Below are 113,440 nucleotides of genomic sequence, written 5' to 3'. Positions count from 1 at the left end.
GCGGCGGGCGCACCGGCCACGGCGTCATAGGCGTTGTGTGCGTTCTCGCCCGGGCTCAGCGCGCGCACTTCCACGCGGCCCGTCCCGGCCGGATGGATGCCGATCTTCACCGCCGCGGCGTAGCTCAGGTCGACGACGCGGCCTTCGTGGAACGGGCCACGGTCGTTGACGCGCACGACCACCGACTGCCCGGTATCCAGATTGGTCACGCGCGCAAAGCTCGGCAGCGGCAGCGACTTGTGTGCGGCGGTGAACGCGTACATGTCGTAGACCTCGCGGTTGGAGGTCAGCCGGCCGTGGAACTTGGCGCCGTAGTAGGACGCGGTGCCGGTCTCGGCGAACTCGCTGTGGTCGTCGAGCACGCGATAGCTCTTGCCCAGCACCTGGTAGGGGCTGCGGTTGCCGACCGGCGAGCGCGGCAGATCGACGACTTCCGGCTCCGGAATCGCGTCGACGTTGGGCAGGTAATCGGGCAGGCTGTCGGGCACGCCCGGGCGGTACAGGCCGCCGGCGGTGTAATGGCCGCGGGTATTGGGATCTTCCTGCGCAGGCGCATAGGGCGACACGCCGCGCTGGCCCGCGGCCGGGCGATGCGTGCCACCACCGTGCGCCGGCGCCGGTGCCGCAACGGCCTGGCCGTCAGCTGGCGCCGCGCCGCGTTTGGCACCACCGGCGCAACCCGCCAGCAGCGCGACTGCCGCCAATGGCAGCAGCCATCGGATCACCGGCCGGCCCCGGCGCGGATCGCCTCGGCCAACTGGTGCACGGACAGCGAATACATCGGCGAGCGGTTGTAGCGGGTGATCACATAGAAGTTGCGGTACGCCAGCCAGTACTCCATGCCGGCATCACCGTCGAGCGACAGCAGCGTCGCGCCTTCGGCGGTCGGCTGGCCGGGCGCCGGTGTGTAGCCGCGCCTGGCGAGATCGGCCAGCGGATACACCGGATCCCAGTTTTCGGGCTTGAAGTCCGCCGCGGATGCGTCGCGCTGCGCGCGCGCGACCACCCAACCGCCGCGTTCCCAGCCGTGCACGACGAAGTAATTGGCGATCGACGCGAAGACATCAGGCTTGTGGGTCAGCAGGTCGCGGCGGCCATCGCCGTCGCCGTCCTTTGCCCACAGGCGATAGCTCGACGGCATGAACTGGCCCATGCCCATCGCGCCGGCATAGCTGCCCTTGAGCTGCAGGATGTCGAGCTGCGGTTCGGCTTTCTCCAGCGCGAACAGCTGGGCGAGCTCGCCAGCGAAGAACGGGGCGCGCGGCGCGTAATCGAACGCCAGCGTGTACAGCGCGTCGATCACCTTCCAGTTGCCGGTGATGCGACCGTAGCTGGTCTCCACGCCGATGATCGCGACGATGTATTCGGCCGGCACGCCGGTCTCGGTCGCCACGCGTTCGAGTGCAGCGCGGTTCTCGCGGTAGAACGCCACGCCGCCGTTGATGCGCGCGTCGTTGATGAAGATCGGGCGGTAGTCACGCCACGGGCGCACGGCTTCGGCCGGGCGGCTGATCGCGGTGAGGATCGCCTGCTGCACCTGGGCCTTGGCCAGCACGCTGCGGATGTGGGCCGGGTCGGCGCCGTAGGTCTGCGCGGTGTAGGCGACGAAGTTTTCGACGCGCTGCGCGCGCGGAATCGCCGGGTCGGTGACGTTGGTCGGCGCGACCGGACGCTCGGGCGGCTGCGGCACCGGCGCGAGCAACGCACCTTCGGTGCGCGCAGGCTCGGGCAACGGCGTCACCGCACCGTAGTCCTCGGCATGGCCATCGGACGGATTGACGGGTGTCGCACACGCTGCCAATGCGAACGGCAGCGCGGCCACGGCGAGTCGGAAAAACGGGCGTCGGCTCATCGGCGGCGAGGTTAGCACGCAGGTGCGTCGCGCAACGCGGCGACGCGTGGACGCAGTCAGGGGCCGTCAGGATTGCGACGCGCTCAGCGGCGACGCGTGCCGCTCGCCTGCACCGCCATCACCACACCGAAACCGGCGAGCAGCGACACCGCCGCGGTGCCACCGAAACTCAGCAGCGGCATCGGCACGCCCACCACCGGCAGCAGTCCGGAAATCATGCCGCCGTTGACGATGACGTAGACGAACAGCGCCATCCCGAGGCTGCCGACCAGCAGCCGCGAGAATCCATCGCGTGCCTCGCTGGCGATCCACAGGCAGCGGCCGACGATGAACAGGTACAGGCCCAGCACGACGCTGACGCCCAGCCAGCCGAACTCCTCGCTCAGCACGGCGAAGATGAAGTCGGTGGTGTGCTCGGGCACGTAGTTGAGATGCGACTGCGAACCGTCACCCCAGCCCTGCCCCGAGAATCCGCCCGAGCCGATCGCGATCTTCGACTGGATGATGTTCCAGCCCGTGCCCAGCGGATCGGACTCGGGATCGAGGAAGGTCAGGATGCGGTCCTTCTGGTACTGCTGGAAATACCAGAACCACGCCGCGGGCGCGGCGATCGCGAACGTCGCCGCGCCGCCGACGAACCACCACCACGACAGCCCGGCCAGATACAGCGCGAACACACCGGCCGAGGCCACCAGCACCGCGGTGCCCAGGTCGGGCTGCAGCAGGATGAGGCCGGTCGGCAGGCCGATGATCGCCGCGGTGACCGCGACCGTGCCGAGCCGGGGCGGCGTGGGCTGCTGGCCCAGCCACCAGGCCGCCATCATCGGCAGCGAGAGCTTCATCAGCTCCGCCGGCTGCATGTAGAAGACGCCGAGGTTGAGCCAGTGCTGGCCACTGCGACCGGTGCCCATGAACAGCACCGCGACCAGCGGCAGCAGCGATGCGACGTAGGCAGCCGGCGTGAAGCGCCGCAACTGCACCGCGGGAATCCGCGACAGCACCCACATCGCACCGAGGCCGATCACGAACCGGCTGCCCTGCGACGCCACCATCGCGACGTTCTGGTTGGTCGCGCTGTGCAGCACGGCCAGGCCGATCGACATCAGTGCGAGCAGCGCGGCGAGCAGCGGCCAGTCCAGGGTGCGGGTGAAGCGCTGCAGCATCTCCAGCAGCCAGCGCAGGATGACGTTCATGGCGTCTCCCCCGTCGGCACGGCCGCGTCCGACGGCGCGCTCGCTGCAGGCGCCTGCGTCGCAGCGGCGTCCGGCGGCGGCACGCCCGGGAACTGTCCGTTCGCATCACGTGGCGCGGTGCGCACGCCGGCGACGACCGCCGCGAACGAAGGCTCCGGCGCGAGCGTGGCATCGGGCACCGTCGCCACCACCGCGGCCGGCGCGCCGGTGGCCGGATCGATCTCCATTTCCGGCATCTTGCCCAGCAGCCACGCATCGAAGATGCGGCGCGCGATCGGCGCGGCGGTGCTGCCGCCGTAACCACCATGTTCGACGGTGATCGCCACGGCGATCGTCGGGTTCTCGGCCGGCGCATAACCGACGAACAACGCCTGGTGGCGCAGGTGATACGGCAGGCTGCGCGGATCCATGCTGGCGCTGCCACGGCGGCTCACGCGCTGCGCAGTGCCGGTCTTGCCGGCCATGCGGTACTCGGCGCCGATTGCCATGCGCGTGCCGGTGCCGCGGCCGTGGATCGTGGTGACCATGCCTTCCTGCACCGCGCGCAAGTGCGCCGGGTTGTCGGTGATCGAGGTCGGGGCCGGACGCGGCACCACGCGCCACGGCGCATCGAAGCCGTCACGGCGTTCGTTGGCCAGATGCAGCGTGTTGAGCTCGCCGCCGTTGGCGATCGCCGCGGTACCGCGCGCAAGCTGCAGCGCGGTTGCGATCCAGTAGCCCTGGCCGATGCCTGCGATCACGGTCTCGCCCGCATACCAGGGCTCGCGCGAGCGCGAGGCCTTGAAGCGCGGCGACGGCACGATGCCGGCGTTCTCGCCGAGCAGGTCGATGCCGGTCGGCTGGCCGAAGCCGTAGCGCGTCATGTACTGGTCGAAGCGCTCGATGCCCATCTCGTAGGCGAGCTGGTAGTAGTAGTAGTTCACCGAACGCGCGATCGAATCGCGCAGGTCGGTCCAGCCGGCACCGCGCGCGGCATCGCGATAGCCGCGGCGCTGGCCGGGAATGAAGAACTCGCCGGTGGAGAACACGCGCGAATCCGGCGTGCGCAGCCCGCTGTCGACTCCGGCCAGCGCGACCAGCGGCTTGATCGTCGAGCCCGGCGGGCCGCCGCCCAGCACGTTGCGGTTGAACAGCGGACGCGCGGGGTCGTCCATCAGCCCGCGGTAGTCGTCGTGCGAGATCCCGTTGACGAACAGGTTCGGGTCGAAGCTCGGCAGGCTGACCATGCCGAGGATATTGCCGGTCGCCGGCTCCACCGCGACGGCCGAGCCATGCAGACCCCCGAAGGCCAGCACCATCGCCTGCTGCAGGTCCGCATCCACGCTCAGGCGCAGGTCGGCGCCGGCCGTGGCGGGTACCAGACCCAGCCGGCGCAGCGCGCGACCTTCGACATTGGTTTCGACCTGCTCGTAGCCGATCTTCCCGCGCAGCGCTTCGTCGTAATACCGCTCCAGGCCCGTACGACCCGTCTGCGGGTACAGCAGATGCGCCTGGCCGTAGCGCGCGACATCGTTCTCGTCGGTGCGGCCGACGTACCCGACCACGTGTGCGAACAGGTCGCCGTAGGGGTAGTAGCGGTTGAGGTACGGCACCACTTCGACGCCCGGGAACCGCCAGCGGTCGAGCGCGAACCGCGCCATCTCGTCTTCGCTGATACGCAGCTTCAGCGTCACCGCACGGAACCCGCGCTGCCCGGCGCGTTCGCGATCGAAGCGCGCGATGTCGTCGGGCGAGAGCGCGATGATCCGCGAGAGCCCGGCGATCAGCACGCGCATGTCGCCGGCCTCTTCGGGCGTCACGTCGAGGCGGTAGGCCTGTTCGTTCTCGGCGAGGATGCGGCCCTTGCGATCGAGGATCAGCCCGCGGCCCGGCACCACCGGCCGCGGCTTGATGCGGTTGGCCTCCGAGCGCTTGGCGTAGATGTCGTGGTCGATGACCTGCAGCTTGAAGTACCAGCCGGCCAGCACACCCAGCGCCACCACGACGACGCCGAATCCGATCAGCGCACGCGTGCGGAACGCCGCGGCCTCGCTGGCGTTGTTGCGGATGGCGGGACGGCGACTGCGCCTGACCATGGCTCAGGACTTGCGCCCGAAGCGCAGTGCGTCCAGCACCAGGTACAACGGCGCCCACAGCAACATGCCGATCAGCGGCGCCAGCCAGTAGGTCCACGGCAGTTGCGGCACGCCCAAGGCGATATGGATCGCCGCGCTGATGATCCGGTCGTTGAACAGCAGGCCGCCGATCGCAAGCGCCTGCTGGGGCATCGGAAAAAAGCGCAGCTGCGAGCGGAAGCGCTGCAGGATGAAGGTCATCATGACCAGTCGCAGCGCCTGCTCGCCGAGCAGGCCGCCGAATGCGAGATCGGCGATCAGGCCCATCGCGAACGCGAAGCCCAGACCGGCGCGGTCGGGATCCTCGATCACCCAGTAGGCGACCACCAGCGCCAGCCAGTAGGGCCGATACGGCTGCAGGCCGTCCGGCAGTGGCAGCAGGCCCAGCAGCAGGGCCACGAACACACTGGCCGGCAGGATCCAGGGATTGCGCTTGCGGCTCATCGCTGCGGGTCCGGGACCGCGGGCGCGCTGGCAGGCGGCGCTGTCGCAGCGTCGGACGACGTGTCGCCCGCCGGCACCGGTCCAGGCACTGCAGCGTCCCCCGCCGGCGCACCTGTGGTGCCTGCCGCCGCATCGGCTTCGGCCTGGGCGCGCGCAGCCGCTTCGCGTTCTGCGGCGGCGGCTTCTAGATCCGCGGTCGTCACCGGCACCACCACGTCGCGCAGCAGCAGCACGTCACGGCCGCGGTCGAGCTGGGCGGCGGGCGCCAGATCGCCGACGAGGAATGCACGACTGTCGTCGGGGGCCAGATCGATGATCGTGCCGACCGGGAAACCCGGCGGAAAACGCCCACCCAGGCCCGACGTCACCAGCGCGTCACCGACCTCGACATCGGCCGATAACGGCACGTTGCGCAAGGCCAGATGGTCCGGGCGGCCGCTGCCGTAGGCGACCAGGCGCACGCCGTTGCGGGCAATGATCACCGGCACCGCATGTTCGAGATCGGTCACCAGCAGCACGGTCGACGTGCGCGGGGTGACCGCGATGACCTGGCCCAGCAAGCCGCCGGCATCGATGACGCTCTGGCCCTCGCGCACACCGTTGCGGCTGCCGGCATCGAGCAGCAGACGCTGGCGCGTGGGGTCCTGGTCGACGTCGAGAACCGGCGCCAGCTGCACGTCGAGACTGCCCTGCTCCACCGCGCCCAGCAGCGCGCGCAGGCGGGCGTTCTCCACCGCTTCCACGCGCAACCGCGCCTGGCCGGCATTGAGCACCAGCAGTTCGTTGCGCAGGCGGCGGTTGTCGGCGGCCAGCTGCGAGCGCGTGGCGGCATCGTTGCGCATGCTCGTCCCGAGCCGCGACGGCAGCCCGGCCAGCCACCACAGCGGCTGCATCGCCACGTTGGCCTGCTGGCGGAACTGGGTCAGCCAGCCGCCCTGGTGATCGCTGACCACCAGGGCGCACGACAGCGCGAGGTAGGTGAGCAGACGCAGCGTGCCTGCGACATCGCCGGGCCGGGGCGCGGGAGAGCTGGCGTAGGAGGACACGGTCAGGACCGGTGGTGTGCAGCGGTGACGGGGACGGCGCGCGGGGCGCGCCATGACAGCGGAGGCAGGCCGGAGCCGGAGCGCAGGCCGGCGTCACGCATCAGGACGCGACGCCGTCGGTGCGGACCGGAGCTGCGCGCATCAGTCCGCGAAGAACTCGTTGCCGTGCAGGTCCAGCAGCTCCAGCGCCCGGCCGCCCCCGCGGGCGACGCAGGTCAGCGGATCTTCGGCCACCTGGACGTGGAGGCCGGTGGCCTCGCTGATCAGACGGTCGAGGTCGCGCAGCAGCGCGCCACCGCCCGACAGCACGATGCCGCGCTCGGCGACGTCGGCGCACAGCTCCGGCGGCGTCTGCTCGAGGGCCTGCTTCACCGCTTCGACGATGCCCGACAGCGGCTCGCGCAGTGCGTCGAGCACTTCGTTGGAGCTGATCGTGACGATCTTCGGCACGCCCTCGGCGAGATGACGGCCGGACACTTCGATCTCGACCGGGTTCTCCTGCGGATACGCGCAGCCGATCTCCAGCTTGATGCGCTCGGCGGTGGATTCTCCGATCAGCATGCCGTGGTTGCGACGCACGTAATTGATGATCGACTCGTCGAAGCGGTCGCCGCCGATGCGGGCCGACTGCGAGTAGACGATGCCGTTGAGCGCGATCACCGCAACTTCCGTGGTGCCGCCGCCGATGTCGACGACCATCGAACCGCGCGCCTCGGTGACCGGCAGGCCGGCACCGATCGCAGCCGCCATGGGCTCTTCGATCAGCGACACCTCACGGGCACCGGCCTCGAGCGCGGAATCCTTGATCGCGCGCTTCTCGACCTGGGTCGAACCGGCCGGCACGCAGATCAGCACGCGCGGGCTGGGACGCAGGAACCGCGACTTGTGCACCTTCTTGATGAAGTACTTCAGCATTTCCTCGGTGTAGGTGAAATCGGCGATGACGCCGTCCTTCATCGGGCGATGCGTGGTGATGTTGCCGGGCGTGCGGCCGAGCATCTGCTTGGCTTCCGAGCCCACCGCGGCGACCTTGTGGCCGCCGGAGCGATCCTGGCGCACGGCGACGACCGACGGCTCGTTGAGCACGATGCCCTGGCCGCGGACGAAGATGAGGGTGTTGGCGGTGCCCAGGTCGATGGACAGGTCGTTGGAGAAGAGACCGCGGAACTTCTTGAACATCGGAATAGGGCGTCCGGCAGGGGGCGAAACGAAGCGGATTAGCCTAGCAAAAAAGCGCCCTGCCCGCGGCCCCGGGACGCCCCCAGTTGCGCGCCCGGTGGGCCGCTGTTCCGGGTCCGCGCGGCGCCTCGGCACAGGCTTCAAGCTGGCCTCCCGCCCCCCGCGCCGGTACCCTGTGCGGCCCTTACGCGCGAGCTTCCGCCCGATGTCTGCACTGATCTGCGGCTCCCTGGCCTACGACACCATCATGGTGTTCCCCGACCAGTTCAAGAACCACATCCTGCCGGACAAGGTGCACATCCTGAACGTCTCGTTCCTGGTGCCGCGGATGCGTCGCGAGTTCGGTGGCTGCGCCGGCAACATCGCCTATAACCTGAAGCTGCTGGGTGGCGACCCGATCCCGATGGGGACCGTCGGCCAGGACTTCGGTCCCTACCGCGAGTGGTTCGAAGAGCACGGCATCAACCTGTCGCAGGTCCGCGAGATCCCCGACCTGTTCACGCCGCAGGCCTTCATCACCACCGATCTGGACAACAACCAGATCACCGCCTTCCACCCGGGCGCGATGATGCGCAGCCACGAGAACCACGTGAAGGACGTGCCGGGCGTGACCATCGGCCTCGTCGGCCCGGACGGCCGCGAAGGCATGCTGCAGAACGCGCAGGAATTCTCCGAAGGCGGCATTCCTTTCATCTTCGACCCCGGCCAGGCCATGCCGCTGTTCAACGGCGAAGAGCTGCGCCACTTCATCGAGCTGGCCGACTACGTCGTCGTCAACGATTACGAGTCCAACCTGCTGCAGGAACGCACCGGCTGGGACGAGAAGACCATCGCCGCCAAAGTGCGCGCCTATATCTGCACGCGCGGCCCCAAGGGCGTCGTCATCCACGCCGAAGGCCAGACCCACGACATCCCACCCGCCCACGAGCGCCGCGTCACCGACCCCACCGGCTGCGGCGACGCCTTCCGGGCCGGCCTGCTGTTCGGCATCGAAAAGGGCTGCGACTGGCTGACCATCGGCCGCATCGGCAACCTGATGGGCGCCCTGAAAGTCGAACACCCCGGCACACAGAACCAGCGTTTCGATTACGCCGAGTTCTCGCTGCAGTTCCGGCAGCAGTTCGGGTATGCGTTGGAGAGCAAGACGACCGCTTGATTCAAGCTGCATTGCGACGAATCAAACAAGGGCGTCCTTCGGGGCGCCCTTTTTCTTGCTTGAAGTTGGTCGCGATGGATGACCAAGCCGGCTGCGTTCCGCCAGATCCGTTTGGCTCTTGTTCCGACCGCCGACCACCTGCGTTACACCCCGCTTTCGTCGGATAACACGGCTCGTCGGCCTTTGCCTGATAACACAGCCTACTTCGCAATCACGAGGGCCGACCCGTATGCGGGAAGCCATTGATTCCATTCACGAGCTACCACCTTTGCGACTGGCACACCTCCGACGCATACTCGACGCAACGCCCCGCATCCGGGGTCGAATACTAGTTAGCTGCCACGCAATGACTCTCGCAACTGACGCTCAGGAAATCTATCTAGCCAAGATCAACGAGGCTTTTGCGCGACTCAAGGCATGTGACTACTTTCTAGACTGCTACTCCAAGGATGCCGCGGCATCACTATTGGAGTCTGCGGTGCTGCAAAAGCGTAAGGCCATGGAGGCCGTTGCTTACGCAGCAATTGCACCAAATAAGGCGCGCTATGAGCAGTTTCGGGCGCAAGCTGATCGCCCTGCCGATTACCGCAGAGACTACAACGCTCGAGCAATCCTGCAGTACCTTGCCAAGATCAACCCAGATTTCTATCCAATCCCTCTCGCACCACCTGCCGAGACTCAGCCTGGACATTGGCACTTTGAGCAAAAGCCCGATGGCTATCTGACTAAGAACCGGTTCGAGTCGTTGTATGACAGGCTCGGCAAGTTCCTCCATGCAGACAACCCTTGGGGCAACGACAAAGGCGCAGCCAATCTTGTTGCAGACCTGCCTGCGGCCATGACTCAGTTACGGGAACTACTTGCCCTTCACAGGACCATCGTCCGTACGCCACACTTCGTTGGCGTCTGGGTCATTGAGGTTCCAGTTGATGGCAGGGTTCCACATATCATCGCTGGCCAAGCAACTGGCGACTTTGTGGTTGCCGGTAGTGGTAGCTAACAGTTCATTCAAGCCGAACCCGCTTCGCAGGTCGGCTTAATTCAGGCGTTAGGTGCCACTTGCCAGATCGCGAGACCAAACTGTTAGCCGATAGATTTCTTCAGGAGGCCGTTGCGCGTCTGGCAAAGCTAAGCTTCTCGGAATTATCGTCTTGGCCAGAGTGGCCCGCCGTGCCGGATTCCGGGGTCGTTGTTCCGGAGCAACTTGCTGCTTATGCGTACACGGTGATGAAAGACTCTCAGCCGGATGGCTCAATCCGCGTTGCCATACAGCGCTACCGCAATATTTTTGGCCCACTCGGGGAGATGGTCGCGGAGGGCTTCTTTATTCACCCAAACGGTGAGATTGTCTGGATGGCTGAGAGCGACAAGTGGGAGGTGACGTGAGGGTGGCACCTAACAATTCATTCAAGCCGACGCCGCTTCGCGGCGCGGCTTAATTCAGGCGTTAGACCGCTATGGGAGCACAATCGGAGTTTTCTATTTCAGACAAGAATGAGCTGATTGCCTTGCACCGTTCGCTATTCGAGGCGCAGTTTGCGGTCACGCCTCATGATCGCGACGTACCTGGCAGCCCTATAATCGCAGCGCTTGCAAACCGTGTAGTGGATGCACTTTCTAGGTTAGATCCGCGTTGGACTGAGTGGCGCCGTGCCTCTAATCACCCGGACAGGGTGGCCATAGTTCGCAAAAGGATCGCCCGCATCCCCGCTTGGGACACAATGCCGCAAACTGAAAGAGAAGAACATGTTCGCAATCATCTTGCGCCGCTCACTCCGGACACCGGTTTGCTGCACTCACTTACCGGTTACGCGGTCTAACAATTCATTCAAGCCGAACTTGTCCGCTGGCGCGGACAAGTCGGCTTAATTCAGGCGTTAGATGCGGCTGGAGATGCGTCGTATGCAGATAAAAGCTATAGCTCTCGTTGCCTTGCTGTCTGCATGCCAGGAGCAACCTGCCCCGACAGCTGCAGACGTCTACTTCAGGCCGTTTGAGGCAACGTCAATCGTCACGTTGACTGAAAGCATCATGGTTACATCCGCCGGTAGTGAGTTCCACATCACAGACAAGGCGCGGTTGGAACGTATTAGCAAAATCCTGGAGGCACCCTGTGAACCATCGCCGCACGGTGAGAGCGAAATGGACCTTCGACTGTTGATCTATTTTCAGGATGGCTCGGGTCGTACAACCTGGAAAGCATCTCAGTTCGACTTCTACGACAGCTCTACAGGCAATATGTGCAGCATGACAGAAGCAATCAAATCTGCTCTGTCTAAAGAGTTTGGCGCTGGCGCTTAGTCGGCCCGCACCTAACAGTTCGTTCAAGCCGATGCCGCGTCGCGGCACGGCTTAACTCAGGTGTTAGACCGCTGGAGAGTGCAATGAGAACTGCCTTGGCGATCGCTGCATTGCTACTACCACCTTCAGCTGTTGCGGGCAGTCACGGAGCCAACGTCCCAGATCGCTTTCTGGGCTACTGGGCCGGAAGCGCCGACTCCTGCGGGTCCGACGCAGACGATATGATTCTTCGCGTTACACCGAGACATATTTCTTACTGGGAGAGTGACGGCCCAATTAGAGCCGTCGTGACTCGCGGAGACACTGAGATTTCCTTAATCTCCGAGCTATCCGGGGAGGGAGAGACTTGGCTATCCACTGCAAGCTTCAAGCTTTCTCAAGATGGGCTTCAGCTTATTGACGAAACGTCTGTGCCAGGCCAGAAATTTGTACGTTACAAGTGCCCTGGCACAGTGGGCACGCGGCCTAACAATTCATTCAAGCCGACGCCGCTTCTCGGCGCGGCTTAATTCAGGCGTTAGCCCGCATGAGCAAATCCGTCGTAGCTCAGACAAATAGCGATTTAGCCGCACTGGTCAATGCCTAGTGTGACCGTCGCGCCATTGACCCACTCCGCGTCATTCTTGGCTGCTATCCAATTCTCAACAACCTCACTGATGACTGGGCAGCACTTGCCTACAGCCTCAAGACCATCCGTGCCCAGCATGGTTGTGATCTTGAGCCAATTGAATTAGACGCGATCATAAGGCTGCAGCACCTTGCGGAATCGGTCGTGTATAGATGAGCATGCGGCCTAACAGTTCATTCAAGCCGACGCCGCTTCTCGGCGCGGCTTAATTCAGGCGTTAGGCGGCTATGGAGCAACTCGCTTACCACGCATCAATCCGCGAACACCTTGACGATCTCGCTAATCTCAATGAGGTCGTTGGGCCGAATGAACTCATCTGCGGGTGGTTCAATGACCTTTACTTCCCCGCGGAGAAGATCTGTCCGCCCAGATATCCGCAGGAGACATGGGATCGCGGGCAACGTGAGTGGCGAGAGTGCTTCTCCGCTGGAGAATTGGAAATTCTCGCTGAATTCCACGGAGTGTTCGAGCAGCACCTTCCAGATTTGTCACAAGAATGGCCAGATTGGCGGCAAGATCCAGGGTGGCTGGTTGTAAGCGATGCGGCAAGAACAGCTGTCGAACGACTTGACTCAGTCGCCTAACAATTCATTCAAGCCGGCGCCGCGCCGCGACGCGGCTTAATTCAGGCGTTAGGCATTGCATGTTCAAGATCACGGTCTCTTGCCGGGGAATGTCAAAGCAATCTGCATTGACGGGCCTCTCAGAACTTGCAGACGAGTTCGCCAGTCGTCCATGGCACGAGAACGTGTCTTGTCGCTGGGAAAGCGATCGCATCGTGCTTGAAGTTCAGAACGACTTTGACCCAGAGGGGAAAGCTCTCTTAGACGAGTTCTCGGAAGCGATCTGCGCTTGCTTGCACATTGAGTCAGCACCAATATTGTTTGCCGTAGAGTCAGTCCGTGAGATTCCGGGCAGCAATGCCTAACAATTCATTCAAGCCGATGCCGCTTCGCGGCACGGCTTAACTCAGGCGTTAGGCCCCAGAGACGGCTATGCGAGAGCTTCGAGTAATTCTTGCCTTCTTTGCAGCGGCCGCAGCTGCTGTTCTGGCAATGCCCCTTGGCTTTTGCGCTGTGCTTCTCGTTGGCGTCGACACCGGCGGTGGTTCGTGCTCCCAGGCAATTAGCTTCTTTAGCTGGTACGGCTTCATCATTGCCCTAACTGCGGCGCTAGTGCTTGGCGGCCCGTTGTTCTTCGTCTTTCATCGCTTGGCTTGGTTGCGCTGGTGGCAAGTCGCACTTGGCGGTGCACTCATCGGTTTAGCTGCTGCCCTTGTACTCCCGCTCTTGAACAGTGGATTCGTCTGGTACAAGTTTGGCGCTCTGTCTGCCCCGTTAGGTTTTCTTTCTGGGTTAGTTTTCTGGTTGGTAGGCGTGTACCGCAATCTGGGGCCTAACAATTCATTCAAGCCGAACTTGCTTCGCAAGTCGGCTTAATTCAGGCGTTAGACCACATGAGTAACGTTCACGCAGATAAGGATAAATGCCATTATTCGGCAACTGGAACATGGGGCGCTCTAGCGGGACTTATCGCGAGCCTGATGGCTTGGTGCCGACAAGACTTCTCATTCTCTGGCACGACCATCGCGCTTCATGTTGCGGTTCCGCTATCTCTCCTTGCTGTAGCGTTAGCTATTTCCCGCATTGCATATCGCTCAGATCTTCCTCTGTTCGCGGCAGCAGCGTTTGGGTTCATAGCGTTCTGCTACGGCATGTTCTTGCTTTTGTTGTGGCAGCATGTGGTCTAACAATTCATTCAAGCCGAACCCGCTTCGCGGGTCGGCTTAATTCAGGCGTTAGGCCGCCAGGGAGAGATCATGGATTGGTTCGACAAGGAGTTGCTGGTGCCGCTCGTCATAGCAACAGGAATCATCATTGGTGGCGCCCGTTTTCTCAATGCAAAGAACGCATCGCTTGCAACAAGGGTTGCGTTAGGCGTCACTCTTCTGGGCGCAGGCGTTGGCTGCGGTTACTACCTCATCTACGTGGCGGGGGATCTTCAAAAGTACCCGTGGTTGCTCGGGTTTGGGGCAGGCGCGGCTGGACTCGGCATAAATCAAGCAGCTGCGCCCCTTAGAGTTGCTGCGGGCGGCGCGGCCTAACAATTCATTCAAGCCGATGCCGCTTCGCGGCACGGCTTAACTCAGGTGTTAGCTGTCATGAGCAAGGACCCAGCCTACCTCGCAGAGATGCGCCCCGCTTGGCGGCTCAGCTGGCTGCAGAGCATCGCGGAGTTCTCCGACTACGCTCTACAGCGTCAAAGCTGGTTTGGCGGCCCTGATTACAACAGTCCCCACTGGTCGTTCGGTGAGTGGATGTGCTGCTATTTCGACGATCTTTCATTGTCGTCGGGCTACACCGGGGTCATTGAGGACGGACTGGTGAGCCGAAAAGAGGCAAATGCAGTTCACGAATTCCATGCGGTTGCTGATGCCTACAAGGCCCCAGAGGGAGATGTCGACAATCACTCTGCCATCCTCTCCGACCCAGCTTGGCTGCGAGTCGTATCGCTTGCGGACGCAGCGCGGAGGCAGTTACTTGAAATCATCACTGAACCGTCAGAGCGCGCCCTGTTGGAGCGCAAATGACGGCTAACAATTCATTCAAGCCGACGCCGCTTCGCGGCGCGGCTTAATTCAGACGTTGGGCCGAGGAATTCACATTCTTTTTTCTGCGGCTTCCCGCGACTGACAGCTCACAGGCAAAGCCCGCTCCACCAGCAAGTGCGCCGTCGCTTCACTCTGGTGCCATCGCTGGGCAAGCCGGCTACTTACGGAGGCATGGATGCGCCGGAATTCTGGCACCGCTATCGGCAAAGCGCCGCGCTCGGCTGCATTGCCGTACCGTCAGTTCAACCGGCTTCGGGCTGACTGCCGGCGGCCCAACAAGTCATTCAAGCCGATGCCGCTTCGCGGCACAGCTTAATTCAAGCGTTAGGCGGCAATGACACATCAACTCAACCGTCAAGACCAGGAACTTTTGCGCATCGTCGGCGAAGTGCTGCATTACATCTGGGACCCCATTGGAGTCGCTGGCGTGCCGCAAGCCCGCGACGAGTACGACAGCTATGTGGGTGCAGTCTTTACGCTTCTTCGCTCAGGGGCTACAGACGCTGACATATCGGCTCACTTGGAGCAGATTGTCGCCAACCGCATGGGCCTTCCGGGTCGCAAGGAGCGTTCAAATAAGGCAGCCTCTGCTCTTACAGATTGGCGCGACTACCAAGTACAGGTTGCCGCCTAACAATTCATTCAAGCCGACGCCGCTTCGCGGCACGGCATAATTCCGGCGTTAGGGCTCATGAGCAAGGTTCTAGCAATCGTCGTTGCAACCGCAGTCGGTCTTTGCGCTTGTAGTGCCGCAGATCCCTCGCCTGTGCCTGGCAATCCATTTCGCGATGAGCTAACTATGCTAGTCGGCCCTGAAGCATTGGACTGCGGTTTCATTCCTTTTGGGACAGACCCAGCCGACGCATGGAACTGCGCAGAGTCTGCGCTTGAGAGACGCGCTCCGCACTGGTTCGCCATACAACTTGAGGGCGTCGATTCCGACGTTTGGCAAGCGTCCTTGCTTACCCCTAGCGGACAACGCTTCATCCTCAACTACGACTCAAACTACATGGGTGGCCCGGGTTTAATGCCACGCTTCTCTCGCGACACCTGTAATGGACGCATTGTTCTCACGCCACCCTCGACACCTCCAAGATCTGAACTGCAGTGCTCGCGCAAATGAGCCCTAACAATTCATTCAAGCCGACGCCGCTTCGCGGCGCGGCTTAATTCAGGCGTTAGGGCTCACAAGACATGTCCGAGCAATACGCGCAACAGTGGAGCAGCTACCGGCGCCGTCATTGGGCTGCAAGTCTCGGGCTTATGCTTGGCCTCCCAGCAGCGTGCATTTTTTTTGGCTATCTCATGTTTGCTGCCGCTGACCTGGAGATGGGTATTGCTTTGACAGTCGCAGGAGTGGCTTGGGGCTGCATCTGGCTTTGGCTTTGCTTCCGTGTTACTCGCTTTCCATGCCCTCGCTGCTCCCAACCCTTTTTTGCTGGCCAAGAGCCTGTCATGGCCACAACGCGCTATTGTTCCAACTGCGGGCTCCAACTGTATGCTGGTGATTCCTAACAATTCATTCAAGCCGACGCCGCTTCGCGGCGCGGCTTAATTCAAGTGTTAGGTTGCAGTGACACAAGATCGCACCGCCCTTGTCAACGAGCTTATCGACTTCTCTCGCCCAATCGCTGAGGTGCTTCAGGATCTTGCCGTTTTTGGCTGGGATTCGAACGACGAGTTATCTACGCTCGAACCCGCCAACCTTGATGCCGTGCTCAATCGCTTTCTTTCGGGCGAGCTTTCTGCCGCTGACGTAGAGAACTGAGCCAATGCCATCGAGTGCCGCGATGACATTGGCCTAGGGCAGGCCGCGGCGGATGCACTTGATGAGTTGGCAAACCCATTGATTGTTCGACCACTCACACGGCAATCTGCCGCAACGCTGGTTGCCACTCTTCGGGGAGCTACAACCTAACAATTCATTCAAGCCGAACCCGCTTCGCGGGTCGGCTTAATTCAGACGTTAGGCCGCTATGGAACTCCCGACCGTTTTGACACTTGAAGATATCGAGCAAGGCTTAGCTGCGGCCAGCGACTGGCGCCGCTTCTGGCTGTGGCATGGGGTCAAGCTTGCTAGTTTCATGGCCGCCTCCGGTTTGGTGCCAATCGGGATAGGCTATCTTCAAGACATGCCAGTCTCGCCATGGGCGTTCTTGCTACCAGTTTTTCTTGCTGCCATCGTTGTACCACTGCCAATTCGTGAATCGCTTCATTTCTCCCGCATGGTTACAGAGTTCAAGAGCGCGCAGCGCAAAGCTTCAGCTGGCCAGTTGGTTCAGGCTTCAGACGTTCCCTCTCTTGGTCGGCGAGCAGCGGCCTAACAATTCATTCAAGCCGACGTCGCTTCGCGGCGCGGCTTAATTCAGGCGTTAGGCCCCTCATGAAGCATCCGCTGAGCTTGATAGCAGTAGCCGTAGTCGGCCTCCTTGGCGTGAGCAGCTGCAGTCCTGCAGCGCAGCCGGCTAGTGCAGTTGCAAACGAATGTTCCTTTCGCACGGGCGATCTGCCTCGATCGTTTTGCCGTCACTCCATGACCCAGCTGCTGGCCACTCCGGAGCAGTTCTATGGCAAGCCGATCTACACCTATGGATACCTGGAACTTGGTCCAGGCGGAAGCGCGGGCTTGGCACCAAGCCCTGCGACCTTCGAGGCCAACGACACTGTCGGGTGCATTCAGGTCAGCTCCTACGCCGCAGGGCCCCGAGAAGCACCTGGCGCCTTGGATCAGGAGGGCACCTACGTAGTACAGATCGCGGGCGACCTATCGCTGCCTGAAAAGGAGCTGTGTGTCGGCCGCCTAAGCAATGCCACAATTACTGGCATCAGGCGTCTGGGTCCGTAAGCCGCAGTTCGGGCCCTAACAGTTCGTTCAAGCCGAAGCCGCTTCGCGGCTCGGCTTAACTCAGGCGCTAGGCGCTGGGAACCGTCACGGCGAGTTTGAAATGAGATCTGACACAATGGCGCTGACCCGGGCTGACCTTAGGGCGGACGATTTTCTCAAAGCGAGAATGTCTCTAGGTCATGTCATAAATGACTCTCACCCACTCTCAGCTCAAGAATACGAGTTGATCGGGAGATTTGTTCAGACCTACTGCTTCGCCGACCTTGAGTCGCGGAGAGTGATCAACCACCTCACTCACATTAGGAAGGGTGCTCCGACCGAGTTCGCGCTGAAGCTTAATGACAAAGACGCGCTGGATCACCTGATGGCCTGCGCTGAGACCTGCATTTGGAATCTAGATTTGGCGGAGGGGATCCGCAAGGCTGCAGAGATACTCGTGCAGCATCGCCACCTCCGCAATATGTTCGCGCACTGGGCTGGCCGGCGGGTTCTTGGCCATGACGCCTTGGTTTTTTTCACGGCGAGCCTGGGAAATCAAAAGATTCCGATAGACGCAGTGAAGTTTGAGGAGAACGATGAGGCGAACATGCAGTACGGAATCATGCCCGTATCTAACGTTCGTGAAGAGCTGAAGAAGCTAGAGGGGCATGTTAAGTATTTAGCGGCGATGGCTGCTCAATTAGAGGCCAGAGCGGAGCAGATTGCAGAGCAATTCGCTCAAGACGTAGCGGATGGCAAGCTCTTGCTTAAGCCTTACAACGTTGGCGGCAGGCGCGCGTGATAAGTAATAGTGTCAGGGAAAACTTCGGTGTCAGAGATAATTTCGATGCCGAAGCAGCGGAACCGATCAGTCTGACGACGCAGCATGGCTCATGCCGCGACCGGCCCTTCCATCGTTGAAACCGGTCACGAACTCCGAGACGGCACCGGCCGCGAGAAGCGTCAGTGCAGCGAACAACAGCACGTTCCGGTTGGTCCTGCGATACCCGATCACGAGGGCGACCAGTACGACGATGAGCAACGTGATTTGCAGGACGAGCATCAGGTTCTTCCATGAGAGCAGGCCGCGATTCTTCGGTGACTGACTCAAGGTGTCAACGCTACTGGAATCCGGGTCGGCCATGCGGGCGAGTGCGTTTGTCCGCGCCTTGTGTAGGCTACTTTTCGATCGATGTGATTCCGGGATCCGACCTCCGGTGAAGCACGCTCCAATGGGATACGCGTGTCCGTTCAGCGGCATCGCGGACACGCTCCCGCTGCCCGCGCCGCAGATAACGGTGCCAGGTTCACTTAATTTCCTGGATCCCGACTAGCGTTCGGTAGCCGCAGGCGCTGCGACTGCGGCCGGTTGCCAGACGCTGCGGAACTGCGGCTGCTGGTAGACCTGCGGAATGCGGATGCGCACCGGCGAGCGCAGCACCGCACCGGGCGTGACCGTCTCGACGATCGACCGCAGCTGCGGGAACCGGAAGACGCACAGGCCATCCAATGCAGTGTCGAAGAGAAACGGATGGCGCTCGCCATTGATCGTCGCCGCTGTGTCGTCCGCGTATTCGATCGGCTGGACGCGGCCGCGTTGCATGCACTGTCCGTCCTGATCGAGCCAGAACGCGGTATGGCGGTCGGAGTCCCCGGGGTCGATGACCGCGGTCTCGGCGAGCGGAAAGTCGACACGCATGTCGCGCGGACCATCCGCTCCGGTTGTCCGCACCCAGACCAGCAGCGAGGTCGGGTGGTAACCAGCGATATGCGGCACCGGCAGGTGCAGCACGCCGTCCGCATCCGGCGCCACGCCGCGGACGCCGAGCGAGCGCCTGCGCAAGCCCCCGGCGCGATTCTTGTCGTACGACAGCGACACCGGCGGACTGCCGTGAGGCTGCTGGCCCATCGTCGTGCCGGCCGGCAGCGTCAACATGATCTCGCCAAACGCCGGCATCGTCATATAGGCATCGCGCTCTACCGTGCGGTCCTGCTGGCCGAGCTGCGGACTGCCGAAGCCATCGTTGCGCATCGGCACGTTCTGCGGAAAATCGAGGATCGAACTGCAGCTCGACAGCATCATCACCAGCATGCCCGCGCCTGCAGTGCGCCTACGGCAGGCCTGTGAGCGCACCGCTCCGGATCGAATTGCCGACATGCCGCGTTCCTGCGTGATCGCGCGGCGCCGATGGCCGCGCAGCGGCGCGAAGCTTACAGGAGGCGAACATTGTACCGGCGCCGAGTTGCAGCCGGTGATCGACGCGCCCGGCGCATGCGATCTGGCTTCGCGCGCGGGACGGATGTCAGACTTGCGAACCCTGCGTGCCAGCGTTCTCCGCATACGGGGACTGCAGGGCACGTCGCCACCCCCCTCCCCGCCATGTCGGTCGCTTCTGTTCCGGCGCGATACAACACAAGTGTCCGGAGATCCCGCGCATGCGCGCCATTGCCATCCTGATTGCCCTGTTGATGCTCACTGGCTGCCTGCCGCGCCAGGTCGTCATCCACGACGGCATTCGCGCGTCCGTTGTGGATGCGGACACGAGAGCAGCGATTTCCGGGGCCTTCGTCTACGATCGCCTCGATGCAGGGCAGCCACGCGTTCTGGCGCGGAGCGACGCCGACGGCGGCGTCCAGCTTGCGCCGGATTCCCGGCGCAGGATCACAGCCGTGATGGGTGAGGCCCAGGTCCGCCAGTTCCTGTGGATCTGCAGCGAGGGCTACCAGCCGCGGCTTGTGTCGCAGCGTGCGGGCTGGAACGCCGATTTCGCGGTGGCTCGCATCCACGATCTCGGCACTGTCGAACTGATCCGCACGGACCCGGCTGACGATCGGAGCTGTTCGGTCAATTTGTGAACTGACAGCACCGCAGCCGCGAACCACCGCGCCCTAGCGGGATCCAGGGACTGCCGGTTCCAGCTGCCCGTCTGCATGTGTTTCCCCGCTATGCGGAGACAGTCTGCACACGGGCCGAAGGTCCCGTATGCGCCCGGCGCGCGTGTCGCGCTGGCTGCTGTACTGCGTGCTGCCGTGGCGTAACGTTCGCAGCGTCGGCGGCCTGCGGTGCATGCGCGAAGCGGCGCGTGCCGGCACCCGGAACCGATTCAATCGCCTGCTGCAGCGTCCGGCTGCACACCCCACGCACGGAGCACCGCATGACCCGATGGCCGTTTGTCGCACTCCTGTCCTGCTGCGCCAGCCTGCCCGTTGCGGCGGGTGATCACGTCTACAGCGCTGACTACAACGACTGCATGGCGCGCTCGGGCGACGTCACGGCGGATGTCCTGCAGTGCATCGCCGCCGAGACCGCCCGGCAGGATGCACGACTCAACGAGACGTACCGCACGCTGCGTGGACAGCTTTACAGCGCCCGGCTCACGGAGCTCGTGGTGGCGCAGCGGCTGTGGATGCAGTACCGGGATGCGAACTGCAGCTTTTACGCGTATCCGGATGGCGGCACGCCGGCTGCGATCCATACCGCGTCGTGCATCCTGACGATGACGGCCGAGCGTGCGTCCGAACTCGAACGTCTGAGTTGACCCTTGGCGCCTCCGTCCGCGCAGCTGGCGGTTCTCCGGGACGCCGGGCGCGTGCACCCGAACCATCAAGCAGACAGGGCGCCTTCCGGCGCCCTGTTGCGTTGCAGCTGACGGGTCCAGGCCTCAGCGCAGATTGACGAAGCCTTCCGCGTCGACATTGCCGCTGGCGATGCGGCCACGCAGGTCGGCTGTGCTCAGGCCACTGTCGAGCTGGAAGTGCGGACGGTCGACGATGCTCGTCCAGTTGCCGCCCCATTCCAAGCCCATGCCGGTGCCGATACGGCCGATGGCCTGCCAGTCGGGACTCCAGTTGATGCTGCCGTTCGGACGCACTTCGACCACGTCGAAGGCGGTGCCGAAATTGTGGTTGCTGTAGCCGCCCCGCGCGTTGGTGACGACATCGCCGGGTGTGGTGCGGCCCTGGGCGTACAGCGCGTCCTGCTCGGCATAGGTGCGCATGCCCGAGGTCACGCGCAGGGTGATGCCCAGTTCCTGCTCGACGCGATTGACGAATTCGGCCGCCTGGCCACGCAGTTCGGGATGCAGGCCGGCGATGCGGGCATTGCTCGGACCGTCGCTGACCTGGGCCACGTCGCCCGGTGCAACCGGTGCGGTCGCCGGCGGCTTCTCGACGGCAGGCGCACCGTTGAGCTGCGCCCAGGTGTTCGGGCCGACCACGCCATCGACCTCGATGCCACGGCTGGCCTGGTAGCTGCGCACCGCGCCTTCGGTGCGTGCACCGAAGATGCCGTCGGCCGTGCCCGGGCTGAAGCCCGCCGCCTGCAGGCGGGTCTGCAGATCGCTGACCGCCGGGCCGCGATCATCGCGTTCGAGCAGCGGTGTCGCGCTGGCCGGCGTGGACTGCTGCACCGGCGCGGTGCCGTCGGTGCCGGCGGCATTGAAGGGCGTGCCCAGCAGGCCCCGCGATTCGGCTTCGGCGACCGCAGCGCGCGCGGCGGGCACATCGGTGTTGTAGGTGTTCTGCAGCCCCTTGTAGCCGCCCCATGGTGAGAGGTTGGTGCCGCCATTCGACAGTTCGAACGCGACCCGCGCATTGGTCTGCGGATCAAACAGCTGGTCGTTCGATGCCAGACCGAACGCCTCGCGGCGCTCCGGTCCCATACCGCCGAGCATGTTGATCTGGGTCAGGCCGTAGGACTGGTCGCCGGTACCACGGTTGCCGTTGAAGGCGGCCGGGTCACCGCTGGATTCGCGCATCGAGATGGCGACCATGCTCACCAGGTTCTCGCCGCGGAAGCCGGCCTCGTGGAACAGCTGGGCCAGCTGGGTGCGGTCGAGCGGTCCGCCGCTGTAGGCGCCCTGCGTGTCGGTGGCAGGCGCGGTGCCGTTGACCGGGCCCGCATCACCGCCGATGGCGCGGGTGCCGGCCGGCAGCACGATCGACTGGTCGGGGTAGATCACATCGGGGTTGAGCACCTGCGGGTTCGCCGACAGCAGGCCTTCGAGGCTGACGCCATGGGCCTTGGCGATCTGCGACAGGGTGTCGCCGCGCTGTGCGGTGTAGCTCTGCGGCGTCTCGTTCGGGGACGGAAGCGTCTGCGGAAGGCGCTGTGTGGAATCGGACTGCGAGACGGCGTTGAAGCTCACGGCGGGCTCCTGCGATTGCGGGGCATTCCCCCCGGACGCTGACCAGTCTTCCGGACCCCACCCGCGCGCGACAGATGGGGGGTGCCCCAGCGTGCATGCGTCACAGAATCGTCCCGGGAGCCCGACGGGGCTCCTGTGCCGGCAACAGCGACGCCGCCGTACGTCGCGACGCTGCAGAGTGCAGGCCCGCCCGCTTTCCGATTGAATACGCGCATGCCGCGACGCCGCCCCGATGCCCCCGCCCGCCCGCGCGACCTGACCCGCGGTGCGATCGCGCCGACGCTGTTCGCGTTCGCGCTGCCGATCCTCGGCGGCAACGTCATGCAATCGCTCAACGGCTCGGTGAATGCGGTCTGGATCGGCCGCTTCCTGGGCGAAGGCGCGCTGGCGGCGATCGCCAATGCCAACAACATCCTGTTCCTGCTGCTGGGCGCGGTCTTCGGCGTCGGCATGGCGGCGACCATCCTGGTGGCGCAGGCGATCGGCCGCGACGATCTGCCCGGCGCCAAGCGGGTGATCGGCACCAGCGCGACGTTCTTTCTCACCGCCTCGGTACTGGTCGCGCTGGCCGGCCTGCCGCTGTCGCGCCATGTGCTGCTGTGGATGGGCACGCCGGCCGACGCCCTGCCGTATGCGGATGCCTATCTGAAATTGATCTTCCTCGCGGTGCCGTTCCTGTACGCGTTCGCGTTCCTGTCGGCGATCCTGCGCGGAGCGGGCGACGCACGCACGCCGTTCCTGTTCCTGCTGCTGGTGGTCGCGCTGGACATCGTGCTGGTGCCGCTGCTGATGCTCGGCATCGGCCCGCTGCCTGAGATGGGCATGGCCGGCGCGGCGCTGGCCAGCCTGATCGCGAACGCGCTCGGCCTGACCGCCCTGCTCGCCTGGCTGCACCATCGCCGGCACCGGTTGTGGATCCATCGCACCGAGCGTCATCTGTACCGGCCCGACTGGACCATCGTGCGTGCGCTGCTGGCCAAGGGCCTGCCGATGGGCCTGCAGATGGTGATGCTGTCGGCGGCGATGATCGCGATGATCTCGATGGTCAATGCGCACGGCGTGGACACCACGGCCGGCTACGGCGCCGCGATGCAGTTGTGGACCTACGTGCAGATGCCGGCGATGGCGATCGGCGCGGCGTGTTCGACGATGGCGGCGCAGAACGTCGGCGCCGGCCACTGGGACCGCGTGTCGCGTATCGCCGCCACCGGCGTGGGCTTCAACGTGCTGATGACCGGCGCGCTGATCGGCCTGTTGCTGCTGCTGGACCGCGCGGCGCTGTCGCTGTTCCTCGGCGATACGAGTGTCGCGCTGGAGACCGCACGTCACCTCAACCGCATCGCGATCTGGTCGTTCCTGTTCTTCGGCGTGACCTTCGTGCTGTTCGGCGTGGTGCGCTCGACCGGCGCCGTCATGCCCCCGCTGGTGATTCTCGCGGTCACGCTGTGGGGCGTGCGCGTGCCGTTCGCGACGCTGCTGCAGCCGACGCTCGGCGTGGATGCGATCTGGTGGAGTTTTCCGGCCAGTGCGTTGCTCGCGATGCTGCTGTCGATCGGCTATTACCGTTGGGGCGGCTGGCGCCGCGCGCGCATGCTCGATGACGCAGCACACGAGCCGGTCGCGGTGCCGGCGGAAGTGCCGGCGCAACCGCCGGCGCCGCTCGCCAGCATGGAGCCGCACGATACGGACGAGGCGCAGGACAGGCGTCGGCGCACCCGCTGACGGCATGGCATCGGGCTACCAGCCGGACAGCGGCTGAACCCGTGACGCGCCTCGCATTGACCTGCACCCACCGCGACGGCATCTAGAGGGTTCGAGCGCGGTGTCCTGCGCGCCCACGGAACACGCCATGCGGATGACCCTGCTGACGATACTGCTGATCGCGACTGCGACCGCGCCTGTGTTCGCGCAGCAACTGCGCAATCCGGCCGACCCGCCACCGCGTTCGGCCCCGACGTTGCGCCAGGTGGACCCCGCGCCGCGCATGCCCACGCATGTCGGCGCCGACGCCGCACGCGACGCCGCGCTCGCCCGTTGCCGCCAGGCGGCGACGCGTACGATCCAGCCGACCAGTGATGCCCGCATCGCGAGCGCACAACGTCGCGCCGCGGCGACGGACACCCAGCGTGCCGCACGCGGCGGCGATGCGGCCGATCCCACCGATCGCAGTGGTCTGCGTGCGCAACGCGATGCGCAGCAGCGCACGGCAAGCCGCGAACGCAATGCCGCGCAGCAGCGGATGGCAGTCGCGGAGCGCAATTGCCGTTGAGTCAGCGGAGCAGCAGCCCGCGCCACGCGAGTGTCAGCAGGGTGCCGTAGAGCATCGCTTCACCTGTGCGTTGCACGAGGCCGCGCAGTGGTTCGAACGGCGGGAGTACCATCGCGAAGAACAGCAGCAACCACAAAATCGCCGCCACCAACAGCACCACGCGCGTGCGCAATCGCAGTCCGGTGCCGCAGGCCAGCAGCACGACCGCCACGCATGTTCCGAGATAGGTCAGCAGGCCGATCAGGCTGTGCAGTTGCTGGCTCAGCGAGCCGTCCACAGGACAACCGGCATCGCAGGGTGCGAACGCCGAGCCGATGTAGGCAACCGCTTCGAGCAACAGCATCCAGTAGCCCACGCGCGCGGCGCCGCGGACCGGCAGCAGCGGCGCCGCGAGCATCAGCACGATAGCCAGCAACAGGCCGAATGGCACGAAGCCGAACAACCCGATCTGCCAGGCGTAAGGCGTGCCGATGGCGTTGAGTTCGCTGATGTACTGCGAGACGTGCGAGTAACCCGGTTTTCCGGCGCTGCTGCCGAAGAGCATAAGCAGCCAGGCGGGCACGATCGTGAGGATGGCGATGCGGGTCAAGCGGATGCGGGTAGCGCTATGCGGTGCGGGCAACGGTGGCGGGTGCATGCAGGCCTTCCGGAGTGACGTGGGGTGAGGCTAGGTTTCCTTCGAGCCTGCGGCGTGTGCCATTGGGCATGTGGGGAGTGGGGCTCGACCCGCCGCCACCTCGCTCGTCATCCCGGCGAAAGCCGGGAGCCAGTGACTTCTCGTTTTATGTAAGGTCCCAGCTCGCCGGACCGACGCGTTCGCGGCAGGCAAAGGCGCTGGATGACCATCGCGACGCGCTGTTGAAAAGCACATGCTGCCTTCGCCGGAATGACGGCAGTCAGATCGCGCCGATCGTCGCGATCTGCTCCGTCATCCCAGCGGCTTCTAGCAGCCGAATGGCTGTTCAAGCTGGAATCCATTTGCGCGGGGAGAATGCGCTCGCGCTGGAAGCGTGGAGCACGAGTCAAGATCAAAATGGATGACCGGACTTGCGTCCGTTGAAAGCCCAGCGTTCGCTGGAATGACGGAATGGCAGATCGGTGCGAACTTCAACTGCTGATGCCCAGCGAGCCTTGCGATTACGCCGATACCCGCGTCATCCCCACTTCGGCAACTTCGTCCGATCCAGCCCCGCCACTTCGAACACGGCCGTCCGCGTGCCACCGGCCTTGACCGGGAACTCGATCGATACCGTCTTCGCACCGTCGAGCAGACGCCACAGCGCGCGCTCATCGTCGATGAACATCGCGATGGCCTCGTCGGTCTGCGGGCGGTTGGCCGCCATGCGACGCGGCTCGCCGTCGTCGACGCGCACGCTGACGCGACAGCTGGGGTAGCAGTCGAAATCGCCGGCCTGCAGTACGAGGTAACTGCTGCGGCCCCAGGACGGATGGTCGCGGAAGATCAGGCGCACCTGCTTCGCGCCGGTGCCGTCGACGTCAATGTTGTCCTTGGCGTAGATCGTCGCCGACAGTTGCTCGCCACCTTCGACGTGGGCGACGTTGTAGCTCCACAGCGCCTGCGTGCGGGCGTCTTCGCGCACGGCCTCGCCCTTCGCCGCGACGTCGTCGAACTTCGCGCGCACGCGTTCCGCCGCTTCGGTATCGGGGTGGCGGGCCAGCAGCACGTCGGCCTGCGCCTTCGCGAGCGCCCAGTTCTCGATCGCCACGGCTGCCTCGAAATCGCGCTCTGCGGCTTCGGCCTGCTGCTCGGCAGCGGCGGCCTGCGCCTGTGCCTGCGCGGCGGCACGCGCTTGTCGATCCTCGCAGGCGGTCAACGGCAGCAGCGCGGCGAGCAGGGCGGTGGCGAGCAGGTGGCGGGATGTCATGCGGGCGTTCCTCGTTCGGTCGGACGTGTGTCATGTCGGCTGCATCGGCGAGGCGACGCGGACAGTGCGCGGCGCTCGTACCAGCGGCAGATACGCAGCCTACAGCGGCGTCCAGCCCGGATCGACATGCGTCGTGTCCGTGCGCGCCTCAACGCACGCGGCCGCCACGAGGGCGGCCGCGCAGGCAGGACTCGACCCGCATCGACTCAGTTGGCAGGTGCCTGCGTCGTGGTGTCGGCAGGCGCGGCGTCCGGCGCGTCCGCAGGTGCTTCAGCGGGCACCGGTGCCGGTGCCGGCTTGGCCTCGTCGATCAGCTTTTCCACCGAGCCGGTGGTGATCGGGTGATAGCCCGGACGCGCGGTCTCGAAGATCTGCTTCGCCAGCGCCAGACCCGGCTCGGTCTGCACCAGTGCGGTGTAGATCGGCATGATCAGCTTGCGGCGGCCCACGCGCGCGGTGAACTCAGCCAGGGCCTCGTTCGCCTGCGTATAGCCGCTGCGCACCGCCAGCGGATACCAGCGCATCGCGATCTCGCCGTTCTCGGTGCCGGTGAACTTGTAGGCCTCGTCCAGTTGGGTCAGCTGCTCGATGGTCAAGGTCGGCGTCAGGCTTTCGAGGAAGTGCAGCCATTCCTGGGTCGACCATGCATCTGTGATCTGGCGCGGCGGCAGCTGCGCGCTGCCCAGCCATGCCAGACGCGCGGAATCGACGATGCCGAAGTTGCGCGACATCACCTGCGGCGCGTAGCCCGGAATGCCCGGGCCATAGACCCATTCCTGGATCTCGGCATCGGTGACGGTGTCGGGGAACTTGTCGAACAGGTGTTCCTTCGCATACGCGAGGAACTGTTCGGTGGTGATGCTCTGGAACGCGAAGTGGTCGAAGTAGCCGCGCAGGAACGCGTCGAAGTTCTCGCGGCCGAAGCGCTGCTCGAGGAACTGCAGGAACCACGCGCCCTTGTCGTAGGACACCGCGCTCAGCGCGTCGTCGGCATCAAGCTCGACGTCCGGCTTGATCGCCAGTGCCTGGGTCGTTTCGGGCATGGCCGCGATCCCTTCGCGCAGTGCATTGCGCGAGATCACGTACTCCATGTCGCTGACTTCCTTGCCGTACACCGATTCGACGATGCGGTTCTCGACGTAGCTGGTGAAGCCTTCGTTGAGCCAGCCGTGCTTGGCGCTGGAGAACGTCACCAGGTTGCCCGACCAGCTGTGCGCGAGCTCGTGCGCGATCAGCGAGACCAGCGACTTGTCACCGACGATGACGGTCGGGGTGATGAACGACAGGCGCGGATTCTCCATGCCGCCATACGGGAACGACGGCGGCAGAATCAGCAGGTCGTAACGCTCCCAGCGATACGGGCCGTAGAGCTGCTCGGTGACTTCGATCATCTTCTCGGTGTCGGCGAACTCCGCCACCGCACGGTCGACCATCGCCGGCTCGGCCCACACGCCGGCGCGGCCCGAGATTTCCTTGAACACCAGATCGCCGGCGGCGATCGCCATCAGGTACGACGGGATCTTCTGCGGCATCGAGAACGTGTACTCGCCATCGCGCTGGGCGGCCGGATCGTTGTCGGCGCTCATCAGCACCATCACGTCGGGACGCGCGGTGACACGGGCGGTGTAGGTATAGCGGATCGCCGGCGTGTCCTGCAGCGGCACCCACGAACGTGCGTGGATCTGCTGCGACTGGCTGAACATGAAGGGCAACTGCTTGCCTTCGGTCATCTCCGGGGTGAGCCACTGCAGGCCCGACGCGTCCGGCGAGGTCACGTAGGTCACACGGACCTTGGCGTTGCGCTCGGGCGTTTCGATGGTGAGCTTGCTGCCCAGCGTCGCGTCGGGCTGGGCCAGCGCGTACTGCAGCGGCTGCCACTGGCCGGCGGCTTCGCCTTCGACCTTCTGGATGGTCAGGTCGCGCGTGTCGAGCACCAGCTGCGTCGCGGCCTGGTCCTTCCACTGCAGGGTGTAGGTGGCGGCACCGGCGATGGTCTTCGCATCGAAGTCCAGCGCGATGTCGAGCGCCAGATCTTCGGTGACGACCTTGGCGGGCTCGGCGTAGGAATGCTCGTCACGATCGACGACGGCGGCCTGGGCAGGCGGCGCGGCCGGCTCGGCGGCAGGCGTTGCATCACGGTTGCAGGCGGTCAGCGCAAGGACGGCCAGTGCCAGCAGGCCGGCGGCGGAACGGAGTGGGCGCATCGGACAATCCACACGGGGGACAAGCCGGCGATTCTACCGTGCGCCCTGCCCTGACTCCGGTGTGCTGCACCGCATGCGCGGCGCAGCAGCGTATTCAGGCCTTGTAGCCGTCGTGGATCGCGACGATGCCACCGCTGAGATTGCGGTACTTGCAGCGCGCGAAGCCGGCCGCTTCCATCATGCCCTTGAGCGCGTCCTGCGGCGGATGCTTGCGGATCGATTCCGACAGGTACTGGTAGCTGTCGCTGTCGCGCGCGAACAGCTTGCCCAGCCGCGGCATGATCTGAAAGGAATGGAAGTCGTAGATCGGCTTGAACCAGTCGGCCTTCACTTCCGAGAACTCCAGCACGCGCGCCTGGCCGCCGACTTTCAGCACGCGCAGCATCTCGCGCAGCGCGGCGTCCTTGTCGGTGACGTTGCGCAGGCCGAAGGCGATCGTCACCAGATCGAAGCTGGCGTCCGGGAACGGCAGCGTCTCGGCATTGCACTGCACGTACTCGAAGCCGCGCACGTTGCCGCGGTCGGTCATGCGGTCACGGCCGACGCGCAGCATCGAGGCGTTGATGTCGCCGAGCACGAGTTCGCCGGATTCGCCGACACGGGATTTCAGCAACGCGGCGATGTCGCCGGTGCCGCCGGCCAGATCGAGCACACGGTCGCCGGTGCGCACCTGCGCGGTCGCAGCGAAGTAGCGCTTCCACACCCGGTGGATGCCGAGGCTCATCAGGTCGTTCATCAGGTCGTAGTTGCCCGCGACCGAGGAGAACACCTCGCCGACCAGCTTCTGCTTGTCCCCGGTGGGCACGTCGCGGAAACCGAAATGGGTGGTGCCGGGTTTTTTGGATTCGTCGCTCATGGGCCGATTATCCCTCATCCGCGACCGGCGCGATCCGCAGCTTGCCGACGCGGCGCCGTTCCAGCGATTCGACCTGCAGCTGCCAGGCGCCCACGGTCACGGTATCGCCTTCGACCGGCATGCGGTCGAGCAGGTGCAGCACCAGGCCCGACAGGGTGACGTAGGTCGCTTCGCGCGGCAGCACGATGCCCGTGGTCTGTTCCAGATCCTGCAGCGACATCGAGCCGTCGACCAGCCAGATGCCGTCGTCGCCGCGGCTGGCGGCGTAGTCGGCGTCCTGGGTGTCGACCAGATCGCCGGCAATCGTCGCCAGCAGATCGTTCGCGGTCACCATGCCCTCGAGGCTGCCGTACTCGTCGACGACCACCGCCAGCGGAATTGGGTGCGCGCGGATCTGCTCCAGCACGCGCAGCGTCGAGGTGCCCTCGGGCACGACCAGCGGTTCGCGCACGAAGTCGGTGACGTTCAGCGCGCGGCCCTGCAGCACGCTCGACAGCAGATCGCCGCTTTGCACGATGCCCAGCATCTGGTCGAGTTCGCCGTCGCAGACCAGCAGGCGCGTATGCGGCGATTCGATCAGGCGCGCGGTCGCGTGTTCGATGCCGCGTGTCGCGTCGATCCACTCGATGTCGCTGCGCACCGTCATCACGCTCGACACCGGGCGCTCGGCCAGGGTCAGCACGCTGCGGATCATGTCGTGCTCGGCGGCTTCGAGGCGTTCCTCGCCCTCGCCCTGCGGCACTTCGATCGCGCCATCTTCGACATGCGCGGTCGGGCGCGTGCCGAGCAGACGCAGCACCGCATCGGCGGTGCGCTGGCGGAACGGCAGCTGCTGCGCGTGGCGTTCGCGGTTGAAGCGCGACCACTGGTTGAAGGCTTCCACCAGGATCGAAAACGCGATCGCCGCGTACAGATAGCCCTTCGGAATCTTGAAGCCCAGGCCTTCGGCGACCAGGCTGAAACCGATCATCAGCAGGAAGCCCAGACACAGCACCACGACGGTTGGATGCTTGTTGACGAAGTTCGTCAGCGGCTTGCTGGCGAGCAGCATCACCGCCATCGCGATGGTGACCGCTGCGTACATCACGCCAAGGTGGTCGACCATGCCGACCGCGGTGATCACCGAGTCGAGCGAGAACACCGCATCGAGCACGACGATCTGGGTCAGCACGACGCCGAACGAGGCGTAGACGCGCTTGGTACTGGTCTGGCTCTGCTGGCCTTCGAGCCGCTCGTGCAGCTCCATCGTCGCCTTGAACAACAGGAACACGCCGCCGACCAGCAGGATCAGGTCGCGCCCGGAAAAGTCGTTGCCCCAGACCGTGAACAAGGGCGTGATCAGGCCGGCGATCCACGCCACCAGCGCCAGCAAGACCAGCCGCATCAGCAGTGCCAGCGACAGGCCGATCACACGGGCCTTGTCGCGCTGCTCCGGTGGCAGCTTGTCGGCGAGAATCGCGATGAACACCAGGTTGTCGATGCCGAGAATGATCTCGAGGACTACCAGGGTCGCCAGCCCCATCCAGATCGTGGGGTCGGACAGCCATTCCATAGGTGTTCTTGCATCGCGCTCTTGGGGGCCACGGATTCTGCCACGCGATCGTTAAGAAGTTGCCGCGGCGTCTCACGCTCGACCGCGACGGATGCGGCAGGCAGACTCGCGGGCCCGATGTATCGAAGACCGCCTGCATGATCGCCACGCCCGACTACCGCGCCCTGCTCGACACCGCGATTTCCGAAGCCCGTCAGGGCCTTGCGGAAGGTGGCATTCCGATCGGCGCGGCGCTATATCACCAGGACGGCCGCCTGCTCGGCTGCGGCCACAACCGCCGCGTCCAGGAAAGCGATCCGTCGATCCACGGCGAAACCGACGCGTTCCGCAAGGCCGGCCGTCAGCGCTCCTATCGCGACACGATCATGGTCACGACGCTCGCGCCGTGCTGGTACTGCAGTGGCCTCGTGCGCCAGTTCGGCATCGGCACCGTCGTCGTCGGCGAGTCGCAGACCTTCCAGGGCGGCATCGACTGGCTGCGCGAGGCCGGCGTCGACGTGATCGACATGCAGAGCCAGGAATGTGTGGACCTGCTCGGCGGTTTCATCGCCGCGCATCCGGACGTCTGGAACGAGGACATCGGCGAGGACTGAGCGACGCCGCAGCCTGCGCTAGACTGCGCGCCTTCGCGTCACCTGCCCTGAATTCGATGACGACCACGCCACCATAGCCGCCGCTTCCGCGCCGCCCTCTCGGGCGACGCCGCGCTATGCCATGCACCGTCATTCCGCCGGACACCGCTGCGCGTCCGGCCTCGTCAGGGCTTTCCCATGCACCTCAAGATTCCGCTGCGCCAGCAATGGTTCGGCAACGTCCGCGGCGACGTGCTCGCCGGACTCGTCGTCGCACTCGCACTGATTCCCGAAGCGATCGCGTTCTCGATCATCGCCGGCGTCGATCCGCGCGTCGGTCTCTACGCCTCGTTCTCGATGGCGGTGGTCACCGCGATCGTCGGCGGCCGACCCGCGATGATTTCCGCCGCCACCGGCGCGATGGCGCTGGTGATGGTCACGCTGGTGCGCGACCACGGCCTGCAGTATCTGCTGGTCGCGACCCTGCTCGCCGGTGCGTTCCAGATCCTCGCCGGCGTGCTGAAACTCGCATCGCTGATGCGCTTCGTCTCGCGCTCGGTGATCACCGGTTTCGTCAATGCGCTGGCGATCCTGATCTTCGCCGCGCAGCTGCCGGAACTGATCGGCATGCCGTGGACGGTCTACGCACTGTGCGCGGCGGCGCTGGCGATCATCTATGGCTTGCCGCGCCTCACCCGCGCCGTGCCGTCGCCGCTGGTGGCGATCGTCGCGATGACCGTGCTTGTCGCCGCGATGGGCATCGACGTGCGCACCGTGTCCGACATGGGCGCGCTGCCCGACAGCCTGCCGGTGTTCCTGCTGCCCGACGTGCCGTGGACGCTGGAGACGCTGCGCATCGTGTTGCCGGTGTCGGCCACGCTCGCCGTCGTTGGCCTGCTCGAATCGCTACTGACCGCGCGCATCGTCGACGACATGACCGACACGCCCAGCGACAAGCATCGCGAATGCGTGGGCCAGGGCTCGGCGAACATCGCCACCGGTTTTCTCGGCGGCATGGCGGGGTGCGCGATGATCGGCCAGTCGGTGATCAACGTGAAATCCGGTGGCCGCGGGCGCTTGTCGTCGATGGTCGCCGGCACCGTGCTGCTGGCTCTGGTGGTGTTCGCCGGGCCGTGGGTCGGGATGATTCCGATGGCCGCGCTGGTCGCTGTGATGATCATGGTGTCGATCGGCACCTTCAGCTGGCAGTCGCTGCTGGATCTGCGCCGGCATCCGCCCGGATCGAGCGTGGTAATGCTCAGCACCGTCGTCGTCACCGTGGCCACGCACGATCTCGCCAAGGGCGTGCTGACCGGCGTGCTGCTGTCGGCGCTGTTCTTTGCCCGGCGCGTCGGCCGGCTGCTGGATGTCGAGGATTCGATCGACGCCGACGGCACCCGCCGCTACGTCGTGCGCGGCCAGGTGTTCTTCGCGTCGGCCAATGCGTTCGGCGACGCCTTCGATCTGCTCGAATCCGTGCCGCGCGTCGTGATCGATCTGACACACGCGCACTTCTGGGATCTCAGCGCAATCGGTGCGCTCGACACCGTGGTGATGAAACTGCGCGCACGCGGCGTCGACGTCGAGGTGCTCGGCCTCAATGCTGCGAGCGCGACGCTGGTCGAGCGGCATGGTGTGCACGACAAGCCGGGTGCGCGTTCCACTGCGGGGCACTGAGCCCGATGCCATGCGCCACCATCGCCGGGCCCGCCCGGCGATGGTGCGGTCACCTCAGACGCCGCGACCGCCGTCCACGTTCATCACCAGACCGGTGACCTGCTTCGACAGCGACGAGGCGAGATAGAGCGCCGCTTCGGCGATGTCATCGGGCTGGATCAGCGAGCCCATCGGGATGTTCCCGGCGAACAGCTTCTTGGCGTCTTCCAGCGAGGTCTTGGCTGGATCCAGGAAGCCGCCGAGCATCGGCGTTTCCGCCGCGCCCGGGTTGATGACGTTGACGCGGATGTGGCTCGACGCCAGCTCCAGCGCGAGCGACTGGCTCAGGGCGATCGTCGCGGCCTTGGATGCGCAATAGGCATTCTGGCCCGGCTTCGGACGCACGCCGACGATCGAACCGATGTTGACGATCGCGCCGCCGCCCGCCTGTTTCATGTGCGGCACGACGTGCTTGCAGGCCAGGAAGATCGACTTGGCATTGACGCCGAGGATGCGATCCCAGTGCCGCTCTTCCAGGTCTTCGATCGCGGTATAGACCTGCGGCACGCCGGCGCAGTTCACCAGCACGTCGATTGCGCCGAAGCGCGACACCGTGGCGTCCACCAGCGCGCGGATGCTGGCTTCCGAGGCGACATCGGCCTGCACCGCATGGGCGTCCGCGCCGAGCGTCGCCGCCACCGTATCCGCAGCCTCGCCATTGAGGTCGGCGACGATCACGCGCGCTCCTTGGGCATGGAACAGCGCGGCGATGGCGTGGCCGAGCCCCGACGCGGCACCGGTCACGATGGCGGTCTTGCCCTGCAACAGTTGATGACGACTCACGGCGTGCTCCTCGCGACGCATCGCACCAGGATCACCGCCTCCCGGGGCGGTCTCGATCACGGGACGGGTCAGCTGGTTCATTTGTGGAAGTTGATCGCGTGGTACTCGACGTAATCGGCCAGACCGAGTTCGCCGTTCTCCGTGCCGATGCCGCTCTGCTTCACGCCGCCGAACGGCATGTAGCGACGCCCGAGGCGCGACTGCGCGTTCTTGTTGATGTAGGTCATGCCCGCCTCGATGCGCCGCGCCATGCCGACCGCGCGCTCGAAGCTGGTGGTCCAGATGCTGGAGCCCAGGCCGTATTCGCTGTCGTTGGCCATCGCGATGACCGCATCCTCGCTGTCGTACGGAATCACCGGCACGACGGGGCCGAACTGTTCGCAGGTGACGATCTCCTGATCCGGCGTCGGATGCTTCACCAGCACCGGACGCAGGTAGTAACCGTCCTGCCAGGTGTCGGGATCCACCGGTTCACCGAGTTCCACGACCGTCGCACTGCTGTCCTTCGCCCGGGCCACGAGATCCTGCACGTAGCGGTACTGCGCCGCGTTGTTGACCGGACCGAACGTGGTGCGCGGATCGAGCGGATGGCCGATGCGGAACTTCGCGACCTGCGCGCTGAACTTTTCGAAGAAGGTGTCGTAGATGGCACGCGGTACGTAGATGCGCTTGACCGCGAAACAGAACTGCCCCGAACGATGGAAGGTGCCGGCAACCAGCGTCGGCATCTGCGCATCGAGATCCATGTCGTCGAGCACGATCGCCGGATCGTTGCCGCCCAGCTCGAACTGCACGCTCTTGATGGTATCGGCGGCACTTTTCATGATCGCCGTCGCTGCCTTGCCGCCGCCGGTGAACGAGATCTTGCGCACCAGCGGATGTGCGACCAGCGCCGAGCCGGTGTCGCTGCCGCCGTGCAGCACGTTGATGACGCCCGGCGGGAACAGTGCAGCCGCGCGCTTGAGCAGCGTGCCCACGCCGAGCGGCGTGGTCGGCGGTGTCTTGATGACGATGGTATTGCCGCAGACCAGTGCGGGCGCGAGCTTGCGGATCATCAGCACGATCGGCGCGTTCCACGGCACGAAGCCCGCGATCACACCGACCGGCTTCTTCTCGACCGTCAACCAGCTGGTGTCGTCCTCGACGCGCTTGACCTGCAGGAAATCGCGGGCGGCATCGACATTGTCGCGGGTGGCGAATGCGGAGCCGGCGATCTCCATGCGAATTTCCTGCGGCAGCAGGCCGGACTCGGCGACGACGATCGGGGTCAGTTCATCGACCATCGATTCGAGCAGATCGGCGACCGCGAGCACACGCTCGATGCGCGACTCGAGCGGGGTGGCCGCCCAGTCCGGAAACGCGCGATGCGCGGCCTGCACGGCGAGATCGACGTGGCTCGCGTCGGCCTGCGCAGCGCGACCGACGACGTCGGCGAAGCGGCCCGGATCGCGGACCTCGAGATAGTCGCTGGTCTCGACATCCTGGTTGTCGATCAGCAGTTGAAGCGTGGGGATATGCATGCGTGTGTCTCCTGCGACCGGTCCGCTCACTTGTGGAAGTTGATGGCGTGGTACTCCACGTACTCGGACAGGCCCACTTCCGAACTCTCGCGGCCGATGCCGCTCTGCTTCACGCCGCCGAACGGGCTGTTCTTCTGGCCGATGCGCGACGTGCCGGCGTTGTTGATGAAGGTCATGCCGGCCTCGATGCGGCTGGCGATCGCGACGGCCTGATCCGCATCGGTCGACCAGACACTGGACGCCAGACCCAGCTCGCTGTCGTTGGCGAGACGGATGGCCTCTTCCACATCGTCGAAGGCGACGATCGGGATGATCGGACCGAACTGCTCGTTGACCACGACCTCCAGATCCGGCGCCGCGTGCTTCACCACGGCCGGCAGCAGGTAGTAGCCGTCGTCCCAGGTGCTGGCGTCGAGCTTGCTGCCAAGCTCGATCACTTCGGCGCCGGCGGCGCGGGTGCGCTCGGACAGGCCCTGCAGATACTCGAACTGCGCGCGGTTGTTGACCGGGCCGAAGGTCGCGCCCTCGGCGAGCGGGTGCCCGACCTTGAACCTGTCGACCTCGGCGATGAACTTCTCGAAGAACGCGTCGTAGATCGGCCGCTGCACGTAGATCCGCTTGACCGCGAAGCAGAACTGGCCCGAGCGCCGGAACACGCCGCCGACGATCTTCGGGATCACGTCGTCGAGGTCTGCATCGGCCAGCACGATCGCCGGATCGTTGCCGCCGAGTTCGAACTGCACGCCCTTGATGCTGTCCGCTGCGGCTTTCATGATCGCCTTCGCAACCGTGCCGCCACCGGTGAACGACACCTTGCGCACCAGCGGATGCGTGGTCAGCGCCGTGCCGACCTCGGCGCCGCCGTGCACCACGTTGATGACGCCGGGCGGGAACAGCGCGGCGATCTTCTTCAGCAGCGCCGACAGGCCGAGTGCTGCCGTCGGCGCGGGCTTGAGGACCAGCGTGTTGCCGCAGACCAGCGCGGGCGCGAGCTTGCGCATGGTCAGGATGATCGGGGCGTTCCACGGAATGATGCCGGCGATCACGCCGATCGACCGTTTCTCGACGCTGACCCAGCTGGCCTCGTCCTCGACCTGCAGCGGCTTCAGGAATTCCGTGGCGAGATCGACGTTGTCACGGATGATCGCGGCCGACATGCCGGCTTCGGCCTTGTTGGTCGGCACCAGCATGCCGGACTCGCGCGCCATCAGTTCGGCCACGCCCGGGCCTTCGGCGACCAGCAGATCGGCGGCCTGCGTCAGCAGCGCCTGGCGCTGCGCCAGCGGCGTGTCGCGCCAGCCGGCATACGCGCGATGCGCAGCCTGCACGGCCTGGTCGACATGCGCCGCGGTGCCCTGTGCGAGCAGGCCGACGATGTCGGCGGTGCGGCCGGGATCGCGGACTTCGAGGTAGTCGTCGGTCGCGACGTCCTGGTTGTCGATGAGCAGGTGGGTCTTGTGCATGGGGGACTCCTTCAGAGCAGTACGGCGTCGCCAGCGAACCGGCGAAAAGGGGGAGGAATGCCGGGTCAGTCGACGGTGCGTTCGGTGCCGACATCGGGCACGAACGAAAGATCGGATATCTGCTGGCGCAGGTCGGGCGTCAAATCGATATCCAGCGCGCCGAGATAGCCGTCGAGCTGTTCGACGGTTTCGGCGCCGATGATCGGTGCGGTCACGGCCGGGTGCGACATCGCCCAGGCCACTGCCAGCGACGGCGGATGGAAGCCGTGCTCGGCCGCGAACGCGGTGAAGCGGTCGGCCACCTCGTAATTCATGCGGTCGGCATAGCGCTGCGAGTAGCGCGCTTCGTTGAGGCGGCCGGTTTCGGGTTTGCGGTCCACGCCGTACAGGCCAGTCAGCAGCCCGCTGGCGAGCGGGCTATAGACGATCACGCCCAGCTGCTCCGACTCGGCCAGCGGAAACAGTTCGACTTCAGCCTGGCGCTTGACCAGGTTGTACATCGGCTGGACCAGCTCGAAGCGCGCCAGTGATTCACGTTCCGAGATGCCCAGCGCCTTGGCGATGCGCCAGGCGGCCCAGTTGCTGACCGCCGGGTACAGGATCTTGCCCTGGCGCTGCAGGTCGTCGAACGCGCGCAGCGATTCCTCGACCGGCGTCAGCGGGTCGTAGTGGTGCATGAAGTAGAAGTCGATGCGGTCGGTCTGCAGCCGGCGCAGGCTCTGTTCCACCTCGCGCATGATGTGATGGCGCGAGAGGCCGCGATCGTTCACGCCCGGCCCCATCGGGCGGCAGACCTTCGACACCAGCACGATGTCGTCGCGCGACTTCGATTCGGCGATGCATGCGCCGAGGATCGTTTCGGACCGGCTGCCTGCGTAGGAGTTCGCACAGTCGAAGAAGTTGATGCCGGCCTCGCGGCAGCGCGCGAACATGGCCTTCGATGCGTCGGCGTCGGAATAGGAGCCGAACGACATCGTGCCGAAGCACAGCTGCGAAACGCGGACACCGGTGCGACCGATAGCGCGGTGGTTCATGACGTTGGATCCGGATTGGGGATGGAGTGCGGCATGCGTGTCATCGGACACGCTCGATCGCCAGGGCCACGCCCTGGCCGACACCGACGCACATCGTGGCCAGGGCCCGATCGCCCTGCTGCACTTCGAGCTGATGCAGCGCGGTCAATACAAGGCGCGCGCCGCTCATGCCGAGCGGATGGCCGAGTGCGATCGCGCCGCCGTTCGGATTGACCTGTGGCGCATCGTCGGCGAGTCCGAGTGTGCGCAGTACCGCCAGGCTCTGACTGGCGAAGGCCTCGTTGAGTTCCACGACATCGAAGTCCGCCACGGACATCTGCAGACGCGCGCAGAGTCTGTGGATGGCGGGCACCGGCCCGATGCCCATGACACGGGGTGCGACGCCGGCGCTGGCCATGCCCAGCACGCGACCGCGCGGCGTCAGGCCATGTGCCCGCACCGCGTCTGCCGAGGCGAGGATCATCGCGGCTGCGCCGTCGTTGATGCCCGATGCGTTGCCTGCGGTCACGCTGCGGTCGACGCCGTTGACCGGCCGCAGCTTCTGCAGGGTCTCGAGCGTGGTGTCGGGTCGCGGATGTTCGTCGCGGTCGACGACCGTGGGGCCTTTCCGGGAGCTGATTTCGACCGGCACGATCTCCCCGGCGAAGAATCCCGCCGCCTGTGCGCGCGCGGCGCGTTGCTGGCTGCGCAGCGCGAACGCATCCTGGTCCGCGCGCGAGACGGCGTGGTCGGCAGCGACGTTGTCGCCGGTCTGCGGCATCGTCTCGGTGCCGTGCAACGCGGTGAGCGCAGGGTTCACGAATCGCCAGCCCATCGTGGTGTCTTCCAGCACCTGGGTGCGCCCGAACGCGGCCTCGGCCTTGCCCATGACGAACGGGGCACGCGACATCGATTCCACGCCGCCGGCGATCGCCAGTTCGAGCTCGCCGCTGGCGATCGCGCGGAACGCGGCGCCCACCGCGTCCATGCCCGACGCGCAGAGGCGATTGACGGTCACGCCCGGCACTTCGACCGGCAGGCCGGCAAGCAACGCTGCCATCCGTGCAACGTTGCGGTTGTCCTCGCCGGACTGGTTGGCGCAGCCGAGGAACACTTCGTCCAGCCGCGACCAGTCGACCTGTGGATTGCGCCGCATCAGCGCCTGCAGTGGCAGTGCGGCCAGATCGTCGGCGCGCACCGGCGCCAGGCCACCGCCATAGCGGCCGATCGGCGTGCGCACCGCATCGCAGATGAAGACGTCATGCATCGCGTGCGTACCTCGTTTCTGACGTAGTGGCGCAGACATACATCACAGTGTCCCGACCCAGCGCACGACTTCTTCGACGACGCGTTCCGGTTGCTCGGGGATCAGCGCATGGCTCGCGTGTTCGATGCATGCGATCGACACCCGCGGACCGAGCTCGTCGCGCAGTTCCTCACGCTTGTCGGCGGGCTTGAACGGGTCGTCCGCGGCCTGCAGGTCGAGCAGGGGCACGTCGCCCGCGGCCCACCAGTCGCCTTGCGCAGTCGCCTGGTGTGCGGCGAACTGGCTGTCGCGGACGTGCTCGTGCCAGCCGGTCAGCCAGACCGAGGCGTCGTTGCCCGGGGCGAAGAACGTCGACTGCAGTTCCTGCAGGCGTTCCGTGTCTCCGATCGTCGGGTCGACAATGCGACGGATGCTGGCGGTCAGTGCGGGCGGATAGCGCTTGGCCGCCGCTGCGGCAATCACCACGCCACGCACCTGCGCCGGATGCACGCTGGCAGTCATCCGCGCGACCCAGTTGCCGAAGGCATGGCCGACGATCACGGCCGGTCCCTCCGACAGTTCGGCGATGACGAAGGCGATGTCGTCGGCGTAGTCGCGCAGCGTCAGGTCGAGCATCGGCCCGTGACTGCGACCCAGTCCACGCGGCTGCGGGCGCAACACGCGGAAGCCATGCCCGACCAGTCCATCCGCGACGTCGTCGTAGTCCTCGGAGTCGCGACCGAGCGAGGGCAGCAGCACGATCGCAGGTCCGGCGCCTTCGACGATCACATCGAGCTGGACATCGCCCCGTACCAGCAGGCGGCGGTGTCTGGCGCCGGGCGCGCCACGGAAATCGGGGTGGTTCATCGACACATGGATTCCATCGAACGGCAGGGCTTGCAGAACTCCATGCGCCCGGAATCCGGGCGCATGGATCGGGGCGGCGACGCGGGTCGCCGCACCATCAGTGGCGCAGGTCGTTGTGCTGGCTTTCCTTGGCGAAGTACACGCAGCCCGCGCAGATCAGGCTGGTGACCAGCAACAGCATCGACACTGCGAACGTGCCGCCGAACTCGGCCTTCAGTGCGGTGGCGATCATCGGCGTGAAGCCGGCACCGATCAGCGCCGCGCCCTGGTAGCCCAGCGACGCGCCGGTGTAGCGGGTGCGCAGCTTGAACTTCTCGGTCAGGAACGCGACCAGCGGCGCGTACATCGCCGCCTGCGCGATCGTGCCCACGCCGATCGCCAGCATCAGCGCCCACTTCTCTCCGGTGTTGATCAGGTTGAGCATCGGGAACGCCCAGGCCGCCGACAGCAGTGCACCGCCCAGGACCACCGGACGCCGGCCCACCTTGTCGGCCAGCACTGCCATCGCCACCACCAGCACGATCAGTTCGGCCGAACCCGCCACCTGGATCAGCAGCACGTCGCTGCGATCGAAGCCGACGCTGATCGCGTGCGAGAGACCGAACAGCAGCATGATCGCCTGGATCACGAACGCACCCAGACCCACACCCATCGCGCTGAACAGCGGACCCGGCGCGCGCATCAGCTCGACGAACGGGACCTTGGCAACGCCCTGCTCGCTCTTCTTGGCTTCGGCGAACAGCGGGCTTTCCGACACGCTGGTGCGGATGTAGTAGCCGATCACGAGCAGGAACACGCTGAGCAGGAACGGCACACGCCAGCCCCAGCTCTCGAACTGCTCGGGCGGCAGCTGGGTCATGATCGCCAGCACACCGGTCGACAGCAGCACGCCGGTCGGCGCACCGATCTGGGCGAAGCTGCCCCAGAACGCCCGGTTCTTCGCGCCGGCATGCTCGACGACCATCAACGCTGCGCCGCCCCACTCGCCACCGATCGCGATGCCCTGCACCAGCCGGCACAGGACCAGCAGGATCGGCGCGAGGATGCCGACGCTGTGGTAGGTCGGCAGCAGGCCGATCAGGGTGCTCGAACCGCCCATCAGGATCAGCGTCAGCAGCAGCATCTTCTTGCGGCCGACCTTGTCGCCGTAGTGGCCGAACACGGCCGCACCCAGCGGGCGGGCGATATAGCCCACGGCCAGCGTCGCGAACGCCGCCAGCGTGCCGGCGGTGGCGCTGTTTTCCGGGAAGAACAGCTTGCCGAACACCAGCGCGGCGGCGGTGCCGTAGAGCAGGAAGTCGTAGAACTCGATCGTCGTGCCGATCCAGCTGGAGATGGCGACCCGGCGGATGGTCTTCGTATCGGAAGCCTGGTGTGCCTGGGGCGCTGCGTCGTGACTCATGCGATGTCTCCTGGAGCGAAGAATGCCAGCGCGCACGGCGGCGCGGATGTGCCGTCGGTACCGGCAGCGGAAGAAGGGTTCAGGTCAGAACGCATGGCGGAAGCCAAGCTGCAGCGCCTGCGGATTGAAGCCGGGTTCGGTCAGCGGGGTGCCCGCGACGGCGGAGCCGTTGAGCGTGAAGCGCGCGGCATTGCGGTTGTTGATGTGCGCCACGCCGGCATAGACCACGGTCTGAGGACGCAGGAAGCGCTGGTACAGCAGGCCGACCTGGCTGGCGTCGTTGTTGGCGGGCAGGCGGTCCGACAGAACGCTGTAACCCAGCGACAGGGTGTCGACCGGCGTCATGCGGTAGAGCACCGACGTCGAGTAGGTGTCGGCTTCCCGGCTGGCATTGCTAGTGGTGACGTGGTGGTAGCCACCGAACACCTTGAAGCGGCCGAAGTCGTAACTGCCGCCGGCGAGCGTGTAGTCGGTCTCGACCGTCGCCGTGCCGAGATCCTTGACGTGCTCGTGGGTCACACCGACGCCGACCGGACCCTTCTCGTACTCCGCCGCGACATGCCAGCTGTTGGTGCGGTTGCCGTTGAACAGATGTTCGCCCAGGCCGTAATGCGCCTGCAGCGTCACCGCACCGGCGAGCTTCGGGGTGAAGTACGACACCAGACGGCTGTAGCGGGGATTGAACGGCGCCAGATTCAACAGACCCGACGACTGCGTGGTCGCGTCCATCGCGTCGTACTTGCCCAGCATGATGAACTGCGGCGTGTTCTGACGACCCACGCGCAACATGCCGTAGTCCTCGCTGACCAGTGACACCCAGGCCTGGCGGTTGAACACCCGGTGGCGGTCCGCCTTGCGGGCGTGGGTCAGATCCAGCCCCATCTCATAGGTGTACTGGACCGACAGGTCGTCGGTGATCTCCTTGCCACCGCGCAGGCCGAGCCGGCTGGCGCGCGCGCCGTTCGAATCGACGCGTGTGCGTGTGCCGTTGCCGTAGTCGCCTGTGGTCACGAAGACGTCGACGATGCCGTACAGGCCGATCGGCTTGAGCGGCGCTTTCGCGGCGGGCGTCGCAGCGGCGGGGGCCGCCGCAGGCGCGGGCGCGGGCTCCGGCGGCGTCTGCGGTTGCTGCGCGGCGGCCGATGCGCTCAGCACCATGCCGGCACAGATCGTCACGCTCGCTATCGTCTGTCTCATTCGCACATCCCCTTCAATCTGGTTGTCGTGTTCGGATGGGCATCCATGCGGGCAGTGGTTCCAACGCGTCCGCCGCGTCACGAGGCAGGGGGTTCCTTCGCGCTGCGGACTGGCGTGCACGGCTCGCCGGCCCGGCTGCAAGGCCTGGCGGATGTGTCGGAACAACAGGTGCGGTCGGGGCGTCCTGCACCCGGCCTTTCGGTCGAATGACGGGGGTCAGGGCACCGGCATGCGCCGGTGGAACCATCGGGCGGTCGGCGTGGCGTCGACGATGTGGACATCGCCCGATCGCGTCATGGCAATCCGGATCCGTCGATCGATACGGGGCCGCAGGTGCGGCATGGCGACTTGCTGGACACGCTGCACTCCACACCTCCCTCGTCGTGGTGCGAGACGTTGCGGCGCAGGCCATGGCGTCTCGACGTAGCGGAGTCTATCGGTGGGTTTTCGACCGGCGCACGGAGTCCGCGGACAATCCAGCTATGCCATGCGAGACATGGCGGCCTTGCGTCAACGATTGTTGCAGCACAGCATTTTTCCGGGTCGTTTCGCCAATTCCGCTTTCGCCGCATCCATGCCGCGCGCGTTGCGCCAGGACGTGCAACGCAAGGCTTCGTCTTGGCGCGATCCGGACGCAGGCGTACGCTGCACAGCCTCGAGACACGCAAGCCGCGCGCCGGCTTGCGTCTCCATCAGGATCGGCGATGCAAGCGGCCAAACCCACCGAGTTCGACATCGGCATCGCGTCCGACCTGCACCGCTGGCGCGCGTTCGTCGCGATCGCCGAGCTCGGCAGCATCACCCGCGCGGCCCTGTTCCTAGACAGCAACCAGTCGCTGCTCAGCCGCCAGCTCAACGCGCTGGAGCGCGACTGCGGCGCACGCCTGTTCACCCGCACCGGGCGCGGCGTGCAGTTGTCGGAGCTGGGCGCGCACGTCTTTCCGCGGGTCAAGACGCTGCTGGCAGACGCCGCGCTGCTCGACGCCGACATCCGCGGCGAGGCGCTCGCACCGACCGGCCGGGTCACACTGGGGCTGCTGCCGTCGATCTCGCAGACGATCACCGCGCCCTTGTTCGCCGCGCTGCGCGAGCGCTTCGCCAGCGTCAGTCTGAAGATCCTCGAAGGCTCCGGTGGCCAGGTCGAAGAGTGGCTGGCCGATGCGCGCATCGACATCGCCATCCTCTACCGCTATGGCATGTCCGCCCACGAGATGGAGCAGCCGCTCGCGGTCGTCGACAGCTATCTGATCGGGCCACGGCGCGATGCACTCACGCGCAACAAGACCGTCGCCTTCGACCGGCTCGACGGCCTGCCGCTGGTGCTGCCGAGTGCACCGAACGGGCTGCGGCGTGCGCTCGACAGCATCGCCCGGCAGCGCGACATCGCACTGTCGCCGGCGATCGAGGCGGACTCGTTGCCGTTGCAGAAATCGCTCACAGCGCGCGACGGGCTCTACACCGTGCTGCCGATCCACGCGGTCTGGCACGAACTGGAAGACGGCTCGCTGCAGGCCTCGCAGATCACCGACCCGCCCGTGCAGCGCACGATCTCGATGGCGATGGCGCGCTCGAAGAATCCAGGCCGCGCAGTCGCGGCGGTCGCGTCGCAGATCGAGGCCATCGTGCGGGAGATGGCCGAGACCGGCATCTGGCATCGCGATCGTCCGCAAGCACCTGCCGACGCATAGCTGGGTTGCAGGCCGCGTGCTGGATCGTCGAGCGCGTGCGGGCTAGGGTCGTCGCTCCCCGACGTCTCGATGTCGCCGCTGCCCGGAGTCACGATGCCTCGCATTGCCCTGCCCGCCCCCGACGACATGTCGACCGCGCAACGCGCGGTGTACGACCGCATCGTGTCCGGCCCGCGCGGGAAGATCCAGGGTCCGCTCCGGGCCGCGCTGCACAACCCCGAACTCGCCGACCGCTGGCAGGCGCTCGGTGCGCTGCTGCGTTATGACACCTCGCTGACGCCGCGCCAGTCGGAACTGGCGATCCTGGTCACCGGCCGCGCCTGCAACTCGCCGTTCGAGTGGTATGCGCATCGACTGGAAAGCGAATGCATCGGGCTGGAGACACCGGTAATCGAAGCCCTGCTCGCGCATGAAGTGCCGACCGGTCTCGTCGAAGAGGAAGCCGTCGTCGTCGCGTTCGCCGCAGAACTCAATGCGCACCGCTCGGTCTCCGACGCGGTGTATGCACGCGCGCTCGCGCTGCTGGGCACCGTGGCCGTGGTCGAACTGACCGCGCTGGTGGGCTACTACACGATGGTCGCGATGACGCTCAACGCACACGAGATTCCCCTGCCCGAAGGCGTCACCCCCGCGTTCGACCTGCCACAGGCGACGCTGCGATGAGCGCGGGCTGGGACTGCCATGCGCACGTGTTCGGCCCGTACGCGGATTTTCCGCTGGCCGGCGAGCGCAGCTACACGCCGCCCGAGGCACCGCTCGACGCCTACCTCGCCCTGCTGCAGCGGCTCGACCTCGCACGCGGCGTACTGGTGCACGCCAGCGCCTACGGGCCCGATCACACGCTGCTGCTGCATGCGCTCGAGGCCGCGCCGCAACTGCGCGGCGTGATGGTCGTGCGCGCCGACGGACCGCGCGATCTGTCTGGTCTGCGCGCGCGCGGCGTGCGCGGCCTGCGTTTCAGCCATCGCAGCGGGGCCGGCAACTTCGCCGGCAGCGCCGGTCTGGATGATCTGGTCGCGCTGGCACCCGCGATGGCCGATGCCGGCCTGCACGCCGAACTGTGGACCGACACTACCGTGCTGCCCGGCATCGACGCGACACTGCGCGCGTTACCGGTCACCGTGGTGATCGATCACATGGGCGGCTTCGATGTCGAGGCCGGCATCGATGCGCCCGGCTTCGCCACGCTGCGGGCACTGCTCGATGACGGCCATGCCTGGATCAAGCTGTGCGCCTACCGCAACCTGCTGGGCACCGAGATCGCGCGCGGGCAGCCGTTCCACCAGGCGCTGCTCGACACCAATCCCGCGCAACTGCTGTGGGGCAGCGACTGGCCGCATCTGCGCGTCGATCCGGCGCCCGATGCCGCCGACCTGCTGGCCCGGTTCCGCGACTGGACCCCGGACGCGCTCGCGCAGCTGATCCTCGTCGACAACCCGGCCGCGCTGTACGACTGACCGCGCGGCGCGGTGTGACGCCGTGTTGCGCGAATCCGCAAAGCTGCTCTGCGGGCGCCCGCATCGTGGCCCATGGACCGCCTGCCTAGACTCGGACGTCTTCACCGGCACGGGCTGCAGACGCCACATGGACGATTACACCCAGCTCCAGGTCGACATCACCGACCACGTCGCGACCCTGACCCTCGATGCGCCGCCGGTCAACGCGCTGACGCGCACGCTCAACGACGAACTCACGCTGGCGCTGGACCGGATCTCGGAACTCGACGACGTCCGCGTGGTGCTGCTGACCGCGGCGGGCAAGGTGTTCTGCGCCGGCGCCGATCTCAAGGGGCGCGCCGAAGTCATCAAGGGACCCGGCGATCTGCCGGCGCACGCGCGCCGCACCCGCGAGTGCTTCCATGCGATCCGCGAATGCGCCAAGCCCGTCGTCGTCGCGATCAACGGCGCTGCGCTGGGCTCGGGTCTGGCGATGGTCGCTTCGGCCGACATCCTGGTCGCGTCCGAGCGTGCATCGCTGGGACTGCCCGAAGTCGACGTGGGCCTGCTCGGCGGCTGTCGCCATGCGATGCGCCTGTTCGGGCACTCGCGTCTGCGGCGCATGGCCCTGACCGGACATCGTGTCGACGGCGCGGAGCTGTACCGGCTGGGCATCGTCGAGGCCTGCACCGCGCACGACGCATTGCTGCCGACTGCCCTGGAGATCGCCCGCAGCATCGCCGCCAAGAGTCCGGTGTCGACGCGCATGGGCAAGCACACGATGAACGTCATCGAAGACATGAGCCTGCGTGACGGTTATCGCTACGAGCAGGACATGACCGCGGCGATCGGCCGCACGGACGATGCACGCGAAGCGCAGGCCGCGTTCCGCGAGAAGCGCGCGCCGCTATTCACCGGCCGCTGATGCACCCGTGCCGCCGTGGCCGCGATGTGTCGCGGACGGCATGCCAGCCTTGCGCATCAGGCGCGTAGGCAGCGGCGGCCCACCTTCCTACAGTCCACCGGACACCCGCCGGAGATCGCCTGCCCCATGACGCCCGACCAACGCCCACTGTCGCACCTCAAGGTGCTGGATCTGAGCCGCATCCTGGCCGCGCCTTGGACCGGACAGATCCTGGCCGACCTGGGCGCGGACGTGATCAAGGTCGAGCGCCCCGGCAGTGGCGACGACACGCGCACCTGGGGTCCGCCGTTCCTCAAGGACGCCGCAGGCAACGACACCCGCGAGGCCGGCTATTACCTGGCGGTCAATTCCGGCAAGCGCTCGATCACGATCCGCATCGACACGCCCGAAGGCCAGCAACTGGTGCGCGAACTCGCACAGAGCGCCGACGTGGTGCTGGAGAACTACAAGGTCGGCACGCTGAAGCGTTACGGCCTCGACGCCGATGCGCTGCGCGCGATCAATCCGCGGCTGATCTTCTGCTCGGTCACCGGGTTCGGCCAGACCGGCCCGCGTCGCGACCAGCCCGCCTACGACTTCCTGATCCAGGCGATGGGCGGCCTGATGAGCGTCACCGGTGAGCGTGACGACCGTCCCGGCGGTGGCCCGCAGAAGGTCGGCATCCCGATCGTCGACCTGATGACCGGCATGTACGCCGCGGTCGCCGTGCTCGCCGCCGTCGCCAAACGCGACCGCAGCGGCGAAGGCGAGACGATCGACATCAGCATGCTCGACGTGCAGGTCGCGACGCTCGCCAACCAGGCGATGAACCATCTGGTGTCGGGCGACACTCCACAGCGCAACGGCAACGCCCATCCCAACATCCAGCCGCAGGACGTCTACGCCTGCAGCGACGGCGACGTGATCCTGGTCGTCGGCAACGACCGCCAGTACGTCAAGCTCTGCGACGTGCTCGGCCATCCCGAATGGGCCGAGGGCGACTACGCCAGCAATGCGGGCCGCGTGCGCAACATCGGCACGCTGTCGGCGCTGTTGCGCGAGGCCTTCGCGAGCTGGACGCGCGCCGATCTGGTGGCCGCGCTCGATGCGGTCGGCGTGCCCTGCGGCGCGATCAACACGGTGCCCGAAGTGCTGGCCGACCCGCAGGTCGTCGCACGCGGCATGCTGCAGCACGCCGCGCATCCGGCCGGCGTCGACGTGCCGCTGATCGGCACGCCGATGCGCTTCAGTGACGCCGCGCTCAAGCCGCGCACCGCGCCGCCGCTGCTTGGACAGCATAGCGACGAGATCCTCGCCACGCTCGGCTACAGTCCCGAGCGCATTGCGGCGCTGCGCGCCACCGGAGTCGTCTGATGAAACTGCACTGGTCGCCGAAGTCGCCGTTCGTCCGCAAGGTCATGGTCTGCGCGCATGAGCTGGGATGCGTGGATGCGATCGCGCTCGAGCGCTCGGTCGCCGCGATGCTGGTGCCGAACGACAGGCTGATGCAGGACAACCCGCTCTCGAAGATTCCCACGCTCGTACTGGAGCACGGCGTGCGCCTGTTCGACTCGCGCGTGATCTGCGAATACCTCGACGATCGCTTCGACGGACACCTGTTTCCGCGAGCGCCCGGCCTGCGATGGGACGCATTGCGCTGGCAGGCCTTCGGCGATGGTGCCCTCGACCTGCTGGTGCTCTGGCGCAACGAACGCGAGCGTGATGTGCCATCCGATCCTCTGTGCGATGCGTTCGCGCTGAAGACCAATGCAGTGGTCGCGCAGCTGGAACGCGAAGCCCCTGCACTGTCCGCCGCGCCGTTCGCAATCGGACACATCGCGATCGGCTGCGCGCTCGGTTACCTCGACTACCGGTTCACAGCGCGTGACTGGCGGGCCACCGCCCCGGCGCTGGCAGCCTGGTTCGCCGACGTGTCCGCACGACCGTCCTTTGCCGCCACGGTGCCTGCCGATGGCTGATACGCATGACAGCGCCCTGCCCCTGCATCGGGCAGTCATCGTCATCGGCGCAGGCACGATGGGCGGAGGCATCGCCGAGGTCGCCGCGACCGCCGGCCATCGCGTGCTGCTGCGTGATGCCGACGCGGACTCGCTGGCGCGCGGTATCGCCCGCATCCACGCCGGCCTCGACAAGCGTGTTGCCCGCGGCAAGCTCGACGCGGCCACGCGCGATGCGATCGTGTCGCGCATCCAAGCCGACGACCGCAGTGCCGATACGGCCGATGTCGGGCTGGTGATCGAAGCGATCGTCGAGAACCTCGACATCAAGGTCGCCGCGCTGACGCCGTACGCGGAGTCCCTGCCCGCCGACGCGATCCTCGCCACCAACACCTCGTCGCTGTCGGTCACCGCGCTTGCCGCGCGCCTGCCCGGCCCGGAGCGTGTGGCTGGCCTGCACTTCTTCAATCCGGCCACGGTGCTGCCGCTGGTGGAGGTCGTCGCCGGCCAGGCGACGGCACCCGGGGTCGTCGATACCCTCGTCGCGACCGCACGTGCGTGGAAGAAATCGCCGGTGGTGTGCCGCTCGACACCGGGCTTCATCGTCAACCGCATCGCGCGTCCGTTCTACGGTGAGACGCTGCGGCTGCTGCAGGAATGCGCGGCGACGCCGGCCACACTCGATGCGGTGCTGCGTGAGTCGGGTGGCTTCCGCATGGGGCCGTGCGAGCTGATGGATCTCATCGGCCACGACGTCAATTTCTCGGTCACCTGCTCGGTCTACGACGCGTTCTTCCAGGATCCGCGCTACCGCCCGTCGCTCGTGCAGCAGTCGCTGGTCGACGCGGGCTGGCTGGGGCGCAAGTCCGGTCGCGGCTTCTTCGACTATCGCGAAGACGCCGACACACCGCGGCCCGACGATGCCACCGGCACGCGGCCCTCGCAGCTACGCGTCGAGGGCGACCTCGGCGCGGCGCAGGCGCTGGTCGCGCTGCTCGACAGGCTCGATGGCATCACGGTCGAACACGGCAGCGGCCCCGGCCTGTTGCGGATCGACGGCCTCGCGCTCGCACTGACCGACGGCCGCAGCGCGACCGCGCGTTCGCTCGAGGCGGGCGAGCCGGTGGCGGTCTTCGACCTGGCGCTGGACTACGCCACCGCCACCCGGATCGCAGTCGCGTTTCCGCCACATGTCGACGCACAGGCACGCGACGCGGTCGTCGGCCTGTTCGAGGCACTCGGCAAGCGCATCTCGGTCCTGGACGACGCGCCCGGCCTCGTGGTCGCGCGCACGGTCGCCATGCTCGTCAACGAAGCGGCGGACGCCCTGCAGCAGGACCTCGCGTCCGCCGACGACATCGACGCGGCGATGACCCGCGGCGTGAACTATCCGCTGGGACCGTTGGCCTGGGGCCGGAAGGACGGCCTGCCCTACTTCGCAGCAGTCCTCACGCATCTGGCGGCGGCGTATGGCGAGGACCGCTACAAGGTGTCGCCGTGGCTGCGTCGTGAGGTCCAGACGCAACACATCGGGGCACGCGCGCATGGTTGAGTTCGTCGCCACCGAAGTCCGCGACGCGGTCGCGATCGTGCGCATCGAACGCGCGGCGCGGCGCAATGCGCTGAACCTGCAGGTCAAGACCGAGCTGATCGCGGCGCTGCAGGCGGCCTGCGCAGATCCTGCCGTCGTCGCCATCGTGCTGACCGGCAGTGGCGGCTATTTCGTCGCCGGCACCGACATCGGCGAGATGGCGACCCTGTCGCCGACCGATCACCAGCGTCTCGATACCGACCGCGTCTTCCACGTGGTGCGGCAGTCGCCCAAGCCGGTGATCGCGGCAGTCGAGGGCTACGCGCTGGGCGGTGGCTGCGAACTCGCGCTGGCCTGCGACCTGATCGTCGCGGCCGAGGACGCACGTTTCGGCCAGCCCGAGATCCGCGTCGGCATCATGCCGGGCGCGGGCGGCACCCAGCGCCTGCTGCGTGCGGCTGGTCGCTACAAGGCGCTGCTGTGGACGCTGACCGGTGAACACATTCCGGCGCGCGATGCGTACGCGGCCAATCTGGTCTCGCGTCTCGTACCGCCTGGCGAAGCGCTGGAGGAAGCGGTCCGCATCGCCGCACAGATCGCAACGATGCCGCCACTGGCCGTGCAGGCGATCCGCGAAGCCATGCGTCTGGGCGCCGACGTTCCGCTCGACACGGCACTGGCCCTGGAACGCCGCCTGTTCGAACGCCTGTTCGACAGCGCCGACCAGCGCGAAGGCATGCAGGCCTTCCTCGACAAGCGCGCACCGCGCTACACCGGCCGCTGACGGACACGTATCGCAGACAGCCCGGGCTGTGCGCACAGGCGGTCAGTGGAACGTGAAATCAACGGCGGCGCATCCGGACGATGCATGCCGCCGGCCGGCTTGTTCTGACCCCGGCACCGGCCCAGACTGGCGCCATGTCGAGCCTGCCGCCCTCCACGCCGCCTTCCGCGGTTCCGGATCGGGCCACACTGCGCGCGCATCGCTACGCGCCCCGCGAATGGGCGCCGCACGAGCGGCCGATGATGCCGGGCTCGCCGTCGACGCCGCTGCACTCCACGCGGCGCCGCATCGCGTTCGGCATCATCGGTTTCATCGTCGCGATGACCGGCGGTCTCGGCAATGCGCTGGTCACCGCGAACCTGGTCAACCTGCAGGGCGCGCTGGGCGCGTATGCATCGGAGATCGCCTGGCTGCCGGCGGCCTACGTGATGACCAACGTGTCGATGAACATCCTGCTGGTGAAATTCCGCCAGCAGTTCGGCCTGCGGCTGTTCACCGAGGCGTTCCTGATTCTCTATGCGCTGATCACGCTGGCGCATCTGTTCGTCAACGATCTGGGCTCGGCGATCGCGGTGCGCGCCGGCCACGGCATCGCCGGCGCGGCGCTCAACACGCTGGGCCTGTACTACATGCTGCAGGCCTTTCCGCAGAAGCACCGTTTGCGGGGGCTGGTGATCGGCCTGGGCATCGCGCAGCTCGCACTGCCACTGGCGCGCGTGTTCTCGACCGATCTGCTCGAGTTCGGCGAATGGCGCGGGCTGTACATGTTCGAACTCGGGCTGGCGCTGGTCGCGCTCGGTGGCGTGCTGCTGCTCAAACTGCCGCCCGGTGATCGCCACAAGGCCTTCGAGCCGTTGGACTTCGTGACCTTCGGCCTGTTCGCGCCCGGCATCGCGCTGTTGACCGCGGTGCTCGCGCAGGGACGGCTCGCATGGTGGACGGAAACCGCGTGGCTGGGCTGGGCGCTGGCCGGCGCGTTCGTGCTGGTAACGGCGGCAATCGCGATCGAACACTTCCGTGCGCGGCCGCTGCTCAATACGCGCTGGCTCGCGACCGGCTCGATGCTGCGGCTGGCACTGGCGATCGTGCTGATCCGCATCGTGCTGTCGGAGCAGGCGACCGGCGCGGTCGGCTTTCTGCAGGCGCTGGGCCTCGGCAACGAGCAGATGCGCACGCTGTTCGTGATCGTGCTCATCGGCAGCGTCGCCGGACTGGCGACGAGCGCGCTGACCATCAACCCTGCGAAGACCTGGCAACCTGTACTGATCTCGCTGGCGCTGATGATGACCGGTGCGCTGATGGATGCGCAGGCGAGCAACGTCACCCGGCCCGAGCAGATGTATGTGAGCCAGTTCCTGCTCGCGTTCGGCAGCACGTTTTTCCTCGGGCCGATGCTGATCGCGGGCATCGGTCCGGTGATCAGCCAGCCCCGCAACCTGATCAGTTTCGTCGTGCTGTTCGGAATGACCCAGAACCTCGGTGGCCTTCTCGGCTCCGCGCTGCTGGGCACGTTCCAGACGATGCGCGAGAAGTTCCATTCCAGCGTGCTGACCGAGCACCTGACCCTACTCGATCCGCTGGTCGCCGCGCGCGTGCAGGCCGCCGCGAACGGCTATGCCGCGACCATCGCCGATCCCGCGCAGCGCAACGCACTTGCCGTGCGCGCACTCGGCGGCGCGGCCACGCGCGAGGCCAATGTGCTGGCCTACAACGATGTCTTCCTGCTGATCGCCTTCATCGCGTTCTGCACGCTGGTGTGGATCATCGCGTCGCGGGTCTGGGCGCGTCTGCGCGCCGCGCCGGCAACGCCCGCATCGCCACCTTCTTCTGCCGCCCCGGATTCCGCATGAGCGCACCCGCCCCGACACCCCCACCCGAACAGCCGGCCGCGCCGTCGCGTCGCCGACGCGTGCTGCAGATCGCCGCATTCGCTGCGGTCGCGCTGGCGGGCGTGCTGCTGGTGCTCTACGCCTGGCGCCTGCCGCCGTTCGGCAGCAGCGTGCAAAGCACCGAGAACGCCACCGTGCGCGGACGCGTGACGCTGATCGCGCCGCAGGTCTCGGGCTACGTCACCGAAGTCGCGGTGCAGGATTTCGAGCCGGTGACGCGCGGTCAGCTGCTGGTGACGATCGACGACCGCATCTACCGCCAGCGTTTCGAACAGGCGGAAGCCAACCTGCGCGTGCAGCAGGCCGCGCTGGCGAATGCCACACAATCGCGCCGCAGCGCCGAGGCCGGCATCGCCCGCAGCGCCGCCGACATCGCCGCGACGCGCGCGCAGTCGAACGTCGCCGCGATCGACCTGCGCCGCATCGAACAACTCGCCGCGCAGAAACTCATTTCCGAACACGACCGTGACCTCGCCCGCGCCAGCAATGCGCAGGCGCGCGCATCGGCAGCGCAGGCGCGCGCATCGCTCGACATTTCCGAACAGGACGCGCGCAGCGTCGACGTCAATCGCGAGAGTCTGGAAGCCGCGGTCGCCAGCGCCGAAGCGGCGGTGCGTCTGGCGAAGATCGATCTCGACAACACGCGCATCACTGCGCCCAACGACGGCCTGCTCGGCCAGGTCACCGTGCGCCAGGGCGCGCTGGTCAACGCGGGCACGCAGCTGATGGCGGTGGTGCCGGCGGACGTCTGGGTGCTGGCGAACATGAAGGAAACGCAGATGGTCGACATGCGCGTCGGCCAGCCGGCGAGCTTTACGGTCGACGCACTGGGTGGCGCGCGACTGACCGGTCGCGTCGAACGGATTTCACCCGCGACCGGTTCGGAGTTCAGCGTGCTGCCCGCGGACAACGCGACCGGCAACTTCGTCAAGATCGCGCAGCGGATTCCGGTGCGGATCGCGGTGGATCGCGATCAGCCGCTGGCGGAGCGGCTGCGTCCGGGCATGTCGGTGGAAGTGAGTGTGGATACGGGGGCAGCAGTGCGAGAAGACGCTGGCGATGCGCCGGTGTTGCGTCCGCGATGAGGCAATTGCGCTTGACCGTCATTCCGGCGAAAGCCGGAATCCATTTTTGCGGTGCAGACGGCCCGTAAGCGGATTGATGTTCCAGCGAAAGCGGTTCGCTCCAGTGAAAGCGTCTCGAGATACCAAGCAAGATCAAAATGGATTCCAGCCTGACCAGCCATTCGGCTGTTGAAAACCGCTGGAATGACAGGGTGCCTGGCGACTTAGCCACGTCGATTCTCAGAAACCCAACGCCGCCTCCAACACCGGCTTCGCCCACTCCGGCGTCTTCGCCAGCGCGGCCAGATCGTCCGCATCCGGCACCACCAGCGCGCCGTCGACCATCTCCAGCAGCAGCACCGGATCCGGCACCGCTTTCCCGCGCGCAACCTCGACGCTGTTGTCGTAGACCTGCAGCTGCGCGAGCACCGGCATCAGCGCGATCAGGTTCTCGCGCGCACGCGTCCAGCGCGCGCGGATGCTGGCTTCGGGAATGTCGTGACCGCCGATCGCAACCCGCGCCCGCACGCGCGCGATGTGCTGCTCGGCTGAGGACAGACCGCAGAACCACATCAACACGTCGTGCGTGCGCGCGGCCTCGGCGATGCGCGCCGGCACGGTGTTGCCGCCCAACGTGGTTTCGAATGCATGGCTGTGGCCGTTCGCGAGTGCGACATCCAGCCGGCGCATGCCTTCCTGCCAGGCTTCCGCATTCGCTTCAGGCATCGAGCAGCCGGTCGCGGCGGCGAGTTCGCGCGCGAAGGTGTCGGGGTTGAACCACGTCATGCCGGCGCGTTCGAGCAGATGGCCGCCGACCGAACTCTTGCCGGCGCCGTTGACGCCCGCCAGCACGTAGAGGACCGGACGCGCCACGCTCAGCAGGTCGCGCCGGCCTTGACCTTGCCGCGCAGGCGCGCGGGGCCACGCATCGCGTCACGCAGGCGCGTGCCGGCGTCGTCGGCCTGCAGCGCCGCCAGGCGCGCGTCGAAACGCGTGCGCAGGGTGTCGAGCGCCGAACGCTGCGCTGCGCCGGCGGCGTCGAGTGCCTGCAGGATCGCGCCGTATTCCTCGGCCGAGAGGATCACCGCCTCGGGCGTGTTGTGGTTGGTCACCACAACCTTGCCGCCGCGGGCGATGGTCTTCATCACGCCGCGCCAGCCGAGTTTCTTGACGTCGGAGGCCGGCGTGCGCGGCAGCGCATCGAGGGCGTCGAGCTTGAGGGACATCGTCATCGCGGTCGCTCCTGCGGCGGGCATAAGGAAATATACCCCAATTGGCCTATCTGGCCCTTCACGCGATGCCCGGTGTTCCGGACCCGCTCAGCGACGGGAGAAGCGCAGCACCATCCACAGGATGAGCGCGAGCAGGTTCACCCCCAGCGCCGCGGTCGACGGGCCAGCCAGCGCGAGCCGGAAGGCCTCCGACGGCACCGACCAGTCGAGGTCGACCACGACGCTGCGGCCGAACCGGAACTGCAGCGGCACCGTGGCGCCGGCGTGCCAGGCGTAGCTCAGCCACGGCGTGGCGATGACCGGAATCTGCAGGGCGAGCGCAATCCGCGACAGGCGCTCGCCGAGGGCGTCGCCTTCGAGCAGCAGCACGCCGGCGATCATCGCGAACGTCGACAGCAGCAGGCCGATCACCAGCACCAGCACCGCGCCACCGCCGGCGCCGCCGGAGGCCAGCCGCATCAGCGTGCTGGCGAGGCCGTAGAAACCACCGGCGATCTGCAGGATCGCGACGAGTCGAAGCAACACGGACATGGGCGGCGCACCGGACAGGGCGGGCGATTGTGGCGCCGTCGCCCGGCGGGCTCAAGGCGCGGCCGCAGGCTCGGCCACGCGCCACAGCACCGGCCATGCATCGGCGCTCAGACCACCGCACGTCTGCATCTCGGCGTAGTGCGACAGCTGGAATGCCTGCCCATCGAACTGCCAGGTCGCGTGGTAACCGCAATCGCCGATGCCGCGCCCCTTGGCGTACTGCGCCAGTGTGCCGGTGGCGGGATCGAAGTCGGGGCCGACCAGCAGATCGAAATCCTCGCGGACTTGGGTGCTGTCGTCCGACATCAGCGGTGCGGGCAGAGTCAGCCGTGTCACGTTGCTGCCGTCGAGTGCCGTGCGGAACACCAGGCTCGAGGCCTGATAGGCGCCACTGAAGCAGGTCACGAATACAAGCGCATGCGTCGCATCCAGCGGCACCGCGGTGTCCTGGCGCGCGATGTCGAATTCGCCGCCTGACGTGTCACACCCCTGCGCCCCCAGCACGGCGAGGTGCGAATCACGCGTGAGGCGGATCAGGTCCGCGACCGCGACGCCGGTCAATGCGCTCCGTGCGACCGGGACCTGCGGCAGCACCGGCAGCGCCGGGGCGGCAGGCACGCGGTCTTCCGGACGATCCCCGCGTCGCACCCACGCACCTGGGGTGTCGAGGCGGTGCTGATGGTCGTCGACATAAAGCAATGCGGCGTTGAAACCGGACAGCGACACCTCGCGACCCGCCTCGTCGCCCAGACGCGCAGCGTCGCGCACCAGATCGATGAAGCGCGCGATGGCAGCCGGATCCTCCAGGCGCAGGGCGGCGTACTCGCCTGCATCGCGCCGCCAGGGCAAGCCGGTGATGCCGGGCGCGTCGACACCATCGAGTCGCAGGCCACCGGCATCCAGCTCGTCCCACGGGGCGCGCAGCAGCAACGCCTGGGCGCCATCGGCACCGGCGTCGCGGGTCAGAGACAGCACCAGTCCAGTGACGGTGTCGCTGATGCCGATCGCGGCGCAGCGGCGGATGTTGTCGCAGGCGACCGTGACGTCGCGGAAGGTCCGGTAGACCGGCACGGCGGGCGTGCCGGCCGGTGCCGCATGCAATGCGGCCGCGTCTGCGGACGACGCGGCGTCGGTCTCCGGTACAGCCGCAGGCTTTGTGGTGGATGCCGGCGTTTCCGCATCGCGTTGTGTGCAAGCGCCCAGCGATGCCAGCAGCGCCACCAGAAGAACCGACTTGCGTGCGGCGTTCGACATCGCGGCGTTTCCAACGAAAGGGCCCGCAATGATGCGGGCCCGGGCTTCGAACGTGGTGAACGCGGATGCGTCAGAGGATGTAGCGGCTCAGATCCTGGTCCTGCACCAGATCACCCAGCTGCTGGTCGACGTACGCACGGTCGATGAGCACCGTGCCGCCCTTGTCGGGCGCCTCGAAACTCAGCGAATCGAGCAGGCGTTCGAGCACCGTGTGCAGACGACGCGCACCGATGTTCTCCTGGCGCTCGTTGACGTGCGCGGCGATCTCGGCGAGCCGGTCCACCGCATCCGGCGCGAACGTCAGGCCGACACCTTCGGTCTTCAGCAGCTGCACATACTGCGTGGTCAGCGCGGCCTTGGGCTCGGTGAGGATGCGGACGAAATCGTCCTTGGTCAGCGCGGTCAGTTCGACGCGGATCGGGAAGCGTCCCTGCATCTCGGGGATCAGATCGCTGGGCTTGGCGAGGTGGAACGCGCCCGAGGCGATGAAGAGGATGTGGTCGGTCTTCACCGAGCCGTACTTGGTGCTGACCGTGCTGCCTTCGACGAGGGGGAGCAGATCGCGCTGCACGCCTTCGCGGCTGACGTCGGCGCCACTGGCGCCACCCTCGCTGCGCTTGGCGACCTTGTCGATCTCGTCGATGAAGACGATGCCGTGCTGCTCGCAGGCTTCGATCGCGGCCTCGCGCACGTCGTCCTCGTTGACCAGCTTGCCGGCTTCTTCCTCGACCAGCTGCGGACGCGCGGCGCGGATCGTCAGCTTGCGCTTGTGGGTCTTGCCGCCGCCGAGATTGGCGAACATCTGCCGCAACTGCTGGCCCATTTCCTCCATGCCCGGCGGGGTCATGATGTCCATGCCCTGCCCGGCGCTGAGCTCGAGTTCGATCTCGCGATCGTCCAGATCACCGGCGCGCAGCTGGCGGCGCAGCTTCTGCCGCGTCTCCGATTCCTTCGACGACGGCTCGGCGCCGATGTCGACGGTCGCGCTCTGCGCACCGAAGCCGAACGCCGGCTGCGCGGCCTCGCGCTTGGGCAGCAGCGCATCGAGGATGCGGTCTTCGGCGCGATCCTCGGCCTGCGTGCGCACGCGCACCTTGGCCTGCTCGCGATACAGCTTGACCGCCGTGTCGGCGAGGTCGCGGATGATCTGCTCGACGTCCTTGCCGACGTAGCCCACTTCGGTGAAGCGCGTCGCCTCGACCTTGACGAACGGCGCATTGGCGAGCGTCGCCAGACGACGCGCGATCTCGGTCTTGCCGACGCCGGTCGGACCGATCATCAGGATGTTCTTGGGCATGACCTCGTTGCGCAGATCGTCATCGAGCTGCGCGCGGCGCCAGCGGTTGCGCAGCGCGATCGCGACCGCACGCTTGGCGGCGTTCTGGCCGACGATGTGGCGGTCGAGTTCCTGCACGATCTCGCGCGGGGTCATGGTCGAGGAATTGGCATTCGTCATGGGAATCGGGTGTCCGTAGAAGCGTGGGCGGGCGCGCGCGACCGGCCGACGCGTGCGACCCGGCGGATCGCCACACGCCGCCGCAGGTCGATCACAGCTCTTCGACCACCACGTTGCGGTTGGTGTAGATGCAGATGTCGCCGGCGATGTTGAGGGCCTCGGTGGCGACCGTGCGGGCATCGAGATCGGTGTGCGCGAGCAGTGCGCGCGCGGCCGACAATGCGTAGGAGCCGCCGGAACCGATCGCGATGATGCCGTCGTCGGGTTCGATGATGTCGCCATTGCCGCTGATGATCAGCGAGGTTTCGGCATCGGCCACGGCGAGCAGCGCTTCGAGCTTTCCGTAGCGGCGATCGGTGCGCCAGTCCTTGACCAGTTCCACCGCGGCGCGGACCAGCTGGCCGCCGTGCTGCTGCAACTTGCCTTCGAACAGTTCGAACAGGGTGAACGCATCGGCGGCGGCGCCGGCGAATCCGGCGAGCACCTTGCCGCCTTCGCCCAGGCGCCGCACCTTGCGCGCGTTGCCTTTCATGATGGTGTGGCCGAGCGTGACCTGGCCGTCGCCGGCGACGACCACCTTGCCGCCCTTGCGGATCGACACGATCGTCGTGGCGTGGAATACGTTGGGATTCTGGCTGGGGTCCATGCGGCCTCCAAGGATCGAATCCACTGGATGGGGCCGCGCCCGCCCGGATCAAGGCATCCGGCGTTGCGTCAGGGCGTCGCGTCGGCCGCAGGCCCGCGCACGTGGCGATCGAGACGCCGTCCCGCGCGCACGCCCAGCACCGTCGCGAAGCCGGAGATCACGATCGCCATCGCGTTCGCGCTCGCGGCATCGGCGAACGTGAACTGCCCGCCACCGAGGCGCTGCACCACGAGCACGCTCGACACCCAGCCCACCGCCCACAACACCAGCGCGGCGCGCATGAACGGCTGTCGCGCCGCGAAGGCACCGCCGGTCGACGACAGCAGTGCAATCACGCCCGCCTGCACCGCGGTCGACACCGGCGCCACGCCCGACGGCACCGGCGGAAACAGGGACGCGGCGAGCAGGCCGAGCAGCATCTGCAGGGAAACCGAGACGGCCAGGCCGATGACGATGCGCAGGTTCATGGACAACTCCGGGTGCGCATCAGGACTTGCGGCGCGCGCGCGGATGCGCGGCGTCGTAGACCTTGGCCAGATGCTGGAAATCGAGATGGGTGTAGATCTGCGTGGTCGCGATGTCGGCGTGGCCCAGCAGTTCCTGCACGCCGCGCAGGTCGCCCGACGATTCGAGCACGTGGCTCGCAAATGAATGCCGCAGCAGATGCGGATGCACGCGCTTGAACAGGCCCTGGCGCTGCGCGAGCAGGCGCAGGCGCAACTGCACGGCGCGTGCGGAGATCGGTGCGCCACCGCGACCGGGGAACACCGGTGTCGCCGACGTGCCGCCGCTCTCGGTGCGCCACTCGGTCAACGCGCGCAACGCATGGCTCCCGACCGGCACGCTGCGCTGGCGGCTGCCCTTGCCGAGCACGGTCACCAGACCGCCGTCGAAATCCAGATCGCGCCAGCGCAAGCCGACCAGTTCCGACAGGCGCAGGCCCGACGAATAGAACAGTTCCAGCAGCGCGCGATCGCGCAGGCCCAGCGGCGCGTCGACCGGTACTTCGACCAGTTGCGTGGCCTCGTCGACGTCGAGCACCTGCGGCAGCTTGCGCGGCGCCTTCGGGCCACGCACGCCGGACGCGGGATTCGCGTCGATGTGGCCGTGCTTGAGCAGCCACTGGTAGAAGCTGCGACATGCGGACAGGCGCCGTTGCAGGCTCTTGGGCGACAGGCCGCCGCGGTGGCCTGCGGCGACGAAGGCGCGGATGTCCTCGCCGTGCAGCGCGCGCAGATCGCCCCGTGATTGCGCGTGCGTCCAGTCGACCAGCGCGGTCAGATCGCGGCGATAGGCGTCGAGCGTGTGCACCGACATCCGCCGTTCGATCTGCAGATGGTCGAGGAACGCGTCGACGTCGGCGTGCATGTGCGTGCGCTCAGACGGCGGTGTCGAACCGTCGCATCGCGGTGGCGAACGCTTCGCCCATCATGCGCAGGAACAGCGTGCCCATGCCGGGATAGAAGCGGTTGCCGTCGCGGCTGCCGACCGCGACCAGGCCGATGCCGGCCAGCGGCAGCAACGCGCTCGAATGCACTTCGTCGACGCGCGGGCCGTACAGCAGCGACTGCTTGTCGGGATGCAGGCGGCCGCACAGCGGCTCCTCGTCCTTCAGGCAATCGACGAAGGGCTGCAGCAGACGGTCGTCGCGCGCGACCACCTGCAACCAGTCTTCCTCCAGCCCGGGCACCGGCGCGAACAGCACGATGCGCACCAGATCGCCGTTGAAATCTTCCGCCAGCGTCGCGGCGAGCGCGCGCACGGTGGACGCCGGATCGGACTGGCGCATCAGCGCCAGCGTGAGCTGGTGCGTGCGCACCGCAAGGCGCTCGTTCTCCTGCGAGATCGCGAACAGATCGCGCAGGCGCTTGGACAGTTCGCGGTTCTTGTCGCGCAGCACTTCGAGCTGGTAGCTCGCCAGCGAAGCGGCGGGGCCGTCTTCGCGCGGCACGACCAGGGTCAGCGCCAGATCCGGGAACTGCTGCAGGAAACTCGGGTGGCGACGCAGCCATGTGGCGACTTCGTGTGCGCCGAGTTTCTCGGTCGTCTCGCTCATCACAATTCCCCTTCGAAAACGAATGCAGCCGGTCCGGCCATCGACAAGGTGACGTCGTCGGCCGGCCAGTCGATGTGCAGGGTGCCGCCGGACAACGATACGGCGACGCTGCGCCCGGTGCGACCACGCCGCGCGAGCACCGCGACCGCCGCGCAGGCGCCGCTGCCGCAGGCCAGCGTCTCGCCGACGCCGCGCTCGAACACGCGCAGGCGGATGCGGTCGTCCGCGATCACCTGTGCGAAGCCGACGTTGACCGACTCGGGAAACCATGACGAGGCCTGCAGCGCGCGACCGATGCGTTCGACGTCCGCGGACGCGATGTCGTCGACTTCGATCACCGCATGGGGATTGCCCATCGACGCCGCGCCGAATGCGAGCGTGCCGATGTCGTCGACCGGCAGCGTGTACAGCGGCTGCGCCGCATCGACGCCGGCCATCGGAATCCGCGCCGGCGCGAACTCCGGCACGCCCATCGCGATGCGATAGTCCGCGCCTTCGCGCGTGACCGCATGCAGGCCGGCCGGACTTTCGAGCACGAAACTATCACCGCCCACGCCGTCGCGCACCAGCCACGCAGCCACGCAACGCGCGCCATTGCCGCATTGCTGCGAGGCCGAGCCGTCGGCGTTCCAGATGCGGTAACGCGCCAGCACGCCGGTGGCGCGCGGTGTTTCGACGGTGAGGATCTGGTCGCAGCCGACGCCGGTGTGGCGATCGGCCAGCGCGCGACACAGCGCGGCGTCCGGCGGCGGCACGTCGCCGCGCAGGTCCAGCACGACGAAGTCGTTGCCGGCGCCATGCATCTTGGTGAAGCGCAGCGGGGAGACGGTTCCGGACATCAGGGACGACAGCGGTGCGAACGGGTGTCGCGCAGGCTCACGGCGTTCCGGTGGTGGCCGGCGGCACGTCACGGATCAGCGGCACCGGCTGCGCGGGCGGCGTGCCGCTCGCGTCGTCGGTCGCGTCGTCGTCCGTGGTCTCGTCGGCGTCGTCTTCCCACGCCGCTTCTTCTTCGGCGTCGAGCTGTTCCTGGGTCGGAATCGACGACTTGAAGATGTAGCGGCCGCGGTCTTCCGGCGGCACCTGGCGCGGCTGCAGGAGGTCGGCCTTGTTGCCGCAGGCGGACAACAACAGCGTGGCGGCGAGGATCGGCATCAGACGGATGTGCATGCGCGGAAGTGTAGCCCGGCGCGTGGCGCGCGACATCACCGGCGTTGCTGTTCAGATGACGGCACGATGACAGCGCACCAAGGGTCGGCCCCAGATTGTCCGGGCCTGACGCCCCGCCCAGACTTTGCGGCATCCGCGCCGACAGGACCGCACGATGGGCATTCTCGATGGGCTGGGCAACGCCGCATCCCAGGTAGGCGGCGTCTTCAAGGGCGCCGGCGAAGTGTTGTGGGAGACCGGCGAAGGCGTCGTCACCCTCGGCGGCAACGCGCTCAAGGCCAGCTACGACCTGAGCCCTGCTGGCCTTGCCGTCGACGGCGTGACCGGGCTGTACGAACAGGCCACCGGCGATACGCTCGACGCACCGGACTGGTTGCCGTCGGCCGCGCGCGGCGGTGAGCGCATGGAGGCCGCCGCCGAGGTTGTCTCCACCCTCGCCCGCAATCCGGGCCTGCTGGTCGATGCGGTGGTGGATCCGATCAAGGCCGACTGGCAGGCCGGCAACTATGGCGAAGCGCTCGGTCGCGGTGCGACCGAACTGGTGCTGGCCGTGGTCGGTACCAAGGGCGCCGACAAGGCGGCCAAGGGCGCGAAGGTGGCCGATGCGGCGGATACGGCTGCGGACGCGGCGCGTGTCGCCGATCGCGCCGACACTGCCGGCGATGCTGGTCGCACCACGGCTGCACGAGGCGCCGACGAGGCGGATCTGGGCGACATCCTCGCCGACGCGGACAGCGGCCGCACCGTCGGCGGACGTCCGGTGCTGGCGTTCGAGTCGATGGACGACTTCAACCTCGCCGCCAATGCCGCGCGTCCCGACACCGTCTACGAATTCGGTAACTACCGCTGGACTACCGACGACCAGGCGCGCGTGATCCGCGCCGAAGGCCGCGTCGATCTGGAACCGGTCGGTCGCAACGATGCCGGCCTGCAGCGCGACATCGGCAACGAAGGCCGCGCCACCGACGTCGGCTTCCACATCATCGCCGACCGCCTTGCCGGCCCGACCAACCGTCTGAACGTCGTGCCGGGCAACGGCAAGCCGATCGGCGATGGCCTGCCGAATCTCAACAACGGCGAGTACAAGCGCTTCGAGAACGAACTGGCGCGGCTCGCCGGCGACGGGCACGAGGTGGATATGCGGGTATCGCCCCAATACAATCCGGGCAACACCAGCAACCGTCCCGACACCTTCGTTGCGGAATATCGCGTGGATGCCGGCGACTGGATCGACCAGACCTTCCCCAACAAGTGATGCGAACACGCCATGGATGATCTCAATGCCGCCTATGCCGACACCGTGCGTGCCGTCGCGGCGAGCGTCCGGGATGTGAACGACGGCGAATGGGGCGCACGCGACTGGCTGCGCCTCGTGGTCGATTTTGAATCGCTGTCCGAAGACGGCGGCGCGCCGCGCACCAGCAGCATTTCGTTCGCAATCGCGCGCGATGGTGACGGTCCGCTGGAGAAGGTCGCGTTCCGCCTGTCGCCCGAAGCCAAGGCCGGCTTCGCGCAGATCGGCCGCATCATGCACGCGCAGAAGGGCCAGGACTGGACCACGAGCACGCTGGTCGTCGAACGCGACGGCCAGTACGACTTCCAGTTCGCCTACACCCCGCCCTATCGCCTGTCGGGCAACCTCAACGACACGCGCTACCGCGATTATCTCGAGCGCTACAAGGCCGAGACCGGCGCGCCATAAGCGCGCGGAGACCGTTCGCGCGCAAGCGCGCTCCTACGGATCAGACGCTTGGCGGCTCCGGCCGCAACCACAACCAGGTCGCCACCGCGGCCATGCACGCGATCGGCAGCGCGGTCATCCACCAGCGATGCGCCGGAATCCAGAGCATCAACGCGAGCAGGATCGCGGCGCACAGCGTCATCGTGCCGGTCGCGAGCCACTTCGCACGGCGACTGACCGCGCCATGCGCCTGCCAGTTGCGGATCGACGGGCCGAAACGTGGATGCGCCAGCAGCCAGCGATGCAGACGATCCGACCCGCGCGCAGCGGCCCAGGCAGCGATCAGCACGAACACCGTCGTCGGCAGGCCGGGCACGAAAACGCCCACGATGCCGAGGCCGAGACTGGCGTAAGCCAGCAGCCACCAGGCCCAGCGGAAGCGCGTGCGTCGTTGCATGACGCGCATTCTATGCGCGGCGTCCGTGAGCGCCGGACGCCGCGCCCGGAACGGTCTATTCGACGCGGGTCGCGTCGGACACGCGCGCCGGATCGCCGGCCGACTGCGGCACGCGGCGGATCTTGGAGATGTCGTAGCCGAGGCCGCGGATGCGCTCCATGTGCGCCGCATAGTCCGCGTCGGAGATCACCGGTGTCCGTGCCATCAGCCACACGTAGTCGCGCTTGCTGCGGCCGACGATGGTCTGCTGGTAGTCATCGTCGACATAGACGATCACGTACTCGGCCTTGATCGGCCAGACGAACTGCATGCCCCAGATCGCATTCCCGGTGCCTTCGCGCACGGTGCCGGTCGGGTGCATGGTCTTGATCTTCTCGTCGAAGCCGCCGTCGCGATAGCGAAAGGTCGTGTCGACCTTGCCGTCCTCGCGCAGCGTATAGGTCTCGACCGAGTCGAAAGCCTCTTTCTCGAGACGCGTCGGGATCTGCGCGATCACGTACCAGTCGCCCATGAAAAGGGGCACGTCGACATGCGCGACCGGGGGAATCTGTTCCTTCACGTTGCCGCCTCCACAGGCCGCGAGCATGCCGGTGGCAATGCCCGCGAAGATCAGGCCAGCGGCAAACCGCCGGTTCGAAGTCGCCATGAAACCCCTCCTGCCGTGAGCACGGCGTCGGTCGCGGTCAGCCCGCGCGTGCAAACCGGTAATGCGCGACCAGCCACTGCTGGCCACGCTCGTATCCGAACAGTTCCGCGCAGGACATCCAGAACATCCGCCAGCGCTGGAACCACAGCTTCGCGCCCTCCTGTCCATAAGCCTGTTCCAGCACGCGCATCACCGCCTCGCGGTTGCGGTCCTGGTTGGCGAGCCAGTGGTTGGAGGTCTTCTCGTAATGCGTGCCATCGAGCAGCCAGCGCTGCTCGATGCCCAGATCGCCCTGCTGGAAATGCAGCAGCGTGTCCGCCGCCGGCATCAGGCCACCGGTGAAGAAATGCCGCCCCATCCAGTTGTCCTCGCCCGCGGTCTCGAAGGGGTACATCAGCGTGCGGTGCGCGAAGATGTGCACGAACAGCTTGCCGCCCGGGCGCAGCCACGTGCCGATGCGCGTCATCAGGATCTGGTAGTTGCGCATGTGCTCGAACATCTCGATCGACACCACGCGGTCGAAGGCTTCGGTGTCGAGCTCGAGCTGGTTCACGTCGCAGGTGATCACTCGGACGTTGTCGAGACCGCGCGCCTTGCACTGCGCTTCGATGTGCAGGCGCTGCGGACGCGAGTTCGACACGGCGGTGATGCGCGCGCCCGGGAAGTGCTCGGCCATCCACAGCGTCAGCGACCCCCAGCCACAACCGAGTTCGAGGATGTCCTGCCCGTCGGCCAGTTCGGCGCGCGCACCGTACAGCGCCAGCATCGCGTCTTCGGCCTCGTCGAGCGTCTCGTTTCCGGTCGGGTAATAGCAGCTGCTGTACTTGAAGCGACGCCCGAGGCACAGCGCAAAGAATTCGGGTGGCAGTTCGTAGTGCTGGGTGTTGGCGGCATCGGTGTGGATGGCGACGGGACTGGTGCGCAGCGACTGCAGCAGCGCGTCGAAGCGCGTCGACTGCGCTTCCACGCTGCCTTCGGCTTCTTCGGCCAGACGCTGTGCACACAGACGACGGATGCCGAGACGCAGCGCCGCGTCGGGCACCAGACCGCGTTCGGCCATGCCGATCAGGCCGGGCGCGGCGGTATCGCGTTCGAGTTCGGGGCGGGCCACGGCATTCATGTGGAAGGTCCTTCAGAGCGGGCGGATTCGGAGCGGGGGAACCACGGAAACAGCATCGGCGTCGTGCGCTGGTACTCGCGGTAGTCGTCGCCGCGCGAGCGCAGCGCCTGCTGCTCGGTGTAGGGGATGCCGCTGACGTAGCGCAGGAACAGGTACATCAGCACCGGCCCGACCAGCGCCAGCCACCACAGCGGCGAGCCCGCGGCCAGCACCACGTAGGTCAGCCAGTGCAGCCATTCGAAGAAGTAGTTCGGATGGCGCGAGTAGCGCCACAGGCCTTCGCGACAGGTCTTGCCGCGATTCGCCGGATCGGCACGGAAGTCGGCGAGCTGGCGATCGGCGACCGCTTCACCGCCGACACTGATCAGCCACACCGCGATCGCGGCGAGCAGACCGAGCGAGGACACCGGGTTGGTCGCAACGCCGAGGAACGGCAGCGCGAACAGTGCGACCAGCAGCGCCTGCGCCTGGAAGAACAGGAAGAACTTGCGCTGGTCGCCGTGCCAGTGCTTGCGCAGGTAGGCGTAACGGCCGTCTTCGTCTTCGCTGCCGACGCGCTTCCACAGATGCGCGGCCAGACGCAGGCCCCACAGCCCGCCGAGCACGGCGAGCAGGATCCGCGGCAGCATCGCGCCATCGCCGAGCAGTGCGACCGCGATCGCCGCGCCGCCGACGCCGCAGGCCCAGACCACGTCGACGATGCCGGCGTTGTCGCGCGCCTTCTGCCAGCGCCAGGCGCCGGTCATCGCGATCGCGGCGAGCGCCCAGACCAGCAGCAGCGTCCAGAGCGGACTCATGACGCCGTCGCCCGCACGTGGCCCGGCTTGCCGAACAGCAGATGCGACACGCCGATCGAGCGTTCGCGGAAGCCGCCCTCGCAGTAGGCGAGATAGAAGGTCCACATGCGCTCGAAGCGTGCGTCGAAACCCTGCTCGCGCACGTCGGACAACCGCGACAGGAAGCGCTCGCGCCAGATCTGCAGCGTGCGTGCATAGGAAGGACCGAAGTCGTCCTGCTGCAGCAGTTGCAGATCGCTGGCCGCGGTCTTGGCCTGCAGCATCGCCGAGATCGACGGAATGAAGCTGCCCGGGAAGATGAAGCGCTTGATGAAGTCCACCGAATCGCGCGCCTGTGCGTAGCGGTGGTCTTCGATCGTGATGGCCTGCACCAGTGCGGCGCCGCCCGGCTCGAGCAGGCTGCCGAGCTTGCCGAAATAGGTCTCCAGATACTGCGCGCCGATCGCTTCGATCATCTCGATCGACACCAGCTTGTCGTAGGTGCCGTCGAGATCGCGATAGTCCTGCAGCAGCAGCGTCACCCGGTCCTGCAGACCGGCCTCCGCAATCCGCGCGCTCGCCAATGCGTGTTGCTCGCGCGAGATCGTGGTCGTGGTGACGTGGCAGCCGTAGTGCTGCGCGGCGTGCAGCGCGAAGCCGCCCCAGCCGGTGCCGATCTCGATCACGCGATCACCGGGCCGCAGTGCCAGTCGGTCGCAGATGCGATCGAGCTTGCGGGTCGACGCGACCTCCAGCGTGTCGCCGTCGCGCTCGAACAGCGCGGACGAGTACATCAGGTCGGGCGAGAGGAACAGCGAGAAGAAATCGTTGCCGAGGTCATAGTGCGCGGCGATGTTGCGACGGCTGCCGTCACGCGTGTTCCGGCGCAGCGCGTTCCACCCTCGCATCGCCAGACCGCCGAGACGCGCGATGCCGGTTTCCATGCCGTCGAGCAGATCGCGGTTGCGCACCAGCAGACGCACCAGGCCGACGAGATCGTCGCAGTCCCAATGGCCTTCCATATAGGACTCGCCCGCACCGACGCTGCCGTTGGCGGCGACCAGCCGGTAGAACGCGGGATCGTGCACGCGCACCTGTACCGGGCGCAGTTGGGCGTCGCCGAAGGTCTCGCTGCCGAGCGCATCGTCGAGCCGCAACGCGCCGCCCTGCATCTGTGCGAACTGGGCGACGAGCCGTGTGCGCAGCGTGCGTTCGAGCGCGCCGAACGCACGCGGCGTCGCATGGGCGGCGATCTGGTTCATCGGAAAGGCTCCTGTTCGGCGCCCGGCAGGCGCGGATGGTCGTGCACCGGGTTGCGCTTGAGCCACAGACGCAGCGCCTGCCAGTGGATCGCCGCAACCACCTGCACGGTCATCAGTGGGTAGCGCCACAGCACGCGCGCCAGAGAGGCCGCGTCAAAGGGTCGCCGCTGCAGCGTCATGGTGGCGTCGAATTCACGCACGTCGTCGCGCAACACATCCATGTGCACGTGCAGATCCTCGACCGGCGGCGTCAACCGCCAGCGGTAGCCGTGATCCATCGCCATGAACGGCGACACATGGAACGCCTTGGCGAAATCCCACTGCAGGGCGCGGCCATGACGCTCGGCGTCCGTGGCCGGCAGCACGTAGGCGTGGCGTTCCTTCCACGGCGTGTTGGTGATCTCGGCGACGATGCAGTCGAGCGTCGTGCCGTCGGCGCGATAGCAGTAGTAGAAGCTCACCGGATTGAAGACGAATCCGAAGTAGCGCAGATGCGTCAGCAGCCGGATCGGACCTTCAGGCCTGCGTCCGAGCGTGGCTTCGACGCGCATGCGCACGGCTTCGGCGAGCGGCACGTCGGTCGGGCCGAGATAATCGGAGCGGCGGAACCGGGCCAGCGCGGGGCGCCGGGTCGACCACAACCAGCGCCCGTCGAAGACACGATCGAGCTCGTCGAGATCCAGCCACAGCTGCGCGACGCGATACGAGAATTCATGCGGCACCGGACGGTACCGGCGATGGCGCACCACACCTTCGTACACCGCGCTCTGCAGCGGTGCGACGTGGTCGGCGCGATCGCCATCGCCGCTCATGCGACTGCGCTCACCGGCATCGGCGTCGACTGCGCGCGGCCGGCCGCCGCCAGCGGCCCGAGACCGAATGCACGCGCGACCTGTGCCGCGCTGCGGATACCGTCTTCGTGGAAGCCCCAGCCCCAGTACGCACCGGCGTACCAGGTGCGACGCTGGCCCTGGATCTCCTCGCGCCGACCCTGCGCGGCCACCATCGCCGCGTCGTAGACCGGATGCGCGTAGCGCATGCGCGCGATCACCTTGGAAGGATCGATCGCGTCACTGCGGTTGAGCGTGACCACCAGCGGTTCGGGTGTGTCGAGCGACTGGAGCTGATGCATGCAGTAACTCACCGTGCACGCCGCATCGGGCGTCGCCGGCACGTGCGCGTTCCACGCCGCCCAGGCCTTGGGGTCGCGCGGCAGCAGACGCGCATCGGTATGCAGCACGGTCTCGTTGGTCTGGTAGCGGATCGCGCCAAGGATGTCGCGCTCGGCGTCATCGGCGTCGTCGAGCAGCGCCAGCGCCTGGTCACTGTGGCAGGCCAGCACGATCTGGTCGAAACGCTCGCTGCCTGCCGCGGACGCCACATGCACGCCGGCCGCATCCCGACGCACCGCATCGACCCGGCAGCCGACGCGCTCGGTCACCGACCAGCGCGCACGCAAGGCGTCGATGTAACGCGACGAGCCGCCGCGCACCACGCGCCATTCCGGGCGCCCGGTCAGCTGCAGCATGTGGTGGTTGGCCATGAACTGCACGAGGTAGCGCGCCGGAAATTCGAGGATGCCCGCGCTCGGCGACGACCACAGCGCCGACGCCATCGGCACCAGGTGCAGATCGCGGAACGCGTCGCCATAACGGTTGGCCTGCAGGTACTCGCCGAGCGTCGGTCCTGCGTCGTCGCCGTCGAGCAGCGCAGGCGCCTCGCGATAAAAGCGCTTGAGGTCGCGCAACATGCCCCAGAACCGCGGCGACAGCAGATTGCGCCGCTGGCAGAACAGCGTGTCGAGCGAGGTCGCGTTGTACTCGAGGCCGTCGGCCTCGTTGTGCACCGAGAAGCTCATCGTCGTCGGCTGCGACGCGACATCCAGCGATTCGAACAGCCCACTCAGCAGCGGGTAATGCTGCGGATTGAACACGATGAAACCGGTGTCGACCGCGTAGTCGCGTCCCGCCATCTGCACGGCATGCGTATGTGTGTGGCCGCCGAGGCGCGTGTCGGCTTCGAACAGCGTCACCGCGTGACGCTGCGACAGCCACCACGCGGTGGCGAGACCGGCAATGCCAGAACCGACGACGGCGATGCGCTGGCTCATCCGCGTGCCTTCTCGTGGACCCACGCGGGCACCGGCTTGAGGTCACGCACCAGACCGACCCAGGACATCGCCTTGAGGCCATACCAGGTCAGATCGATCTCCCACCAGCGGAAGCCCTGACGCACGGTGCCGGGGAAGAAGTGATGGTTGTTGTGCCAGCCCTCGCCGAAGGTCAGCAGCGCCAGCCAGATGTTGTTGCGGCTGTCGTCGCCGGTCTCGAAGCGCTGGCTGCCGAAGCGATGCGACAGCGAGTTGATCGTCACCGTCGCGTGGAACAGCACGGTGGTGGAGATGAAGAAACCCCAGATCAGCATCTGCCCACCCGTGGTGCCGAGGCCCGGCGCGACGCGCTCGAGCAATGCGCCCAGACCGAACAGGCCGACCGCGAGCAGCACCGGGATCAGCGTGTCGAAACGATCGAGCCAGCGCAGTTCCGGAAACTTCGCCAGATCGGGAATCCGCGACCAGTCGGTGCGGAAGCCTTCGCGGGTCAGGAACCAGCCCATGTGGCTCCACCAGAACCCGTGCACGCGCGGCGAATGCGGATCGAGTGGGGTTTCGGTGTGGCGATGATGATTGCGATGGTGTGCCGCCCACCACAGCGGGCCGCGCTGCACGCAGGACGCGCCGATCAACGCGAACACGAACTGCACGACGCGCGAGGTGCGGAAGGTGCGGTGCGAGAAGTAGCGGTGATAGAACCCGGTCAGCGCGAACATGCGGATCGCGTACAGCGCGACCGCGACGATCACCGCGATCGGCGACACGCCGACCCAGAACACCAGCAGACAGGCGAGATGCATCGCCACGAACGGCGTCGCGCGCAGCCAGTCGATCCGGTCGTCGCCTTCGCGCACTTCGTTCGCCTGGGCGCCGGTATCGAACCAGCGGCCCAGACTCGCGCGCAATGTGCGGGCACCGGTCGCGTTGCGGCCGGAATCGCTCGACATGGGGAACTCCTGCGGGTGTGACTGTCAGGAAATACGCGCGGACGTGAAAAACGGATGCATGCGATGCGCATGCGTTCACCGTCTCGACGGTCAGACGCGAACGCGCGGTGGCCTGTGGCCGCCACGCGTGGGTGAATCAGATGCGCAATGCGCCGCTCGCGACCACGGGTCCGGTCGGTGCGCCATCCGGCGCGCCACCCGGCGGCTCCAGCGACACTGCCAGCGTGGCGCCTGCGATCAGCGCCGCATGCAGTTCTGCCGGCACCTCGACGGCGCGCGTGCGGTCGTGCGGCAGCAGGCCGAGCGACGCCGGCGCGCCGCCTTCTGGAATCAGCCACAACTCGGCGACGCGGCCTTCGGCATCGACATCCGCCGGCAGCGGTACGACGAGCACGCGGCCATGCGCGGCATCGACCGATGCGAGCCACGCGGGCGAGCCGTCTTCGTGCGCGAGCGTCGTGACCGGCAGGGCCTCGGCGGCGGGTGCAGGCGTGGGCGCGGGGATCGGCGTCGGCGCGACGACCACCGGCACCTCGCGCGTGTCGTCTTCGACCGGCACACGGCCGACGAGCACCGCGACGATCGCGACGACCGCCGCCAATGCCGTGGCGCCACGCCAGAAGCCGGTGCTGTGCCAGAGGCCTTCGGGCTTCGCAGCCACGGGTGTCCAGCCGAGCGCAGTGCGGATACGCGGCCACACATGCGCAGGCACGTCGGCGGTCGGAAATTCGGCGAACCACGGCGCAAGCCGCAGATCCCACTCGGCGACCAGACGTGCGAAGCCCGGATCGCGGGCGATGCGTGCCTCGGCCGCTGCACGCGCCTGCGCGTCGAGTACACCCAGCACGTACTCGCCGGCGAGCAGATCCGCGCGCGGCGGCTCGGGACCGCCGTCGTCGTCGATGTCGAAGTCGGGATCGCGCACGTTCATGGCTCCAGGCACGTCCGCAGCTGCAGCAGCCCACGGCGGATCCAGCTCTTGACCGATCCCAATGGCGAACCCATGCGCTGCGCGAGCTCCTCGTAGGTCGCGCCGTCGAAGAACGCGGCGCGGATCAGCCGGCGCCGCCGCGGCTCCAGGGTCTCGAAACAGGTGTCCAGACGCGAGCGGTCACCGGCGCGCTCGGTCGATTCCAACGGCGTTTCACCGTCGTCCGGCATCGCCTCGATCAGTTCGACCGGCGCGAGCTGATGCTGCGCACGCGCGCGCAGGCGGTCGATCGCGGTATTGCGGGCGATCGTCGCCAGCCAGGTCGTCGCCGCGGCGCGCGCGGGATCGAACTGCGCGGCCTTGCGCCAGATGCGCACGTACACGTCCTGCAGGGCGTCTTCGGCCTCGTCGCGGTCGTGCAGCACGCGGATGCACACGCCGAGCAGGCGAGATGCACTGGCGCGATACAGCGATTCGAATGCGCGCTGGTTGCCGCCGGCGACCTGTGCCAGCCAGACGTCGAGGCCGGGTTCGGTCGCAGTTGCGGTCGCATCGTGCTGTGGCATCCGGCGCGCGCATCCCGGGAAGTGATGGACCGCCATCCTCACCGGCGCCCGCCGTTCGCGCAAGCGCGATCGTGCGATCCGGTGGCCGCGACCCGTTCGCGGGCGTACGGGCATCAGGCGCTGCATCGGCCGCTCAACGGGTCTTCGAGCGCAGCCGCGACTTCGCTCGCGGCAACGGCGCGCGGGGCCTGCGCGGGGAACACGATGCGCACGTCACGCGGCTTGCCACGCGCGTCGCGCACCGTACCGGGGCCGGCGAATTCGCGCAGCCGCTTGTCGTCCAGGCCGTAACGCAGCTCGATCGGCGGCACCGCGAAGCCGAACCAGCGGTCGACCGACATGCGCAGCTGGCGCATGCCATCGGCGTCACCGACGTTCGCCACGCGCACCGGCATGAACGCGAAGCGCTCGGGCAGCAGGAACGACAGCCGCTGCGGCGCATCGCCCAATGCAGCCCAGTGCGTGCGCACCGCGGCATCGAAACCGGCATCGATTACCGCATCGTCGGCAGCCGGCAACGCGGCGGTCCGCGGCGCGCCTTCGCCACGCTGGACGAAGATCTCGCGCTTCCCATCACGCGTGCGCACGCCTTCGCGATAGCCGCTGCGGGCATCGTGGAATGCGAAATCGGGCTGCGTGGCGTTGCCCTGCGCGCGCACGATCTTGCGCGCGAATGCGGCGCCATCCGGGCACTGGTACAGCACCACGCGTCGCGCGGCACCGCCGTCACGGTCCTGGAAATGCACCTCCCGGTACAGCAGTCGCCCGTCGTCGCGTGACAACGCGCGCGCCTCTTCGCGCTCGGCGGCCGCCAGTGGCAGCGCTGCGAGCAGACAGGTGGCGAGCGCGACGCAACGCGTGCGGGCGCAGACAGCAGGTGCGGCAGCGGACAACGGCATGGACGATTCCCGTGATGATGCTCACGGGACGTACGCCGCCAATGCAGAGCGCGGATGCAGTCCGGTTCAGCGCGCGTCCACCGCCTGGCGCGCGAGCGCAGGGTCGTCGGCGAACAGACCATCCACGCCGGCATCCAGGAATGCACGCATCTCGGCGATGGCGCCCGCGTCGTTGCGGGCATTCGCACTGCCGCTGCGCAGCGCGCGCGGGAGATACGGATTCTCGGGACGGAACGTGTACGGCATGACCTGCAGGCCGGCCGCGTGGGCATCGGCAACCAGCGTCGTGGCTTCGAAGCGAGCGCCGCGCCCGACCTCGCCGACCTGCGACTTGTGCGGGCCCAGGAACGACGCGTACTCCGCGATCGCGCGCAGACCGTCGGGGGTGAGCATGTCGCGGTAGCGCAGACTGCCGCCCGCCGCTTCGACATCCGCCGGACGCGTGCGCGGGTCGCCGATCAGCTGCAGCAGGCGCAGATCGGGCAGGACCGGTGCGGCGATGGCGCGCAGCGTGCGCAGGCTTGCCGGCTCGAAGGACTGCACGATCAGTGGCACGCGCGTGGCGACGTCGTGCTTCGTCAGCACGTCGATCATCGCCTGCTCCATCGGCAGGCCGATCGCGACGAAGTGCGTCGGGTGCTTGATCTCCGGAATCAGGCCGACATTGCGGCCCGAGCTGCGCACCAGATCGTCGAGCAGCACCATGATCTCGTGCAGCGTCGGCACCGCGAACTGGCGGTCGTACCAGACACCGCGCAGCGCCGGAAGCGGTTCGCGCGCACGCAGCGTCTTCAGCTCGGCCAGGGTGAAGTCCTCGGTGAACCAGCCGGTGACGTCGCTGCCGTCGATGCGTTGCGTGCGCTTGCGGTCGGCGAACTGCGGATGCAATGCGACATCGGTGGTGCCGCCGATCTCGTTCTCGTGGCGGGCGACCAGCACGCCGTCGCGGGTCATCACCAGATCCGGTTCGATAAAGTCGGCGCCGTCCTCCACCGCGCGGCGGTAGGCGGCCAGCGTGTGTTCGGGCAGGTGCGCGCTGGCACCGCGATGCGCGACCACACGTGGTGCATCGGTGGGTGTGGCGGCGACAGCGTGATCGGCGACGGTCATGACTGTGGTGAGGAGCAGCACTGGCAGCAGGAAACGCGTTCGGGACATCGGACGATCGGCCGGACGGGGTGGACCGGAGATCGTGGCATCCGCGCATGTCAGCACCGCGACGATTGCCGCGCAGGCGGCCACGCCCGAGAATGCGCACATGGACATCTTCAAGGTTTTCACCCTCGAGGCCGCGCACCGGCTGCCGAACGTGCCGCCCGGCCACAAGTGCGCGCGTCTGCATGGACATTCGTTCCAGGTCGAGGTGCACGTGTCCGGCGAGCCCGGCCCGGAGACCGGCTGGATCATGGACTTCGGCGATCTGAAGGCCGCGTTCGCCCCGCTCTACGCCCAGCTCGACCACAATTATCTCAACGACATCCCCGGCCTCGAGAACCCGACCAGCGAGCGGCTCGCGATCTGGATCTGGGAACGCCTCAAGCCCACGCTGCCGGCGCTGAGCGCGATCGTGATTCGCGAAACCTGCACGTCGGGCTGCCGCTACGCCGGCCCCTGAGCGCGCTCCTTCGGGCTGCAAGCGGTTCCAAGTCACTGATCTGATTACAAAACTGAATGCCCGGCGACCGTTCGTCGGCTGTTTGTTGCAATGCAACATGGCTGCGATATGCTGCATCGCACAAACCCGGCAAGCCGCCGGCTCACGCAGGTAACCGCCATGTCCTACCAGCTCAACGAGCAGTTCACCGCCGCGTCGCGCCAGTTCGCCGATGCAGCCGCCCAGTTCAACCGTCTGACCCTCGAGAATGCCGAGACCCTGTTCGGTCTGCACCTCTCGACGTTCAACGACAACACCCACGCCACCTTCGCGTTCGTCAACGAAGCGATCGAAGTGCGCGACATCGACGGCCTCAAGGCCCTGTGGCCGAAGGGCGCACAGGTCGCCCGTGAGAACGTCGAGCGTCTCGTCAGCGCCGGCCAGGAAACCCTGGGCCGCACGGTGAAGACGCACGAAGCGATCGCCGGTCTCGCCAAGTCGCACGTCGAGTCGGCCACCGCCGACGTCCGCGCCGAAGCCGAGAAGGTCGTCAAGGCCGCCGCGAAGACCGCGAAGCGCTGATTGCAGCGGCGGGGCAGCAGCCCCGCAATCGAACATCCGGGCGATCCCTCCCTCGCCCGGGTCGGACCCGGCAGCCCCCACGCTGCCGGGTTTTTTTATGCGCCGCGGACCGGCCCGGGCGGCAGCACCATCCGCACCATCAGGCGGTCGCACAGCCCGTGGGGATCGTCGGTACGACCGGTATGCACGGCCGACACCTGGATCAGCGAACTCCGCTTCGCGGTGAGCCAGTGGAAACGCGCGCGCGCGGGCAGTGCTGCAATCGGACCGCCGTCGGCGTCGCCCCGGCAGATCCGCACGATCGCATCGAGATGCCGCTGCAGCGTGGCCGCATCGGCGTGCGCGTCGAGGGCATGCAGGCGCAGCGGGTCCAGCGCCACGGCCGCGGCCAGCGTGCGCGCGGCCTGGCAGGACACGATGACGCCCGCGTTGATGAACTCCTCGCGTTCGACCCGGGGCACGACCCGGATCACCGCGTAGTCATAGACCTGCAGCGTGCGCACGTTGCGCCTCCTCGACGAAGCCGGCGCGATGGGCGAGCCGGGTGCAGAAGAACGCGACGTAAGCCGCGCGATGCGCGTCGGCATCGGCGAACTGCGGTTCCCCCGTCAGCCAGTCGTCAGGCACGAGCGCCACGATGCGGCGGATGTCGGCTTCGCTGATGCGCGCCGACAGCGCCGCGTCGGCAGCGTCGAGCGCGCTCGCGAACGGCAGCAGCACGTGGTCGGCGATGCGCGCGAACGGAGCGCTCGCGATGCGCGTCGCGCCGTCCCAGTCATGATGGAAATACAGCGCTGCGCCGTGATCGATCAGGGTCAGACGGCGGTGCCAGACCAGCAGATTGGTATTGCGGGGCGTGCGGTCGACGTTGCAGACAAAGGCATCGAACCAGACGATCCTCGATGCCAGGTCGGCCTCCGGCGGGTCGACGGCCGGGTCGAAGTTGATCGCGCCCGGCAGGTAGTCCAGCGCGAGATTGCAGCCGGCGCTGGCCCGGATCAGATGCTGGATCTCGGGGTCCGGCTCCGTGGCGGCCAGGTCCGGATCGAGATCGATGAACACGATCTCGGGAATCGGCAGGCCCAGCAGCCGCGCGAACTCGCCCGCCACCAGTTCGGCTACCAGCGCCTTGACGCCCTGGCCGGCGCCGCGGAACTTCAGGACGTACAGGCCGTCATCGTCGGCTTCGACGACGGCAGGCAGCGATCCGCCTTCGCGCAGCGGCGTGACATAGCGCGTGGCGTCGACACGCCGGATCACGCGTCCAGCTCCGCGCGTCGCGGCAGCGACCAGTCGATCGGCGCAATGCCGCGCTTGCGCAGGAAGTTGTTGGTCTTGGAGAAATGTCCGCTGCCCAGGAAACCGCGATAGGCCGACAGCGGTGACGGATGCGTGGTGCGCAGCACGCAGTGGCGATTGGTGTCGATCACCTTGCCCTTGGCCTGCGCGTAGCTGCCCCACAGCAGAAACACGAGATCCTCGCGCTCGCGGTTGAGCACATCGACGACATGGTCGGTGAAGCCTTCCCAGCCCCGGCCCTGGTGCGCGCCGGCCTTGCCGTCCTCGACGGTCAGCACCGCATTGAGCAGCAGCACACCCTGCCGGGCCCAGGGCATCAGCCAGCCGTGGTCGGGACGGGACAGACCGAGATCGCGTTCGATCTCCTTGTAGATGTTGTCGAGCGACGGCGGCACGCGCACGTCCGGACGCACTGAAAAACTCAGGCCGTGCGCCTGCCCGGGCCCGTGGTAGGGGTCCTGGCCGAGCACAACGACCTTTACCGCATCGAACGGCGTGGCCTCGAAGGCAGCGAAGATCTCCGGGCCCGGCGGGTGGATCGCGGCGCCGGCCGCCCGGCGGGCCCGCAGGAATTCGGCCAGCGCCTGCATGTCCTCGCGGCGCAGCCAGTCGCCGATGCGGGCCTTCCACGAAGGTTCGAGTCTGATCTGGGACATGGGGGCCCGGTGTCGGAAGCGCCGGTCAGCGTACCGGCGCGGGAATGGAAACAGTAGGCGCCGCTAGGGCATGGCCGCCAGGCGCAGCTGGAAACGCGCCTTGGTCGCCAGCACGCGTTCTTCTGCCGGCTTGACCACCAGATCGTTCGCACCGGCCTGCAGCAATGCGACCTGGTTGTCGTGGTTGCCATCGCCCGTCATCACCAGCACCGGCAGCCGGCGCTTGCCGTAGCCGAAGTCGCGGCGCACCGCGCGCAACAGATCATGGCCGCTGAGTTCGCCCTTGAGATAGACATCGGTCAGCAGCAGGTCGGCGCCGGGCGCGGCGGGACCGTCGCGGTAGGCCTCCAGGTACGCCAGCGCGTCCTCGGCACTGAGCACGTGGGTCACGCGCATCTGCTGCGCTTCGAGCATCCGCCGGGTGGCCAGCGCGACCGTGCGGCTGTCCTCGACGTAGAGCACGTGCGCGTCGGGAATCGGCGCCGGCTGCACATAGCCGCGGATGAACTCGGCCAGCGCGCGATGGCCCAGCGCCTTGTCGAAATGGTCGGTCACGTCCTCGGTGAAACGCCGCGCCTCCAGATGCGCCTGCGCATCGGCCGACACCACGATCACCGGCATGTAGCGCTGGCCGGCGGCCTCGCGCACGCGGCGCGCCAGCTGCAGACCATCGCCGTCGGGCAACGACAGCGCGGTGCTGACCAGGTCGACGGGCGCCCCTTCCAGCGCGACGGTGGCATCCGCCAGGCCCGTGCACTCGATGACCTCGACATCGGCCAGCGCCTGCCGCAGTACATCGCCGATCAGCCGGCGCACGAGTCTGGAGCCATCGACGACCATCACCCGGGGCGCGTCGCCGGCCAAATGACGGAGGTCGTGCATGGATCAGGTGTCGGTCGGCCGCGTCTGGCGCAGGAAGTGCCCGGTGACGATGCCGCCGCCGCACCAGCCCAGCGCGGTCGCGCCGGCCAGCACCGCCACGACACCCATCGGACCGAAGCCGCGCAGCGCGAACGCCGCGCCGTAGCTCGCCGCGAGTTCCGCCAGTGGCGGCTGCAGCGCGAGCCCGGCCAATGCCAGAAGGCCAAGCGCGACGGCGCCGGCGGCCAGCCCGTACCAGGCACCGAGATACAGGAACGGCCGACGGATGAAACCGTCGGTGGCGCCGAGCAGCTGCAGCACGCCGAGCTCGTCGCGGCGCGACTGGATGTCCAGCCGCACCGTATTGCCGACCACCAGCAGCGCGCCGATGCCGAGCAGCGCCGCCAGCACCCAGACCACGCGACCGCCGAAACGCAGCCAGCCATCAAGGCGTTCGCGCCACTGCGCGTCGTGCTGGACGAGTTCCGATTCGGGCAGCGTGCGCAGCGATTCGGCCAGCAGCATCTCGTCGCCACCGGGCGTCACGATCAGCACGTGCGGCAGCGGGTTCTCGCCGAGCACATCGATCGCATCGCCGAATTCGCCACGCTCGCGCAATTCCGCCAGCCCCTCGTCGGGCGAGCGATGCACGACGCTGCCGACATCGCCGCGGCCGCGCAGTTCGCCAGCCAGCGCTTCGGCGCGCGGACCGTCGACGTCCTGCTTGAGGAACACGCTGATTTCGCGCGAGGCATCGATGCTGCCGCCGAGGCGGCCGACGTTGTCGAGCACCAGCCAAAGGCCGAGCGGCAGCGCGAGTGCGACCGCCATGACGCCGATCGTCAGGGCGGCCGACCACGGCTTCTTGAACAGCCGGCCGAGGCTGGCGAGCACGCTGTAGACGTGATGGTCGACCCAGGTGCCGACCGGCGACGGGCCGCTGCGCACGGGCTGGTTGCGGGGTGCCTCAGGCATCGGCGAGGTCCTCCGGCGAAATGTCGTCGGCCAGCGTGCCGTGGTCGAGCACCAGCGTGCGCTTCTTCATGCGCTTGACCAGACCGAGGTCATGGCTGGCGATCAGCACGCTGGTGCCGCGCTCGGGCAGCTCGGCGAACAGCGTCATGATTTCGGCCGACAGCGTGGGATCGAGGTTGCCGGTGGGCTCGTCGGCGACCAGCAGCATCGGCTCACCGACGATCGCGCGCGCGATGCCGATGCGCTGCTGTTCACCGGCAGAGAGCTGCGTGGGCAGCGCACGTTCGCGCGCCCCCAGCGCCAGGCGCTCCAGCACGCTGCGCACCCGCTTGCCGATCTCCGGCCGGCGCATGCCGCGCAGGATCAGCGGCAGGGCGATGTTGTCGAACACGGTGCGGTCGGGCAGCAGGCGGTGATCCTGGAACACGACGCCGATGTCGCGCCGATGCATCGCGACCTTGCGACCGCGCACCTTGAGCAGATTGCGCTCGCCGAACACCACCGCGCCGCGGCTCGGCCGCTCGGCCAGATGGATGAGTTTCAGCAGCGTGCTCTTGCCCGCGCCGGAGTGACCGGTGACGAACAGCATCTCGCCGGCCGCCACATCGAAACTGACTTCCGACAGCGCCACATGGCCGCCCGGGTACTGCTTGCTGACGTTGTCGAATCGCAGAACGCTCATGCGCGCCAGTATCGCAGGGAATGCGGACAACAGCGTCATGATCGGCGTGCGTCGGGCGGTGATTCCGCAGGGTGTGCGGCGCCGCATCGCCGACAGGCCACGCGCGTCGACGCAGCGTCCGCACAGCGCCCAGGGCGACGCCCGGTCGCCCGACAGTCCTCATGCCGCATGGCGCGGTGGCCTCCCGTCGGAGAAGGCTCGGGATGAGGGCCGCCATTCGCGCGGTGCCGTCACCGCCTCGCACCCGATGGACTTCGCTGCAAGCTGGCCATTCCACGATGTCATGCGGACAGCAGCCACAAAAAAGCCCCGCCGGAGCGGGGCTTTTCGTCACGCACACCGCGGCATGCGATCAGCGCTTGTCGTCACCCGAGACCAGGCGACGCAGGCCGCGACCGATGCGGCTCAACAGCGACAGCGCCTTGTCCGACTTCGCAGCCGGTGCCGGACGCTGGGTCGGACGCACTTCGCGCGGACCCTTGCCACCGTTGCCCTGCGGCTTCTTCGGTGCATCGGCTGCGATCGTCTCGCCGGTCTGCGGCGCGGCGCCTTCGGCACCTTCGATCTTCTTGCCGGCGCGACGGCGACGACGCTTGCGCGGCGGACGCGATTCGTCCGGCATCGCCTGCGCGACCGTACCGGCAGCATCGATCACCGGCTGCGCAGCGGCAACGGCCGGTGCGGCCGCGGCTTCGTCGCCTTCGACACGCGGTGGACGCGGCTTGCGCGGTCCGCGCTCGCCACGACCTTCACCACTGCCCGCCGAACGCGGACCGCGCGAACCGGGCGCACCCCGACCGCCGGCACCGGCACCCGCACCGCGACCACCGCCACGCTTGGCGTCTTCGACGGCGCGCGCTTCGCGCACTTCCTTGAAGATCTCGCTGATGCTGTCGCCGTCTTCGTCGTCGGGCGCCACGCCTTCGCGCGGCGCGCGCGGCAGCGCGGTCAGCAGTTCTGAAGTCACCGGCTCGACCGGGATCTTCTGCTCGATGTAGGCCTCGATCTCCGGCAGGCTCTGCGCGTAACGCTCGCAGGCGAAGCTGATCGCGTCACCCTCGGCGCCCAGGCGCGCGGTGCGGCCGATGCGGTGGACGTAGTCCTCGGCATCGAACGGCAGATCGTAGTTGAAGACGTGGCTGACGCCGTCGATGTGCAGACCGCGCGCGGCGACGTCGGTCGCCACCAGCAGTTCCAGCTGGCCGGCCTGGAACTTCTTCAGCAGGCTCTCGCGCTTCTTCTGCGGCACGTCGCCCGAGAGCACGCCGACGCGGTAGCCGGCCTTCTCCAGCGCACGCGCCACCCGCTCGATGAATGCCTTCGTGTTGACGAAGACCATCGTGCGCGCGCCTTCGCTGCGCGACAGCAGGCCCAGCAGCAGCTGCAGCTTCTCGTCGTCGGCGGGGAAATACATCACCTGCCGGACCTTGGCGTTGGTGATGAACTCGCTTTCGACGACCAGCTTCTCCGGCTCGTTCATGTGCTCGTACGCGAGCTCGAGCACGCGATGGCTCAGCGTCGCCGAGAACAGCAGCGTCTGGCGCTCGGTGCGGATCGGCATGCGACGCAGCAGGAAGCGGATGTCCTTGATGAAGCCGAGGTCGAACATGCGGTCGGCTTCGTCGAGCACGCACATCTCGCAGGCGTGCAGGCTGACGACCTTGTGCTGCTTGACGTAGTCGATCAGGCGGCCGGGGGTCGCGATGATGACGTCGGCGCCTTCGGTGAGGATCTGGCGCTGCTTGTCGTAGTCGACGCCGCCGTAGACCAGGGCGAACTTCAGCCCGAGGTGGCTGCCAAACTTCACCGCATCCTTGTGGATCTGGATGGCGAGTTCGCGGGTCGGCGCGAGGATCAGGGCGCGCGGGTCTTCCGGCTTGCGGTCGGCGAGCGCCGGCTTCTGCAGCAGGCGGTTGATCACCGCGACCAGGAAGGCGAGGGTCTTGCCGGTGCCCGTCTGGGCCTGGCCGGCGACGTCACGGGCGTTGAGGGCCAGCGGCAGCGTCAGCGCCTGGATCGGCGTGCAGCGGGTGAACCCGGCTTCTTCCAGCCCGGCAAGCAATGCCGGATGCAGGTCGAAGGACGAGAAGGTGATGTCGGTAAGAGGCTTGTCGCTCATGCGTAGGAATGATGTCCGGGCGTCGCCAGCTTGAAAGGGCGCCGCGTGCTTGCGTGGGAGACAGCCGCAACGGCAGACTGCCTGGGCGCAGGACGCGTGGGTCGTCCCGCAGGAGCGCCACCTTGATTCCGGTCGGCGATCCCCCATTTTACATCCATTCCCGGCGCCACTGCCTCCAAGTGCGCCCCAGCCCCCCGGAGCCCCCCGTGACCGACGCCGTCATCCATGCCAGCGATTCCGATTTCGATGCCACCGTGCTGCAGTCCGACGTCCCGGTGCTGGTCGATTTCTGGGCCCCCTGGTGCGGCCCCTGCAGGATGATCGCCCCGGCGCTCGATGAACTGGCAGGCGACTATGCCGGTCGCGCCAAGGTGGTGAAGATCGACGTCGACCAGAACCAGGAGACGGCGCTGAAGTACCACGTGCGCTCGATCCCGATGCTGCTGCTGTTCAAGGACGGCCAGGTGCAGGGCACCCAGATTGGCGCCGTCGGCAAGCCCCAGCTCGCGCAGATGATCGACAAGGCCCTCTGAAGGCCGTTCCACCGCAGCGACAGGCCGCCCGAGCGCGTCCTGTCGTCTGAACCGACCGCGCGGCCACGCTTGCCGCCGGTTGGTCGCAGTGCTAGTTTTGCCCTGCTCCGGCGTGTGTACCGCGCGCCGCACCCATCTGGCGTCATTCCCGACTGTCCGTTTTCCTGCCGCCGCCCGTCCCGGGCGCTCGCAACCGAGCGAGGATTTTCCGCTTGTCCGACAACACATCCGACCCCGGCACGCCCGAGGGCGACACCGCTGTGAAGCGCGTGCGCAAGCCGCGCGTGGCCAAGAAGGCCACTGACGCCGCGACTCCCGATTCCCAGTCCCAGTTGCCGTTGGCGACCCGGGACACCGCCGCACCCAAGGCCCCGCCTGCCAGTGCACCGCCGCCGCAGGCGGCCGCCCCGCAGTCCGAGGCGCCGAAGACATCCGGCGAATCCGGCCAGGGCGATGCCCAGCGCGGCAACCAGGGCAACAACAGCCAGCCGAACGCCGGCCAGCACCACGCCCAGCAGGGCGGCGAGCCGCGCCAGCACGGTGGCGGCCAGCAGAACCAGAATCGCGGCAACAACGGCGGCAATGCCGGCGGTGGCGGTGGTGGTGGAAATAACAACAATGATCAGGGCAACAACCGCCGCGACCGGTTCAAGAACCGGCGCGACCGTCCGCGTGGCGGTGGCCGCGATGACGGCCTGCCGCAGGACGGTGGCAACGATCATGTCCAGCGCCTGCCGCCTCCGAACATCCCGGAAGGTTTCCCGCAGTACACGCTGAGCGACCTCAAGCGCATGCCGGCGCACAAGCTGCTCGACATCGCCGACCAGCTCGCGATCGAAGGCGTGGCGCGTGCCCGCAAGCAGGACGTGATCTTCGGCCTGCTCAAGGTTCTGACCCGTCACGGTGAAGGCGTCGTCGCCGACGGCGTGCTCGAGATCCTGCCCGACGGCTACGGCTTCCTGCGTGCGGCCGAGGCGAGCTACCTCGCCGGCCCGGACGACGTCTACATCTCGCCCAGCCAGATCCGCCGCTTCAACCTGCGTACCGGCGACCATCTGCTCGGTCGCATCCGCTGGCCGAAGGACGGCGAGCGTTATTTCGCACTGTCGGTCGTCGACACGATCAACGGCGAGCCGCCGGAAGCCAGCAAGGGCAAGGTGCTGTTCGAGAACCTGACCCCGCTGTTCCCGCGCAAGCGCTTCAAGCTCGAACGTGGCGACGGGTCCAGCGAGGACATCGCCGGCCGAATCCTCGATCTGATGGCCCCGCAGGGCAAGGGCCAGCGCGCCCTGATCGTCTCGCCACCTAAGGCGGGCAAGACGATGATGATGCAGCAGGTCGCCAGCGCCATCACCTACAACCATCCCGACGTGCACCTGATCGTGCTGCTGATCGACGAGCGTCCGGAAGAAGTGACGGAGATGCAGCGCACCGTGCGCGGCGAAGTCATCTCGTCGACGTTCGACGAGCCGGCCGCGCGCCACGTGCAGGTCGCCGAGATGGTGATCGAGCGCGCCAAGCGCCTGGTCGAGCACAAGAAGGATGTCGTCATCCTGCTCGACTCGATCACCCGCCTTGCCCGCGCCTACAACAACGTCGTGCCGAGCTCGGGCAAGGTCCTGACCGGCGGTGTCGACGCCAACGCGATGCATCGCCCGAAGCGTTTCTTCGGCGCCGCGCGCAACGTCGAGGAAGGCGGTTCGCTGACCATCATCGCCACCGCGCTTGTCGACACCGGCAGTGCGATGGACAAGGTGATCTACGAAGAGTTCAAGGGCACCGGCAACTCGGAAGTGCATCTGGACCGTCGCATCACCGAGAAGCGCGTCTACCCGGCGATCAACGTCAACCAGTCGGGTACGCGTCGCGAGGATTACCTCATCGAGCCGGACCTGCTGCAGCGCATCTGGATCCTGCGCAAGCTGCTCCACCCGATGGACGAGATCGCCGCAATGGAATTCCTGCTCGACAAGATGAAGAGCACGAAGTCCAACGACGAGTTCTTCTCGTCGATGAAGCGCTGAGCCTCGGCTGATCGCTCAGGAAAAAGCCCCGCATTGCGGGGCTTTTTTCATGTCTCGAGGAAACGAGCGGCATGCAATGACTGCGACTCTGCTCAACCCTGGAACGGCGTCAGCAGCTTGAATCGCGAGGTTTCCGGCGTCACGCCGCCGGCCACCAGGGTGTCGGGGCTGAAACCCGGCGGCGTCGGGGCGGCCCAGACGGGGCGCTGCTGCTGACCGGGATGGTAGGCGCTCCACTGGCCGTACGCGGTTTCCCTGTCCTCGTTGAACGAGAACTGCACCGGCACCCGGACGACCCAGTAATCACGGGTCGTCTCGTCACCCTGATCGGGCGGCGCGAAGGTCCAATGCTTCAGTGCATTGTCGATCGCGGTCTTCGACAGCGTGTTGCGGATCATCTGCATCTGCCGCGCATTGCCCAGCGCAGTCAGATTGACCTGTTCGGCGACCACGTCCTCGGGCTTGCCGTCGCGGCCCACCTTGACCAGCAGATAGACGGTGCCCTTGCCGCCGATCTGTGCGACGTTCATCGGGTACCGCGGGGGACGCATGTCGGATCGACGCACGCTGCTGCGATCTGTATCCGAGTACTCCTCGCCGAAATGCGCGCTGGCGATGCGGACCTGCATGTTGCCTTCGCTGTCACCGACCGGCGTCGCGACGAGCCGCACGCTCATCTTCGCGCGCGCCAGCGCGGGCGCGCCGTCGACGAGGACCGGCTCGAACCGCAGCGCCGGCATCGCACGTTCGATCAGGCTGATGGCGTGCTCGGGTAACTTCTCGGGCTGGTCGAGCGCGTGGCTGCTGACCCTGCCCTCGCGATCGATATCGACATGCCCTGTCACCAGCATGGAGGCCTCGACTTCCTGACGCGCCTGTCGCGCGCTCTGGGCATCCGCGACGGGTGTGGCGCCAGCGAGAAACGCGATGGCGAGCATCGCTGCGAGCGTGCGGTTCATGGGTGCTTCCTGCAGAGGACCGGAGCCCGACTGTGCCGCCTCCAGGGGTCCGGGACAAGCCCGGGCACACCCCGGGTGGTCAGCGCTGCTCGCGCAGGAACCGGGCCATCGACACGCCGTCGCCGCTCTGCGCGGGGGCGAATTCCGCAGCGACGTCGATGAAGCCGCGCATCACCGCGATCTCGCGCGGGGTGCGGTTGAGGGTGTCGCGCAGGTCGGGATCGGCCCCGGCGCGCAGCAGGCGTCGGGCGATCCGCAGCTGGCCGTGCAGGCCGGACAGATGCAGCGGGCCGAAGCCGCGCTGATCCTGCGAATCGAGCGAGACACCCTCGTCGAGCAGGTGCTCCATTGCCGCCAGCACCACGTCCTCGTCGCAGGCAGTGCCCGGCTCGGCGCGGGCGCCGAGCAGCAGCAGCAACGGGGTGACGCCGCCAGCCGCGGCTGCATCGACCTCGGCACCCGCCAGCAGCAGGGTGTCGAACAGCGCGAGCAGGCGCGGGCGGTCCTGCGAGGTGAATCCGTAAAGGGCGGCGCAGTGCAATGGGGTCAGGCCCTGCGCGTCGGTGGCATGGATGTCGGCGCCGGCGGTGAGCAGGCGCGCAGCAAGATCCGGCAGGCCCAGGGCCGCGGCGAGCATCAGCACGCTGACCTCGCCCGGCAGGCGCTGGTCGAGCGAGCCCCCGGCGGCGAGCAGCCGGTCGACGATCGCGGCGTGACGCATGCTGACCGCCGCCGACAGCGGCGTGGCGCCTGACTGCGCCGCCAGCGCGGCATCGGCGCCCCGTGCCAGCAGCAGATCGACGACCGCGTGGTGGCCGCCGCCGGATGCACGCAGCAACGCGCTGCAGCCCTGCCCGTCCACCGTGTCCACGGGAAACCCGAGATCCAGGAGCCGGCGCACGGCATCGGCATCGCCGGCGCTGGCAGCCGACGGCAGGTCGGCCGGCTCCAGTGCGCGTCTCGGCAGTGCCCAGCCACGCCAGTCGAGCCAGTCGGCGAGATCGCGTCGTCCCGCAGACAGTGCGACCCCGAGCGGTGTCTGGCCGTCGGCCGCACGCGCTGCCGGCGACGCCCCGTGGCGCACCAGCACCTTCAACGCGGCTTCGCGTCCGAGCGCGGCGGCGAGGTGCAGCGCGGTCATGCCGCGGCTGTCGCGGGCATCGAGATCGACCCCATGCGCGACGAGTCGTTCGATCAGCCGCAGCCAGCCGAGCCGGACCGCCAGCGACAACGGCGGATCACCACCGGGCGCAGCCATGAACGGGTCGGCGCCGCGTGCCAGCAGGTCGAGCGCGCAGGCCTCGAACGCGCGCGCCGCCTGGTCGTCGCCGGCGCAGGCGGAGAGATAGCGTGCGAGGTTGCCGGCACCGCCGGGCGACGCGCCATGACGCAGCAGCGCCTGCAGGATCGGCAATGTCTGCGGTGCTGTGGACAGCAGTGCGCACAGCGGGGGCTGTCCGGCTGCATCCGGCGCTTCAACGTCGGCGCCCTGCGCAAGCAGCCATTCGATACGTTCGAGCGACGGCGGCATGTCGGGGTCGAGCAGCAGACCGCCGAGATCGCGCGGGCCGAGCAACCGCAGCAGCGGCCCCTGATCCTCGAACCGGCCTTCGCGCAGGCTGGCCCGCAGCAGCAACAGCGGCGTCCGGTCGCCGGGCGCTGCGTCTTCGTCGTCACCGGCGATGCCGAGATTGGCCGGCAGCGGATAGTCGGGGTCGAGCAGGCGCACCAGCGTCCAGCGCCCGGCTTCGGCAGCCCGGTCGACCGGCTTGCGGCCTTCGGCATCGACGACGTCGGCCGGCACCTCGAGTGTCAGCAGACGCTGCACCAGCGCTGCGGACGGCAGCTCGGCCGTGCAGGCCAGCGTGACCGCGTTGCGGCCGGCGATATCGACTGCCGCCACGTCGGCACCGGCAGCGAGCAGGGCCTCCAGTGCCGCCAGCCGGCCACCGCGTGCGGCTTCGAGCAGCGGCGTGCGGCCGTCGTTGTCACGACCGCGCACGTCGGCACCCGCGCCGAGCAACGCGGCGAGGATGTCGTCGTGTCCCTGGTAGGCGGCGACATGCAATGCGCCACGACGTTGCGCATCGCGCGCGTCGACCCGTGCCTTGTGCCGCAGCAGCAGCTGCACGCCGGCCGCATCGTCTTCGTCGCCACCGGCCGCGGCCAGCAGGGCGGGTGTGCCGCCCTCGCTCTCCGCGCGGGCGCCGCGCTCGAGCAGGAACTTCGCAAGCCGCCAGTTGCCCGATGCACAGGCGGTACCGAGAGGGGTCAGGCCATCCTGGTTGCAGGCTTCGAGTTCGGCGGCGGCGTCGCGCAGCAGGGCCGCGACACCCGGATCGGAACTGCGCGCAGCCAGGTGCAGCGGGGTGTTGCCTTCGTGGTCGGTGATCCGCGGATCCGCGCCATTGGCCAGCAGGGTCATCACCGCATCGGGGCGGCCATGCCAGCTGTCGCGCGTGGCGGCCAGCAGCGGCGTCATGCCGGCGTGGGCGGCGTTGACGTCGACACCGCGTGCGATCAGCTCCCGCAGCAGGCGCAGGTCGGGCAGTACCGAGGCCAGGACGGGCAGGCTGCGCTGGTCGCGATCGTCCGCTGCGGGCAGCGCGCGCACATCGGCGCCGGTCTCGATCAGCGCCAGCGCACGATCCACACGGCCGGCACGGGCCGCGGCATACAGCGCCACGGCGGGATCGGCGCCCGTGGGTTCTTCGAACAGGGCCACCGCCGGGTCACCCTGCATCTCGACGATCGGCATCGACAGCGTGGCCGGTGGCGCGAACCGCTGCAGTGCTGCATGCAGGGCGCACCACACGACCAGCGTCGCCACGGCCAGCGCGATACGCGTGCCCAGTGCGGCTTCGCCGGACAGCCACGCCGGCGCCAGCACCAGCGCGACGACCAGCGCCACGCACAACGCCGCACCGACGCCACGCCAGTGACCGGTCTCGCGCTCCGACAGCGTGCGCCAGTGCGTGCGCAGGTCGCCGCCATCGCGTTCGAGTGCGTGCCACAGCGGCCAGGTGCGCCAGAAGCCGATGACCGCCAGGCCCACCGCGATGCTCAATGCGAGCGCCGCACCGAGCTCACCGCCGTGCCGCAACGCCGACAGCGGCCAGGCGACCAGCACAGCGGTCGCCACCGTGGCGCCACCCCAGGCGGCGGCCAGCGACCACAGGTCGGTGCGCAAGGCAGGGCCGGCTGGTACGGCGCGGGTGCGCAGACCGCGCACGGCCAACGCGAAGGCCGGTTGTGCGAGTGCACCGGCGATCGCAGCCAGCGGGCCGCCGAGCACGGTCAGGCCGGTCAGCACGATGCCGGCGAGGATGAGCGGAATCAGGGCGCGTCCGGACCCGGACGACAGGCGCTGCTTGGACTCAGGCATCGGTGCCCCAGTCCTCCGTGAGTGGATCGTGGACCAGCCGCGGCGGCATCTGCAGGTGGAACTTCTGCGTGCGCAGCTTCTCGCGCACCGTCGCGACATCCTCGCGCGCCAGTTTCCGGTCGGGCGTCAGCGCCACATCCAGCACGAAGGTCAGTTCGCCCAGCTGCGCGCGCACCGGATCGGGCAGGACGTCGAACGCATCGCGCTCGGCGAGGTACACATAGGTGTCCGCCTTGCGCTGGCTTTTGTAGACGTAGGCGTGCATGGGCGAAGAACCGCGGAAACACGCTGGATTGTGCGGCAAAAGCGGAGGCTTGGGTATCGCGCGACCTGCGCTGGATGCCGCGCCCGTCGACGCCGCGTTCAGTGATAGCCGGCGTCGGCGGCCACCTTGCCGCGGAACACGCGGTAGGACCACGCGGTGTAACCGAGGATCAACGGCAGCAGCACCACCAGCCCGGCCAGCACGAAGCCCTGCGACGACGGCGGCGACGCGGCCTCCCAGATGCTCAGTGACGGCGGCACGATGTTCGGCCACATGCCCAGCACGAGCCCGAGGAATCCCAGCCCGAAGAAACTCAACGTCAGCAGGAACGGACGCGCATCGCGGCCCTCGCGCATCGCCGCGCGCCACAGCCAGATGGCGTTGACCAGTGCCAGCAGCGGCACGGGCGACAGCCACCAGAAATTCCCGTCCTCGAACCAGCGGGCCATGATCTCGGAGTCGAGGAACGGCAGCCACGCACTCACCAGCCCCATGAACGCGGCGACGACCAGCACCAGCGGCCGGGTCAGCGTGCGCGCCATCTGCTGCAGCCGGCCTTCGGTCTTGAGGATCAGCCAGCCGCTGCCGAGCAGTGCATAGCCGAATACCACCGCCGCCCCGGTCAACATCGAGAACGGGCTGAACCAGTCGAGCGCGCCACCGGCGTATTTGCCCTCCTCCAGCGGCATGCCTTCGACCAGCGCGCCGAGGATCACGCCCTGCGCGAACGCGGCCAGCAGCGAGCCGAGCGCGAACGCCACACCCCAGAACCGCTTGCCGCGCTGCGCCTTGAAGCGGAACTCGAACGCGACGCCGCGGAACACCAGCGCGATCAGCATCAGCAGCACCGGCAGATACAACGCCGACAGCACGATGGCGTACGCGCTCGGAAAGGCCGCCAGCAGCCCGGCGCCGCCGAGCACCAGCCAGGTTTCGTTGCCGTCCCAGATCGGCGCGGCGGTCGTCATCATGTGGTCGAGCTGGTCGCTGTCTTCGGCAAACGGTGCCAGCACGCCCAGGCCCAGCACGAAGCCGTCGAGCAGCACGTACATCAGCACGCCGAAGCCGATCACGCCGTACCAGATCACCGGCAATACGGTCTGCAGGTCGAGGTCCATCAGTCGTCTCCCACCGGGCCGTCGGCCGCCGAGATCGGCCGCATCGGCGTGCGTTCGCCCTCATCGTGGTCAGGGCCGTCGTCGAACGGCTGCGGGCCCTTGCGGATCATCTTGAGGATGTAGCCGCCGCCGGCGCCGAACACCACGGCGTAGGCAATGAAGAACGCACCGAGCGAAATGATCACGCTGCTGCGGTCGATGTCGCTGACCGCATCCGCAGTCCGCAGCAGGCCCTGGATCGCCCAGGGCTGGCGGCCGATCTCGACGACGAACCAGCCCGCCAGCACCGCGATGAAGCCGCTCGGCGCCATCAGCCGCCACGTGTTGAGCAGCCACTTCGATTCGAACAGCCAGCGGCGGCGCCACGCCCACAACGAGACCACGGTGAGCAGCAGCATCGCCATGCCGATGCCGACCATGACCCGGAAGGCATAGAACACCGGCGCCACCGGCGGCCGTTCGTCGCGCGGCACCGCGGTCAGCGGCGCGATCGTCCCGTCCCAGCTGTGGGTCAGGATCACGCTGCCAAGCCGCGGAATCGCGATCTCGAAATCGTTGCGCTCTTCGTCCACGTTCGGCACCGCGAACAGCACCAACGGCACACCCTCGCCGGGCGCGCTCTCGTGCCAGTGCGCTTCCATCGCCGCGAGCTTGACCGGCTGCACTTCACCGGTCTTCAGGCCATGCAGGTCGCCGACGAAGATCTGCAGCGGCACGGTGATCGCGGCGAATGCGACCGAGAGCTTGAGCATCCGCGTCGCCGCATCGACGTGTTCGCCGCGGCGCAGATACCAGGCCGCCACGCCGCCGATCACGAAGCATGTGGTGATGAACGCCGCCAGCGCCATGTGCGCCAGGCGATACGGGAACGAGGGATTGAAGATGACCGCCATCCAGTCGGCCGGATGGAACACACCGTCGATCAGCTCGTAGCCTGCCGGCGTGTGCAGCCAGCTGTTGGCCGAGAGGATCCAGAACGTCGAGATCAGCGTGCCCACCGCGACGAGGCACGTCGACAGGAAATGCAGCTTTTCCGACACGCGCCCCCAGCCGAACAGCATCACGCCGAGAAAACTCGCTTCCAGGAAGAACGCCGTCAGCACTTCGTAGGCCAGCAGCGGCCCGAGGATGTTGCCGGCCGCGATGCTCAGCGCCGACCAGTTGGTGCCGAACTGGAAGCTCATGACGATGCCCGACACCACGCCCATGCCGAACGACACGGCGAAGATCCGCATCCAGAAGAAATACAGCTCGCGCCACACCGGGTCGCGCGTGCGCAGCCAGCGGAATTCCAGGAACGCCAGCCAGCTCGACAGGCCGATCGTGAAGGCGGGAAACAGCACATGAAACGAGATCACGAATCCGAACTGGATCCGCGACAGCAGCAGGGCGTCCAAGCGGAGCTCCGATAAGCGGCGCTGCGCGAGTGTGCGACCGGGACCGTGAAAACGGGATGCGGCGCAGCGACGCGCGACCGTCCGCCGCAGCGCGCATGACCCGTGTCGGGGCCGTGACGCCGGCGACGCCCGGTACACTGCCGCCTCCTTCCGCTTTACGGAACCGTCGAATGCGTCGACTGCCGCTGAGCTGGGTGCTTGCCTGCGCCCTCGTGTCCCCCGCCGCCCTTGCACAACCGGCGCAGCCGCTGACGATGGAGCGGATCATGGCCGATCCGGACTGGATCGGTGCCCCGGTCGAAGGCGCGTGGTGGCGCTGGGATGGCCAGGCGGCGTACTACACGCTCAAGCGCGAAGGCAGCAGTGTCCGCGAGACCTGGCAGCAGCCGCTCGCCGGCGGTGCGTCGGCCCGTGTCGAAGACGGCGCGCGCGCCGATCTCGATGCGCAGAACCCGATCATCGATGCCACCGGCACGCGCATGGCGTTCCTGCGCAACGGCGATCTGTTCGTGCGCGATCTGCGCACCGGCGCGCTGACCCAGGTCACGCGCACCGAAGCGCCGGAAGCGCAGCCGCAGTGGTCGACGACCGGCGGTCTGGTCTGGCGCGCGGGCAACGACTGGTTCGGCTGGGATGCACAACGCGGCACCGCGCAGCTGGCCAGCCTCAAGGCCGAGGACGACCCGGCCAAGCCGCCGAAGGACGATGACCTGCGCGATCGCCAGCTGCGCATGATCGAAACCCTGCGCGTCGAGCGCGACCGCCGCGATGGCCTGCGCACGCAGAACGAGACCTGGCGCCGTGGCGATGCCACGCGCGCGCCCGCTCCGGTGTTCCTCGGCAAGGACGTCACGATCGCCGGCAGCGCGCTGTCGCCGGCCGGCGACCGTCTGATCGTCGTCACTGCTGCCAAGAGCGGTGATGCGGGCCAGGCCGGCAAGATGCCGAAGTACGTCACCGAATCGGGCTACGAAGAATTCGAGGACGTGCGCACGCGCGTCGGCCGCAACGATCCGCTGCCGCACACGCTGTGGCTGGTGGACGTGGTCAGCGGCCAGGCGCGTGAGCTGAAGACCGACACCCTGCCCGGCATCGGCACCGATCCGCTGGCCGATCTGCGCCGGTCCGCCGGCCAGGACGCGCTCGAGGGCAACCGTCCGGTGCGTCTGGAACTCGACGGCCGCGGCGGTGGCGGCGGTGCGATCCGCTGGAGCGACGACGGTCGCAGCGTCGCGCTGTCGATCCACTCGGTCGACAACAAGGACCGCTGGCTCGCCACCGTCAACCTGGCTGGCGCGACGCTGCAGACCCGCGACCGCCTGACCGACGCCGCGTGGATCAACTGGGACTTCAACGAGTTCGGCTGGCTGCCCGACAACCGCACGCTGTGGTTCCTGTCGGAAACCTCCGGCTACTCGCATCTGTATCTCAACGACGGCGGCCGCTCGCGCGCGCTGACCTCGGGCCAGTGGGAAGTGTCGTCGCCGGTGATGTCGCGCGACGGCAGCCGCTTCTTCTTCCTGTGCAACCAGCAGTGGCCGGGCCGGTACGAGGTCTGCAGCGCGAATGGCGGCACCGTCAGCGAACTCACGAAGACCGGCGGTATCGAGGACTTCGCGCTGTCGCCCGACGAGACCCGCCTCCTGCTGCGCACCTCCAGCAGCTACACGCCGCCGCAGCTCGCCGTGGCCGACGTCGCCGGCGGCGAAGTGCGCGTGCTCACCGACACCCGCACGGCCGAGTTCAAGGCGCACGACTGGCTGCAGCCCGAGTACGTGCAGATTCCGTCCAAGCACGGCGCCGGCACGGTCTGGGGCAAGTTCTACGCGCCGGAGAATTACGAGCCGGGCCGCAAGTATCCCGTCGTACTGTTCGTGCACGGCGCCGGCTACCTGCAGAACGTCAGTGATCGCTACCCGAACTACTTCCGCGAGCAGATGTTCCACAACCTGCTGGTGCAGCAGGGCTACATCGTGCTGGATCTCGATTTCCGCGCCTCTGCCGGCTACGGCCGCGACTGGCGCACGGCGATCTACCGGCAGATGGGGCATCCCGAGCTCGAGGATTACCTCGACGGCATCGACTGGCTGGTCGACAACCACCAGGCCGATCGCGACCGCGTCGGCATCTACGGCGGCAGCTACGGCGGCTTCATGACCTTCATGGCGCTGTTCCGCGAGCCCGGCGTGTTCAAGGCCGGCGCCGCCCTTCGCCCGGTCACCGACTGGTCGCAGTACAACCACGCCTACACCGCGAACATCCTCAACACGCCGGACATCGACCCCGAGGCGTACCTGAAGTCCTCGCCGATGGAATACGCCGACCGCCTGCAGGACAACCTGCTGATCGCGCACGGCATGATCGACGACAACGTGTTCTACAAGGACTCGGTGATGATGGCGCAGCGCCTGATCGAGCTGCGCAAGGACAAGTGGGAACTGGCGAGCTACCCGCTCGAGCGCCACGCCTACCAGCACCCGGCCTCGTGGTACGACCAGTACCGCCGCATCTACGAACTGTTCGAGCGCACGCTCAAGCCGTGATGCAGATCAGAAGATTCTGAACTTTCTATCTGCATGCTCCCGAGAAGGCGGCCGTCTCGATGACGGCTCGCCTCGAAAAACACCGGTCAAGCGCCGCACGGACCTTCTCACATTGTTCTATCCCGCACTCTCCACGTCCGATATACGGCGAAGCACTTCCTTCGAATAGTCACTGTTCTCGGGAAGCGCCGCGAGCGAAGCTCTATATTTTTCCAAGGCCGCTGCTGAGTGGCCGACCGCCTCGTTAAGCCGCCCTTCCAGCAGGCGCACATAGGGAATCCGTTGCGAGTTTACGTCTTCGGCAATTTTCCCATCATCGATGTGAATCCCCGGAAGCAGAGCGCGAGCCTTTTCCTGCATGCCCAGATCGAGATAGGACATTGCCAAGATGATGGAAAACTCGGCAAATGCAGGTGAGGCGTCGCCGAATATCCCATGTGCATCGTCGAGTCTCTTCTGCAATAGTTCCACGGCCTCAGCTGACCGCCCCGCCCAGCGCAAGGCTTCGCCACGATATTGCAGCGTATTCAGAGCAAACGGCGAATCTTGGCCGAGCGTCTCCGCAAACAAGATGCTGGCCTTCCCGTATTCGAGCGCGGCCTCGTCAAAACGATTCTCGGCAACCAGCGCGACCCCACGCAGAGTATTGACGTTGGCCAACTGCGGATGCCGCGTGCCGAGCACCTGGATAAGGTCCTCTTCGAGCATGTCGATCTGAGCCAGGGCTGTGTCCTGCTCGCCAGTCTGCATCAGCACTTGCACGAGATTCTGACGCGCCTGGATCGTCTGCGAGTTGAGCCGTCCATGGATTTCCTCCAGACCGGACAGTGCCTGTCGCAGCTGCTGTTCCGCCTCGACCACCTCGCCGATCGCAAGTAACGCGTGACCCAGTTCGGCGCGGGTTTTCAATAATCTGTCGCGCCCGAGCCCGGTGTCCTGCTCGCCCAAACGGATCAATTTCCGATATTCGATCGCTGCCGCTTTGTAGTCCGATTGACGTTCGTGCAGATATGCTTTCGTGTGGCCAAGGAGATAGCGTAGATCGACCGAGGAATGCACTTCGCCCGCAATCCTCGATTCGAGGACTTGAAGGTGTTTGCTTGCCTCGTCGAATCGGCCCAGATCGATCAACGCGTGGCTCTGCCCCAATCGGGCATCGATGCCTCTCTCGTCCTGCCGACCGAACGCCTGCTCCAGCAAGTGAGCGGCGGCGCTGTACTGCGCTTCAGCCTTTTCGACTTGCGCCAACGCGTTGTAGGCGCGTGCGACGGCCAGGTGCATCAGGCCTGCCGACCCCGGATCCCCACGGAACCGCTCTTCGATTCGCGCCGCCGCTATGTCCACGGCTTCACGCACTGTGGGTTGTCGACCGTCGTTCCGGTCGGGATACGATGCCCCGATCACGTCGTCAGTGAGAAAGCTGTTCAGAAGAGTTTGCGCATGCAGGCTGGTCTGTGCCCGCTCAGCCTCGCCCTGTGCACGCAGCTCTGACCGATGTGCGCGTTGGGCCAGAATCACTGAACTGATCGCCCCAACCAGCAGCAGCGATGCTGCAGCCAGCATCCACGGCCGCCGCGCACGCTGACGCGCCAGACGTTTTTCGCCAGCGTCCACGCGAGCGCGCACTGCCTGTTCGAGAGCACGCTGCTGTCTACGCTCATTCAAACCCCGTATGCGCTCGGCCAGCAGTGATGCGGCTTGGAGCCGCCTCGCCGGATCGCCATTGGCGGCAGCAGCAATGTCCTCGCACAACAACTCATTATCGACGTCGCGCTCCCATCCCGGCGCCAGCGGCCGGCGGAAGTCACCGACGATCAACTGGTAGAGGATGACGCCCAACGCATACATGTCGCTGCCGATACTCGGTACCTGTCCGGACACAACCTCCGGTGCGAGATATAGAGGGGTGCCACTGTCGGACGGTGCCGCCAGCGACTGGGTCAGGCCGAGTTGGGTGATGCCCAGCGCATCGATCCTGCCCGCGTCGAAGAGCCCACTGCTGCCGAAATCGGCGACGCGCAGATGCCAGCCTCCGGGCGTACCGTAGATCAACAGGTTCGCCGGCTTCAGATCCTTGTGCAGCACACCGACTGCATGCGCCGCCGCCACCGCATCGACCGCTTCGACGAACAGCGACAACCGCTCTTCCAGAGACAGATGCTCGATACCGCGTCCGTCTGCGTCGCGCCAACGGTCCAGGCTGACGCCGCCGTATTCGAACTCCACGAAAAATGGCGACTGTTCGAAATCCCAGTCAATCACTTGCACGAACGCCTGCCGTTCGCTGAGCGCCGCCTGCAGCAGCCGCCCAACAGTGACCTCGCGCTTTAGACCGGTCAGCCGCTGGCCATCGAGACTGAACTTGAAGACGCGTTGCTGTCCGGTCTTGGCATGGCGCGCCAGCCATACCTCGCTGTCACCGGCACGCGCCAGCGCGTCTTCCAGCAGCCAATGGCTGCGTCGCGGGACGGCGTCGCCGGCCGACAAGCGGCTTTCGGGCGGCACGTGCGCCACAGCCCGTCGGCTGATCTTGCCTTCGAGCCGGTAACCCACACGGGGCAGTGTCACGATCACCGCGCCCGTGTCCTCGCCGAGCGCCCTGCGTAATTTGCCCACTGCGTTGGTCAGCACGGCTTCCACAACCATGCGTCCGGCCCAGACGTTGGACAGCAGTTCGTCCTTGGTGACCGCCTCACCGGCATGCCGCAGCAGGTACTGCAGTACCTCGAGCGGCTTGCGTTCCAGCTCGACGTGCAGGCCGTCGACGGTCAGCTGCCAACGCCCCTCATCGAATTCCATTTTACCGAACGACCACGCGTAGGACGCTGCCGTCCCCACTGGTTGACGATCCCCTGACATCCCTTTCTCCTTGCATGGAGCGCAATCAACGCGCCATGAATTCCCCTTTAAATCAAAGGGATGCAATCCGTTTGAATTTCGTTTCCGCGTCGTGGGGACCGCACGCAACGTCTTTGCCGACATTTGCGGCCCCGCCGGCGACCGCCGGTAACCCCGTCGAGGAATCGCCATGCGAGGCAGGATCATTCACTACAACGGCGGCGATGGCAAAGGACTCATTGCCGCCGGACCACAGCAGCACGCGTTCGAGATCGCCCAGTGGCGCAGCGAAAGTGCGCCTGCCGTCAACCAGACCATTGAGATGGTGTTCGAAGGCGAGCGGCTCGCCTCGGTTGCACGCGTTGCGGAGGACATCCTGCTCAAGGAAAAAGCAGGCGCAATCGCAGGCCGGCTCGGCACAGCAGGGGCGGCAACGCTTCAGGGGATCCGGCAGGGCTCGCCGCGGGGCGGTGTCGTTGCACAGGTTTCCGGCCTCGGCCGGGTCCTGTTGATCTGCCATGGCCTGTTCGCGGCATCTGCCTTGTTCTTCTCCTATCTGAAGGTCGAGGGACTGTTCGGTCCCAGCCAGGCGTACTCGCTGGTCGGCCTGTCGCGTCTGTCGGAACAGCTGGGCAGCGCCATCGGCGGCAGCGTGCTGCCCTGGCTCGCCATCCTGTCGATCGCGGTTCCGCTGTTCTGGCGCAGCCGCTGGGCGTGGCTGGCACTGCTGCTGCCGTTGTTCGCCACGGTCAAACCCTGGTTCGACGTCTTTGCCGCGGTCCGTGCCGTGTCCAGAGGCATGAACCAGTTCGACGCCGGCATGGGACGCGCGATGACCAGCCAGCTCATCGACATGCTGGGCATCGGTCTGGGCTTCTGGCTGTGCCTTGCCACGTCTCTGGTGCTGGCCGGCCTGGCGGTCAAGCGCACGCTGCTGCCGCCCCGCCCGCACGCCGAGCCGGAGAGCGTCCGATGAGTCCGCGCCTGCGTATCGGTCTGTCCACGGCCGCCCTGACCGCATCATTTCTCCTGTCCGGAACCGTGATCGCCGGCGACGGGGACAACAGCGCACTGCTGCACCGGATGGCGGCCCTGGAGGCACGCGTCTCCGCGCTTGAAGGGCGTCCTGCCACCGGCACGTCTCCAGCATCCCTCGCATGGCAGGACACCGCGAAGTGGAACCAGCTGCGTGTGGGAATGCGCGAGCAGGAGGTTGTCGAACTGCTCGGCCCGCCGTCGTCCGGACAGCGGATGCGCACCCCCGGCGCCCTGACTGGCGAGATCACGGCAATGCTCTACCAGCAGATCGACTCCGCCAATCTCGCGGGCGCCGTCAGCGGCATCGTCCACCTCGCGGATGGACGTGTTACCGGCTGGTCGGCGCCCTATCTGGCGGATGCCACGCCTGATGGCGGTCGCCGATGAGTCCCCGGACCCGTCTGGATCGCGTGCGAACGGTCGCGCCGTCCACCTGCGCCGGTGAAGCGGGTCGCCGCCCATCCGGATGCTGCCCGGAACGGCGCGCCGGACATCCCGCCCGACCGCGTCCGGCGCCGCACGACACCTTCGCCGATCGACAGCTGCCGGGACGTGTCCGGGCAGAACGGCCGCACCCCACACCCCCTGCCATCCACCACGCTCCGGAGATACCCGTATGACCCCAGTCCGCCTGTCCATGCTCACACTCGCCAGCGCCCTGCTTCTGGCCGCCTGTGGCGACAAGGACGACACCGCGTCCGACCCCGCACAGCCGCCGGCAGGCGCCCTGGGCGAGGCCGTCAGGCAGGCTGAAGCCACCGCCCGCCGCACCTCGCTCCCCACAGCGGACGAGACCAGGCCGCTCGACAGCTACCCGTCGATCAAGAGTGGCCAGCAGGTGATGTTCCTCTACGTTGCCGCGTCGAAGCTGCCGCCCGATTTCGACAAGCTGGCCGAAGCCCATTCGCGCGACTACCGGCAGACCAGCGATGCCTTCCGCAGGAGCGATCTGCTCAAGGCCCTGCGACCGCAACTCGAGCAGGGCATCGCGGATGCGGTCGCAACACCCTACGGCTGGGTGGAGCTCGACAACGCGGACCTGCAGAGCTACGACTTCGAGCGCAAGGGCTTCGTCGTGGGCGAGTTCTCGACTCCGGGCGGCTATCGCTACTTCAACGACGCCAGCAGCTTCAGCTACGCCTGGGCCAATCACGAGCAGGTCGCCTTCGCGCCTGTCGCCGATGAAGCCGTGGCACGCGAACTCGAAGCGATGCGCGGCAACTGGAACAGCAAACCGCGCCTGCGCGTCTACTTCTTCGCCCAGTCCGCCGACCTCAATGCCAGCCGGGTAAATGCCCTGGTGACGCGGGTGCGGATCACCGACCGGAGCGGCCGCGTCCTCGTCGACTACGGTCCCGACGGCAGCGTGCCCGTGCAGACACAGGAAGCGCCGGCATCTGGTTGCACGAGTGTCGACTGCATGGCCGATGACGTCTTGGGCGGTGCCCTTTGAACGGCCCCGTGTCGCCCACCGGTGTACAGCCACCGCAAGACAGCGAAGGGCTGGTGGCACAGGAGCTCGCGCTGCGCAGGGCCCGGCGGGAAGCCGCAATCCGGGACACGGCCGGACTCGCCACCGTCATCAAGGTGCTGTCCGGCGTGCTGTTCGCCGGCGCGATCATTCCGGCGCTCGGCATCCTGTCCGTGTTGGCCGGCCTGTTCGTCGGCTTCTTCGGCACGCTTGCACTGGCGTTCAAGGGCAACCCGAGCGGCGCCCTGAAACAGGTGCTGATCACCGGGGTGGGCGCAGTCGTCGCCACGATCGTCTGGGCCATCGTGACGTTCGTGGTCTTCGCCTGACAGCGCATCCGCACAGGCGCGCTGCCCCTGATTCCCCAACCCGTCAGCTCCCCGGAGACATCGATGCGATATCGCGTCCGCGCCACTATCGTGCTGCTCGCAGCAGCCTGTTTCGCCACGTTCGCCAGCCATGCACAGGCGGTTGATCCCGACGCCTGGAAGCAGCCGGACGTCCGCGCCCGCCTGAAGACGGGGATGACCCCCGATCAGGTCGAAGCAGTCCTCGGCACGCCGGCCCGGTCCCGCATCCACCGGAGCCTCGCCGGCAGCACACGCGATCTCGAATTCCGGTCCAGCAACGGTCGGGACTGGATGATCGCCGTGTTCATGGATGGGCAGGGCTTGTTCAACTACAGCGTCGCGCGACTGGGTGCAGACGGGGACGGTCTCCCCGTCGATGCGCAGCCATGGCGGGTGCTTGCCAACTGGCAGGCACTCGCCCCTGGCATGTCGCTCGACGAGGTCGAAGCCATCTTCGGGCCGCCCTCTGCAAAGGCCTATGCCGGGATTGATGGTGTGGAGACCCTGACTGGCTGGCTCTATGACGTCACACCGGAGACGGGGCCGGCTTCCGGCATGGTCATGGCGGTCCAGGACCGCGTATCCGGCATCTCGACGCCCTTGCTCGCGGTCCCGTAGCCTGTAGGCCCGCAGTCCCACCCCGGCAGTCGTGATCCCGAAATTTTCCGCCCGCTGCATCCGTCCCGTGTCCAACGTCCCGCTGCCATGACTGCCGCCGGCGCATTGCCGTCCACGGAGTTGCTGCGGCCGTCACCGTGGAAGATGCTCGCGCTGCTGGCGATCTCGGTCGGGTTCGTCTGGATTGCGGTCGGCATCGCCGACCGCAATCTGCTGATCGCAGGGCTGTGCGGTGGATTCTTCGGGCTGTGCGCGCTGGTCGCGCTGGTGTCGCTGCTGCCCGGCGCGAACCATCTGCGGCTCGACGCCGACGGCATCGAGTTGCGCTCGCTGTTCCGGGTCACCCGCTGGGGCTGGCGCGATGTCGTGCGCTTCGGTCCGACACGCGTGGGGCTGCACACGATGGTCGGCATCGATTTCGCCGACCACGTGGACGCCGCAGCTCGCCTGCGCCGGGTCAATCGTGGACTGACCGGCTTCGACGGCGCCCTGCCCGACACCTACGGGCACAAGGCGGCAGAGCTTTCGGCGAAGCTCGAAGCCTGGCGCCAGGCGCACGTCTGAGCGCCGCGCGGCATTTGACCAGGATCAATGCCGTGGGGCGGGCGCCAACTACAATGCGTTGCATGAACGATTTCGACACCGTCCGTGACTATCTGACCGGCCTGCAGGACCGGATCTGCCATGCGATCGAAGGCGCCGACGGCCGCGCGCATTTCGTCGAAGACCTGTGGCAGCGCGCCGAAGGCGGCGGTGGCCGCACCCGCGTGCTGCGCGACGGCGCGGTGTTCGAACAGGCCGGCATCGGCTTCTCCGATGTGTCGGGTACGGCACTGCCGCCGTCGGCCAGCGCCAACCGGCCCGAACTCGCCGGCGCCTCGTGGCGCGCCTGCGGCGTGTCGCTGGTGTTCCATCCGCACAACCCGCATCTGCCGACCACCCACGCCAACGTGCGCCACTTCCGCGCGATGCGCGACGGCGAGACCGTGGCCTGGTGGTTCGGCGGCGGCTTCGATCTGACGCCGTTCTATCCGGTCGACGAGGACGTGCTGCACTGGCACCGCACCGCGCGCGACCTCTGCGAACCCTTCGGCGGTCAGGCGCGCTACGACGCGCACAAGCAGTGGTGCGACGACTACTTCTTCCTCAAGCACCGCAACGAGACGCGCGGCGTCGGCGGCCTGTTCTTCGACGATCTGCATGGGGATTTCGACAACGACTTCGCCTACATGCGCGCGGTCGGCGACGGCTTCCTCGATGCCTACCTGCCGATCGTCGAACGCCGCAAGCATGCGCCGCATGGCGAGACCGAGCGCGAGTTCCAGCTGTACCGACGCGGCCGCTATGTCGAGTTCAACCTGGTCTACGACCGCGGCACCCTGTTCGGCCTGCAGTCGGGTGGCCGCGCCGAATCGATCCTGATGAGCCTGCCCCCACGCGTGCGCTGGGAGTACGGCTTCAGCCCGGCGGCCGGCAGCGACGAGGCGCGCCTGGCCGACTATCTGCGTCCGCGCGACTGGCTCGCCGAGCTGGCCTGATCCAGTGAGCGCGTCCGACGACGCCACCCGACCGGACGTCGCGCCCGACGGCCTGCAGATACTCCACGCGGACGATCACCTGCTGGCCTTCGACAAGCCCAGCGGCCTGCTGTCGGTGCCCGGCCGTGGTGCGGACAAGCAGGACTGCCTCGCGACCCGTGTCCTCGCGCGATGGGCTGACGCGCGCGTGGTGCACCGGCTGGATCAGCCGACCTCGGGCGTGATCGTGCTGGCACGGGGCCTGGACATGCAGCGCGCGCTCGGCGATGCGTTCGCCGAACGCCGTGTCGACAAGCAGTACGTCGCCGTCGTCGACGGCTGGCCCGACGCGGATGCCGGCACGATCGACCTGCCGCTGCAGGCCGACTGGCCGAACCGGCCGCGCCAGCAGGTCGACCGGGTGACCGGCAAGCCCGCCCGCACCTACTGGCAGGTCCTGTCACGCACGCGGGCTGCCGACGGCACGCCCTGCACCCGCCTCGCATTGACACCCGATACGGGCCGCACCCACCAGCTGCGCGTGCACCTGCAGGCGATCGGTCACCCGATCCTCGGCGATGCGCTCTACGCCACGCCGGAGGCCTGCGCGCGTGCGCCGCGCCTGCTGCTCCACGCCGGATCGCTGACCGTGTCGCATCCGGTGACCGGCGCGTCGCTGCGCATCGCGTGTCCGGTTCCGTTCTGACGCTTCGTCGGCAGGCGCGCTCCACCACCGGCGCGGCAAATTCCGGACATAAAAAAGCCCCGCAGGCAGGGGGGGCCTACGGGGCTCGGGGAACCGGGCGCGGGGAGACGCCTGATGGTTCCGGTCGATCACTCCAGGGGAAGGAAGCGATCTGGCGACAGACCTTGCATCTGTCGAGGGACATAAGACCATTCCGGGGATGGATGGATCGTGAAGATTCCGGTTAATTTTCTGTTGGATTCAGGCCGGATTTACCCGGCATCCGCCTGCCGACCGGTGCCGCCAGAAACGGCACATTTCCGGTGGTCGAACGGGCTCAGTGCGCCTCGTCCCAGTTGTCGCCGATGCCGCTGTCGACGACCAGCGGCACCCGCAGTTCGCCAGCACTGGTCATCCGCGTCACGACCTCGGCCAGCAGCGTGTCGACGAAATCCAGATCCGCTTCGAACACCAGTTCATCGTGCACCTGCAGGATCATCTTCGCGCGATCCGCGTGGTCGGCGATCCAAGTGTCGATCGTGATCATCGCCCGCTTGATGATGTCCGCCGCCGTGCCCTGCATCGGCGCATTGATCGCGGCGCGCTCGGCGCCGGCGCGCTGCGAGGGGTTGCCCTTCTGGATGAAGTCCAGCGTCAGACGCCGGCCGAACACGGTTTCCACAAAGCCGGTCTCACGCGCCTGCAGCCGCGTGCGGTCCATGAAGTCGCGCACGCCCGGGTACCGCGAGAAATACAGCGCGATGTAGTCCTGCGCCTCACCGCGGCCGATGCCGAGGTTGCGCGCCAGGCCGAAGGCACTCATGCCGTACATCAGGCCGAAGTTGATCGCCTTGGCCGCGCGGCGCTCGTTGCCGGTGACTTCCTCCAGCGGTCGGCCAAAGACTTCGGCCGCCGTTGCGCGGTGGATGTCGACGCCCGATTCGAACGCGCGCACGAGGCCCGGATCCTCGGACAGGTGGGCCATGATCCGCAGTTCGATCTGCGAGTAGTCGCAGGCGATCAGCTTGCGGCCCGGCGGTGCGACGAAGGCGCGGCGGATGCGGCGGCCGTCATCGGTGCGGATCGGAATGTTCTGCAGGTTCGGATCCGACGACGACAACCGCCCCGTCGCCGCGCCCGCCTGGTGATAGCTGGTGTGCACGCGGCCGGTATAGGCGTTGATCATCTCCGGCAGCTTGTCGGTGTAGGTGCTGCGCAGCTTCGCGAGGCCGCGGTATTCGAGGATCACGCGCGGCAGTTCGTGCTGGTCGGCGATCGCCTCCAGCGCTTCCTCGTTGGTGCTCGGCTGGCCCTTCGGCGTCTTGACGACCGCCGGCAGCTTCAGCTCGTCGAACAGCAACGCGCCCAGCTGCTTGGGCGAATCGAGATTGAAGGTGCGGCCGGCAAGTTCGGTCGCTTTCTGCTGCGCGGCGAGCATGCGCTTGGACAGGTCCGCGCTCTGCCGGCGCAGTTCGTCGGCATCGACGCGCACGCCATTGGCTTCGATGCGCGCGAGCACCGGCACCAGCGGCATCTCGATGTCGGCGTACACGCGCGCCAGGCCCGCATCGGCCTCGATCCGCGGCTTCATGACCCGGTGCAGCCGCAGGGTGATGTCGGCATCTTCGGCGGCGTACTTCGACGCGTCGTCGATGGCGACCTGTGAGAACGAGATCTGCTTGGCGCCCTTGCCGGCCACGTCCTCGAACTTGATCGTGTCCATGCCGAGGTGGCGTTTGGCGAGCGAGTCGAGATCGTGGCGGGCGATGCCGGCGTCGAGCACGAAACTTTCCAGCAGCGTGTCATCTGCGTAACCGCGCACGTCGACGCCATGCCGGCGCAGCACATGGATGTCGTACTTGCCGTGCTGGCCGAGCTTGCGCTTCGCCGGGTCTTCGAGGACGCCGCGCAATGCATCGAGCACCAGCGCGAGATCCAACTGCGCCGGTGCGCCCGGATAGTTGTGGCCGACGGGAATGTAGGCAGCGCGGCCCGGCTCGATCGCGAAGCTCAGACCGACCAGGCCCGAACGCATCGCATCCAACGCGTCTGTCTCGGTGTCGAACGCGAACGCGTCGGCGGCCTGCAGCTGCGCGACCCAGGCATCGAGCTGTTCGCGCGTCATCACCGTCTCGTACTCGCCGGGCACCGACAGCGCAGGATCGAGTGTCGACGGCGGCGCGGGCATCGCGATCGCGGCTGCGCCTGCAGGCGCAGCGCCGGTACCGCCCGCAGCGTCAAGATCCTTCAGCGCCTGGCCGAAGCCATAGCGCGCGTACAGCACGCGCAGGGCATCGATCGCACGCGGCCGCAGGATCAGCGTTTCCGGGCCGCCATCGAGCGCGACATCGGTCTTGATCGTCGCAAGCTCACGGCTCAGCGGCAGCTGGTGCAGCGCCTCGCGCAGGTTCTCGCCGATCTTGCCCTTGATGTTGCCTGCGTTCGCGATCACGCCATCGAGCGATTCGTATTCGGTCAGCCACTTCGCCGCAGTCTTGGGCCCGCACTTCGGCACGCCGGGAATGTTGTCGATGCTGTCGCCCATCAACGCGAGCAGGTCGACGATCTGGTCGGCGCGGACGCCGAACTTCTCGCGCACGGTGTCGTCGCTGTCCATGCGGCTGCCGCTCATCGTGTTGACCAGGGTCACGCGCGGGCGCACCAGCTGGGCGAAATCCTTGTCGCCGGTGGAGATGGTCACGTCGATGCCGGCGTCCGCGGCCTGCAGCGCCAGCGTACCGATGACATCGTCGGCCTCGACGCCGGCAACGCGCAGGATCGGAAAGCCCAGCGCCTCGACGATCGTGCACATGGGTTCGACCTGCGCACGGAGCTCGTCGGGCATCGGCGGACGATTGGCCTTGTACTGGTCGTAGAGATCGTCGCGGAAGGTCTTGCCGGGCGCATCGACGACGAAGGCCGCAAAGTCCGGCGCTTCCTTCAAGGTCGCGCGCAGCATGTTGACGATGCCGAACAGCGCGCCGGTAGGTTCACCGTCTGCGTTTGTCAGCGGGGGCAGCGCGTGGAACGCGCGATACAGGTACGAGGACCCGTCGATCAGGATGAGGCGTTTCGTCATCCGGGGATTCTAAGGGGTCCGTCGTTCGCGCCGCGTTCGAACCGGAGCGCCGGATGCGGCCGCGTGGCGCGGGGCCGCGACCGGCGCGCACTGACAGAATCCGAACATCTCGTCGCGATAATCCGGCCCATACGGGGAGTCTGTATGGGAATGTCCTGCCAGGGCTGGTCGAATCACCGGTGTCACGCCATCCGCGGCCCGGACGCGTGGTACCGCCGATGACGCGTCCGGACGGTGTGCCGCCCGCGACCGACTGGACAGCAGGCACCGTCTGCCGCAATTGCGGCGCGGCATGGGGTGATGGCCCCTACTGCAGCCAGTGCGGCCAGAAGGTGGCGCAGCGCCTGCAGCTGGGCGATCTGCGCCGGGAAACCTGGGAGAAGTGGCGGCTGTTCGAACTGTCAGTCGCGCGCACTGCCGGCCGTCTGCTGCTGCGCCCCGGCACCGTGGCCCGCGAATACGTGGCGGGTGCGCGCGTCCGTCATGTGCACCCGCTGAAACTGCTGCTGGTCTGCGTCGCGCTGCTGTTGCTGGTGCTCAATGCGAGCGGTTTCCTGCGCGTCGGCGGCGCCGACTATCGCGATGCGATGGCGATGATGCAGCGCTACGCCAACTGGAGTTTCACCCTCGGCTTCTTCGCGGTGGTCGCCAGCACGGTGCTGGTGTTCGGGCGGCGCCGTTACAACCTGGTCGAGCACATGGTGCTGGCCGCGTACGCATCGGCGGTGATCATCGTGCTGAATCTGGTGAACCAGCTGCCGCTCCTGGCGATGCGCGACCCCGCGCTGGTGCTGCCGTGGCGCGAGGCTGCCAAGTGGTACATGTACGCGGTCAAGGCGGTGGTGCTGGCCCTCGCTTTCCGGCAGTTCTTCGAACTCGACCTGCGCCGCGAGTGGTGGCGCCTGGCGCTCGCGCTGGTCGTGTTCATCGCGATCGACTGGCTGCTGCGACGCGCCTACGCCCATCTCATCGTTGCGATCGTCTACGCGCAAACGCCCTGATCCACGCCGCCAGAGGAATGGCCATGTCCCGACGTTTTTCTGCCCGCTCGTTCCGTCCGTTGCCTGCGGTCTTGCCGCTGGCCTTGTTGCTGGCCGCCTGCGGGGATCGTGAGGCCGCGCCGCCTGCGTCCGCCGCGTCCGCCGGGGCCGACACGCCCGGTCGCGCGGAGCTGGTCGAGCAACTCGCATCGACGCTGCAGGCCTGCTCCTACGACGGCCGTCCCGAACTGCTCGATCCGGCGACGCTGACCGGCGACGCGCCGGCCGACTGCCGCTCGATGGTCGAACAGGTGATGGGCTTCACCGGCCTGCCGCAGAACTTCGTCGTGACTGAAGGTCCGGTCGCGAACGCGGCGGCGGTGATCCTGTTCGACGAGCAGAAGATTCCGCAGCGCGTGATCGCGTTCAACCGCAATTTCCTCGGCGAGGTGCGCGCGGCGACGAACGACAATCCCTGGGCGCCGGTCAGCATCATGGCGCACGAGATCGGCCATCACCTGTCGGGCCACACGATCACCGGCACCGGCAGCCAGCCGCCGATCGAGCTGGAAGCCGACAAGTTCAGCGGCTTCGTGCTGCAGCGCATGGGCGCGAGCCTGGCCGATGCGCGCAGCGCGATGGCATCGCTGGGCGCCGACCACGTGACCGCGACCCATCCCGCGCGCAGCGACCGTCTTGCGGCGATCGGCGATGGCTGGATGGAAGCCTGCAGCCAGGCGGGCCGCGCCGACTGCCAGGCCGGTACCGGCACGGGCACCGCACCGCCCCAGGCAGCACCGCCGCCGCGTAGTGCATCCGTGCGACTGCCGACGCCATCCGCGCAGACCATTCCCTTCAAATACGGGCGTTTCGTCGTCGACGAAACCGGGCGGCTCGATCCCGGACTGCTCGAGGGCCTCGATACGGCGCTCTACGACCTTGCGCAGAAGCAGGGCATCGAGCTGGCGCTGCTGGTGGTCGACGACCTGCATGGCATGAACGCGCAGGACTATGCCTGGGCGATGATGCGGCAGTTGCGGATCGGCAAGCTGGACCTCGGCAATGGCGGCATCTTCGTCGTCGCGCCAAACCAGGGCACTTCGGCGGTGGCCTATGCGCCCGGCGTCGCCAAGCAGCTGGAATTCGGCGATCCGGTCACGCAGTTCGACAGCTGGACTGCCGACGTGTGGCAGCGCGACTGCCAGGACGCCGACGGCTGCGGTGTCTTCACCCGCAGCCTGCTCAACATCGTCGAGTCGCAGATGCGGGTGCTGACGGGCAGCGGACGTACGTTCCAGATCCGCTTCAACGACATCCGGGAAGTGCTCGACTTCACCGCCGCGCGTCAGGCCGAGCGCGCGGCCGGCCGGCCCTGGGACGATGCGCGCGACCAGGCGATCGGTTCGCTGGTGCGCTTCACCGCGACCGTCCGGGATCTCCAGCCGGCGCCGGCGCAGTTCAAGGTCAACGAGGCCATCGTCAAGGACGGCCGCTGGCGGGCGATCACCGTGGAAACCGAAGACGGCAGCGAGGTCACGCTGTACATGCAGCCACAGACCGAACAGCTGATGCCCGGCGGCCGACTCGAGGCCGGCAAGCGCTACACCTTCGTCGGCGAGCTCACCACGGCGGGCCAGTTCCACAGCGGCGCCGGCGTGCAGCAGGGCAATGCGCAGCTGTGGCTCTTCAGCTACGACCCGCTGCAGTGAGCGCCGTAGCGCGCGCACGGCGGCTCCACACCCTGCGCGCATACTGGCTTCCCACCTGCAGGAGAAACGCCATGTCCGTCTTACGACACGCCGCGCTCGCGATCGCACTGATGGGGCTGACCGCCTGCGCGACGTCCGGCGGTGCCGGTATGCCCGAGGGCGTGCCCGCCGATGCCGAACAGGTGACCCGCACCGAATCCAACGGTGACCAGATCACCGAGTACCGCATCGCGGGCCAGCTGCGCGCAGTACAGGTCGTGCCTTCGCGCGGTCCGGCGTACTTCCTCTACGACCGTGACGGCGACGGCAGCATCGACGGCGACCGCGACGACGTGCCGCAGACCTATTTCAGGCTGTTCGGCTGGTAAACCGGTCGCGCGTCGTACGCCCGGTTGATCAGGCGTAGAACGTGGCCGGCGCGCCGTCTTCGACGATCGCGTGCGGCACGAAGCGCGCACTGTCGCGGGTGATCGGTGAGTCGTCTTCGCGGATACCGATGCCGCAGGCGTGATCGCCGACGATCCAGCTGCCGACCATCGGGTAGTGGCCATCGAACGCCGGCAGCGGATGCGCGGCCTGGCGGATGCTCGGGCCGGTGTAGGGGCCATCGCTGTGCAGGCGCTGGCCGTCGGGCAGGTGCAGTTCGATGTTCGCGCCTTCGCGCGAGTGCAGCGGTTTGCGCACCCAGCCGGCGGGCAGGTCGCCGCCGGTGTCGAACTCGGCCGCAAGCAGATTCGGATGCCCGCGATGCCGCTCCCACAGCAGCGGCAGCAGGCCCTTGTTGCTGAGCACGGCCTTCCACGGCGGTTCGATCAGGCGCAGGCCGGATCTGGGCAAAGCGCGGCCGAAGTCGTCGTTGAACAGGTCCTCGAGCGGATACAGCTTGAACAGCGCACCGATCACCGTGTCGTCAAGATCGGTGTAGCGGCCGTCTTCGGACAGGCCGATGTCTTCCAGTGCGATCGCCGCGCCGTGCAGGCCGGCCTGCGATGCGCAATCGCGCAGATAGGCGATCGTGCCCTGGTCTTCTTCCGAGTCGCGCACAGCCGCAAACAGCAGCGGCGGCGGCAGGCTCGACGCGAGGTCGGCGAAGCGGTCGACGAGCGCTTCGTGGATCGAATTGAACTGGTCGGCGTCGCGCGGCAGACGGCCGCTGGCACGCTGGTCCTCGAGCCACTGCCACTGGAAGAACGCGGCTTCGAACAGCGAGGTCGGCGTGTCGTAATTGAGCTCGTAGAGCTTGGCCGGCCCATTCCCGTCGTAGGCGAAATCCAGGCGGCCGTAGAGATGCGGTTCGCGCTTGCGCCAGCTCTCGGCGATCCAGTCGCGGAAGCCTTCCGGAATCGCGAGGCGCTGCATCAGCGCATCGCTCTCGACGATCTCGTCGACCATGCCCATCGCCATCTGGTGGACTTCGACGCTGGGGTCTTCGAGGTCGTGCTCGATCTGCGCCATCGAGAGCGCGTAGTACGCGCGCTCATCCCAGTAACGGGCGCCGTCGATGGTGTGGAACCGGAAGCCGCACTCGGCGGCCTGCGCCTGCCAGTCGCCGCGTTCGACGATTGCGACGCGCCGCACCTCAGCCGCCGGTGCTGCGACCGTTGGCCGAGCGGCCGAAGCCGCCACGATTCGCGGTCACCGCACGGTCCGGCGTCGCCGACACCGGCGCCATGCCGGCGCGACCGGCGCCCGGCGCGCCATTCGGGCGCAACCAGCCCTGGCGGTTGTCGCGGAACGCGGGCGAGGCCTGCGGCGTCTGCTGGGCGAGACCGGCGCGGTTGCCGCCCATCATCTGCGACAGGAAGAAACCGGCCATCAGCGGACCGATGAAGGAATGACCGGTCGAGGTCTTCTGCTCGACGCATTCCTCGGCCGGGAACTCGGCTTCGCAAGCGGCGCGGCTGCTGTACTGCGGCGCGGTGTCGGCGGACTGCAGCTTGGCCTGCTCGAACGCGATGCGGCAGGTGGCGGTGTCGCCGACAGCCTGCGCGCACGTCTCGACCGAGGTGTAGAGGCCGTCCTGCACTTCCACCGGCGCGGTGCGCTGGCAGGCACTGAACAGCAACGGCGCGGTGCCCATCAACAGCAGGGCCGTCGTCTTCGAACGCTTGATGCGTCGCTTGCCGGTGGCGTCCGTCATGTCCTGCTCCGTGTGTTGCGTGTGTCCGGCCGGACATGATGCCCGTCGCCGGTCGCGCGGCAAAGCGCGACGTCTGCGAAAGCGCGACGCCTACACTGGCGTTCAGTCCCGCCACCCGGAATGCCGATGCGTCTCGCCCTGTTGCTGCCGTTGTTGCTGGTCACCACGTCCGCCGCTGCGCAGACGACAGCCCAACGCGAAAGCGCCACCCATGCACGCGCCATCGCCGCCGGTTACAAGGCGCTGACGCTGTGCAGCGTGCAGTTCAATGCCGGGCGCACGCCCGCACAAGTGCAGGCACTGGAGTTCGTCGGCATCTATCCCGATTACCAGGGCGACGTGCTGGCGCTGGACGCGGTGGTCGATGCCGAGGCGCACACGGTATCCGTCGCGTTCGACGACGCGCTGCCGCCGCGCATCGCCGCGTGGCGTCCGAACCTCGGCTGCGCGCAGCTGCCGGTCGGCGCGGGTGTCGATGCGATCGCCGCCTTGCCGCGCTTCGATACCGCGACGCCGGATCTCGATGACCGGCCCTGGCCACTCGGCGAACGCGACGCGACTGCCACGCCACGCGGCGATGCGGCCGCCCTCGACGCCGCTGTCGCCGCCGCGTTCGACACGCCGGACTACGGCGAAGGCCATGCGACGACCGGCGTGCTGGTGCTGCAGGACGGACGCATCGTCGCCGAGCGCTATCGCGACGGTTTCGGCCCGCACACCTCACAGCGCACCTGGTCGGTGGCCAAGAGTCTCGCCGGCGCGCTGGTCGGCGTGGCGCAGGCGGCCGGCGAACTCGATCCATCGAAGCCGGCGCCGGTGCCCGAATGGCAGGCGCCGGGCGATCCGCGCGCCGCGATCACCGTCGATCAGCTGCTGCGCATGAGCAGCGGCCTGCACAGCGACACCGCCGGCAACCGCACCGACGCGCTGTATTTCGGCGGTGTCACCGTGGCCGAATCGGCGACCGGCTGGCCGCTGGCGCATCCGCCGGGCACGCAGTTCCGCTACGCCAACAACGACAGCGTGCTGGCCGTGCATGCCCTGCGTTCGGCGACCGGCGACGAGGCTCGCGCCCTGTCGCGGCCGTTCACGGACCTCTTCTGGCCGCTGGGCATGACCCGCACCGTGGCCGAGACCGACTGGCGCGGCGGCTTCGTGCTGTCGAGCCAGGTCTGGTCGACCGCGCGGGACCTCGCCCGCTTCGGCCTGCTGCTGCAGCATGACGGTGTGTTCGAAGGCCGCCGTCTGCTGCCGGACGGTTGGGTGCGCGCCGCGACCACGCCGTCCGGCCCGCAGCCCGAAGGCGATCTCGGCTACGGCGCCACCCTGTGGCTGATGCAGCGCGCGCCCGGCGTGCCGGCCGACACCTTTGCCGCGATGGGCAACCGCGGGCAGTACGTGATCGTGGTGCCGTCGCGTGGCGTGGTGCTGGTGCGGCGGGGAGAGGATCCGACCGGCAAGCGCTTCGATCCCGCCGCATTCACCGCTGCGGTGCTGGCCGGTCTCGACGGTGCAGCGCGGCCGCGCTGAATCGCAGCTGGTGCGAAACAGGGCCAACAGGCGTCTTTCACTGGCATCAGACAGCCGCGGCCCTAGCGTCGCGTACGCAGCACGTCCTCCTCTACGCCCTCTCGGCGCTGGCGTGCTCGCGGGACCCGCCATGACCAACGACCTCCACAACAGCGCACCGCCTCCTGACCAACGCACGCCCGCCGATACGGCCGTAGACGGTCAGGACGCGCTCGAGGCCCAGTTCAAGGCCGCGCTTCCCCAGGCGTCGTACTACTCGGCCGGTCGCCACTGGAACGACTACGCGCCTGCATACAGGTTCGGTCGCGACAGCCGTCAGCGCCACGCAGGCAGCCGGTTCGAAGAGGTCGAGCGGGAACTCGAGAAAGAATGGAAGGGCGCGCGGGATACCTCGCGGCTGGGCTGGATCGAAGCCCGCGGCGCGGTCGAGGATGCCTGGTCGCAGACGTTGGCGG

Annotated in this window: 109 protein-coding genes (2 of these 109 cut by a window edge); 47 read left to right on the top strand and 62 right to left on the bottom strand. The window is 67.3% G+C overall.

Features of this window, described 5'->3' with window-relative positions; translation table 11 throughout:
* The 7 genes from AC3A4E_RS16575 to AC3A4E_RS16545 all read right to left on the bottom strand — a co-directional run.
* A protein-coding gene (locus AC3A4E_RS16575) for a septal ring lytic transglycosylase RlpA family protein (protein ID WP_487632582.1) crosses the window boundary here: on the bottom strand, positions 1-725 show its 5' portion. Its footprint begins 646 nt before the window's first position; only the first 725 of its 1,371 coding nucleotides appear in the window; it begins with the start codon at positions 723-725; its stop codon lies beyond the left edge, outside the window.
* The gene (gene mltB / locus AC3A4E_RS16570) at positions 722-1,852 is read right to left on the bottom strand and encodes a lytic murein transglycosylase B (protein ID WP_487632581.1); all 1,131 of its coding nucleotides are present in this window, start codon (positions 1,850-1,852) and stop codon (positions 722-724) included. Before mltB ends, AC3A4E_RS16575 begins: the two co-directional genes overlap by 4 nt.
* Positions 1,853-1,935: 83 nt before the next feature.
* Complete coding sequence (rodA, locus tag AC3A4E_RS16565; RefSeq protein ID WP_487632580.1) at positions 1,936-3,045, bottom strand: rod shape-determining protein RodA; 1,110 nt, start codon at positions 3,043-3,045, stop codon at positions 1,936-1,938.
* Positions 3,042-5,120, bottom strand: a complete 2,079-nt coding sequence (gene mrdA / locus AC3A4E_RS16560) for a penicillin-binding protein 2 (RefSeq protein WP_487632579.1) — start codon at positions 5,118-5,120, stop codon at positions 3,042-3,044. Before mrdA ends, rodA begins: the two co-directional genes overlap by 4 nt.
* 3 nt (positions 5,121-5,123) lie before the next feature.
* On the bottom strand, positions 5,124-5,603 hold the full coding sequence (mreD, locus tag AC3A4E_RS16555; protein ID WP_487632578.1) for a rod shape-determining protein MreD: 480 nt from the start codon (positions 5,601-5,603) through the stop codon (positions 5,124-5,126).
* Entirely contained in the window at positions 5,600-6,649 is a 1,050-nt protein-coding gene (mreC, locus tag AC3A4E_RS16550) for a rod shape-determining protein MreC (RefSeq protein WP_487632577.1), read from the bottom strand. The genes mreD and mreC overlap by 4 nt, the downstream gene beginning before the upstream one ends.
* 141 nt (positions 6,650-6,790) lie before the next feature.
* The gene (locus AC3A4E_RS16545; protein ID WP_487632576.1) at positions 6,791-7,828 is read right to left on the bottom strand and encodes a rod shape-determining protein; all 1,038 of its coding nucleotides are present in this window, start codon (positions 7,826-7,828) and stop codon (positions 6,791-6,793) included.
* 205 nt (positions 7,829-8,033) lie between these two features.
* Between AC3A4E_RS16545 and AC3A4E_RS16540 the strand changes: the two genes are divergently transcribed.
* From AC3A4E_RS16540 to AC3A4E_RS16490, 11 genes are all read left to right on the top strand, one after another.
* The gene (locus tag AC3A4E_RS16540; RefSeq protein WP_487632575.1) at positions 8,034-8,984 is read left to right on the top strand and encodes a carbohydrate kinase family protein; all 951 of its coding nucleotides are present in this window, start codon (positions 8,034-8,036) and stop codon (positions 8,982-8,984) included.
* A 346-nt stretch (positions 8,985-9,330) separates the two neighbouring features.
* On the top strand, positions 9,331-9,984 hold the full coding sequence (locus tag AC3A4E_RS16535; protein ID WP_487632574.1) for a hypothetical protein: 654 nt from the start codon (positions 9,331-9,333) through the stop codon (positions 9,982-9,984).
* Positions 9,985-10,154: 170 nt separating this feature from the next.
* The gene (locus AC3A4E_RS16530; protein WP_487632573.1) at positions 10,155-10,370 is read left to right on the top strand and encodes a hypothetical protein; all 216 of its coding nucleotides are present in this window, start codon (positions 10,155-10,157) and stop codon (positions 10,368-10,370) included.
* 507 nt (positions 10,371-10,877) lie between these two features.
* On the top strand, positions 10,878-11,285 hold the full coding sequence (locus AC3A4E_RS16525) for a hypothetical protein (RefSeq protein ID WP_487632572.1): 408 nt from the start codon (positions 10,878-10,880) through the stop codon (positions 11,283-11,285).
* Positions 11,286-12,908: 1,623 nt separating this feature from the next.
* Entirely contained in the window at positions 12,909-13,352 is a 444-nt protein-coding gene (locus AC3A4E_RS16520) for a hypothetical protein (RefSeq protein ID WP_487632571.1), read from the top strand.
* A 380-nt stretch (positions 13,353-13,732) separates the two neighbouring features.
* The gene (locus AC3A4E_RS16515) at positions 13,733-14,017 is read left to right on the top strand and encodes a hypothetical protein (protein ID WP_487632570.1); all 285 of its coding nucleotides are present in this window, start codon (positions 13,733-13,735) and stop codon (positions 14,015-14,017) included.
* 57 nt (positions 14,018-14,074) lie between these two features.
* Complete coding sequence (locus AC3A4E_RS16510) at positions 14,075-14,503, top strand: hypothetical protein (protein ID WP_487632569.1); 429 nt, start codon at positions 14,075-14,077, stop codon at positions 14,501-14,503.
* A 355-nt stretch (positions 14,504-14,858) separates the two neighbouring features.
* Positions 14,859-15,158 carry a hypothetical protein gene (locus tag AC3A4E_RS16505; protein WP_487632568.1) on the top strand — a complete coding sequence of 100 codons (300 nt, stop codon included), beginning with the start codon at positions 14,859-14,861 and terminating at the stop codon, positions 15,156-15,158.
* A gap of 939 nt (positions 15,159-16,097) precedes the next feature.
* Positions 16,098-16,292: a hypothetical protein gene (locus AC3A4E_RS16500; protein WP_487632567.1), complete on the top strand. Its 195-nt coding sequence runs from the start codon at positions 16,098-16,100 to the stop codon at positions 16,290-16,292.
* Between the two features lie 208 nt (positions 16,293-16,500).
* Positions 16,501-16,848: a hypothetical protein gene (locus tag AC3A4E_RS16495; protein WP_487632566.1), complete on the top strand. Its 348-nt coding sequence runs from the start codon at positions 16,501-16,503 to the stop codon at positions 16,846-16,848.
* 798 nt (positions 16,849-17,646) lie between these two features.
* A complete protein-coding gene (locus AC3A4E_RS16490) occupies positions 17,647-18,150 on the top strand; it encodes a hypothetical protein (protein ID WP_487632565.1) in 504 nt (167 codons plus the stop codon).
* Between the two features lie 66 nt (positions 18,151-18,216).
* Here the strand turns inward: AC3A4E_RS16490 and AC3A4E_RS16485 are convergent, their stop codons facing one another.
* Positions 18,217-18,459, bottom strand: a complete 243-nt coding sequence (locus AC3A4E_RS16485; protein ID WP_487632564.1) for a hypothetical protein — start codon at positions 18,457-18,459, stop codon at positions 18,217-18,219.
* A 219-nt stretch (positions 18,460-18,678) separates the two neighbouring features.
* Positions 18,679-19,440 (bottom strand): hypothetical protein, encoded by a 762-nt coding sequence (locus AC3A4E_RS16480; protein WP_487632563.1) that lies wholly within the window; start codon positions 19,438-19,440, stop codon positions 18,679-18,681.
* 344 nt (positions 19,441-19,784) lie between these two features.
* On the opposite strand from AC3A4E_RS16480, the gene AC3A4E_RS16475 reads away from it, so the two are divergent.
* Both AC3A4E_RS16475 and AC3A4E_RS16470 read left to right on the top strand, forming a co-directional pair.
* Positions 19,785-20,204: a hypothetical protein gene (locus AC3A4E_RS16475; RefSeq protein ID WP_487632562.1), complete on the top strand. Its 420-nt coding sequence runs from the start codon at positions 19,785-19,787 to the stop codon at positions 20,202-20,204.
* Positions 20,205-20,503: 299 nt separating this feature from the next.
* The gene (locus AC3A4E_RS16470) at positions 20,504-20,887 is read left to right on the top strand and encodes a lysozyme inhibitor LprI family protein (RefSeq protein WP_487632561.1); all 384 of its coding nucleotides are present in this window, start codon (positions 20,504-20,506) and stop codon (positions 20,885-20,887) included.
* Between the two features lie 123 nt (positions 20,888-21,010).
* On the opposite strand, the gene AC3A4E_RS16465 is transcribed toward AC3A4E_RS16470, so the two are convergent.
* Entirely contained in the window at positions 21,011-22,495 is a 1,485-nt protein-coding gene (locus AC3A4E_RS16465; protein WP_487632560.1) for a peptidoglycan-binding protein, read from the bottom strand.
* A 213-nt stretch (positions 22,496-22,708) separates the two neighbouring features.
* Between AC3A4E_RS16465 and AC3A4E_RS16460 the strand changes: the two genes are divergently transcribed.
* Both AC3A4E_RS16460 and AC3A4E_RS16455 read left to right on the top strand, forming a co-directional pair.
* Positions 22,709-24,217 (top strand): MATE family efflux transporter, encoded by a 1,509-nt coding sequence (locus tag AC3A4E_RS16460; protein ID WP_487632559.1) that lies wholly within the window; start codon positions 22,709-22,711, stop codon positions 24,215-24,217.
* A 127-nt stretch (positions 24,218-24,344) separates the two neighbouring features.
* Positions 24,345-24,764, top strand: coding sequence for a hypothetical protein (locus tag AC3A4E_RS16455; protein ID WP_487632558.1), 420 nt, complete (start codon positions 24,345-24,347; stop codon positions 24,762-24,764).
* Between the two features lies 1 nt (position 24,765).
* On the opposite strand, the gene AC3A4E_RS16450 is transcribed toward AC3A4E_RS16455, so the two are convergent.
* From AC3A4E_RS16450 to AC3A4E_RS16430, 5 genes are all read right to left on the bottom strand, one after another.
* Entirely contained in the window at positions 24,766-25,353 is a 588-nt protein-coding gene (locus AC3A4E_RS16450) for a DUF998 domain-containing protein (RefSeq protein WP_487632557.1), read from the bottom strand.
* Positions 25,354-25,918: 565 nt separating this feature from the next.
* The gene (locus AC3A4E_RS16445) at positions 25,919-26,650 is read right to left on the bottom strand and encodes a hypothetical protein (protein WP_487632556.1); all 732 of its coding nucleotides are present in this window, start codon (positions 26,648-26,650) and stop codon (positions 25,919-25,921) included.
* 206 nt (positions 26,651-26,856) lie between these two features.
* Positions 26,857-28,854 (bottom strand): M1 family metallopeptidase, encoded by a 1,998-nt coding sequence (locus AC3A4E_RS16440; RefSeq protein WP_487632555.1) that lies wholly within the window; start codon positions 28,852-28,854, stop codon positions 26,857-26,859.
* 94 nt (positions 28,855-28,948) lie between these two features.
* On the bottom strand, positions 28,949-29,710 hold the full coding sequence (ubiE, locus tag AC3A4E_RS16435) for a bifunctional demethylmenaquinone methyltransferase/2-methoxy-6-polyprenyl-1,4-benzoquinol methylase UbiE (RefSeq protein ID WP_487632554.1): 762 nt from the start codon (positions 29,708-29,710) through the stop codon (positions 28,949-28,951).
* Positions 29,711-29,717: 7 nt separating this feature from the next.
* Positions 29,718-31,262, bottom strand: a complete 1,545-nt coding sequence (locus AC3A4E_RS16430) for a TerC family protein (RefSeq protein ID WP_487632553.1) — start codon at positions 31,260-31,262, stop codon at positions 29,718-29,720.
* Positions 31,263-31,399: 137 nt separating this feature from the next.
* Between AC3A4E_RS16430 and AC3A4E_RS16425 the strand changes: the two genes are divergently transcribed.
* Complete coding sequence (locus AC3A4E_RS16425; protein ID WP_487632552.1) at positions 31,400-31,855, top strand: nucleoside deaminase; 456 nt, start codon at positions 31,400-31,402, stop codon at positions 31,853-31,855.
* A gap of 177 nt (positions 31,856-32,032) precedes the next feature.
* On the top strand, positions 32,033-33,511 hold the full coding sequence (locus AC3A4E_RS16420) for a SulP family inorganic anion transporter (protein ID WP_487632551.1): 1,479 nt from the start codon (positions 32,033-32,035) through the stop codon (positions 33,509-33,511).
* A gap of 54 nt (positions 33,512-33,565) precedes the next feature.
* On the opposite strand, the gene AC3A4E_RS16415 is transcribed toward AC3A4E_RS16420, so the two are convergent.
* The 8 genes from AC3A4E_RS16415 to AC3A4E_RS16380 form a co-directional block, all read right to left on the bottom strand.
* Complete coding sequence (locus AC3A4E_RS16415; protein WP_487632550.1) at positions 33,566-34,333, bottom strand: SDR family NAD(P)-dependent oxidoreductase; 768 nt, start codon at positions 34,331-34,333, stop codon at positions 33,566-33,568.
* A gap of 77 nt (positions 34,334-34,410) precedes the next feature.
* Complete coding sequence (locus tag AC3A4E_RS16410; RefSeq protein ID WP_487632549.1) at positions 34,411-35,853, bottom strand: aldehyde dehydrogenase family protein; 1,443 nt, start codon at positions 35,851-35,853, stop codon at positions 34,411-34,413.
* A gap of 26 nt (positions 35,854-35,879) precedes the next feature.
* Positions 35,880-37,316, bottom strand: a complete 1,437-nt coding sequence (locus AC3A4E_RS16405) for an aldehyde dehydrogenase family protein (RefSeq protein WP_487632548.1) — start codon at positions 37,314-37,316, stop codon at positions 35,880-35,882.
* 65 nt (positions 37,317-37,381) lie between these two features.
* Positions 37,382-38,350, bottom strand: coding sequence for an aldo/keto reductase (locus tag AC3A4E_RS16400; RefSeq protein ID WP_487632547.1), 969 nt, complete (start codon positions 38,348-38,350; stop codon positions 37,382-37,384).
* Positions 38,351-38,390: 40 nt separating this feature from the next.
* Positions 38,391-39,596: a 3-oxoadipyl-CoA thiolase gene (pcaF, locus tag AC3A4E_RS16395; RefSeq protein WP_487632546.1), complete on the bottom strand. Its 1,206-nt coding sequence runs from the start codon at positions 39,594-39,596 to the stop codon at positions 38,391-38,393.
* A gap of 42 nt (positions 39,597-39,638) precedes the next feature.
* Complete coding sequence (locus AC3A4E_RS16390; RefSeq protein ID WP_487632545.1) at positions 39,639-40,442, bottom strand: alpha/beta fold hydrolase; 804 nt, start codon at positions 40,440-40,442, stop codon at positions 39,639-39,641.
* A 97-nt stretch (positions 40,443-40,539) separates the two neighbouring features.
* Positions 40,540-41,844, bottom strand: a complete 1,305-nt coding sequence (locus AC3A4E_RS16385; RefSeq protein ID WP_487632544.1) for an MFS transporter — start codon at positions 41,842-41,844, stop codon at positions 40,540-40,542.
* Positions 41,845-41,928: 84 nt separating this feature from the next.
* A complete protein-coding gene (locus AC3A4E_RS16380; RefSeq protein ID WP_487632543.1) occupies positions 41,929-43,041 on the bottom strand; it encodes a porin in 1,113 nt (370 codons plus the stop codon).
* A gap of 704 nt (positions 43,042-43,745) precedes the next feature.
* Between AC3A4E_RS16380 and AC3A4E_RS16375 the strand changes: the two genes are divergently transcribed.
* The 10 genes from AC3A4E_RS16375 (at position 43,746) to AC3A4E_RS16330 (ending at position 54,316) form a co-directional block, all read left to right on the top strand.
* Entirely contained in the window at positions 43,746-44,729 is a 984-nt protein-coding gene (locus AC3A4E_RS16375) for a LysR substrate-binding domain-containing protein (protein ID WP_487632542.1), read from the top strand.
* A 93-nt stretch (positions 44,730-44,822) separates the two neighbouring features.
* Positions 44,823-45,392 (top strand): carboxymuconolactone decarboxylase family protein, encoded by a 570-nt coding sequence (locus AC3A4E_RS16370; RefSeq protein ID WP_487632541.1) that lies wholly within the window; start codon positions 44,823-44,825, stop codon positions 45,390-45,392.
* Entirely contained in the window at positions 45,389-46,186 is a 798-nt protein-coding gene (locus AC3A4E_RS16365) for an amidohydrolase family protein (protein ID WP_487632540.1), read from the top strand. The genes AC3A4E_RS16370 and AC3A4E_RS16365 overlap by 4 nt, the downstream gene beginning before the upstream one ends.
* 127 nt (positions 46,187-46,313) lie before the next feature.
* Positions 46,314-47,090: an enoyl-CoA hydratase/isomerase family protein gene (locus AC3A4E_RS16360; protein ID WP_487632539.1), complete on the top strand. Its 777-nt coding sequence runs from the start codon at positions 46,314-46,316 to the stop codon at positions 47,088-47,090.
* Between the two features lie 126 nt (positions 47,091-47,216).
* Positions 47,217-48,443 (top strand): CaiB/BaiF CoA transferase family protein, encoded by a 1,227-nt coding sequence (locus AC3A4E_RS16355; RefSeq protein WP_487632538.1) that lies wholly within the window; start codon positions 47,217-47,219, stop codon positions 48,441-48,443.
* Positions 48,443-49,048, top strand: a complete 606-nt coding sequence (locus AC3A4E_RS16350) for a glutathione S-transferase family protein (protein WP_487632537.1) — start codon at positions 48,443-48,445, stop codon at positions 49,046-49,048. The genes AC3A4E_RS16355 and AC3A4E_RS16350 overlap by 1 nt, the downstream gene beginning before the upstream one ends.
* On the top strand, positions 49,041-50,579 hold the full coding sequence (locus tag AC3A4E_RS16345) for a 3-hydroxyacyl-CoA dehydrogenase (RefSeq protein ID WP_487632536.1): 1,539 nt from the start codon (positions 49,041-49,043) through the stop codon (positions 50,577-50,579). Before AC3A4E_RS16350 ends, AC3A4E_RS16345 begins: the two co-directional genes overlap by 8 nt.
* On the top strand, positions 50,572-51,342 hold the full coding sequence (locus tag AC3A4E_RS16340) for an enoyl-CoA hydratase-related protein (RefSeq protein ID WP_487632535.1): 771 nt from the start codon (positions 50,572-50,574) through the stop codon (positions 51,340-51,342). The genes AC3A4E_RS16345 and AC3A4E_RS16340 overlap by 8 nt, the downstream gene beginning before the upstream one ends.
* 239 nt (positions 51,343-51,581) lie before the next feature.
* A complete protein-coding gene (locus AC3A4E_RS16335) occupies positions 51,582-53,192 on the top strand; it encodes an MFS transporter (protein ID WP_487632697.1) in 1,611 nt (536 codons plus the stop codon).
* A complete protein-coding gene (locus AC3A4E_RS16330) occupies positions 53,189-54,316 on the top strand; it encodes an HlyD family secretion protein (RefSeq protein ID WP_487632534.1) in 1,128 nt (375 codons plus the stop codon). The genes AC3A4E_RS16335 and AC3A4E_RS16330 overlap by 4 nt, the downstream gene beginning before the upstream one ends.
* Before the next feature lie 219 nt (positions 54,317-54,535).
* On the opposite strand, the gene AC3A4E_RS16325 is transcribed toward AC3A4E_RS16330, so the two are convergent.
* The 11 genes from AC3A4E_RS16325 to AC3A4E_RS16275 all read right to left on the bottom strand — a co-directional run bounded on the left by AC3A4E_RS16325 (position 54,536) and on the right by AC3A4E_RS16275 (position 62,640).
* Complete coding sequence (locus AC3A4E_RS16325; protein ID WP_487632533.1) at positions 54,536-55,168, bottom strand: ATPase; 633 nt, start codon at positions 55,166-55,168, stop codon at positions 54,536-54,538.
* Positions 55,169-55,170: 2 nt separating this feature from the next.
* Positions 55,171-55,527 carry a type II toxin-antitoxin system prevent-host-death family antitoxin gene (locus AC3A4E_RS16320; protein WP_487616983.1) on the bottom strand — a complete coding sequence of 119 codons (357 nt, stop codon included), beginning with the start codon at positions 55,525-55,527 and terminating at the stop codon, positions 55,171-55,173.
* Positions 55,528-55,614: 87 nt separating this feature from the next.
* Complete coding sequence (locus AC3A4E_RS16315; protein ID WP_487632532.1) at positions 55,615-56,058, bottom strand: hypothetical protein; 444 nt, start codon at positions 56,056-56,058, stop codon at positions 55,615-55,617.
* Between the two features lie 51 nt (positions 56,059-56,109).
* The gene (locus tag AC3A4E_RS16310) at positions 56,110-57,312 is read right to left on the bottom strand and encodes a DUF1176 domain-containing protein (protein ID WP_487632531.1); all 1,203 of its coding nucleotides are present in this window, start codon (positions 57,310-57,312) and stop codon (positions 56,110-56,112) included.
* Between the two features lie 70 nt (positions 57,313-57,382).
* Positions 57,383-58,768 (bottom strand): ATP-dependent protease ATPase subunit HslU, encoded by a 1,386-nt coding sequence (gene hslU / locus AC3A4E_RS16305; protein WP_487632530.1) that lies wholly within the window; start codon positions 58,766-58,768, stop codon positions 57,383-57,385.
* A gap of 91 nt (positions 58,769-58,859) precedes the next feature.
* Complete coding sequence (gene hslV / locus AC3A4E_RS16300) at positions 58,860-59,414, bottom strand: ATP-dependent protease subunit HslV (RefSeq protein ID WP_096297100.1); 555 nt, start codon at positions 59,412-59,414, stop codon at positions 58,860-58,862.
* 68 nt (positions 59,415-59,482) lie between these two features.
* Positions 59,483-59,881, bottom strand: coding sequence for a hypothetical protein (locus AC3A4E_RS16295; RefSeq protein ID WP_487632529.1), 399 nt, complete (start codon positions 59,879-59,881; stop codon positions 59,483-59,485).
* A gap of 19 nt (positions 59,882-59,900) precedes the next feature.
* Positions 59,901-60,782: a tyrosine recombinase XerC gene (gene xerC / locus AC3A4E_RS16290; protein ID WP_487632528.1), complete on the bottom strand. Its 882-nt coding sequence runs from the start codon at positions 60,780-60,782 to the stop codon at positions 59,901-59,903.
* 10 nt (positions 60,783-60,792) lie between these two features.
* A complete protein-coding gene (locus tag AC3A4E_RS16285; protein WP_487632527.1) occupies positions 60,793-61,470 on the bottom strand; it encodes a DUF484 family protein in 678 nt (225 codons plus the stop codon).
* On the bottom strand, positions 61,470-62,309 hold the full coding sequence (gene dapF, locus AC3A4E_RS16280; RefSeq protein WP_487632526.1) for a diaminopimelate epimerase: 840 nt from the start codon (positions 62,307-62,309) through the stop codon (positions 61,470-61,472). Before dapF ends, AC3A4E_RS16285 begins: the two co-directional genes overlap by 1 nt.
* 37 nt (positions 62,310-62,346) lie before the next feature.
* Positions 62,347-62,640 (bottom strand): hypothetical protein, encoded by a 294-nt coding sequence (locus tag AC3A4E_RS16275; protein WP_487632525.1) that lies wholly within the window; start codon positions 62,638-62,640, stop codon positions 62,347-62,349.
* Positions 62,641-62,794: 154 nt separating this feature from the next.
* On the opposite strand from AC3A4E_RS16275, the gene AC3A4E_RS16270 reads away from it, so the two are divergent.
* On the top strand, positions 62,795-63,895 hold the full coding sequence (locus tag AC3A4E_RS16270; RefSeq protein WP_487632524.1) for a DNA/RNA non-specific endonuclease: 1,101 nt from the start codon (positions 62,795-62,797) through the stop codon (positions 63,893-63,895).
* Positions 63,896-63,907: 12 nt separating this feature from the next.
* A complete protein-coding gene (locus AC3A4E_RS16265) occupies positions 63,908-64,342 on the top strand; it encodes a hypothetical protein (RefSeq protein WP_487632523.1) in 435 nt (144 codons plus the stop codon).
* 40 nt (positions 64,343-64,382) lie between these two features.
* Here AC3A4E_RS16265 and AC3A4E_RS16260 read toward each other — a convergent pair whose 3' ends face one another.
* The 12 genes from AC3A4E_RS16260 to AC3A4E_RS16205 form a co-directional block, all read right to left on the bottom strand.
* Positions 64,383-64,778 (bottom strand): YbaN family protein, encoded by a 396-nt coding sequence (locus tag AC3A4E_RS16260; RefSeq protein WP_487632522.1) that lies wholly within the window; start codon positions 64,776-64,778, stop codon positions 64,383-64,385.
* Positions 64,779-64,833: 55 nt separating this feature from the next.
* A complete protein-coding gene (locus AC3A4E_RS16255; RefSeq protein ID WP_487632696.1) occupies positions 64,834-65,364 on the bottom strand; it encodes a lipocalin family protein in 531 nt (176 codons plus the stop codon).
* A 97-nt stretch (positions 65,365-65,461) separates the two neighbouring features.
* On the bottom strand, positions 65,462-66,544 hold the full coding sequence (locus tag AC3A4E_RS16250) for an SAM-dependent methyltransferase (protein ID WP_487632521.1): 1,083 nt from the start codon (positions 66,542-66,544) through the stop codon (positions 65,462-65,464).
* A complete protein-coding gene (locus AC3A4E_RS16245) occupies positions 66,541-67,341 on the bottom strand; it encodes a DUF1295 domain-containing protein (protein WP_487632520.1) in 801 nt (266 codons plus the stop codon). Before AC3A4E_RS16245 ends, AC3A4E_RS16250 begins: the two co-directional genes overlap by 4 nt.
* Entirely contained in the window at positions 67,338-68,582 is a 1,245-nt protein-coding gene (locus AC3A4E_RS16240; protein ID WP_487632519.1) for a class I SAM-dependent methyltransferase, read from the bottom strand. Before AC3A4E_RS16240 ends, AC3A4E_RS16245 begins: the two co-directional genes overlap by 4 nt.
* Positions 68,579-69,394: a DUF1365 domain-containing protein gene (locus AC3A4E_RS16235; protein ID WP_487632518.1), complete on the bottom strand. Its 816-nt coding sequence runs from the start codon at positions 69,392-69,394 to the stop codon at positions 68,579-68,581. The genes AC3A4E_RS16240 and AC3A4E_RS16235 overlap by 4 nt, the downstream gene beginning before the upstream one ends.
* Entirely contained in the window at positions 69,391-70,692 is a 1,302-nt protein-coding gene (locus AC3A4E_RS16230) for an NAD(P)/FAD-dependent oxidoreductase (protein ID WP_487632517.1), read from the bottom strand. The genes AC3A4E_RS16235 and AC3A4E_RS16230 overlap by 4 nt, the downstream gene beginning before the upstream one ends.
* A complete protein-coding gene (locus tag AC3A4E_RS16225) occupies positions 70,689-71,642 on the bottom strand; it encodes an acyl-CoA desaturase (RefSeq protein ID WP_232134054.1) in 954 nt (317 codons plus the stop codon). Before AC3A4E_RS16225 ends, AC3A4E_RS16230 begins: the two co-directional genes overlap by 4 nt.
* A 136-nt stretch (positions 71,643-71,778) precedes the next feature.
* Positions 71,779-72,573, bottom strand: a complete 795-nt coding sequence (locus tag AC3A4E_RS16220) for an anti-sigma factor (RefSeq protein ID WP_487632516.1) — start codon at positions 72,571-72,573, stop codon at positions 71,779-71,781.
* Entirely contained in the window at positions 72,570-73,139 is a 570-nt protein-coding gene (locus AC3A4E_RS16215) for a sigma-70 family RNA polymerase sigma factor (RefSeq protein WP_487632515.1), read from the bottom strand. Before AC3A4E_RS16215 ends, AC3A4E_RS16220 begins: the two co-directional genes overlap by 4 nt.
* A gap of 113 nt (positions 73,140-73,252) precedes the next feature.
* Positions 73,253-74,038 (bottom strand): hypothetical protein, encoded by a 786-nt coding sequence (locus tag AC3A4E_RS16210; protein WP_487632514.1) that lies wholly within the window; start codon positions 74,036-74,038, stop codon positions 73,253-73,255.
* Between the two features lie 66 nt (positions 74,039-74,104).
* Positions 74,105-75,196 (bottom strand): glycerophosphodiester phosphodiesterase family protein, encoded by a 1,092-nt coding sequence (locus AC3A4E_RS16205; protein WP_487632513.1) that lies wholly within the window; start codon positions 75,194-75,196, stop codon positions 74,105-74,107.
* A 100-nt stretch (positions 75,197-75,296) separates the two neighbouring features.
* Between AC3A4E_RS16205 and queD the strand changes: the two genes are divergently transcribed.
* Complete coding sequence (gene queD / locus AC3A4E_RS16200) at positions 75,297-75,653, top strand: 6-carboxytetrahydropterin synthase QueD (protein WP_487632695.1); 357 nt, start codon at positions 75,297-75,299, stop codon at positions 75,651-75,653.
* Between the two features lie 159 nt (positions 75,654-75,812).
* Positions 75,813-76,214, top strand: coding sequence for a phasin family protein (locus AC3A4E_RS16195; RefSeq protein ID WP_487632512.1), 402 nt, complete (start codon positions 75,813-75,815; stop codon positions 76,212-76,214).
* A gap of 95 nt (positions 76,215-76,309) precedes the next feature.
* Here the strand turns inward: AC3A4E_RS16195 and AC3A4E_RS16190 are convergent, their stop codons facing one another.
* From AC3A4E_RS16190 to rhlB, 7 genes are all read right to left on the bottom strand, one after another.
* Positions 76,310-76,717: a DUF3037 domain-containing protein gene (locus AC3A4E_RS16190; RefSeq protein WP_487632511.1), complete on the bottom strand. Its 408-nt coding sequence runs from the start codon at positions 76,715-76,717 to the stop codon at positions 76,310-76,312.
* Positions 76,695-77,471 carry a HipA family kinase gene (locus AC3A4E_RS16185; protein ID WP_487632694.1) on the bottom strand — a complete coding sequence of 259 codons (777 nt, stop codon included), beginning with the start codon at positions 77,469-77,471 and terminating at the stop codon, positions 76,695-76,697. Before AC3A4E_RS16185 ends, AC3A4E_RS16190 begins: the two co-directional genes overlap by 23 nt.
* A complete protein-coding gene (gene ung, locus AC3A4E_RS16180) occupies positions 77,471-78,169 on the bottom strand; it encodes a uracil-DNA glycosylase (protein ID WP_487632510.1) in 699 nt (232 codons plus the stop codon). Before ung ends, AC3A4E_RS16185 begins: the two co-directional genes overlap by 1 nt.
* Before the next feature lie 63 nt (positions 78,170-78,232).
* Positions 78,233-79,051, bottom strand: coding sequence for a response regulator (locus AC3A4E_RS16175; protein ID WP_487632509.1), 819 nt, complete (start codon positions 79,049-79,051; stop codon positions 78,233-78,235).
* A 3-nt stretch (positions 79,052-79,054) separates the two neighbouring features.
* On the bottom strand, positions 79,055-80,005 hold the full coding sequence (gene ftsX / locus AC3A4E_RS16170; RefSeq protein ID WP_487632508.1) for a permease-like cell division protein FtsX: 951 nt from the start codon (positions 80,003-80,005) through the stop codon (positions 79,055-79,057).
* A complete protein-coding gene (gene ftsE / locus AC3A4E_RS16165; RefSeq protein ID WP_487632507.1) occupies positions 79,998-80,687 on the bottom strand; it encodes a cell division ATP-binding protein FtsE in 690 nt (229 codons plus the stop codon). The genes ftsX and ftsE overlap by 8 nt, the downstream gene beginning before the upstream one ends.
* Positions 80,688-81,039: 352 nt before the next feature.
* Positions 81,040-82,806, bottom strand: a complete 1,767-nt coding sequence (rhlB, locus tag AC3A4E_RS16160) for an ATP-dependent RNA helicase RhlB (RefSeq protein WP_487632506.1) — start codon at positions 82,804-82,806, stop codon at positions 81,040-81,042.
* A 206-nt stretch (positions 82,807-83,012) separates the two neighbouring features.
* On the opposite strand from rhlB, the gene trxA reads away from it, so the two are divergent.
* Together trxA and rho are read left to right on the top strand one after the other, a co-directional pair.
* Positions 83,013-83,339, top strand: a complete 327-nt coding sequence (gene trxA / locus AC3A4E_RS16155) for a thioredoxin (RefSeq protein ID WP_487632505.1) — start codon at positions 83,013-83,015, stop codon at positions 83,337-83,339.
* A gap of 212 nt (positions 83,340-83,551) precedes the next feature.
* Positions 83,552-85,363, top strand: coding sequence for a transcription termination factor Rho (rho, locus tag AC3A4E_RS16150; RefSeq protein ID WP_487632504.1), 1,812 nt, complete (start codon positions 83,552-83,554; stop codon positions 85,361-85,363).
* 92 nt (positions 85,364-85,455) lie between these two features.
* Here the strand turns inward: rho and AC3A4E_RS16145 are convergent, their stop codons facing one another.
* The 5 genes from AC3A4E_RS16145 to AC3A4E_RS16125 all read right to left on the bottom strand — a co-directional run bounded on the left by AC3A4E_RS16145 (position 85,456) and on the right by AC3A4E_RS16125 (position 92,487).
* Complete coding sequence (locus AC3A4E_RS16145; protein ID WP_487632503.1) at positions 85,456-86,322, bottom strand: energy transducer TonB; 867 nt, start codon at positions 86,320-86,322, stop codon at positions 85,456-85,458.
* A 79-nt stretch (positions 86,323-86,401) separates the two neighbouring features.
* Positions 86,402-89,707: an ankyrin repeat domain-containing protein gene (locus AC3A4E_RS16140; protein ID WP_487632502.1), complete on the bottom strand. Its 3,306-nt coding sequence runs from the start codon at positions 89,705-89,707 to the stop codon at positions 86,402-86,404.
* Positions 89,700-89,972, bottom strand: coding sequence for a YcgL domain-containing protein (locus AC3A4E_RS16135; RefSeq protein ID WP_465075121.1), 273 nt, complete (start codon positions 89,970-89,972; stop codon positions 89,700-89,702). The genes AC3A4E_RS16140 and AC3A4E_RS16135 overlap by 8 nt, the downstream gene beginning before the upstream one ends.
* Positions 89,973-90,070: 98 nt before the next feature.
* Positions 90,071-91,090, bottom strand: a complete 1,020-nt coding sequence (gene cydB / locus AC3A4E_RS16130; protein WP_487632501.1) for a cytochrome d ubiquinol oxidase subunit II — start codon at positions 91,088-91,090, stop codon at positions 90,071-90,073.
* Positions 91,090-92,487, bottom strand: a complete 1,398-nt coding sequence (locus AC3A4E_RS16125) for a cytochrome ubiquinol oxidase subunit I (protein ID WP_487632500.1) — start codon at positions 92,485-92,487, stop codon at positions 91,090-91,092. Before AC3A4E_RS16125 ends, cydB begins: the two co-directional genes overlap by 1 nt.
* A gap of 179 nt (positions 92,488-92,666) precedes the next feature.
* Here AC3A4E_RS16125 and AC3A4E_RS16120 point away from each other — a divergent pair, with 179 nt between their 5' ends.
* Positions 92,667-95,030: a S9 family peptidase gene (locus AC3A4E_RS16120; protein ID WP_487632693.1), complete on the top strand. Its 2,364-nt coding sequence runs from the start codon at positions 92,667-92,669 to the stop codon at positions 95,028-95,030.
* 117 nt (positions 95,031-95,147) lie between these two features.
* On the opposite strand, the gene AC3A4E_RS16115 is transcribed toward AC3A4E_RS16120, so the two are convergent.
* The gene (locus AC3A4E_RS16115; protein ID WP_487632499.1) at positions 95,148-97,829 is read right to left on the bottom strand and encodes a protein kinase domain-containing protein; all 2,682 of its coding nucleotides are present in this window, start codon (positions 97,827-97,829) and stop codon (positions 95,148-95,150) included.
* Between the two features lie 229 nt (positions 97,830-98,058).
* Between AC3A4E_RS16115 and AC3A4E_RS16110 the strand changes: the two genes are divergently transcribed.
* From AC3A4E_RS16110 to AC3A4E_RS16075, 8 genes are all read left to right on the top strand, one after another.
* On the top strand, positions 98,059-98,844 hold the full coding sequence (locus AC3A4E_RS16110) for a hypothetical protein (protein ID WP_487632498.1): 786 nt from the start codon (positions 98,059-98,061) through the stop codon (positions 98,842-98,844).
* Positions 98,841-99,293 carry a hypothetical protein gene (locus AC3A4E_RS16105; protein ID WP_487632497.1) on the top strand — a complete coding sequence of 151 codons (453 nt, stop codon included), beginning with the start codon at positions 98,841-98,843 and terminating at the stop codon, positions 99,291-99,293. Before AC3A4E_RS16110 ends, AC3A4E_RS16105 begins: the two co-directional genes overlap by 4 nt.
* Positions 99,294-99,522: 229 nt before the next feature.
* The gene (locus tag AC3A4E_RS16100) at positions 99,523-100,359 is read left to right on the top strand and encodes a hypothetical protein (protein WP_487632496.1); all 837 of its coding nucleotides are present in this window, start codon (positions 99,523-99,525) and stop codon (positions 100,357-100,359) included.
* A gap of 8 nt (positions 100,360-100,367) precedes the next feature.
* On the top strand, positions 100,368-100,706 hold the full coding sequence (locus AC3A4E_RS16095) for a hypothetical protein (protein ID WP_487632495.1): 339 nt from the start codon (positions 100,368-100,370) through the stop codon (positions 100,704-100,706).
* A gap of 63 nt (positions 100,707-100,769) precedes the next feature.
* Complete coding sequence (locus AC3A4E_RS16090) at positions 100,770-101,345, top strand: hypothetical protein (RefSeq protein WP_487632494.1); 576 nt, start codon at positions 100,770-100,772, stop codon at positions 101,343-101,345.
* 87 nt (positions 101,346-101,432) lie between these two features.
* A complete protein-coding gene (locus AC3A4E_RS16085; protein WP_487632493.1) occupies positions 101,433-101,909 on the top strand; it encodes a hypothetical protein in 477 nt (158 codons plus the stop codon).
* 62 nt (positions 101,910-101,971) lie between these two features.
* Positions 101,972-102,883, top strand: a complete 912-nt coding sequence (hemF, locus tag AC3A4E_RS16080) for an oxygen-dependent coproporphyrinogen oxidase (RefSeq protein ID WP_487632492.1) — start codon at positions 101,972-101,974, stop codon at positions 102,881-102,883.
* Positions 102,884-102,887: 4 nt separating this feature from the next.
* On the top strand, positions 102,888-103,568 hold the full coding sequence (locus AC3A4E_RS16075) for an RluA family pseudouridine synthase (protein ID WP_487632491.1): 681 nt from the start codon (positions 102,888-102,890) through the stop codon (positions 103,566-103,568).
* Positions 103,569-103,884: 316 nt separating this feature from the next.
* On the opposite strand, the gene polA is transcribed toward AC3A4E_RS16075, so the two are convergent.
* Positions 103,885-106,626: a DNA polymerase I gene (polA, locus tag AC3A4E_RS16070; RefSeq protein WP_487632490.1), complete on the bottom strand. Its 2,742-nt coding sequence runs from the start codon at positions 106,624-106,626 to the stop codon at positions 103,885-103,887.
* A 218-nt stretch (positions 106,627-106,844) separates the two neighbouring features.
* Between polA and AC3A4E_RS16065 the strand changes: the two genes are divergently transcribed.
* The 3 genes from AC3A4E_RS16065 (at position 106,845) to AC3A4E_RS16055 (ending at position 109,683) form a co-directional block, all read left to right on the top strand.
* Positions 106,845-107,627 carry a DUF3667 domain-containing protein gene (locus tag AC3A4E_RS16065; RefSeq protein ID WP_487632489.1) on the top strand — a complete coding sequence of 261 codons (783 nt, stop codon included), beginning with the start codon at positions 106,845-106,847 and terminating at the stop codon, positions 107,625-107,627.
* Positions 107,628-107,650: 23 nt separating this feature from the next.
* Complete coding sequence (locus AC3A4E_RS16060; RefSeq protein ID WP_487632488.1) at positions 107,651-109,315, top strand: TPM domain-containing protein; 1,665 nt, start codon at positions 107,651-107,653, stop codon at positions 109,313-109,315.
* Positions 109,316-109,386: 71 nt separating this feature from the next.
* A complete protein-coding gene (locus tag AC3A4E_RS16055) occupies positions 109,387-109,683 on the top strand; it encodes a DUF2782 domain-containing protein (RefSeq protein WP_487632487.1) in 297 nt (98 codons plus the stop codon).
* 28 nt (positions 109,684-109,711) lie between these two features.
* Here the strand turns inward: AC3A4E_RS16055 and AC3A4E_RS16050 are convergent, their stop codons facing one another.
* Complete coding sequence (locus AC3A4E_RS16050) at positions 109,712-110,893, bottom strand: glutathionylspermidine synthase family protein (RefSeq protein ID WP_487632486.1); 1,182 nt, start codon at positions 110,891-110,893, stop codon at positions 109,712-109,714.
* Position 110,894: 1 nt separating this feature from the next.
* Positions 110,895-111,428, bottom strand: a complete 534-nt coding sequence (locus tag AC3A4E_RS16045; protein ID WP_487632692.1) for a DUF1190 domain-containing protein — start codon at positions 111,426-111,428, stop codon at positions 110,895-110,897.
* Positions 111,429-111,581: 153 nt separating this feature from the next.
* Here AC3A4E_RS16045 and AC3A4E_RS16040 point away from each other — a divergent pair, with 153 nt between their 5' ends.
* Positions 111,582-112,985, top strand: a complete 1,404-nt coding sequence (locus AC3A4E_RS16040) for a serine hydrolase domain-containing protein (RefSeq protein WP_487632485.1) — start codon at positions 111,582-111,584, stop codon at positions 112,983-112,985.
* Between the two features lie 130 nt (positions 112,986-113,115).
* Positions 113,116-113,440 carry the 5' portion of a hypothetical protein gene (locus tag AC3A4E_RS16035; protein ID WP_487632484.1) on the top strand. Its footprint extends 53 nt past the window's final position, so only the first 325 of its 378 coding nucleotides appear in the window; the start codon lies at positions 113,116-113,118; its stop codon lies beyond the right edge, outside the window.

It is taken from the genome of Luteimonas sp. Soil_N_1 (assembly GCF_057656255.1).
This window is presented reverse-complemented; position numbering and strand designations above follow the sequence as displayed.

What these genes read in the sequence shown, in the direction of transcription:
- mltB (WP_487632581.1), bottom strand. Translation starts at nt 1,852, where the DNA reads ATGAGCCGACGCCCGTTTTTCCGACTCGCCGTGGCCGCGCTGCCGTTC.
- rodA (WP_487632580.1), bottom strand. Translation starts at nt 3,045, where the DNA reads ATGAACGTCATCCTGCGCTGGCTGCTGGAGATGCTGCAGCGCTTCACC.
- mrdA (WP_487632579.1), bottom strand. Translation starts at nt 5,120, where the DNA reads ATGGTCAGGCGCAGTCGCCGTCCCGCCATCCGCAACAACGCCAGCGAG.
- mreD (WP_487632578.1), bottom strand. Translation starts at nt 5,603, where the DNA reads ATGAGCCGCAAGCGCAATCCCTGGATCCTGCCGGCCAGTGTGTTCGTG.
- AC3A4E_RS16545 (WP_487632576.1), bottom strand. Translation starts at nt 7,828, where the DNA reads ATGTTCAAGAAGTTCCGCGGTCTCTTCTCCAACGACCTGTCCATCGAC.
- AC3A4E_RS16540 (WP_487632575.1), top strand. Translation starts at nt 8,034, where the DNA reads ATGTCTGCACTGATCTGCGGCTCCCTGGCCTACGACACCATCATGGTG.
- AC3A4E_RS16535 (WP_487632574.1), top strand. Translation starts at nt 9,331, where the DNA reads ATGACTCTCGCAACTGACGCTCAGGAAATCTATCTAGCCAAGATCAAC.
- AC3A4E_RS16525 (WP_487632572.1), top strand. Translation starts at nt 10,878, where the DNA reads ATGCGTCGTATGCAGATAAAAGCTATAGCTCTCGTTGCCTTGCTGTCT.
- AC3A4E_RS16520 (WP_487632571.1), top strand. Translation starts at nt 12,909, where the DNA reads ATGCGAGAGCTTCGAGTAATTCTTGCCTTCTTTGCAGCGGCCGCAGCT.
- AC3A4E_RS16515 (WP_487632570.1), top strand. Translation starts at nt 13,733, where the DNA reads ATGGATTGGTTCGACAAGGAGTTGCTGGTGCCGCTCGTCATAGCAACA.
- AC3A4E_RS16510 (WP_487632569.1), top strand. Translation starts at nt 14,075, where the DNA reads ATGAGCAAGGACCCAGCCTACCTCGCAGAGATGCGCCCCGCTTGGCGG.
- AC3A4E_RS16505 (WP_487632568.1), top strand. Translation starts at nt 14,859, where the DNA reads ATGACACATCAACTCAACCGTCAAGACCAGGAACTTTTGCGCATCGTC.
- AC3A4E_RS16495 (WP_487632566.1), top strand. Translation starts at nt 16,501, where the DNA reads ATGGAACTCCCGACCGTTTTGACACTTGAAGATATCGAGCAAGGCTTA.
- AC3A4E_RS16480 (WP_487632563.1), bottom strand. Translation starts at nt 19,440, where the DNA reads ATGCTGGTGATGATGCTGTCGAGCTGCAGTTCGATCCTCGATTTTCCG.
- AC3A4E_RS16475 (WP_487632562.1), top strand. Translation starts at nt 19,785, where the DNA reads ATGCGCGCCATTGCCATCCTGATTGCCCTGTTGATGCTCACTGGCTGC.
- AC3A4E_RS16470 (WP_487632561.1), top strand. Translation starts at nt 20,504, where the DNA reads ATGACCCGATGGCCGTTTGTCGCACTCCTGTCCTGCTGCGCCAGCCTG.
- AC3A4E_RS16460 (WP_487632559.1), top strand. Translation starts at nt 22,709, where the DNA reads ATGCCGCGACGCCGCCCCGATGCCCCCGCCCGCCCGCGCGACCTGACC.
- AC3A4E_RS16455 (WP_487632558.1), top strand. Translation starts at nt 24,345, where the DNA reads ATGCGGATGACCCTGCTGACGATACTGCTGATCGCGACTGCGACCGCG.
- AC3A4E_RS16445 (WP_487632556.1), bottom strand. Translation starts at nt 26,650, where the DNA reads ATGACATCCCGCCACCTGCTCGCCACCGCCCTGCTCGCCGCGCTGCTG.
- AC3A4E_RS16440 (WP_487632555.1), bottom strand. Translation starts at nt 28,854, where the DNA reads ATGCGCCCACTCCGTTCCGCCGCCGGCCTGCTGGCACTGGCCGTCCTT.
- ubiE (WP_487632554.1), bottom strand. Translation starts at nt 29,710, where the DNA reads ATGAGCGACGAATCCAAAAAACCCGGCACCACCCATTTCGGTTTCCGC.
- AC3A4E_RS16430 (WP_487632553.1), bottom strand. Translation starts at nt 31,262, where the DNA reads ATGGAATGGCTGTCCGACCCCACGATCTGGATGGGGCTGGCGACCCTG.
- AC3A4E_RS16425 (WP_487632552.1), top strand. Translation starts at nt 31,400, where the DNA reads ATGATCGCCACGCCCGACTACCGCGCCCTGCTCGACACCGCGATTTCC.
- AC3A4E_RS16420 (WP_487632551.1), top strand. Translation starts at nt 32,033, where the DNA reads ATGCACCTCAAGATTCCGCTGCGCCAGCAATGGTTCGGCAACGTCCGC.
- AC3A4E_RS16410 (WP_487632549.1), bottom strand. Translation starts at nt 35,853, where the DNA reads ATGCATATCCCCACGCTTCAACTGCTGATCGACAACCAGGATGTCGAG.
- AC3A4E_RS16405 (WP_487632548.1), bottom strand. Translation starts at nt 37,316, where the DNA reads ATGCACAAGACCCACCTGCTCATCGACAACCAGGACGTCGCGACCGAC.
- AC3A4E_RS16400 (WP_487632547.1), bottom strand. Translation starts at nt 38,350, where the DNA reads ATGAACCACCGCGCTATCGGTCGCACCGGTGTCCGCGTTTCGCAGCTG.
- pcaF (WP_487632546.1), bottom strand. Translation starts at nt 39,596, where the DNA reads ATGCATGACGTCTTCATCTGCGATGCGGTGCGCACGCCGATCGGCCGC.
- AC3A4E_RS16390 (WP_487632545.1), bottom strand. Translation starts at nt 40,442, where the DNA reads ATGAACCACCCCGATTTCCGTGGCGCGCCCGGCGCCAGACACCGCCGC.
- AC3A4E_RS16385 (WP_487632544.1), bottom strand. Translation starts at nt 41,844, where the DNA reads ATGAGTCACGACGCAGCGCCCCAGGCACACCAGGCTTCCGATACGAAG.
- AC3A4E_RS16380 (WP_487632543.1), bottom strand. Translation starts at nt 43,041, where the DNA reads ATGAGACAGACGATAGCGAGCGTGACGATCTGTGCCGGCATGGTGCTG.
- AC3A4E_RS16375 (WP_487632542.1), top strand. Translation starts at nt 43,746, where the DNA reads ATGCAAGCGGCCAAACCCACCGAGTTCGACATCGGCATCGCGTCCGAC.
- AC3A4E_RS16370 (WP_487632541.1), top strand. Translation starts at nt 44,823, where the DNA reads ATGCCTCGCATTGCCCTGCCCGCCCCCGACGACATGTCGACCGCGCAA.
- AC3A4E_RS16365 (WP_487632540.1), top strand. Translation starts at nt 45,389, where the DNA reads ATGAGCGCGGGCTGGGACTGCCATGCGCACGTGTTCGGCCCGTACGCG.
- AC3A4E_RS16360 (WP_487632539.1), top strand. Translation starts at nt 46,314, where the DNA reads ATGGACGATTACACCCAGCTCCAGGTCGACATCACCGACCACGTCGCG.
- AC3A4E_RS16355 (WP_487632538.1), top strand. Translation starts at nt 47,217, where the DNA reads ATGACGCCCGACCAACGCCCACTGTCGCACCTCAAGGTGCTGGATCTG.
- AC3A4E_RS16350 (WP_487632537.1), top strand. Translation starts at nt 48,443, where the DNA reads ATGAAACTGCACTGGTCGCCGAAGTCGCCGTTCGTCCGCAAGGTCATG.
- AC3A4E_RS16345 (WP_487632536.1), top strand. Translation starts at nt 49,041, where the DNA reads ATGGCTGATACGCATGACAGCGCCCTGCCCCTGCATCGGGCAGTCATC.
- AC3A4E_RS16340 (WP_487632535.1), top strand. Translation starts at nt 50,572, where the DNA reads ATGGTTGAGTTCGTCGCCACCGAAGTCCGCGACGCGGTCGCGATCGTG.
- AC3A4E_RS16335 (WP_487632697.1), top strand. Translation starts at nt 51,582, where the DNA reads ATGATGCCGGGCTCGCCGTCGACGCCGCTGCACTCCACGCGGCGCCGC.
- AC3A4E_RS16330 (WP_487632534.1), top strand. Translation starts at nt 53,189, where the DNA reads ATGAGCGCACCCGCCCCGACACCCCCACCCGAACAGCCGGCCGCGCCG.
- AC3A4E_RS16320 (WP_487616983.1), bottom strand. Translation starts at nt 55,527, where the DNA reads ATGACGATGTCCCTCAAGCTCGACGCCCTCGATGCGCTGCCGCGCACG.
- AC3A4E_RS16315 (WP_487632532.1), bottom strand. Translation starts at nt 56,058, where the DNA reads ATGTCCGTGTTGCTTCGACTCGTCGCGATCCTGCAGATCGCCGGTGGT.
- AC3A4E_RS16310 (WP_487632531.1), bottom strand. Translation starts at nt 57,312, where the DNA reads ATGTCGAACGCCGCACGCAAGTCGGTTCTTCTGGTGGCGCTGCTGGCA.
- hslU (WP_487632530.1), bottom strand. Translation starts at nt 58,768, where the DNA reads ATGACGAATGCCAATTCCTCGACCATGACCCCGCGCGAGATCGTGCAG.
- hslV (WP_096297100.1), bottom strand. Translation starts at nt 59,414, where the DNA reads ATGGACCCCAGCCAGAATCCCAACGTATTCCACGCCACGACGATCGTG.
- AC3A4E_RS16295 (WP_487632529.1), bottom strand. Translation starts at nt 59,881, where the DNA reads ATGAACCTGCGCATCGTCATCGGCCTGGCCGTCTCGGTTTCCCTGCAG.
- xerC (WP_487632528.1), bottom strand. Translation starts at nt 60,782, where the DNA reads ATGCACGCCGACGTCGACGCGTTCCTCGACCATCTGCAGATCGAACGG.
- AC3A4E_RS16285 (WP_487632527.1), bottom strand. Translation starts at nt 61,470, where the DNA reads ATGAGCGAGACGACCGAGAAACTCGGCGCACACGAAGTCGCCACATGG.
- dapF (WP_487632526.1), bottom strand. Translation starts at nt 62,309, where the DNA reads ATGTCCGGAACCGTCTCCCCGCTGCGCTTCACCAAGATGCATGGCGCC.
- AC3A4E_RS16275 (WP_487632525.1), bottom strand. Translation starts at nt 62,640, where the DNA reads ATGCACATCCGTCTGATGCCGATCCTCGCCGCCACGCTGTTGTTGTCC.
- AC3A4E_RS16270 (WP_487632524.1), top strand. Translation starts at nt 62,795, where the DNA reads ATGGGCATTCTCGATGGGCTGGGCAACGCCGCATCCCAGGTAGGCGGC.
- AC3A4E_RS16265 (WP_487632523.1), top strand. Translation starts at nt 63,908, where the DNA reads ATGGATGATCTCAATGCCGCCTATGCCGACACCGTGCGTGCCGTCGCG.
- AC3A4E_RS16260 (WP_487632522.1), bottom strand. Translation starts at nt 64,778, where the DNA reads ATGCAACGACGCACGCGCTTCCGCTGGGCCTGGTGGCTGCTGGCTTAC.
- AC3A4E_RS16255 (WP_487632696.1), bottom strand. Translation starts at nt 65,364, where the DNA reads ATGCTCGCGGCCTGTGGAGGCGGCAACGTGAAGGAACAGATTCCCCCG.
- AC3A4E_RS16250 (WP_487632521.1), bottom strand. Translation starts at nt 66,544, where the DNA reads ATGAATGCCGTGGCCCGCCCCGAACTCGAACGCGATACCGCCGCGCCC.
- AC3A4E_RS16245 (WP_487632520.1), bottom strand. Translation starts at nt 67,341, where the DNA reads ATGAGTCCGCTCTGGACGCTGCTGCTGGTCTGGGCGCTCGCCGCGATC.
- AC3A4E_RS16240 (WP_487632519.1), bottom strand. Translation starts at nt 68,582, where the DNA reads ATGAACCAGATCGCCGCCCATGCGACGCCGCGTGCGTTCGGCGCGCTC.
- AC3A4E_RS16235 (WP_487632518.1), bottom strand. Translation starts at nt 69,394, where the DNA reads ATGAGCGGCGATGGCGATCGCGCCGACCACGTCGCACCGCTGCAGAGC.
- AC3A4E_RS16230 (WP_487632517.1), bottom strand. Translation starts at nt 70,692, where the DNA reads ATGAGCCAGCGCATCGCCGTCGTCGGTTCTGGCATTGCCGGTCTCGCC.
- AC3A4E_RS16225 (WP_232134054.1), bottom strand. Translation starts at nt 71,642, where the DNA reads ATGTCGAGCGATTCCGGCCGCAACGCGACCGGTGCCCGCACATTGCGC.
- AC3A4E_RS16220 (WP_487632516.1), bottom strand. Translation starts at nt 72,573, where the DNA reads ATGAACGTGCGCGATCCCGACTTCGACATCGACGACGACGGCGGTCCC.
- AC3A4E_RS16215 (WP_487632515.1), bottom strand. Translation starts at nt 73,139, where the DNA reads ATGCCACAGCACGATGCGACCGCAACTGCGACCGAACCCGGCCTCGAC.
- AC3A4E_RS16210 (WP_487632514.1), bottom strand. Translation starts at nt 74,038, where the DNA reads ATGCCGTTGTCCGCTGCCGCACCTGCTGTCTGCGCCCGCACGCGTTGC.
- AC3A4E_RS16205 (WP_487632513.1), bottom strand. Translation starts at nt 75,196, where the DNA reads ATGTCCCGAACGCGTTTCCTGCTGCCAGTGCTGCTCCTCACCACAGTC.
- queD (WP_487632695.1), top strand. Translation starts at nt 75,297, where the DNA reads ATGGACATCTTCAAGGTTTTCACCCTCGAGGCCGCGCACCGGCTGCCG.
- AC3A4E_RS16195 (WP_487632512.1), top strand. Translation starts at nt 75,813, where the DNA reads ATGTCCTACCAGCTCAACGAGCAGTTCACCGCCGCGTCGCGCCAGTTC.
- ung (WP_487632510.1), bottom strand. Translation starts at nt 78,169, where the DNA reads ATGTCCCAGATCAGACTCGAACCTTCGTGGAAGGCCCGCATCGGCGAC.
- AC3A4E_RS16175 (WP_487632509.1), bottom strand. Translation starts at nt 79,051, where the DNA reads ATGCACGACCTCCGTCATTTGGCCGGCGACGCGCCCCGGGTGATGGTC.
- ftsX (WP_487632508.1), bottom strand. Translation starts at nt 80,005, where the DNA reads ATGCCTGAGGCACCCCGCAACCAGCCCGTGCGCAGCGGCCCGTCGCCG.
- ftsE (WP_487632507.1), bottom strand. Translation starts at nt 80,687, where the DNA reads ATGAGCGTTCTGCGATTCGACAACGTCAGCAAGCAGTACCCGGGCGGC.
- rhlB (WP_487632506.1), bottom strand. Translation starts at nt 82,806, where the DNA reads ATGAGCGACAAGCCTCTTACCGACATCACCTTCTCGTCCTTCGACCTG.
- AC3A4E_RS16145 (WP_487632503.1), bottom strand. Translation starts at nt 86,322, where the DNA reads ATGAACCGCACGCTCGCAGCGATGCTCGCCATCGCGTTTCTCGCTGGC.
- AC3A4E_RS16140 (WP_487632502.1), bottom strand. Translation starts at nt 89,707, where the DNA reads ATGCCTGAGTCCAAGCAGCGCCTGTCGTCCGGGTCCGGACGCGCCCTG.
- AC3A4E_RS16135 (WP_465075121.1), bottom strand. Translation starts at nt 89,972, where the DNA reads ATGCACGCCTACGTCTACAAAAGCCAGCGCAAGGCGGACACCTATGTG.
- cydB (WP_487632501.1), bottom strand. Translation starts at nt 91,090, where the DNA reads ATGGACCTCGACCTGCAGACCGTATTGCCGGTGATCTGGTACGGCGTG.
- AC3A4E_RS16115 (WP_487632499.1), bottom strand. Translation starts at nt 97,829, where the DNA reads ATGGAATTCGATGAGGGGCGTTGGCAGCTGACCGTCGACGGCCTGCAC.
- AC3A4E_RS16110 (WP_487632498.1), top strand. Translation starts at nt 98,059, where the DNA reads ATGCGAGGCAGGATCATTCACTACAACGGCGGCGATGGCAAAGGACTC.
- AC3A4E_RS16105 (WP_487632497.1), top strand. Translation starts at nt 98,841, where the DNA reads ATGAGTCCGCGCCTGCGTATCGGTCTGTCCACGGCCGCCCTGACCGCA.
- AC3A4E_RS16100 (WP_487632496.1), top strand. Translation starts at nt 99,523, where the DNA reads ATGACCCCAGTCCGCCTGTCCATGCTCACACTCGCCAGCGCCCTGCTT.
- AC3A4E_RS16090 (WP_487632494.1), top strand. Translation starts at nt 100,770, where the DNA reads ATGCGATATCGCGTCCGCGCCACTATCGTGCTGCTCGCAGCAGCCTGT.
- AC3A4E_RS16085 (WP_487632493.1), top strand. Translation starts at nt 101,433, where the DNA reads ATGACTGCCGCCGGCGCATTGCCGTCCACGGAGTTGCTGCGGCCGTCA.
- hemF (WP_487632492.1), top strand. Translation starts at nt 101,972, where the DNA reads ATGAACGATTTCGACACCGTCCGTGACTATCTGACCGGCCTGCAGGAC.
- polA (WP_487632490.1), bottom strand. Translation starts at nt 106,626, where the DNA reads ATGACGAAACGCCTCATCCTGATCGACGGGTCCTCGTACCTGTATCGC.
- AC3A4E_RS16065 (WP_487632489.1), top strand. Translation starts at nt 106,845, where the DNA reads ATGACGCGTCCGGACGGTGTGCCGCCCGCGACCGACTGGACAGCAGGC.
- AC3A4E_RS16060 (WP_487632488.1), top strand. Translation starts at nt 107,651, where the DNA reads ATGTCCCGACGTTTTTCTGCCCGCTCGTTCCGTCCGTTGCCTGCGGTC.
- AC3A4E_RS16055 (WP_487632487.1), top strand. Translation starts at nt 109,387, where the DNA reads ATGTCCGTCTTACGACACGCCGCGCTCGCGATCGCACTGATGGGGCTG.
- AC3A4E_RS16040 (WP_487632485.1), top strand. Translation starts at nt 111,582, where the DNA reads ATGCGTCTCGCCCTGTTGCTGCCGTTGTTGCTGGTCACCACGTCCGCC.